The sequence below is a fragment of the Halomonas salsilacus genome, assembly GCF_051216275.1.
In the GTDB taxonomy this organism is placed as follows: domain Bacteria; phylum Pseudomonadota; class Gammaproteobacteria; order Pseudomonadales; family Halomonadaceae; genus Halomonas.
This window is the reverse complement of record NZ_JBPKAQ010000011.1, coordinates 1-109,573: the sequence shown is the minus strand read 5'-3', so window position 1 is coordinate 109,573 and position 109,573 is coordinate 1. Positions and strand designations below refer to the sequence as shown.

The following is a 109,573-nucleotide window of genomic DNA, read 5'->3' as shown; positions in this document are numbered from 1 at the left end:
CCTGATGGGCAGCGACAGTCAGGGCCGCGACGTCTTCTCGGCGATCCTCTACGGCTCGCGAATCTCGCTGCTGGTGGGATTCGCCGCGGTGCTCTTCGCCCTGGCGCTGGGCACGGCACTCGGCCTGATGGCGGGCTTCCGCGGCGGCTGGCGCGATGCCCTGATCATGCGCATCGCCGATGTCCAGCTCACCTTCCCGTCGATCCTCATGGCACTGCTGATCTTCGGCGTGATCCGCGGCTTCCTGCCGCGCTCCATGCACGCTGAGGTGGCGATCATCGTGCTGATCGTGGCCATCGGCCTCTCCGACTGGGTGCAGTACGCCCGCGCCGTGCGCGGGGCGACCATGGTGGAGAAGGGCAAGGAGTACGTGCAGGCTGCCCGGGTGATCGGCCTGCCGGATCACCGCATCCTCTTCCAGCACATCCTGCCCAACGTGATGCGCCCGGTGCTGGTGATCGGCACCATTGGCCTCGCGCTCGCCATCATTGCCGAGGCCACGCTGTCGTTCCTGGGGGTCGGTATGCCGGCTACCCAGCCGAGCCTGGGGACCCTGATTCGGGTCGGCCAGGACTACATGTTCTCGGGAGAGTGGTGGATCCTGCTCTTCCCCGGGGTCGCCCTGCTGCTGCTGGCGCTCTCCGTCAACCTGCTGGGAGACTGGTTGCGTGATGTCCTCAACCCCAAGCTCAGATAATAAAAGCTCCGATAGCAAGAGCGGCGCCGGCCAAAAGCCGGATGGCGCCCAGGAACCCGTGCTCAGCCTGCGCCACCTGCGCGTGGAGTTCCCCACCCGGCACGCCATCCTGGTGGCGCTGGACGACATCTCCTTCGATATCGCCCCCGGCGAGGTGCTGGGTGTGGTGGGGGAGTCCGGCGCCGGCAAGTCGATGACCGGCAACGCCGTGATCCGCCTGCTGGAGCCGCCCGGTCATATCGCCGGCGGCCAGGTGCGTCTCTCCGGTCGGCGCATCGACGACCTGGCGGAAGACGACTTCGTGCCGCTGCGCGGGCGGCATATCGGCATGATCTTCCAGGACCCGCTGACCAGCCTCAATCCGCTGTTCTCCATCGGCGACCAGCTGATGGAGACCCTGCGCACCCACTTGCCGATCGGCGAGAAGGAGGCCCGGGAGCGGGCCCTGGCGCTGCTCACCGAGGTGGGCATCCCGGCACCGGCGGCGCGGCTTGGCGCCTATCCCCACCAGTTCTCAGGCGGCATGCGTCAGCGGGTGGTGATCGCCCTGGCGCTCGCCGCAGAACCCGAGCTGATCATCGCCGATGAGCCCACCACGGCGCTGGATGTCTCCGTCCAGGCGCAGATCCTCGCCTTGCTCAAGCGGGTCTGCGCCGAGCGCGGCGCGGCAGTGATGCTGGTCACCCACGACATGGGGGTGATCGCCGAGACCGCCGATCGGGTCGCGGTGATGTACGCTGGGCGGCTGATCGAGATCGGCCCGGTGAACGAGGTGATCCGCCACCCGCAACACCCCTACACCGAGGGGCTGATGGCCTCCATCCCGGGCCTGGCAAAGCGCCGCGAGCGGCTCTACCAGATCGAGGGGGCCATGCCGCGCCTGGCGGCGATTCCCGAGGGCTGCGCCTTCAACCCGCGCTGCCCCCACGCCACCGAGCGCTGCCGCACCGAGCGCCCCGAACTGCTGCCGGCCGGCGCCGGCCAGGCCGCCTGCTGGCTGCATGACCCGGATAATCCGCTGCCGCGCCGCGACGCACTCAGCCAACGGCAGGACGAGCCAGGTGAGGAAAGCCCCAGGGAGACAGCGCGATGAGCCGGAGCCAACCCCTTCATAGCGGGTCTCGCCAGACCGGGTCTCGCCAGACCGGGCCGATCCCGACCGCCGAGAGCGGCGAGGTGCTGCTGGAGGCGACCGACCTGGCGCGCCACTTCGATGTCTCCAAGCCCTGGCTCAACCGGGTGCTGGAGCGCGCCGATAAGCTGACACTGAAGGCGGTGGACGGGGTGAGCCTGACCATTCGCCGCGGCGAGACCGTCGCTCTGGTGGGGGAATCCGGCTGCGGCAAGTCCACGGTGGCGCGGCTGATCGTCGGGCTTTATGGCCTGACCCGCGGCCGGCTCGTCTTCGACGGCCAGGACATCAGCGACCTGGCCGGGCGCAGCGGACGCCAGGCCGCCCCGATCCGTCAGCGCTTCCAGATGATCTTCCAGGACCCCTACGCCAGCCTCAATCCGCTGTGGCGGGTGGGCACCATCATCGGCGAGCCGCTGCGCTTCTTCCGCCCCGAGATGGGCGGTGCCGACCGCCGCCGTCGGGTGGGCGAGCTGCTCGAGCAGGTCGGCATGTCGCCGGCGGATGCGCTGCGCTACCCCCACGAGTTCTCCGGCGGCCAGCGCCAGCGCATCTCCATCGCCCGGGCGCTGGCCAACGAACCGGAGTTCATGGTCTGCGACGAGCCCACCTCGGCGCTGGACGTCTCGGTGCAGGCGCAGATCCTCAATCTGATGAAGGACCTGCAGCAGCAGTACGGGCTCACCTATCTGTTCATCAGCCACGACATGGCGGTGGTCAAGCACATGGCCGATCGCATCGCAGTGATGTACCTGGGCCGCATCGCCGAGATCGCCCCCGCCGACCAGCTGTTCGCCACCCCCCACCATCCCTACTCGCGGATGCTGCTGGCGGCGGTGCCTTCGCTGGAGGGCGAGGGCCGCGAGCGCACCATGATCGAGGGGGAGGTGCCGAACCCCGTGCATCCGCCCTCGGGCTGCGCCTTCCACCCGCGCTGCCCCCATGCCGATGCGCGCTGCAGGGCCGAGGTGCCATCGATGATCGCGCGAAGCGACGGCAGCGAGGTGGCCTGTCACGCGGTGGAGGAGGGGCGTATCGCCTCATGACGGCGCTGTTGGAGGCGCTCTCGCCTCTGTCTGGCGGCGTCAACGGCGTGCTGGTGCTGGTCTCGGCGTTCACTTCGGCACTGACCGCCGCAGTGGGCGTGGGCGGCGGGCTGCTGATGATCATGGCGCTGGCCCAGGTGATGCCGGCGGCGGCGCTGATCCCGGTGCATGGCATGGTGCAGTTCGGCTCCAATGCCGGGCGCACCGTGCTCACCTGGCGTCACGTGGATCGTACCCTGCTGGCGGCCTTCCTGCCCGGCGTGGTGCTGGGCGCCCTGGCCGCGGCCTGGCTGCTGGTGCGGCTGCCGAGCGGGGTGCTGGAGCTGTGCATCGCCGCCTTCGTGTTCTATTCCTGCTGGGGGCCGGGGCTGCCCAGGCGGGCCCTGGGGCGTGTCGGCACCCTGCTGGCCGGTGCGGTGACCACCCTGCTCTCCAGCCTGGTGGGGGCCAGCGGCCCCATGGTGGCGGCCTTCATCAAGCAGGGGGCCGAGGGGCGGCTGGGCAAGGTGGCCACCTTCTCCGCCTGCATGAGCGCCCAGCACCTCACCAAGGCCTTCGTGTTCGGGGTGGCCGGCTTCGTGTTCCGCGACTGGCTGGCGCTGATGCTGGTCATGGTGGCCTCGGGCTTCCTAGGCACCTGGCTGGGTCTGCGCCTGCTGCACCGGCTCTCCGACCACCGTTTCGATACCCTGTTCAAGTGGGCGCTGACCCTGCTGGCGCTGCGTCTGACCTGGCTGGGGCTGGCCCGCCTGCTGGGCCAGGGCGGCTAGCCGCGAGCCCCCCTTGCGCACGCTGTCGGCATGGCGAGGGCCAAGAAAATTGTGAAAGCGCATAAGAATCGCCGCCTTTCCTGCCCTGGCGCCCTGTACAGTAGGAATTTCCTGTTCATAATGCCTAGTGAGGTAGTGCCGCCTGTTCGGCACGCAGGGGAACGCAGAGGGAACGCAGATGGTGACCGCAACCATAATCAGAATCCGGCGCCATGGCATCGGCGCTATCGTGCTGCTGGCGTGCCTGGCCATGTCCATGGCCACCACGACCTCGGCCCAGGCTAATCCACGCTACGCCGCCATCGTGGTCGACATGGAGAGTGGCGAGGTGCTGCACGCCGTAAATCCCGACGAGACCCGCTATCCGGCGTCTCTGACCAAGATGATGACGCTCTACCTGCTGTTCGAGAAGCTGGAGAGGGGTGAGCTGCGTCTCGATTCGCCGCTTCAGGTCTCCTCCTATGCGGCGTCCAAGCAGGCGTCCAAGCTCTACGTGAAAGCCGGTTCGACCCTGCCCGTGGAGACCGCCATCCAGGCACTGGTCATCCGCTCCGCCAATGATGTGGCGGTGGTAGTGGCCGAGGCGCTGGGCGGCAACGAGGCCAACTTCGGTCGGATGATGACCGACAAGGCGCGGCAGCTGGGGATGCATCGCACCACCTTCCGCAACCCCAACGGCCTGCCCGATGCCGCTCAGACCACGACGGCCCGGGACATGGCGACCCTGTCGATCCGGCTGATGCAGGACTTTCCCCAGTACTATCACTACTTCTCCCAGACCCGCTTCACCTGGAATGGCCAGACCATCACCGGTCACAACCGTCTGCTCGGCAGCTACCCCGGGGCGGACGGCATGAAGACCGGCTTCATTCGCGCCTCGGGCTTCAACGTGGCCACCTCGGCGGTACGCAACGGACGCCGCCTCGTCTCGGTGGTGATGGGGGGCTTCACCGCGGCTTCGCGGGATACCCACATGGCCGACCTGCTCGACCGCGGCTTCGTGCGTGCCTCGCTCTATGGTCGCGGCGACTGGGTCGCCCAGGCGGACTTCTCCGGCGACCGCATGAGCATGGAGGGTGCACCGGCGGCGCCGGCCCGTCAGCCCGAGATGCAACTGGCCAGCCGCTCGGCGCCCGAGCCCGTCCGTCAACTGGCCAGCCTGCCGGCCCCGGAGCCGCTGCCCTCGGCCCGGCCCTCGCTACCACAGACCGCCCAGGGCTCCGCCAACGACCCGATCCGCGAGCTGATGACCCGCGCGGAGCCCTCCGCCGCCCAGCGCAGCGAGACCCTGCATCGGCTCGAGCCGGTGGGGTCAAGCGCCAGCTGGGGCGTTCAGGTCGGGGCCTTCTCCAATCCCGATAACGCGCGCCAGCATGCCAGCCGCGCCGCCGACCGGCTCAGCCAGGATCTCTTCAATGCCCGGGTGGATATCCACGAGGTGAGCGGCACCCAGGCCCTCTTTCGCGCCCGACTGGTCAACCTCGACGAGAACCAGGCCTATCGGGCCTGTCGCAGCCTGGCCAGCGAGGGCATGGACTGCATGGTGATCAACGCGAGCCTCTGAGCCCTTCAGCACGGCCTTGCCGCCCGCCGGCAGAGCCGCTAGCCTCGCACGACAACCACCCCGCCGGCCTCTGGTCGGCGGGGTGGTGTTTTTGGGTCAGCGTGAGGGTCCACAGGGAGGAGATATGTCATCGTCATTCAAGGGGATCGGGTTCATGTGCCTGGGCGTGCTCTGCCTGGCCATCGGCGACGCCATCGCCAAGTGGCTGGGCGAGGTGCACTCGCCGCTGCAGATCATCTTCTTCCGCACCCTGGTCTCGCTGCCGATGATCGCGCTGCTGGCTCACTTCGGCGGCGGCCTGCGCAAGCTGCGTACCCGGCGCCCCGGGGTGCACCTGCTACGCGGGCTGATCTACACCGGCACCATGTTCTGCTTCGTGCTCGGCCTGACCCTGCTGCCCCTTGCCGAGGCCACCGCCATCGCCTTCGTGGCACCGCTGTTCGTCACCCTGCTCTCGGTGCCGCTGCTGGGCGAGCGCATCGAGGGGCCGGTACTGGCGGCGTCGCTGGTGGGCTTCGCGGGGGTGCTGATCGTGGTCCGCCCCGGGGGCGCGGCCTTCGACCCCGGCGCCCTGGCGCTGATCGGCGCGGCGGTCTTCTATGCGCTGATGATGATCACCGCGCGGCGCTGGGGCAGCAGCGAGCACCTCTGGGCCATGGTCTTCTACATGACCCTGGTGCCGTTCCTGCTGACCACCCTGGCGCTGCCCTGGGTGTGGCAGACGCCCCACCCCTGGCACTGGCTGGCTTTCCTGGGCTCGGGGTTGTTCGGCGTGGGGGCCACCGCTTTCATCACCCTGGCCTTCCGCCATGCCCCGGCGGCCATCGCCGCCCCCTTTGACTACAGCGCCATGCTCTGGGCGGTGCTGCTGGGCTGGTGGTTCTGGGGCGAGATGCCGGATATCTGGGTCTTCGTCGGCAGCGCCCTGATCATCGGCAGCGGCCTGGCCATTGCCTACCGGGAAGGCCGCACGTCGCTCAAGCGCCGGCCGACCTCCTGAACAGGAGGCCTACAAACGACTGCGCTGAGCCATGCTGTGTTGAAATCACACTCAAAATGCTCATTTACAGCTCGTAAACTCCGCTTTTTCGTCTGATTTCGCCTTGCCTGACCTTCGCTCGTAACGTTTATAAACCTCCTCTTTTGTCCTCATCTTTCGGTGAAGATGAGGCGCGCCGCGGCCTCCGGGTCGGAGCGGCCGCAGATCGCCGAGATCACCGCCAGCCCACCGGCGCCGGCCTGGCGCACCGCCATCGCGTGCTCGGCCTTGAGCCCGCCGATGGCCACCGCCGGCAGGGGGCTGGCCGCCACCAGTGCGGCCAGCCCCGCGAAGCCCAGCGGCTCGGCGTGGTCGTGCTTGCTTGGGGTGGCGAACACCGGCCCCAGCCCCAGGTAGTCGAGGCGCTCGGCATCCACCCGGGCGAGCTGCGCTGGGGTCTGCACCGAGAGGCCGAGCAGGGCGCGCTCGCCCAGCGCCGCGCGGGCGGCGGCTACCTCGCCGTCGTCCTGGCCGATATGCAGGCCGTCGGCGCCGCTCTCCAGCGCCACCGCCAGGCGGTCGTTGATGATCAGCGGCACGCCGCTGCCGGCCAGCGCCGCCTTGAGCCGCCGGGCCTGGTCGATCATCTCGTCATCAGAGGCGTGCTTGTCGCGCAGTTGCACAACCGTCACCCCGCCGCGCACCGCGGCCACCACGGTCTCGATCAGGCCATGTCCGGCGCACAGGCCGGGGTCGGTGACGAGATACAGGGAGAGATCAAGTCGCATCGGTCATCTCCAGTCGCAGGCGACCCCTCAGGGTGTCGCCGTCCAGGGCATGCAGGGCGTCGAGGAAGGCCACGGCGAAGCTCCCCGGGCCCCTGGCCGCCTCGCCGGCCAGCTCCCCGGCCGCGGCGTAGCAGGCCAGGGCCGCCACGGTGGCCTCGAAGGGGTCCTCGGCGCCGACCAGGAAGGCGGCTACCACCCCGGTCAGCGAGCAGCCCAGGGTGGTGACCCTCGGCATCAGCGGGTGGCCACCGTGCACGTACGTCAGGTGCCGGCCGTCGGTGACGAGATCTACCTCGCCAGTCACCGCCACCACGCAACCGAGTCGGCGGGCCAGGCCGATGGCGGCCTGCTCGGCGGCCTCGGCCGGGTCGCTGCTGTCGACGCCGCGCCCGCCGGCCCCGCGGGCCCCGCGGGCCTCCAGGGCGATGATCTCCGAGGCGTTGCCGCGAATCACCGTGGGCAGGCGCTCCAGCAGGCGCGCCCCGGTCTCACGCCGGTAGGCGGTGGCACCTACCGCCACCGGGTCCAGCACCCAGGGCTTGCCGGTCAGGCGGGCTGCCTCCGCGGCCTCGATCATGGCGTCGACCCAATGGGGCGAGAGGGTGCCGATATTGACCGTCAGGGCGTCGGCGATGGCGGTGAATTCGGCGGCTTCCTCCCGGGCATGCACCATGGCCGGCGATGCGCCGATGGCCAGTAGCACGTTGGCCATGGTGTTCATGGCCACCAGGTTGGTGATGTTGTGGACCAGCGGGGCACGCGCGCGCACCCGGGCCAGGTGGGCGGCGGGGTCGAGCGAGGGGAATTTCGTATGGGACATGCGGCCTCCCGGGCGCGGGAGGTGCAGGCAGGCGGAGCCTCGGCTGCACGACTCCCTACGCCGGCATTATCCGGGTCAGGTGCCAAGGGTGCCTCTCAGCCGCGGCAGCTCTCCACCGCGGCGCCCCTGTCGTCATGGCACCACTATCCCCGCCGGCCGGACGGCTGTAAAGGCCGCAGATGAATGGCGCATGAACGCGCCTGTCAGCCTGTGGACAGGCGCCGCGTCGTACAAGGATCACGTTACCCACAGAGGAGTGATCACGATGAACTGGCTCGATTCCGAACAACGCTACGGCGTCGTCTCCCGCCTGGTCCACTGGGCCATGGTGCCGTTGTTGCTGCTGATGCTGGTCAGCGACTGGTGGATGGATGCCCTGAGCAAGAGCAGCGCCATGGGTCTGCACAAGAGCATTGGCCTGCTGTTGCTGGGGCTGCTGGCCTTCCGCCTGGTCTGGCGCTGGATCAACCGCGGACGCCTGGCACCCCCCGCCCACTGGCAGTGGGCGGCCTTGCTGGGCCACCTGGCCCTCTATGGCCTGCTGGGGCTGATCCTTGTCTCCGGCCTGCTGGCCGCCGTTGGCAGCGGACACGGGGTGGCCTTCTTCGGCCTTCCGTTGGTCCCCGCCGGGGCGGAGATCGAGTGGCTGGAGGAAGCCTTCGAGGAGGTGCATGAGGTGGCCGCCAACCTGCTGTGGCTGGTGATCGGTGGACACGTGGTGGCGGTGCTGGGCCACCAGTGGCTGTTCGCCGACCGCACCCTGCAGCGCATGACCTGAGCGGTACGCGGTTCGGGGCTGCGGCCTCGAACCGCGTTGCATCGCAGCATTTACAAACGGCAAACGGCAAACGGCAAACGGCAAACGGCAAGAGGCAAGAGGCCCGGAGCGGTAGTGGCGCCCCGGGCTTCTTCTCTTGCTGTTAGTGTTGCTGCCTGGTCTTTCGGTGGCTGGTCTTTCGGTGGCTCAGTCGCGCTCGACCTTCACCAGCTCCCGCTCGCCACGTCGGGTGGTCACCTCGAGTTCGCGGCCGCTGTCATCGCGCCCCTCGATCTCGATCAGGTCATCGCGATCGATCTCGATCTCCTCGAACTCGGCCATGCCCTCGGCCACCGCGACCTCCATGGCCAGGCGGATGTCCGCCTCGCTCATGCCCCAGGGGCCGTCGTCTCTCCGCTTGCGTTCCTCCTCTAACAGCTCACCGCTCTCCAGCGAGAGCCGCACCTCGGCCTTCCACTCGTCGTCCAGCCAGCCCTCGATCTCCACCTGGCCGCGCTCCTTGCCCTCGATCTCCAGGTAGTGGGTGAAGCCGTAGGCGGCGCCTCGCTCCAGCACGGCGTCGAGGCTGCCCACGGGGAGGGTGTCCTCGGCCTGGGCGGCGGTGGCGCCCAACGCCAGGGTGGCGAGGGAACCGGCAATCAGCATCTTGATGGTCATGGGAACAACTCCTTCGGTTGGGTACCTCGGTCGGGTACGCCACCTTTGTATCACCCGCGACCTTGCCGGGGGCTGACAGCCTCGTTCATGCTGCATTCATCTTCCGGCTGGCAAGCTCTGTCCATGACTCGATGCCTGCTGTTTCCTCGCCTCTTGCCTCAGGGCCGCGCCGCAGTTCTCGCCCTGGCGCTGCTGATCGCCCTGGCCTGCCTGCCCCTTGCGGCGGCGGGCGACGACGACTGGTACGACCTCCATGAGCGGGTGAGCCGCGGCCAGCTGGTCCCGATGTCCGAGATCCTCGACTGGCTGGAGGCCCACTACCGGGGGCAGGTGCTCGAGGTGGAGCTGGAGCGTGAGAAGGGTCGGCTGGTCTACGAGGTCGAGATGCTCGGCCCCCGCGGTCAGCGGGTGGAGTTCGAGTTCGATGCCGCCAGCGGCGAACTGACCGGCATCGAGGGGGTCGGCATCGACGACATGAGGCGCCGCCCATGAAGGTGCTGCTGGTAGAGGACGATGCCGCCCTGGCCGAGGCGCTGGCCGAGGCGCTGGCCGGGGGCGGGGTGCTGGTCGAGCGAGCGTCCAGCGGCGGCGAGGCTGACTTCCTGGTGCGCACCGAGGTCTATGACGCCTTGATCCTCGACCTGGGCCTGCCCGATGGCGACGGCACCCGCTGGCTCGGCCAGTGGCGCGAGGACGGCATCGCGCTGCCGGTGCTGGTGCTCACCGCCCGCAGCCGCTGGGCCGACAAGGCGGCGGGGTTCTCGGCGGGCGCTGACGACTACGTCACCAAGCCCTTCGAGACCGCCGAGGTGTTGTTTCGACTGCGCGCCCTGGTGCGGCGCAGCCACGGCCATGCCCATCCGGTGCTGCGCATCGGCGAGCTGGCCTTCGATACCCACACCGGCAGCGTGACCCGCGCCGGATGCCCGGTGAGCCTCACCGCCCAGGAGGCGCGGCTGCTTGCCTACCTGGCCCACGCCGCGCCGCGGGTGGTCAGCCGCAGCGAGCTGGCCGAGCACGTCTACGACCGCGATCACGAGCCCGACTCCAACGTCATCGATGTCCAGGTCAGTCGGCTGCGCCGCAAGCTGGGGGCGGCGCACATCGAGACCCTGCGCGGGCAGGGCTACCGGCTGACGGGCGGCGACAGCACCCCATGAGCCGCCTACCCTCGCTGGCGCGGGCCTCCCTGGCCACCCGCCTGCTGCTGGCCGCCCTGCTGGTGATCCTGGTCTCGCTGCCCCTGGCGGGCCTCGGCCTCGGCCACCACTTTCGCGCCTCCACCACCGCCGCCTTCGACGAGCGCCTCGAGGCCCTGCTCAATGTGGTCATCGTCGAGGTGCGCTACGACGCGCTGGAACAGCGGCTCCGACACGAGCGCTCGCTGGGCGACCCGCGCTTCGAGCAGGTCTTCTCCGGTTGGTACTGGCAGGTCAGCGACGGCGCCGAGCGGTTGCTGGCGTCGCGCTCCCTGTGGGACCAGCGGCTGCCGGTGGTGCCGGCCTCAGGCCCCGAGGTGCGTGATGTCATGGGGCCTCGCGGGGTGCCCCTGCGCCTGATCGAGCGCGATATTCGCCTGGCCCCCCTCGAGAGACCGCTGCACGTCAGCGTGGCGCTCAGCCGGGAGGGGCTGGACGCCGAGCTGGCCGGCTTCACCCGCCTGCTGGTGCTCTCCCTGCTGGGGCTGGCCCTGCTGCTGCTGGTCGCGCTGGCGGCCCAGGTGCGCTGGGCCCTGGCGCCGCTGCGCCGGCTGCAGGGTGACCTGCGCGACGTCGAGAACGGCGAGGCCGAGCGGCTGGACACCCGGCTGCCCGGTGAGCTGTCCCGGCTGGCCGGCGCCATCAACGGCGTGCTGGAGCGGGATCGGCGGCTGATGGAGCGGGCCCGCCACGCCGCGGGCAACGTGGCTCATGCGCTGAAGACGCCGGTGAGCGTGCTGACCACCCAGGCCGATAGCTTCGAGGAACCGCTGCGCCAGCGCATGAGGGCCGAGCTCAGACGCATCGACGAGGCCGTGCGCCACCACTTGGCGAGGGCCTCCGCCGCGGGCGATGCCGGGCTGCATCGGCCGAGCCGCTGCCTGGAGGTGCTGGCGCCGGTGCTCGAGGGGCTGGGTCGTCTGGCCGAGCGGCGAGGCATCCGCCTCAGCCATTCGCTGCCACCCGAGCTGATGCTGCGCATGGACCCCCAGGATCTCCAGGAGCTGGTCGGCAACCTGCTGGAGAACGCCCTGCGCTGGGTGGCGACCACGGTCATCCTGAGCGGCGGCGAGGAGGGGGGCGCGTGCTGGATCGAGGTGAGCGACGATGGCCCCGGCATGAGCGAGGCGCAGCGCCATCAGGCCATGGCGCGTGGGGCGCGGCTCGACGAGCAGGAGCCCGGCAGCGGCCTGGGCCTGGCCATCGTAGCCGATCTGGCCGCCCTGTATGGAGGCCGTCTCGCGCTTGGGCGCTCACCGCTGGGCGGGTTGGCGTCTCGGGTCTGGCTGCCGGCAGGGCCGCTATCGAAGGCTCAGGGCGCCACCTGAGCCGCGCCCAGGAAGCGCTTCTGCCAGTAGGCGATTTCCACCAGCGCCGTTTCCACTCGACGACCGCAGCCCGGGGCGTGGATCATCTGGCCATCGCCGCGGTGGCTCGCCAGGCGATTGGGCGGGGCAGGAGAGGCATGCGGTGAACTCCGCTGAGTCGGACATGCCTCTACATTAGCCCCTGCCACTCGGCTCGGGAAGCCTCAGCGAAAGGCGATGCGGGTGCCATTGGCGAGCATCTCGTCCGGCGTCAGCGCATGGCCCGGCACGCCGATCATCTCGTCGCCGCACTGGTCCGACCAGGTCAGCACGCCGTGGGTCAGGCCGATCCCGCCGAGCTGGTCGCGGATCTCGCCGGTGCCAAGGAAGGTCAGGGTATGCCCCGCGGCATTTGAGAGCTCCGAGACGCCGGTGCCATGGTGGAGGCGCACCGTGTAGATGCCATCCATGGACTCCACCTCGACGATGGGCGAGAAGCCCTGGGAGAGGGCGCGGGCCAGCTCCTTGAGGGTGATATGGTCACTCAGCTGGTAGGCATGGGCAGACATGGGGAATCTCCGGGCTCTGGGTGTTGGCGTTATTGTACAGCAATTGTAGAACTAATTTGCCGATGTTACCGCGATTATTTCGTGAACCGAGCATTTTCTTTTATTTTATTTATATTTTGTACAAGATCCGTTTCGCCATGACTGGAAAACTCCCGCCGCTGTCTCCATGCTCAGAGGAAGATTCTTCTTTTGCAGACAGGAGTTGCCCATGAGCTTCCAGGGTGAGCAGCACCCCGGCGTCCAGACCCCCACCGCCGATTCCGCAGGCTTTCGCCTCAACCACACCATGCTGCGGGTGAAGGACCCCGCGAAGGCGCTGGCCTTCTATACCCGGGTGTTCGGCATGCGGGTCGTGCGTCGCCTCGACGTCGAGGAGATGCGGTTCTCGCTCTACTTCCTGGCTAGGCTAGAGGAGGATGACGCGGTACCCGAGGCTTCGGACGCGCGCACCGTCTGGACCTTCAGCCAGACGGGGCTGCTGGAATTGACCCACAATTGGGGCACCGAGAACCAGGCCGACTTCGCCTACCATGACGGCAACGCCGAGCCCCAGGGCTTCGGCCATATCTGCTTCAGCGTGCCGGACCTCGCGGCCGCCGAGGCCTGGCTCGACGCCAACGGCGTGGAGTTCGTCAAGCGCTCCGACCAGGGCAAGATGAAGAACGTGGTGTTCGTAAAGGACGTCGACGGCTACTGGATCGAGGTGGTCGAGCCCGCGAGGATGGCCGGCAAGGCGGATTGATACCGACAAGCACCTCGGCTTTCACCCAAAGGCATAGACATCCATGGCCAGCACGCCGTGCTCGACGCTGTGGTGCAGGCGCTCGGCCTTGCCGCCGGCGCCCATGGCGACTAGTAGCGGCTGGAAGTGTTCCGGGGTGGGGTGATTCTCGCGGGCCTTGGGGGCGGCGGATTCCCAGTCGAGCAGGGCGTCGCGGTCATCGGCTTCCAGGCGGGCATGCGCCCAGTCGGCGAATTCGCCGACCCAGGCGGGCATTGGTGCCGCCAGGGCCTGCAATTCCATCAGGTTGTGGGTCAGGCTACCCGAGCCGACCACCAGGATGTTTTCCTCCCGCAAGGTGGCGAGCTTCTCGCCCAGGGCCACCAGCTCGGCGTTGCTCCACGCTACCGGCAGCGACAGCGAGACCACCGGCACGTCGGCTTCAGGGAACATCAGCGACAGCGGCACCCAGGCACCGTGGTCCAGGCCGCGCTCGACGGGCACGGCGTTGAGTTCGCGGGCCAGGCGCAGAGCCAGTTCCGGCTCGCCGGGCGCGGGGTACTGGACTTCGAAGAGCGCTCGGGGGAAGCCGCCGAAGTCATGAATCGTCTCCGGTCTTTTACTGGTGCTGACCAGCAGTTGGCGGCTTTCCCAATGAGCCGAGACCACGATCACGGCGCGGGGCTTAAGAGTTTGGCCGAGCTCGCGCAGGAAGTCGTGGGCCGATGTTTCGGTCAGGGCCAGCATGGGCGAACCGTGGGAAATGAAGAGGCTTTGCATGACAACGCTCCCGTAAAAGGGGTGCGCCTGCCCGGGGTGGACAGACGCAGGGTGGTTTTCAGTTTTCAGTTTTCAGTTTTCCGTTTTCAGGGCTCAGGCGAAGCGGCGGTTGAGGACCAGGCTGCCGCTGCCGAGACCGGCCTGTACCAGCAGGGCGAGGGCCCAGAACACCGGGAATTCCCAGCCGCCGCCTTCGTTGGAGAATACCCAGCCGTTGCCGAGGTGGACCCAGGCGGCACCCAGCAGCACCGGTACCAGGGCGAGGCTCACCCAGCGGGTGAATAAGCCGAGGATCAGCGCCAGGCCGCCGCCGACTTCAGCGAGGATGGTCAGGTAGGCGAGAAAGCCGGGCAGGCCCAGGGACTCGAAGTAGCCCACGGTGCCGGGCACGGTGAAGAGGAACACCTTCATCAGGCCATGGGCCAGGGTCATGACGCCTAGCGCGATGCGCAGCAAGGCGATGGCATGGGGCTGCAGGGTCTCGGTGTGGGTCGCTGAAAGGGCTTGAGTGGTCATGGTCGTAATCTCCGTCGGGGTAGGTGTGTGTTGATGGTGATCACTCTATACCCGGCCCATGCGAAGATAATCTGGCCTATATGAAAATCATTGTTGCGTAATTTGCGACAGTCCCATGTCGCGCTCCCAGGCCGGCGGGTCGCCCCAGGCCTCGGCCAGGAAGTCGAGGAACAGTTCAATCTTGGCCGGAAGGTGGTGGCGCGCCGGAAAGACCCCGTGGATACCCAGGTTGACCGGCGCCTCCTCGGTGAGCAGCGGCACCAACCGGCCACTGCGGATGCTCTCGGTGATCAGGAAGCTCGGCTGGTGGGCGATACCAAGCCCGGCCTCGGCCGCCAGCGTCAGGACGTCGCCATTGTTGCTGTCCAGCGGTCCCTGCACCGCGAGGCGATGCCCGCCGAGTTGCCAGTCGGTACTGCCGCCGGTGCGATAGCGTAGGCAGCGATGTTCGGCCAGCGCCTCCAGGTTCTTCGGTTCGCCGTGCTTGACGAGATAACTCGGCGAGGCGCACAGCAGCAGCCGGCAGCGGGTGAGGCGGCGGGCCACCAGGCTCGAATCCGGCAGCTCGCCGATGCGGATCGCCAGGTCGTAGCCTTCCTCGAGCAGGTCCACCCGGCGGTCGTTGAGATCGAGGCGTACTTCCAGGGCCGGTTGTTCGACCATGAAGCGGACGACCAGCGGGGCCAGGTGGCGTGTGCCAAAGCTCATCGGGCCATTGACCCGCAGCCTGCCACGGATCTCGCTGGCGCCCTGTACGACTTCAGTTTCGGCTTCCTCCAGGGCCTGCAGGATGCCCTGGGCGCGGGCCAGGTAGCGTTCACCCACCTCGGTGAGATGCAGCCGCCGCGTGCTGCGCTGGATCAAGCGTACCCCCAGGTGGGCCTCGAGCTGCATCACCAACCGCGACACCCGGGTGCGCGACAGGTCCAGCGACTCGGCGGCGCGGGTATAGCTGTCCAGTTCGGCGACGCGCACGAAGGCGGTCATGGCTTCCAGCAGGTTCATTTCCGCTCCATGGTGTCAGTAGCCCGTCATCTCCAGATAGCCCATGCCAAGGGTTTCTCCGCCTTCGAAATCGCGGGCGACCACCTCGCCCTCCCAGTAGGGCACCGAGGTATCCATCCAGCGCTCGGCGTGGGGCGCCTCCACGATCAGGTCGAGCCGTTCCGAGGGCACCTCCAGCCGCCAGCGGGTGGGCACCCCGCGGCCCGCCACGGTCGAGGTTGCCAGCGGCGTGAGGGTCAGGTCATCCGGGGCAAGGGGGCTGGGCTCGCCCCGGGGGGTGATCCAGGTGCCGGAGCGGTAGTCGCCGCCGGCCTCGCCGCCGCCGCGCAGTTGGAAGGCCATCAACCGGTGGCCGTCTTCCAGGTGCAGCGAAAACCAGTCCCAGCCCGCCTGCTCGGGGCCCAGCAGCTGGCTGCTCCACTCCCGGTCGAGCCAGCCCTGACCGCTGACCTCATGGGTCTCCCCCGCCAGCACCACCTCTCCCTCCACCTGCCAGAAGGGCTGGCTGACATACATCGAGCCCTGGCCGTCGGCGGACTTCTGGCTGAAGCCGGCGTCACCGTGGCGCACCAGGGGGCCCTCGGCGGTGAGCGCGAGGCGGTAGCCGACACGAGACTCGTCCTCGCCGTGGAAGGCGGTGAGGGTCAGTTGCTCGAAGGTGTCGGCGTCGGGGTCTTCCACCCGGGTGGCCAGTTCCCAGTCGTCGAGCCAGGCACGGAAGGGCTGGGCCACGGCGCCGGCCTGGCCGCTGTCATCCGCTGAGTGGCTGCGGGCGAAGCGCTCGGCCACCGCATGCTGCTCGCCCCGGGATACCGCCAGGTGCGCCATCCACAGCTGGTCGGCGACCCAGTCGCCTGGCGCCAGGCGCTCGGTCGACGGTGTCTCCTTCGGTGGGGCTAGGGCCTGGCGAAACAGGGTCCACTGCAGGCCCAGCGGCTCGCCGGTTTCGTCTTCCAGGTTGGCGGTGAGGTACCACCACTCGATGCGGTAGTCCGGATGGGCGCCGTGATCCTCGGGAAAGCGCAGCGGCGTGCCGGCACGGGCCTGGGCGTAGCCCTCGGCGCTCTCGCCCAGGCCGGCGAAGCCCGCCCCGCCGCCGTCGGGCGGCGTCTCTCCGCACCCGGCCAGTGCTAGAAGAGACGTCATCAGCAGGGTGGCGAGCCGTGGTCGCAGGGCAGGGCGCATCACGAAGCCTCCTCGGCCAGCAGGGCCCGGGGCGGCGTACGCCACAGGCGCAGCACCGGCAGGGCCGCGGCGGCCAGCGCCACGACCACGGCGGTGGCCAGGGTCAGGGCGATCTCGCCGGGAAAGAGATGCAGCGGCAGGCGCCAGCCGAAGGCCGCCACGTTGACCACCGCCACCAGTCCCCAGGTGATGGCGATGCCCAGTGGAACCGCCAGAAGGCCCACGGCCAGGGCCGCGCCGCCCAGCTGGGCCAGCTGGAGCTGCACCAGCCGTGCCCGGGGCACCCCCAGCGCCCACAGCGGCGCCAGCCGTCGGCGGCGCTCCCCGGCCTGGGCGAGCAGGCTGGCCAGCAGCGCCAGGGCCGCCACGCCGAGGGTCAGGGCATTGAGCGCCCGGGTGATGGTAAAGGTGCGCTCGAAGATGCCGGTGGCGATGCGCTTCACCTCGCGCTGGTCCAGCAGGCTGTCGCTGCCCAGGGCGAAGGCGTCGGTCAGCTCAACGGCCAGGGCCGCGTCGTCGGCGCCACTGGCCAGCACGATGCCCAGCGAGCCGGGCGGTGCGCCGAAGCGCTCGGCCAGGTGCGGTGCGGCCAGCAGCACCTCGCCGCGGGGATTGCCGTAGTCCGGGTAGATCGCCGCCACGGTTATCCGGGCCTCGCCGCCCGGCGCCTCCAGGCGCAGTCGGTCTCCCGGGACGATGCCCTCGGCCACTGCCAGCTGCTCGTTGACGAAGGCCGCGCCGTCGCGAAAGGCCGCCCAGGCCGACTCGCGCCCGTCCCAGGTGGCGGCCAGCGGCCAGCGCGGGGTCAGTGTCTCGCCGGGAGTAATGGCGTAGAGCCCCACCGGCAGGCGGCGCTCCCGCGGTTGGCTTGCCTCTCCATCGCCTCCCCCTGCGCCGCCGGGTTCGATGGCCAGCAGTCGGGTCTCGCTGCGCCGAGTGGCCAGGCGCTCGGCCACCTCCGGGCGCTCGGTCAGCCAGTCGTCGATCGCCGCGAACTGTTCCGCCGGCGGGCGCAGGTAGAGGTCGGCCACCAGGCGCTGGTCCAGCCACTCCAGGAAGGTCAGGCGGAAGCCGCCTACCATGCTGCTCACCCCCAGGTTGGCGGAGAGCGCCACCAGCAGCGCCATCATGGCCAGCGACAGCCGAGGCAGCTGCAGCTGCAGGTCGGCCAGGGCCCACTGGGCCAGGGGACGACGCCTGGCCAGGTGGGTCAGGCCGGCCAGGACGGCACCCAGCAGCGGCGGCAGCCACAGGGCGCTGGCCAGCAGCAGGGCGCCGACGAGGCCGAAGCCGGCCACCAGCCCCTCCCCTGGCGGTAGACGGGAGAGCCAGGCCGAAAGCGCGAGGCCGATGATGGCCGTCACGCCGCCCGCGGCGGCCATCAGTGTCAGCTGGCGCCGGAAGCCCGCGCGCCAGGCCTGGGCCTGCCCCAGCCCCAGCACGCTGAGCCGCGCCGCCCGCCACAGCACGCCGCTGCCGGCCAGCAGCAGGCCGCCCAGGGTGACCGCCACGCCGCCGGCCCAGTAGTGCCAGGGCAGGCTCAGCTCGGCCGCCACCTCGGCGCCGTAGAGGCTGCCCAGGGTGGCGGCCACGTCGGGCAGCAGCGCCCGGGCCAGCCACACCCCACCGGCGATGCCGGCCAGGGCGCCGAGCAGTCCGAGGAGCATCAGCTCCAGCGCCAGCGCCGCCACCAGGGCGCGGCCGGAGACCCCCAGGGCGCGCAGGGTCCGCAGCATCCCCAGGCGCTGCTCCAGGGCCAGCCCCAGCGACGCCTGGACGATGAACAGCCCCACCACCAGCGCCAGCAGGGCCAGGGCAGTGAGATTGAGATGAAAGCTCTCGGTGAGCTGGCCCGGCGAGACCAGCACGTCGGCGCGGGTCAGCGCCAGCCCCGGTGGCGCCTGGGCCAGCGCCCCCGGGGCGGTGACGAGTCGGGTGATCCGCTGGCCGCTCGCCAGCAGCTCGGCCGCGGCGGCGATGTCCATCACCAGGGTGTCTGGCGGCAGCGAGGGGGCCAGGGTCAGCGGCGGCAGCGGGCGGCCATCGGCCAGCCGAGGGGTGGCACCCTCGGCCTCGGCCCTGGCCAGGTCGAAGGCGGCCAGCGCATCCGGCGCCAGCCGCGTCTGCCAGGGCGGCGAGAGGAAGCCAGTGAGTTCACCCGGGTTTGAGGAGGAAGAGCTGCCGGCGGTGGCGAGGCCGCTTTCCCCGGGCAGGGTCAGCGGGTCGATGCCGATCAACGTCAGGCGGGTGCCGTCCGGCGCTTCAAGGGTGCCCTCCAGCAGCGGCGAGACGGGCACCCCCGCCCGGCGCAGGGTCAGAAAGTCATCCCGGGTCAGCGCCTCGCCGTCGCGGCGCTCCAGGCGGTCCAGACCGGTGGAGAAGAGGGACTCGGCGCGGGCGTAGCTGTCCCGGGCCGAAGCATTGATCGCCTGGACCCCGCTCCACAGGGCGCTGGCCACCCACAGGCCCAGCAGCAGCATCACCAGCTGGCCGGGGTGGCGCCGGTAGTGGGAGAGCAGGGTGGCAAGGGTGGTGAGCATGAAGGCAAGGCCCCCTGAGTCAGTCGAGGTGCAGCCAGCGCGCCAGGCGAGACTGGCGGTGGCGGCGCAGGTACCAGGGCAGCAGGCTCATCACGGCAAGGATGGTGATCGCCGCCGTGATGGTGAGTACCGGGTGCAGGTCGAAGGTGTGGCCGAGGCTCGCGAATACCAGGGTCATGGGCAGCATGCCGAGGGAGGTGGCCAGAGCGAAGCGCCACCCCGTGATGGCGGTGACGCCGGCGGCATAGCTGATCAGCGCGAAGGAGAAGATCGGAATCAGCCGGGTGAGCAGCACGATGATGAACAGCAGCCGCTGCGAGCCCTCGGCACCGAACAGCGGATTGTCGTGGAACCGCTGGCGTATCAGGTCGCGCCCCAGCAGCCGGGCGAGGAGGAAGGCGATCATGGCCCCGGCCAGAGCCCCGGTGGCTGCCAGCAGGGAACCAGGCAGGACGCCGAAGGCCATGCCCGAGGCGGAGGTGATGGGCAGAGTGGGCAGGGGGCCGACGATCACCGCCATGACCATCAGCGCCATCAGCAGTAGCGGGCCCAGGAGGCCTTGAGCGTTGAGCCACTGCGACAGGGCACCCGGCGACAGGGAGTCGGGCATGCCCAGCTCCCTGAGCAGCAGCCAGATCAGCCCCGTGTTGATCACCACGACAAGCAGCACGCCACCGCGAAAGAGCCAGCTACCTCGGGCCATTGGGGAGCTCCGCCATGACCTCTACCTTGCCCTGTGACAGCCGCAGGCAGCGATCCAGCGGGGCCGCCACCTGGGGGCTATGAGTCACCATCAGCAGCGCGCAGCCGGTCTGGCGCACCAGGCCGAGCAGCAGGTCGAGCACCTCGCCGGCGGTGGTCTCGTCCAGGTTGCCGGTGGGCTCATCGGCCAGCAGCAGGGCGGGGCGCGGGGCCAGGGCGCGGCCGATGGCCAGGCGTTGCTGCTGGCCGCCGGAGAGCTGTTCGGGGTAGCGCCGCTCCATCCCCTCCAGGCCCAGCCGGCGGATCAGCTCCGCCGACCAGTCCGGGTCCTCCACGCCGGCCAGCCGCGCTTGCAGGCGCAGGTTGTCGAGCACCGAGAGGCTCGGCACCAGGTGGAACTGCTGGAATACCAGCCCCACCGCCTCGCGGCGCAGCCGGGCCCGCTCGGGTTCGCTGAGCGACGAGATCGCCCGGCCGGCCAGGCGCACCTCGCCGGCATCGGGCAGGTCGAGCCCTGCGGCGAGATGCAGCAGGGTCGACTTGCCGCTGCCCGACTCGCCCATGAGCGCCAGGCTCTCACCGGGAGCCAGCGCCAGGTCGACCCCGGCGAGCACCGTCAGCGGCCCCTGGGGCGTGGGATAGGCCTTGTGGACCTGGCGAAATTCCAGCATGGCGGGTTTCCAGGGGATGAGTGTTCGATAGTCCCATAAAAACGGCGGCCACAAAAAAACAACGCCACCCCGAGGTGGCGTTGACGGTGTTACTGGGCCTCTGGCTCAGTGGCGATGGCCGTGGCCATGATCGTCGTCATCGTGGTCGTCATGCCCATGATCATCATGGCCGGGCTGGGCCAGGGCGCCGTGCAGGGTCCGGGCGTTGTGGCGCATCATGCCCAGCCAGGTGCTGGCCTCGCCTTCCGCGGCCAGGGCGTCGGCGTAGAGGGTGCCGGCGATGGGCAGGTCGGTCTCCTCGGCGAGTTGGTGGATAATCGCGGGGCTGGTCATGTTCTCATGGAACAGCGCCTGGACGTTTTCTGCGCGAATCACGTCGATCAGCTGGGCCATGTTGGCCGCGCTCGGTTCCGCTTCGGTGGAGAGCCCCACCGGCGAGAGAAAGCGCAGGCCGTAGGCGCTGGCGAAATAGCCGAAGGAGTCGTGGCCGGTGATCACGCTGGTGGAAGCCGGGATCTCGGTGAGCAGCGCGCGGATGTCGGCGTCGGTGGCGTCGATCTCGTTGATGTAGCGCTCGGCGTTGGCAGTGTAGGCCTCGGCATTGTTCGGGTCGGCCTCGATCAAGCCGTCGCGGATGTTAGCCACATAGACCTTGCCCACGCCCAGGTCCTGCCAGCCATGGGGATCCTGATCGCCATGGTCATGGTCGTCATGGTCGTCATGGTCGTCATGGGTCGCCGCCACTCGGTCGATGCCCTCGGTGGTGGTGACCAGAGGGCCAGCGTAGTCGCTGGCGTCGATCAGGCGCTCCATCCAGCCCTCGAACTGCAGGCCGTTGAAGACCACAAGATCGGCCTCGGCCAGGGCGCGAGCGTCAGTGGGACGAGGCGAGTAGACGTGGGCGTCGCTGTCGGGGCCGACCAGGGAGGTCACCTCGACGTGGTCGCCGCCGACGTTCTCGATCATGTCGGCGAGGATGCTGAAGCTGGTGACCACCTGCACGCGCTCGGCGGCGAAGGCGGCAGGCAGGGCCAGCAGGGCGGAGACGCCGAGCAGGGCGGCGGAGGCGTTCAGGATGCGCATGGGGAAGGGCTCCTTGGTTTTATGTCAGCAAGAGTCGCGTGTCGTAGGATCGCGGTCAGTGGGATTCGGGAGCGCCCAGGGGCGCAGCGCGACGCTGCAGGCGCTCGCGCAGGCTGTGGTGGCGGCCCAGCAGCGCGGAGAGCAGGTAGGCCGCCCCGGCCAGCAGGATGATCGATGGGCCGGAGGGCAGGCTCAGATGGTAGGAGAGCAAGAGCCCGCCGGTGCTGGCGACCAGGGCGATGGCCACGGCGATGCCGATCAGCCCCTCCAGGCGCTTGCTCCAGAAGCGTGCCGTGGTGGCCGGCAGCATCATCAGGCCCACCGCCATCAGTGTGCCCAGGGTCTGGAAGCCGGCGGTGAGGTTGAGCACCACCAGGCCCAGGAAGACCCCCTGGATCAGCCCGCTGTGCACCCCCTGGCCGCGCAGGAACAGCGGGTCCAGGCACTCCACTACCAGGGCGCGGAAGATCACCGCCAGGGTGACCACAATCAGGCTGCTGATGCCGGCGATCAGCACCAGCGCGGTGGTGTTCACGGCCAGGATCGAGCCGAACAGCACATGGGTGAGGTCCACGCTGCTGCCGCCCAGCGACACCAACATCACCCCGGCGGCCAGCGAGATCAGGAAGAAGCTGGCCATGGCGGAGTCCTCGCGGTGGCCGGTCATCTGCGACACGCTGCCGGCCAGCACAGCCACCAGCAGGCCCGAGAGCACGCCGCCCAGGCTCATCATCGGCAGCGAGAAGCCAGCGAACAAAAAGCCCAGTGCCACCCCGGGCAGGATGGCGTGGGCCATGGCGTCGCCGATCAGGCTCATGCCGCGCAGCATCAAAAAGACCCCCAGCGGCGGGGCGGCCAGCGAGAGTGCCAGGCCCGCTACCAGGGCGCGCCGCATGAAGCCGTAGTCGAAGGGGGCGAGCAGCCAAGCGTCAAGCAGTTCCAGCATGCAGGGTATCCGGGAAGGTGAGGGGCAGGCGCGGCGCGCGGGGCGGCTGGCCGGCGTAGCGGTCGAGCAGCGAGTCGGGGCTGACCCATTTACCGTGGCCGCCGGCCAGGAAGAGCACGTCGTCGGCCAGGCGCGAGAGCTGTTCCATGTCGTGGAGCACCACGATGATGGTGGCGCCTTCCCGGGCCATGTCGCGCAGCACGTCCATCAGCACGTCGACGGTCTCGATATCGACGTTGGCGAAGGGCTCGTCCAGCAGCAGCAGCTCGGCCTCCTGCATCAGGGTGCGGCCGAGCAGGGCGCGCTGGCGCTGGCCGCCGGAGAGCTCGCCGAGCTGGCGGTGAGCCAGGTGGGAGATGCCCAGGCGGGCCATGATCTCGCGGCCGCGCCGGTAGTGGGCCGCGCAATAGCCTTTCAGCGCCCCGTGGCTGGGCCAGGTGCCGGTCATGATCAGCTCTTCGACGCTCATCGGGAAGCCAAGGTCCAGGGCCAGCTGCTGGGGCAGCCAGGCGCTGCGCTCCCTGGGCACCTGGCACGCCACGCGGCCTGCCACCGGGCGCAGCATGCCCATGATCGCCGCTATCAGGGTGCTCTTGCCGGCGCCGTTGGCGCCTATCAGGGCGGTGATGGCGCCGTCCTGGAAGCGGCCGTCCAGGTGCTCCAGCACGGTGCGCCCGCCCCGGGCGAGCTGCAGGTCCTCGAGCTGAAGGCGCGACATCAGGACCACCACCCGGCGGCCCAGGAGACCGTCAGCCACAGGCCGGCCAGGGGCAGAACCGCCGCCAGCAGCAGGCGGCGGGTCGCGGAGAGGGACATCAGGGAGAAGTGGCAGGGCCCTTCCGGGCGGTGCCGGTGTGCACGGTGTGCCATGGGAAAACCTCCGTCGTAATGGCGGAGGTTATAACATAACAATAGCGGTCCTGACCACCGTCACGTAGAGGCTACGATGGCCGCGTGGTGGCTCAGTAGCGCAGCGCTACTCCCAACTGGTTCGGCCCCACCAGCAGGGCGTATTCGCCTTCGAGGTGCAGCTCGCCCAGGGAGACCCGGGCCGGCTGGAAGCGGTTGATGGCGGAGGTGGCCTGGCGTGGCTGGGTCTGCAGCTGCAGCTCGTTGATCAACATGCCGGTGGCGAAGTTGATGGCACCGTCGCGTTCGCGGCCGTCGCCCACGGCAATCAGCAGCCCCGCTGCGGTGTTCACGGCGAGCGAGCCGAGCCGCGCCTCCCAGCTGCGCCGTCGGCGCTCCTCATCGGCCACCGCCGTGAGCAGGGTCCGGGCGCCGTCGATATCGCCGGGCTCACCGGCCTGCAGCTCCCGGTAGGCGGCGGGGTGGGGCTGACGATCCAGGAACATGCCGCCCAGCGCCAGCGCCGATTTCACCACCCCGACCCGGGCGTCATAGCGGTCGTCGCGGTCGCTAGCTTCGCTGGCCTGCCAGGCGTTCAGTGCCAGGCTGCCGGCGTAGACCGTCGTCCAGCCCGCCTGCCAATAGCTCGCCTGGCGGGCGCCGTCGGCCAGGGCCGTCTCGTAGGCCTGCCATTCGTCACCGGGGGTCTGGGCCAGGGCGGGAAGCGGCAGCAGCAGGGCGATCAGGCAGCCAAGGCGAGTCAGGCGAGCGAGGCGAGCGAGGCGGGGCATGGCGATCTCCAGCGAATCGTGACTCATCGGGAATATGTCGGGAGCCGGGAAGGAAAGCCTAGCACCGCCGGCCGTGGAGAGCCCGCCGTCGGCGCATCGGCGCGCAATGGCATCGGTTGATCGGTTCCTAGGTTCATCGGTTCCTCGGCACTGGGGGGCAGCCGCCGGCGGTGGCGAGATGGTAGGCTTCAGGCCTTCTCCCCGTCATGGACGACCCCGGCATGCCCGCCCGCGCTTCTCTCACTTCTCGCCTCCGCCTGCTGGGTTCTGGTCTGCTCGGCCCTGGTCTGCTGGGTCTGGGCCTGCTGGTCGCGCTGGGGCTCTCCGGCTGCGACGCCTTCGATGGCGGTGAAGTCTCCCCTTATTTCGACCCCGGCATGTCGAGCCAGGGCGACGGCTTTTCCAGTCAGGACTATTCCGAAAAGGGTTTCGCCGGCGAGGCCATGGTGCGCCAGGCCGACATGGTCGGTACCGTCTCGGCGCCGGAGGCCGGCGCCGAGACGGCCGAATCGCGCATCGAGGAGCGGCGCCACTACCAGCTGCAGTTCGATGCTGCCGAGGCGCTGATGGCCACCTACCACGAGGCCCACGAGGCCTGTCTGGGCATGAGCGGTTGCCAGGTGGAGCAAGGGCGGCTCAGCACTCCCCGCCAGGGCCTGGCCAGCGGCACCCTGGTGATGCGCATCGACCGGGATCGGGTCGACGAGGCCGAGCCGGTGCAGCGCATCAACGAATCCCCGGCCCTCAGCGGCGTGGAGATCACCCGCGAGGATCGCACCCAGCAGATCATCGACCTCGAGGCGCGCCTGGCCCAGCAGGTCGTGCTGCGCGAGCGGCTCGCCGAATTGGCCCTGGAGGGGCGTGGCTTCAGCGAGCGCCGGATCCAGGACCTGCTGCAGGTGGAGCGGGAGCTCGCCCGGGTGCAGGGCGAGATCGAATCGATGCAGGGTCGCCAGCGCCATCTCTCCCGGGTCACCGACAGCGTCTCGGTCACCGCCAGCTTCCAGCAGCAGCGCTGGGTGGAGCCCCACGAGTACGGCCCCCTGGCCCCGCTGTGGCGCGCCCTGGACCGCAGCGTCAGCCTGTTCTTCGAGTCGGTGGGGCAAGTGATTCTGGTGGTGGTCTTCCTCACTCCCTGGCTGGTGCTGGGCATTCCCGCGCTGTGGCTGCTCAGCCGGCTGTGGCGCCCGGTGCGCCGCGGCATCACCCACCTGGGCCAGCGACGCCGCGCCCGGCGAGCCACCCTTCGCGACGATTAAGATGCGTATGTCATTAAAGTGTCACATAGTGGCGCTACGTTGCGCCCACTGACACGGAATTGTCACGTAACCGTCATGAAGGGACCGTTCACCAACACGGCAGACCGCTAATGTCGAATCTTGGACCTTCCACCGATCGTCCCGCTCTCGCACGCCAGGCCACTCACGAGGTGCCAGCCTGGCTGCGGGGGATCTACGCCGGCCTGTGCCTCTACCTGTTTCTAGCCGCCCTCAACGTGCTGGGCGCGGGCCTTGGCACCTTCGGCGGCGATAGCGATGTCCTGACCCGCGCCTTCGCCTACGGCGAGAACCCCTTCATCGCTTTGATGGCCGGCGTGCTGGTCACCATGACCGTCCAGAGTTCGTCGTTCACCTCGGCGCTGATCGTCACCCTGGTGGCCAGCGGCGAGATGACCCTGGGCACGGCGGTGTTCGCCATCATGGGTGCCAACATCGGCACTGCGGTGACCGGGGTGATCGTGGCGCTGGCCAACGTGCGCATCAAGCGCAACTTCCGTCGCTCCTTCACCGCGGCGATGATGCACGATTTCTTCAACATCCTGACCGTGCTGATCGTCTTCCCGCTGGAGTGGCTGACGGGGATGTTCCACGAGGGTGGCCGCGGCATCCTCACTCGGCTGGCCGGTTGGCTGGCTGAGCTGATCGGCCTGGAGGAGGTCGCCCGCCCCAACAGTCCCATCAAGGTGATCACCGCCCCCATTGTCGATGCCGCCCATTGGCTGGGGGTGGCCCTGATGCCGAGCGCGGCTGCCGCTGGCCTCTTCGTGGCGGGCCTGGGCATGGCGCTGATGTTCCTGGCCCTGGTGTTCATGGTGCAGAACCTGCGCGGCGCCCTGCTGCGCCACATGGACGGCCTGTTTCGCACCTATTTCTTTCGCACCGACGCCCGCGCCTACGGGGTCGGGGTGATCTCCACCGTGCTGGTGCAGTCCAGCACCATCACCAGCAGTCTGATGGTGCCGCTGGCCGGGGCCGGCGTGGTGCGCCTGCGCCGGGTGCTGCCGTTCATGATGGGCGCCAACCTGGGCACCACCGTGACCAGCGTGCTGGCCGCCACCGCCAACCCCATCGCCGCGGCGATGACAGTGGCGCTGTTTCACGTCATCTTCAACCTGACCGGCACCGCCATCTGGTGGCCGCTGCGGGTCATTCCGCTGCGCATCGCCACCTGGTACGGCCGGCTGGCCGGCAAGCAGGTCCGCTACGCCTTCCTGTTCCTGATCGGCGTATTCCTGGTGGTGCCCCTGGCCGGCATCACCGCCACCGAACTGTTCATGCGCCTGCGCTGAGCGCGGCCAACCGGGAGGTTACCCATGTTTCGACAGCTCTATAGCGCTTTTACCTCGGAGAACAGCATCGATCAGGCCTACGCAGACCTGACCCGGATGCTCGAGCACGGCGCCTGGATGTTTTCCCGTGCCAACGAGGTGCTCTACAGCACCGTGCCCGCCGAGGAGGTGCGCGAGCCGCTCTACCAGCGTGACCGCGCCGTCAACGAGCTCGAGCGCTCCATCCGCCGCAAGGTGCTGCGCCACCTCACCGTCAACCCCGGCCACGACGTGGCCATCTGCCTGGCGTTGATGAGCGTGGCAAAGGACGCCGAGCGCATCGGCGATTACTGCAAGAACGTCTTCGAGGTCGGCGCCTTCTACAGCGAAGGTTTTCACGTGCCCAGCTATCAGCAGCCGCTGGACGAGATGTCCGAGCGGCTCAACGGCCTGTTCCAGGAGCTGATCGCCGCTACCCGCGACTCCGACGAGGCCAAGGCACACAAGGTGATCGAGGTCACCCGTGAGATCCGCGGCCGCTGCGACGACCTGATCGAGGCGCTGCTGCGCGAAGAGGAGGCGATCGAGTTCCATGAGGCGGTGGCCTACTCGCTGCTGGCCCGCCACTACAAGCGGGTGGCCTCGCACCTGGCCAATGTTGCCACCGCGGTGACCGGCCGCCTGGAGGACCTGGACTTCCCCAGCGAAGACGACGACCGCGCCCTGGACTAGAACTCCTCGGTATCCACCTCGGCCTGCTGCGCCTCTGTGTAGCGCCCGCCGGCCACCCGCTCCGGGGCCAGCAGCGCATCGAGGCGTGCCACGGTGGTGGCCTCCAGGCGCAGGTCGCCGGCGGCCAGGTTCTCGCGCATATGCGCGATGGAGCGGGTGCCGGGGATGGGCAGGATATCGTCGCCCTTGGCCCGCAGCCACGCCAGGGCGAGCTGGCCGGTGGTCACCTCGAACTCCCTCGCCACGGCCGCCAACTCGGCCAGCAGCGCCAGGTTGTGCGGCAGGTGCTCGTCGCTGAAGCGCGGCAGGCTGCGGCGCATGTCGCCCTCCGCCAGCCGGGTGGCATCGGTTACCGCGCCGCTCAGGAAGCCACGGCCCAGCGGGCTGAAGGCCACGAAGGCGGCCCCCGCCTCGCGGCACGCTTCGATCACCGCGATCTCCGGGTTGCGGGTCCAAAGCGAGTACTCTGACTGCACCGCGGCGATGGGGTGCTCGGCATGGGCGCGGCGCAGGGTGGCCGCGCAGACCTCGGAGAGCCCCACGGCGCCGATCTTGCCCTCCGCCACCAGCTGGCCCAGCTCTCCCACGCTCTCCTCGATGGCCACGTTTCTGTCCCAGCGGTGCAGGTAGTAGAGGTCCAGGTGGTCGGTGTCCAGGCGTGCCAGGCTCTCCTCGCACTGGCGTCGCAGGGTGGCCGGGCGGCCGTCGATCACCTTCTTGCCCTGTTCGGGGTCCATGGCCATGCCGCACTTGCTGGCCAGCAGGATCTCCCCGCGCTTGTCCGCCAATGCCTTGCCCACCAGCCGTTCGTTGGCGGTGGCGCCGTAGAGGGTGGCGGTGTCGAAGTGGCGATAGCCCATATCGAAGGCGGCATCCAGCGCACGCAGCGCCTCCGCCTCGGGCACCGGCTGGCCGTAGCCATGGGAGAGATTCATGCAGCCCAGGCCAATGGCGGGCGAGGCGACGGCCTGGAGACGAGTCATCAAGGAGGACATGGTAGCGCCCTTGTGTCGGGTGGGTCAGAGGCCGAGAGTAGCAAGTTATGCCGACAATGTGGCAGCGGTCTGTCGGCGTTCGGCGACGTCATGAGGGTTGCATGGGAAGTCGGTGATGGAAGTCGGTTATGGTAGTGCCCACAGCGACGCAGCGACATAACGACATAACGACAAAACGATACGGACTCTAGGAGCGCCAGGCATGGCCACGCCTTCGTCATCATCGCTCGGGGTGCCTTCCCCGGGCTTTCTTTCCCCGCGCTACCGGGTACTGCTGGCCGGCGTGTTCAGCCAGATCCTCTGCATCGGCGTGGCGCGCTTCGCCTATACGCCGCTGCTGCCGGTGATGCAGCAGCAGACCTGGCTGAGCGATGCCCAGGGCGGCTGGCTGGCCGCCCTCAACTACGCCGGCTACATGTTCGGCGCGCTGCTCGCGGCCTCCATCCACAGCATTCGGCTCAAGGACACCCTCTACCGCCTCACCCTGGTGCTGGCGGTGCTCTCCACCGCCGGCATGGCCCTGGCCGACAGCTTCTGGCTGTGGGCGGGCATGCGCTTCGTGGCTGGCTTCTCCAGCAGCGGCGCCATGCTGCTGGCCTCGGGGTTGATCCTGCACTGGCTGATCAGCCACCGGCAACGCGGGGAACTGGGCATCCACTTCGCGGGGGTGGGGCTCGGCATGCTGGTGGCCGCCCTGGCGGTGGAGTTGATGCTGCGCCTCGCCTTCGATTGGCAGGCCCAGTGGTGGGGTTTCACCGTGTTGGCCATGGTGCTGCTGATGCCCGCCTGGCGCTGGCTGCCACGACCGATGAAGCCTGCGCAAGGCGCCGGCGTCAGTACCCCGCGCGCGGCCATACCGCCCAACCGCACCTTCATGCGGCTGATGCTCGCCGCCTACTTCTGCGCCGGCTACGGCTACGTGATCAGCGCCACCTTCATCGTCGCCATCGTCGAGCGCGAGCCGCTGCTCGTGGGCGCCGGCAACTGGACCTTCGCCCTGGTGGGGCTGGCCGCGGCCCCCGCGGTGATGGTGTGGGACCTGATCGCCCGGCGTTTCGGCTACCTGGGCGCGCTGATCGCCGCCATGGCCCTGCAGGTGGTGGGCATCGTGCTGCCGGCCCTGACCCAGAGCCTGGCCGGCGTGCTGATCAGCGCTGTGCTCTACGGCGGCACCTTCCTGGGCTGCGTGAGCCTGGTGCTGACCATGGCCGGGCGGCTCTACCCGCAGAGCCCCGCGCGGATGATGGGGCGCATGACCCTGGCCTACGGCACGGCGCAGATCGTCGCCCCGGCGCTCACCGGGATGCTCGCCGAGGCCACCGGCCACTACTACACCGGGCTGTGGCTGGCCGGCGGTTTCGTGGCCCTGGGTGCGCTGCTGCTGATCTGGTTGCGCGCGGTGGACCAGACCGCCCAGCGGCTGGATGCCGAGGCGAAGGTGGGAGTGGCGTGAGATCGCGTCATCTGTCGTCTGGTGGTTCCGCCAGCGGCGGCTGCAGGTAGCGGAACATGAAATCCAGCGCCGGACCCAGGCTGGCGCGCCACACCCCCCAGGTATGGCCGCCGGAGAGCACCTCCAGCGGTACCTGACCCGGCTGGCTTGGCTCCAGCAACGCCTGCAGCCGGCGGGCGTGGCTCTCGGCATCGAAGACGTCGTAATTGCCGGCGCTCAGATAGAGCGGAACGACGTAATCCTGGCCGAGGTAGCTGTCGAGGTGGGCGGTGTAGTTGAGCCGCTGCCAGAGGTCGGCGTCGAAGCGGTTGTCCGAAGTCAGGAAGGCGGCATGCTCCCGGGCGGTGGAGTTGGCCGGCGGCAGAGGATAGTAGCTGGCCGGGCTCAAGGCCGCCGCGGCGGCGAACAGCTCGGGCCGCTCGAGGACGAAGTTGATGGTGCCGTAGCCGCCGGCGGAGAGCCCGGCGATACCGCGCCATTCGCGCTTCGGCACCACCCGCCAGACGTCCTCCACGTGGGGCATCAGGTCCTCCAGGAACGCGGTGCGGGCCGGCTCGTTATGGCCGTCAACCCACCAGCTCTGGCTGCCCGGCATCACGATCACCGTCGGCGGGATGCGCCCCTGGCGTATCATGCTGTCGGCGATCTGCTTGAGCGCGCCGCGGGTCACCCAGTCGCGGTCGTTGCCGAAGGAGCCGTGAAGCAGGTATACCACCGGATAGTCGAGCCCGGAGTCGTGATAGCCGTCGGGCAGGTATAGGGTGTAGGGGTAGTCGCGCTCCAGTACCTCGGAGTGGAAACGGTGATGGGAGACCTGGCTGGCCAGCGCCTGGCCAGCCACCAGCAGGAACATCAGGATCGTCAGGATAGTCAGTGTGCAGCGTCTGGCTGCCGCCATATCGGGCCCTCCCTGTGCGCAGTTGGTTGCCAGTTTCCGAAAAGGGGATGCATGCCGAGTGTGGCGGTCAGACCACAGGCCCGGCAAAGGTGTTCCACCCACGCGCGGATGGCAGGGAATCGACACATGCAACGAATCGAGGAAATCTACTGGCTGCGCGCCTACGGCTGTCTGGCGGTCTTCAGCTTTCATCTCCTCGATCACCTCAACCAGCGCATCGACACCCTGGCCACCGACCTCGCCCGCATCCCCACGGTGCTCGGTACCCCGATCTTCATCTTCATCTCGATCTTCCTGTTCTCGATGCGCTATGGCAACAACATCCCCCCGGGCTTCTTGGGCAGCCGGGTGAAGTACGTGATGGTGCCCTACCTGGTCTATGGCCTGGTCTACTCGATGGCGGAGTATCTGCGTCTGCGTGCCGCCGGCGCGGATGCCGGCCTGGTGGAGACCCTGCGCGAGTACCTGCTTTACGCCGGCTGGCACGGCTATTTCCTGATCATTGCCGCCCAGTTCTATGCCTTCTACTGGCTCTACGGCCGCCTGCACCTGGAGCGCTGGCTGCCCGCCACCCCCTGGCTCGCGATCGGCAGCCTGATCAGCATGGCCTGGTGGGGCTACTGGCAGTCGCGCAGCGACTTGCCGCCGGGCTACCTGCACTGGATCGCCCCGCTGGGCTGGCTCTACCTCTTCTTCCTGGCGCTGGTGCTGGTGCGCCACTACCACGACAGCCCCGGGGGGCGCCCCGCCTGGCTGATGGCCCTGGCTCGCCCGCGCTGGCTTGCCGCCCTGGTCGGCCTGGTGGTGCTGTTCTCGCTGCCCGGCTGGCTGGCGTACTCCTCCAAGGAGGTGTGGGTGGTGCCGCTGTTCCTGCTCTTCACCATCTGGGTGATGGGGCGGCTGCGCGGTCGCCCGGCGCCGCCGCTGGTGCGGCGACTCAACGAGTTCTCCTTCGGCATCTACCTGGCCCACCCGATGTTCTTCAACCTGGTCGACGTGCTGGACCCCGGCCAGCGCCTGCCGCTTCTGCTCTATGTGCTGGCCTTGGGGGTGGTGGGCATGGCCGGCTCCATCGCCTGGAACCTGGCCGCCAACCGCCTGGAGTGGGGTGGACTGCTGTTCGGCAAGCGGCTGCGAGTGGCCTGATACCCGGTGAATCATCCGGTTACCAACCCTTACCCTAAAGTTATGAACGCGAGCCGATGACTATCGTCTCAGGAAAGCACATACACGCAACGCCCCCTGGAGGGGTGATGCCCTGGAGGTATCAATGAAACGGATGACTGCCCTGATCTCTGCCGCCCTGCTCAGCGCTGGCCTGATGTCGGCCACCGCCCACGCCCAGCAGGACCCGGCGGCCGCCCCCGAGCAGCCCCAGGCCGCGGCCCCGGCCCCGGCGATGGACTTTTCCGATCAGCAGCTTCAGCAGTTTGCGGATGCATCCGAAGAGATCGTCGTGATCTCCCAGGAGTATACCGAGCGCCTGCAGACCGCTGATGATGAAGCCGCTCAGCAGGAAGTACAGATGGAAGCCAACGACAAGATGGTCGAAGCGGTCGAGGAGAGTGGTCTCGACGTGGATACCTTCAACACCATCGGCCAGGCCCTTCAGCAGGACCCGGAGCTGATGCAGCGCGTTCAGGAAATGGTTCAGTCTTGAAGCGGATTGATCAGAATGAGCGCCACAAGGAGCGAAGCATGATGATGAAACAACTGTTCAAGAAGGCAGGCGTACTGGGTCTTTCTCTCGGTCTGCTGGCCAGCCCGCTGGCCTTCGCCGACATGCACGACCCGGCGGATGAAGAGTATGAGGCCGGTGAACCTACGACCACCCCCTCGGCTGATCTGGAAGCCGATGCCATGGAGGAACCGGGTGCCCCGGCCGAGCCGGGTACCCCCGCCGATGAGCCCGGCTTCGGCAGCGGCACCGAGCCGATGCCCACTGGAGAGGGTGGCGCCGAGCCTGACGAACAGGGCGAGTGGGAGTTGCCGGACGACGAGGCGTCTCCGGTCAACTAAGCAGAGGAGAGCCGATCTTTTTCAATGGGTTCCCCCGGCGCGGCCGGCCAATGCGCCCTCTCCCCTTGGGATTTTGACCCGGTCCGCGCCTTTCGCCCCCGCCCTGCGGGGGCTTTTTGTGGCTGGCCGGCATGGGGGGTTCTATTCATCTGGCCCCTTCGGCCTTCGGCAGCCAGACAGCAGAAGGGCCGCTTTTCTGAAAAGCGGCCCTTGAGTTGCAACATTTAAGTTACAAGGTTCCAGCTGGATTCCAACGTTCAACATGCTTTGCCCGACTTGCAGGCCGACTTCGTGCGCTTGTCGGCTTGCCGCTGGCTTTTCCGTTGAGCGTCGTCAGCGTCTTACTTGTTCTTCTGAGTGTTGTGTTTTGCTTGATCCTGGCCCTTCTGAAGGTTGTCCTTTGCCTGGTCCTGTCCCTTCTGAAGGTTGTCCTTTCCCTGGTCCTGTCCCTTCTGAAGGTTGTCCTTTGCCTGGTCCTGACCTTTCTGGAAGTTTTGCTTTGCCTGCTCCTGACCCTTCTGAAGGTTGTCCTGGAACTGCTCCTGGCCCTTCTGAAGATTGGATTCTACTTGCTCCTGACCCTTCTGAAGGTTTTCCTGGAACTGCTCCTGACCCTTCTGCATGTTCTCTTCGAGCTGCGAGCGGCCCGACTGCATGGTCTCCATGGTCAGCTCCTGAGTCTCCTTCAGGTATTCCTGGCTCAAGGCCCGGATTTTTTCAGCGTCTTCCTTCAGGCGCTCACTCATTTCCTTGACGGCCTGCTGTTGCTGCTCGATCACCTGCTTGAAACTGTCGGCATCTCGAACTTCAAGCCAGGAGCGGGACTGGGCCAGGCTGGTGTCCGTGAAGGCGCGGACGGCATCAAACTGGGCCGAGAACAGCTGCTCGAAGTAATCAGTCGTCATTGCGCCGTAGGCACGCACCGGCTCGACGATGGTCTTGTCGAACTGCTGGGTAGCTTGCTCGGTAGCCTGGTTGATATCTGACTTGGTATTTTCAGTGTTCATCTAATCGCTCCTTGTCTTGCGACAATTCAGTGAAATCATTAACCGAGCAATGAAAATGCTCAGATAAGTTATCTATTCAGCAAGCGAGCCATCAAAAAGACTGATGCTGCTTTTGCCTGTTGGTGTAGAAGCGTCAACCCCAAGATGACAGCTCGTCATTCCTTGTCGGACCGGCACCTGCTACTACATCAACCGAATTCTAAACAGCCATCGAGTGATTTTCCGTGCGGTAACGCACACAATGCTGCACTGCCGCAAAAAAATATAGGTGGCCGAGGACAAACTCCCATTTCCGGCACGGCTCCCCGGTATTTCATCAATGACTACTCGAGATCACCTAACGCCGTGGTAACGGCTTCTGCATATTGGCCTTCTGTCAGCCCCCAGGTGCTGAGTACTTCTGGATCGGGTGTTTCATTGGTAGCGGCGTGAAGCTCTTCGGCGGATTTTTCGTCAAAGCAATGCTTGGCATACGCCTTCGTCTTGGGGTCATTCAGCTGATTGATGAGTTTCATACTGGTTCCTCGTATTAAGGGCCACTTCAAGCGCTATCGCGCCATTTTCTCTATCAATGTAACGGACGAGGAACGGCGCATCAGTTCGCTACCACACAGAGCAGAACTGCACGACTGAGGCAGGTTCAGCCCGGTGTCAGGGCTTCTCAACACGGCCTCCGCCTTATGCCGGTATTGGGCCTTGACGGGGGTCTTACTTCTGATCGTCGTCGAATTGCCAGACCTGCTTGAGGCGGTTGACGGTGTACATCTGGCGCCCGATCAGCAGCCAGTCCCGATTAAGGGTCGCGACATCCTGGATGATCGCTCTTCCAGCAGCCCCTCGTCGGCGAGCCCCGCGGCGCGCAGCTTCCGAGGTGGCTCGCCGGCGCTGCCCGCCAGCTTCCAGATGCCTTGTTCGATGGCCATGAACGTTTTCTTATTCTCATTGGCTATATATATTTCTTTTATGGGGCCCTTGGTGCTCTCTATAATATTTCTTAACACGGCCCCGATCGGTGGATCCGCTTTGCGGTGAAGCTGCTGAGGGGTTTTTAATGCCTGTTCGTCGGCTGCTCTGGCCAGCTCCACTGCTCCCATCCTTCGATGACGCCCATTCCATGCAGATCGAGCCCAACATGGGTGAGATCGGGAAACTCCTGTAGTAGGTCTATGTAACGTACCCACCAGCTGGAGCTGGGGTTGATTGTGGTCAGCAGGTGTTGGATCACGCACATCAAGACAAAGACGCGCGCCAGCAAGTGTTCTTGGCCAGGCTGCCAGGCCGTTTCGAAGAGTGGCACATCTCCGCTAACCGGCTTCCTGGGCTGATCCACCATATTGCGGTTCCACAGCCGGCTATGATGAGCGCAAACGTTGCGTAGATAATTCAGGCTGCGCAGCCAGAAGGCGAGCACTCGACCATCACGAATGCCGTAGCGGGCGGAAATTCGATCCTGATCGTCCTGGTGCATCCCGTCGTAGAGCGTGGACAGGGTGCCGAAGTCCCAGACTTCGCAGGCGATCCAGATGGGGAGCGGCAGCCCATACTTCTCCTTGTTATGGCGAATGAACTCCTCCTTGGAGCGGTTGATCATCACCGCCTGCTTCTGTAGCCATGCCTGGTGATCGGTAATGCCGGTCTTCTGATTGACCTCCTGGGCGAAGGCTTCGAAAAGACGGTCAGGGTCCAGATAGGAGAAAGGGCCATACTCGCCGAGGGTGTGGGAGATATCGACCCGGAATGCCACTTCGATTCGTTCCAGAGCGTCCATCACCAGCAGGCGCAACTTGAGGGTTTCCAACTGGTCGCGGTAGCTGAGCCAAGGTTTGTTATATCGCACGCCGGACTTCCCTGCTGTGATCGACATCGCTTAGGACACCGCCTTTTCCACCACCGCCCCGGCCAGGTGAGTGCGGATCTCGCCGGCCTCGCCCAGGCGGGCCTTGAGCTGGTCGCAAAGGGCCATCAGTTCGTCGACTTTTTCGACGATGCGGTGTTGTTCATTTGCTGGGCAAAGCGGTATTGGGGCCGCTTTAAGTTTGTCTTGAGAAATATTCATCTGACTTTCGGCCATTCCAGACTTCGCTGTCTCTAGGTATTGGTAGGTTTCTCCAGCGTTTAGGCAAAGACAAATATATTCTTCCGAAAAGCCTGCCTCGATCAGATGGAACCGAATGATTTTATCCGAAATCATTAACTTGGGTCGGGTTTCCTTGACGACGCAGGAAATTCCTACTCGGTTCTTTGGGCCTGCGCGAGTGATTAGGATGTCTCCGCGGCGCACCTCATATTGATCTTTTGGTGGCTTGTTGTCTGGGAGTTTTTTGTTTTCAACTTCCGAGTATTTCATTACTTGTACAGCTGTGGTTTTAAGCACGCCCCAAGCATCTGACTCTGCTGGATGAGAAGGGCATGCAGGGCTCCATCCCGCATCCATCACGCCAACCAATTCGCCAAGGTTTGCCCAAGACCACTGTGATGGAAGAGGAAGTTGGGAAATTTTGTCTTGAGTGCCAGAAGATTTTTTTTGCTTTTTTACTTTTCCTTCCTTGACCAGCCTCGCCTTCTCCTCGGCAATCCTTTCCAGCAGCACGCTGGCAGACTCGTCGTCGGGGTCCTGCTCCACCAGCTGACCCATTACCGCCAGTTGAAGGATCGCCTGCTTGAGCTTTTCGATGCTGGCTTCGGTTGTGAAGAGGGTATCGAAATGCTCGGCGATGCGGGCCCAGTTCTCGGCCACTTCTGCGGCGTCGGCGGAGCGGGAGAGAGAGCCTTCAGCGGGTTTGAATAAAGAGCCGAGAAGGGTATCGACCAGCACCTCATGGGCTTCAAGCTGGTCGCCGACCTGCTGCTCTAGCCGGTCACAGAGGGCCATCAGCTCGTCGACTTTTTCGACGATACGGTGTTGCTCCGAAAGTGAAGGCACCGGAAGAGGTATCTTCTGCATCACTGCCTGGTTGAGCTTTGCCCGCGTCATCCCGCGCACAAGTGGAAGCCAGTCAAGCTGATTGAAATAGCTAACCCAAAATTCTTCCGGTGTGTTTGCGAGGTTGCATATAACATGGGCATGATTGTTGACCCAGAATTTTCCATCAGCAATATATGCCACGCCTCTGATAGGGTCAGAGAAAAAGCCTCCGTCTTCAGCTATTAGTATTCGTTTTCCTTCATAAATGTAGTCGTCAACAGTTCCAACCTGACCGTTGGCCCCGTAATAGGGGTAGTCGCCTTTTCTAGCTTCACGCTCAGACTTGTTGAGCGGGACACGTAAATGGTCTTGGATATCAAAAATTTCGGCAAGCCTTGCCCATTGCCACCCATCCGGCAGCTCAAACGGCTTTTCTTCTTCTGTTATTTCCGGCAGCTTCTTCGGCTTCTTGATCTTCCCTTCCTTGACCAGCCGGGCCTTCTCCTCGGCGATGCGGACCAGCAGCACGCTGGCGGGTTCGTCGTCGGGGTCCTGGTCCACCAGCTTGCCGCGTACGGCGAGTTCCAGGATCAGTTCGCGCAGCTTCTTGATACCGGTCAACTCGATCTTTCCATGGCGACCTCTACCTGCCGTCGATCGGGTGGTGACGGCACTGGTCCAGAGATTCAGATGGTCGATCAGAATTTCCGATACATCAGCACTGCCGATTTCCTCAGCGCTGGTCAGCCCTGCCTCCCGCACGTTCATGCTCGGCCCTCCTGACCGGTGTGGCCCAGCGCATCGCCGAGGATCTGCTTGAGCTGGTCGCGGAGCTCCTGGATCTCGGCCTGCTGCTGGGCGTACTTCGCCAATAGCTCCTCCGGGTCGTGGCTGATCTGCTCGCCCTGATGGGGGTTTTTGATGTCCAGGTTGTAGTTGCGGGCCTGGATCTCCTCGATGCCGACCTTCCAGGCCTGCTCGGTCTCCTCGCGGCCGGCGAAGCCATCGCGCTCGTCGCCCCACCAGTCGATCTCGGCCTGGAACTCCTCGACCTTCATGGGCCGGGTCTTGCTGTAGTTCTTCACGCCCTCGGGGTAGGGGTGCTCGTAGTACCACACGGCCTCGGTGGGCCGGCCCTTGGTGAAGAACAGCAGGTTGGTCTTGATGCCGGTGTAGGGGTTGAACACGCCGTTGGGCAGCCGAACGATGGTGTGCAGGTTGCACTCGGTCAGCAGCTTCTCCTTGAGGCGGGTCTTCATGCCTTCGCCGAACAGGAAGCCGTCCGGCAGTACCACGGCAGCGCGGCCGTTCTCCTTGAGCAGGTGGATGAACAGCGTCAGGAACAGATCGGCGGTCTCTCGGGTGCGAAAGGCCTGGGGGAAGTTGGTCTCGATGCCGTCCTCCTCCATACCGCCGAAGGGCGGGTTGGCGATGATGACGTCCACCCGCTCGCGGGGCCCCCAACTGATCAGCGGGCGCGCCAGGGTGTTGTCGTGCTTGATCTGGCTGGGCACCTCGATGCCGTGAAGGATCAGGTTGGTGGTGGCCAGCAGGTGGGGCAGCGGTTTCTTCTCCACACCGTGGATGCTGCGCTGCAGGGTCTGCTCGTCCTCCGGGGTCTTCACGTAGCGGGTGCGCTTGTGTTCGATGGTGCAGGTGAGAAAGCCGCCGGTGCCGCAGGCCGGGTCCATCACGATCTCGTCGAGCTTGGGGTCTACGCGGTTGACCATGAACTCGGTGACCGCGCGCGGGGTGTAAAACTCCCCGGCGTTGCCGGCGCTCTGGAGGTCCTTGAGGATCTGCTCGTACATGTCGCCGAGCTGGTGGCGGTCATCCTGGGTGTTGAAGTCGATGCCGTCCTGCAGCTTGTTGATGACCTGGCGCATCAGCTGGCCGGACTTCATGTAGTTGTAGGCGTCCTCGAAGACATTGCGGATTACCACGCCGCGGGTGTCGTCGCCGCGGGGCTGCAGCTGCTGAAGGCCGGGGAACAGCATGGTGTCGACGAACTCCTTGAGCTCGTCGCCGGTCATGCCCTCGGGGTCGGCGGCCCAGCGGCGCCAGCGCAGCGGCTCGGGAATCGGCGAGCGGTAGTCGTCATTGAGGATTTCCCACTCTTGCTCCCGGTCGTCGAAGATCTTCAGGAACAGCATCCAGACGAGCTGGCCGATACGCTGGGCGTCGCCGTCGACGCCCACGTCCTTGCGCATGATGTCCTGGATGGACTTGATGGTGCTGCTGATGCTCATAGGGGGCGTGGGTTCCTTGCGATTCTGGGTGGATGCCGGACTATCCACAGGGGCTGGGCCGGCATCGGGTGTGGATAACGCCTGGTGGCTGGATAACGAGTGGCAACAGGATACCGCTCAGCCGCGGGTCTGGTAGAGGGCGTCTTCCAGTTCGTGGACCGCGCGGGTGTAGCCGGGCTTGCCGCCGAAGGCCTTCACCAGTTCCGTGACCGTGCCGATCGCGCTGAAGGGCGCGACATTGAGTACGTTGATGTCTTCGATGGGTGTGATACCGGCATCGGCATACTTGTCGACCAGCGATTCCAGCACCAGGCGCGCCTGGCCTTCATAGCGGGTGAAGATGTCGCGCTTCTTCACCTGGTCGGCGCGCTCGCGGCGGGTCAGCGGCGGGCGGTCGAAGGCGATGTGGCAGATCACATCGAAAGGGTCGGGCTCGTCGCCCCAGGTCTTGCGAAGCTCGGCCGCCAGTTCCTCCCAGAGCACGCCCTGTTCGGCGAGCTCGTCGAGGATCGCCTGCTTGCGCTCGGCGTCGTGCCAGCGGCGCAGGAAGTCGTCCAGGGAGGCGAACTGTTCTTTCACCTTCTTGCGGGTGTAGTCGCGCAGGCTCTCGGTGATCAGCTTGCCGTCCGGGCCCAGGTACTGCACCCGCTCGGCCACCACGCTGACCTCCACGTCATCGACCCGATACTTCACCCGCTTGGCGGGGCCTTCGTCGTCGCCGAGGCCGGTGCCGCCAAGCCCTGTGGTAGCGGAGCTGTCGTCGCTCTGCCAGGTGGCGCCCTCTTCCGGCTCGTAGGTGCCCCAGCCCTCTTCGACGCCTTCCGCATGGGCTTCGGCGAGGGCCTCGGCGCTGTCGCCGGGGGCCACATCGTCCTCGGCCAGCTCGTCATCCGGCACAATGGGGTCGTCGCCCCTGGGCTGGTAGACCTTCACCGGGTCGCCGTCGAAGTCGGGGTCGGCGAACAGCTCGGTGGCCTTCTTGAAATCAAGGATGGTGAACCAGTGCTTGTGGTAGTCGTCGTTGATGCGGGTGCCGCGGCCGATGATCTGCTTGAACTCGGTCATCGACTGGATACGCTGGTCGAGCACGATCAGCTTGCAGGTCTGGGCGTCGACGCCGGTGGTCAAAAGCTTGCTGGTGGTGGCGATGACCGGGTAGCGCGCTTCCGGGTTGGTGAAGTTGTAAATTTCGGCCTTGCCTTCCTTCTCGTCGCCGGTGATGCGCATCACGTACTTGCGGTTCTCGGCCACGCGCCTGGGGTTGAGGTTGACCAGCGCCTGACGCATGCGCTCGGCGTGGTCGATGTCCTCGCAGAAGACGATGGCCTTCTGATAGGGGTCGCTGCCCTCCAGGAACTCGGTGATCTTGCGCGCCACCAGCTCGGTGCGCTTCTCCAGCACCAGGTGCCGGTCGAAGTCCTTCTGGTTGTAGATGCGGTCCTCGATCTCCTGGCCGAGGGCGTCACGCTGGCCCTTGCTGGGCCGCCAGCCCTGCAGGTCGCGGTCGATGTCCACCCGCACCACCTTGTAGGGGGCGAGGAAGCCGTCCTCGATGCCCTGCTTGAGCGAGTAGCTGTAGACCGGCTCGCCGAAGTAATCGATGTTGGAGACCTCCTTCGTCTCCTTGGGCGTGGCGGTCAGGCCGATATGGGTGGCCGAGGAGAAGTAGTCGAGGATCGAGCGCCAGGCGGAATCCACCGCCGCGCTGCCGCGGTGGCACTCGTCGATGACGATCAGGTCGAAGAAGTCCGGCGAGAACTGCTTGTAGATGTTCTGCGCCTCCTCGCTGCCGGTTACCGCCTGGTAGAGCGAGAGATAGATCTCGTAGGACTTGTCCACCGTGCGGTGGGTGACCTTGGTCATGGCCTGGCCGAACGGCTTGAAGTCATTGTTCTTGGTCTGGTCGACCAGGATGTTGCGGTCGGCCAGAAACAGAATGCGTTTCTTCTGCTTGGCCTTCCACAGCCGCCAGATGATCTGGAAGGCGGTGAAGGTCTTGCCGGTGCCGGTGGCCATCACCAGCAGGATGCGGTCCTGGCCGCGGGCCACCGCTTCCACGGCGCGGTTGATGGCGATGCGCTGGTAGTAGCGAGGGCTGCGGCCGCTGCCGTCATCGTAGTAGGGCTGCTCCACCACCGGGCGTTGGGCCGGGCCGATGCCCTTGTAGCGGCAGTAGCGCTCCCAGAGTTCCTCCGGCGAGGGAAAGTCGTCGAGGCCGAGCACGGTCTCGGTCTGCCCGCCCAGGCCGGTGCGGTCGTGGAACAGGAAGCCGTCGCCGTTGCTTGCGAACACGAACGGCACGTCCAGGGCATCGCTGTAGGCCAGCGCCTGCTGCATGCCGTCGCCGAGGCCTTGCTTGTTGTCCTTGGCCTCGATCACCGCGATGGGCTGGTGCTTCTGGTAACTCAGCAGGTAATCGGCGCGGCGCCGCTTGCCGCGAGTGTGCAGCCGCCCGCGCACGATGATGCGCCCGGCGGTGAACGACACCTCCTCGCGCACCTGCACCTGGATGTCCCAGCCGGCACGCTCCAGCGCCGGGGTAATGAACTTGGTGCAGATGTCCCGTTCGCTGAGGGCCTTCTTGTCCATGGCAGCATCCTGCGCGTCGATGGCGGGGCGGTATTAGTTACCTAAGCTTACGCTACGCGAGCAAGCTAAGCATCCTGCGAACCCGGCGGCATCACCACCCACTCCGGCTCCTCGAATTCGCCGATCAGGCGGATCTCGCAGCAGGGGGCAGCGCTGCGGATGATCTCCTTCACCGTCGGGTCGCGCTTGGCCTCCATGGCGTCGCGACTGGCCTTGCTGTCCCAGTGGGCGATGGCGATCAGGGTGGTGGGGTCATCGATCCTGCGATGCAGCTCAGTGCCTAGCGCCCCCGGCGCCCGCTGGATGATCTCGCTGGCGCGCACCCAGGACTGGGCGTAGTCCTCGGCCCGGTAGCCGTCGCGGATATGCACTTCGAAGATATATTTCATGGCGACTCTCCTTCTCGCTGTTCCTCGGTCTTCCGATCAGTGTATCCCGATGCGGTACTGACACCGCCCTGATCCAGCCACTACGCTGATAGGCGGTAAGGCAACGAGAATGATCCGCCATCAATGACAAGGAGTGCGCATGTCTGAAACCCCCTATGCGAAGACCCTGGCTGCCCTGGATGCACTGCATGCGCAGGATCCACGTAGCGTGGAGGTCGAGGGCGAGCCCGTGCCCCGGGAGCTGTGGCACGCCTGGCGCATGAGCGCCTGGCTGGAGCGGCTGCATGAGCGGCCCGATGAGCGGATGCGCCTGGCGGTGCGCGGACAGCATCTGCAGCGCTGGCAGGTGCCGCGTAGCGACTATCCGGAAGGGCGTGTGGGCTATCTGACCTGGCGGCGCGACCAGGGGCAGCGCGCCGGCGAGACTACCGCCGGGCTGATGCGCGCGGCGGGCTTCGATGACGAGGGGGCCGAGACGGTGCAGCGGATGATCCGCAAGCAGGGGCTGGGGCGTGATCCGGGGGCCCAGGCGGTGGAGGACTGCGCCTGCCTGGTGTTCCTGGAGAACTACTTCGCGGACTTCTCGAAACAGATCGACCACGATCACCTGATCCGCATCGTGCAGATGACCTGGAAGAAGATGTCGCCGAAGGCCCATGAGCTGGCGCTGGGCCTGCCCATGAGCGATGAGGCGAGGGGGCTGGTGGAGGAGGCGCTGGGCGCCTGAGGCCGTGCTTCAGGCTACCTCACCAGGGGGCGAATGGTCTCCAGGTAGGTCAGGCCGTTCTCGCGCACACGATCCTGTTCCATGTTTTCCGAGCCGAGGTGGACCTCTTCCACCAGGGTCGCCATGTTATTCACCTCCTGGTCGATCCTCGCCAGGGCAATTTCCAGGGTATAGGTGAGCTGATGGATGATGGCCATGTCGTCATCGCTCAGCTCATCCTTGGCGAGCAGGGCGGCGAGATGGTCATTGGTTGAGGACAGGTTGCTGACCGCCTGGGAGAGGCTGTCGGCGCTCTGGCCTTCGAAGTGGTTGGCACGCTCCTCGACTTGTTCCTCGGCCTGTTCCTCGGCCTGTTCCTCGGCATGAACACCGCCGGCCATCAGGCCGGCACACAGGGCGACAAGCAGCACTCTCTTCATGGGGGGATGCTCCGGCGGTTACGTGGTAATGATTCGTGTTTGCAAAAGGTAGTCCCGGTTCTGTGGGGGCGCAAGGACTGGCTGGGGGAGCCGGGCGGGGACCTTGACCCAGGACAACATCTGGCAAGGTGGAGAGTTCACATCCAGACGTCTGAGTTGTGACGGCCCGCCGTGGGTGGGCCGCTTTTCGTCGCGGCAGAGTGCGATGGCTGGCCCTATTTCAAGCCCTTCGCTTGGCCCACTCGCCGGGCGCTGTACCAGGCGATCATGCGCTCCTCGTCGGTGGGGATTACCCAGGCCCCGGTGCGGCTGTCGGCGCTGCTGATGCGGCTGGCGTGGCGGCGGTTGGCGTCGGCGTCGAGGGTCAGGCCCAGCCACTCGCAGCCCCGGCAGATGGCCTCGCGCACCGGTGCGGCATGTTCGCCGATGCCGGCGGTGAAGACGAGTTGGTCGAGCCCGCCCAGGGCGGCGGCCAGGCTGCCGATCTCGCGCACGGCGCGGTAGGCATAAAGCGCCACCGCTTCGCGGGCCTCGGGCGCGGGACTTTCCAGCAGCTCGCGCATGTCGCCACTGATGCCGGAGACGCCGAGCAGGCCGGAGCGCTTGTAGAGCAGCTCGGTGACTTCCTTGACGCTCATGCCCTCCTGCTGGATCAGGTGCAGCACCAGCCCGGGGTCGAGGCTGCCGCTGCGGGTGCCCATGGGCATGCCTTCGATGGCGGTGAAGCCCATGGTGGAGGCGACGCTTGTGCCGTGGCGGATGGCGCACAGGCTGGCGCCGTTGCCCAGATGGGCGACAATCACCCGCTCGCGGGGGGCATCACCCAGATACGTTGGCAGCACCTGGTTGATGTAGTCGTAGGAGAGGCCGTGGAAGCCGTAGCGGATCAGCCCGCGCTCGGTCATCTCCCGGGGAAGGGCGAACTGACGGGCCACCTCGGGCTGGTCGGCGTGGAAGGCGGTGTCGAAGCAGGCCACCTGGGGCAGCTCGGGGTAGCGCTCGGCGAGCGGTGCCACCGGGTCCAGGCAGAAGGGCTGGTGAAGCGGCGCCAGCGGTTCGAACTCCCTCAGCGCGGCGGTAATCTCGGGTGTGAGCACCACGGGGCGGTGGTAGGCGCGGCCGCCGTGAACCACCCGGTGCCCCACCGCGGCGAGCGTGAGGTCGGGGATGGCGTCGAGCCAGCTCAGCAGTCGCGTGGTGGCACCGGGCAGCTCCAACCGCGCGGGCAGCTCGCCGCTGTCTACCGCCACGGGGCGGCCCTCGCCATCCTTCAGCGTCAATTTGGGCGTGCCGCCATTCAGCCCGGAAAACGTGCCGCGATAGCGGGGCGTCAGGGTGTCGAGGGAGCCGGCGCCCGCCAGCGGGTAGAGGGCAAACTTAAGGCTGGACGAGCCGCTGTTGAGGGTCAGGATATGGCTCATCTCAGGCGCCCAGGTCGGAATCGGGCAGGCCTAGATGTTTCTGGTGTTCGGCCACCAGCAGGGCCAGGGCGCAGGAGGCCATGCGAGTGATGGCTTCGTCGGCGCGGCTGGTCAGGATGATGGGGACCCGGGCGCCCAGCACCAGGCCGGCGCCGGTGGCATCCGCCAGGTAGGTGAGCTGTTTCATCAGCATGTTGGCGGATTCCAGGTCCGGGGCAACCAGGATATCCGCCCGGCCGGCGACCGGGGAGTCGATGCCCTTGGTGCGCGCGGCGCTCTCGGAGATGGCGTTGTCGAAGGCCAGCGGGCCGTCCAGGGTGCCGCCCTGGATCTGGCCGCGGTCGGCCATCTTGCACAGGGCGGCGGCATCCAGGGTGGAGGGGATCCGGGGGTTGATGGTTTCCACCGCGGAGAGGATGGCCACCTTGGGGTCGTGATTGCCCAGGGCGTGGGCCAGCTCAATGGCATTGCAGATGATGTCGCGCTTCTGGTCGAGGCTGGGGGAGATATTGATGGCGGCGTCGGTGATGAACAGCGGCCGCGGATAGGTGGGCACGTCGAAGGCCATCACGTGGCTGATGCAGCGCTCGGTGCGCAGGCCGCCGTTGCGCTTGAGCACCTCGTGCATCAGCTCGTCGGTGTGCAGGGCCCCCTTCATGATGGCCTCGGCGCGTCCCTCCCGTACCAGGGCCACGGCGCGTTCCGCCGCGGCGTGGCTATGGGGGACGTCGATCAGCTCGAACTCGCCGATATCGAGTCGGGCGGCATCGGCGGCGGCGCGGATCTTGGCCTGCGGCCCGACCAGCAGGGGGATGATCAGGCCCTGGCGGGCGGCGGCCACGGCGCCGGTCAGCGAGACATCATCCACCGGGTGCACCACGGCCACGTTAATGGCGGGTGGGTGGTCGGCGGCGGAGAGGATCTCGTGCAAGCGGCCGCGTTCGGCCAGGCGCACCGTGGGCATGACGGTGCGGGGCCGACGGATCTTCTCCTTGGGTGCGAGTACTCGGGCCTCGCCCTCGATCACCACCTTGCCCCGCTGGTTCTCGCAGCGGCAGTCCAGGGTCAGCAGTGAGCTGGTGTCGTCCTTGGCGGTGACGCGTACGCTGACCCTGAGCACGTCGCCCAGGGCGACCGGTGCCCGGAAGTTCAGCGTCTGGCCCAGGTAGAGGGTGCCGGGCCCGGGCAGCTGGGTGCCCAGCACCGTGGAGATCAGCGCGCCGCCCCACATGCCGTGGGCGATGACCTCCTGGAAGCGGGAGCTTCGCGCGAAGTCGTCGTCCACATGGGAGGGGTTGACGTCTCCGGACATGATCGCGAACAGCTTGATGTCATCCAGGGTCAGTCGCTTCTCGAGGTGCGCCTCATCGCCTACCTGGATCTCATCAAAGGTGCGATTCTCGATATAACGGTCGTCGTTGGGGGCATCCATGGGGGCGGCTCCGATGATGGTTACTGCGATGCAGCAAATTCAGACTCCATCATAGCCTGTCTCTGGTGACCCTGCGTCTCAAAGCGTTACCACGAGGGCCTGCTCGGTCTCGCAGGGCTTGCCGTGGCGCAGGGCGAGGCGCTTCTCGGTGAGGTTCATCACCACGCCGAACAGCGTCTCCATGCGTTCCTCTTCGGGCTGGGCGGGGTTGAAGTGGCGGCAGAGGGAGAGCGGCTCGCCGTGGTGGTCGCCGAGGAGCTCGAACAGCGCCGCCTCGTCAACCGCTGCTTCGGCCGGCGGTGATTCGCGCAGCAGTTCGTCCAGGCGCGCCAGGCGCGGGCGCGAGTCGGGGCGCGGGAAGTCCTCCACCTTGCCGGTGAAGGCGGGGGCGTAGAGATGGTTGGTGTGGGTGACCACGCCGCCCTGGGCCTCGAGCCGGCCCGGCTCGCCGGGGTGCACCTCGAGCCCCACCGCCTCGCCCTCGGCAGTGGCCACCAGGAAGTGGGCGGGGGAACAGACCCGGTCGCGGCTGGCCACCGCCAGGGCGCTTTCCATGTCGGGGCTCTCCAGGATCTTGCGCAACGCCACGTGAATCGGCAGCCCCTCGCCGCAGGTTTGCGAGCGAATGGCGTTGAGGCAGACGCCGAGGCCATGGGCGTTCATGCCGATCTTGGCCACCATGCCCGCCTCACCGACGCTGACCAGCGGGGCCTGGCCCTCGCCGCTGATCTTCAGCACCACCACGTTGTGCAGCTGGTCGGTGCGCCAGTCCCAGTTCTGGGCCAACCACTGGGTGTTTGCGCGGTGCAGGGCGAAGGCGGAGCAGCCACCGCTGGCGCGGGTCAGGGAGATCTCGCTTCTGCAGTTGAGGGTGAGGATGTCGATGGGCTCGATGCCGGCGCCCTCGGCGATGGCGTCCATCTCCTCGAGGATCTCCGGAAAGCCGCGTTCGATCATCCTGCCGAAGCGTTCGGCTTCCACCCGGGCCCGGGCCCAGCGGATGCCCACGAAGTCATGGAACAACCGGTCGTAGACCTCCAGGCTGCGCTGGATCAGTCGGGCGTGGGTGCGGCCGTGGGCCAGGCCGATCTCGCGGCGGCTGCCGCCGAGCTCGGTGACGGTGAGCAGCTCCTGCAGCATGGTCAGAACGCCTCGACCAGCAGCTCGAGGAAGGCGGCCCAGGATTTCTCGTCGGCGCGCTCCTGGTAGGCATCGCTGCCGAATACCGTGAAACCGTGGGGGGCACCGGAGTAGACCTGGATCTCGTAGGTCGCCTCGGCGGCCTCCAGCTCCTCGGCCAAGGTGGCCACCTCGCTCATGGGAATGGCGCTGTCGGCCCCGCCGTGGGCGATCAGGATCGGACCCACGCCATTCGGCCACTGCTGGCCCTCCGGAGTGGCGAGGCCGCCGTGGAAGCTGGCGTAGCCGTGCACGCCCTCGGCCTCGCCGGAGCGGGCCAGCTCCAGAGCCACGGCGCCGCCGAAGCAGTAGCCCATCACCACGCTGGCCTCGGCGGCGCCCTGGGCGCGGGCCTCGGTCAGGCCGGCCAGCGTCAGGGTGCGCATGCGTTCGCGGTCCTCGTAGAGCCGTGCGGTCTCGGTGCGCTTCTTCTCGACCTCCTGGGGGCGGTTGCCCTGGCCGTAGAGGTCCACGGCGAAAGCGTCATAGCCCTGCTCGGCGAGCATGTCGGCGCGCTGGCGCTCGTAGTCGTCCAGGCCGTCCCAGTCGTGGATGATCAGCACGCTGCCGCGGGACTCGCCCTCGGCGCTGGCCAGATAGCCCTCGAAGGCCTCGCCGTCCACGTCGTAGACGATGTCCTGGCCAGCAGGGGTGAAGGCGTGGGCGCTGCCGGCGGCGAGCGCCAGGGCGACGGTCAGGGGCAGGGTGAGTGGTTGTAAACGCATCGGGTGCTCCAGTGGCTGGGAGAGGGTCGGTGACCTTTCAGTATAGGCATGATGGCATGCCCTGCCGTTGGCGCCGGGAGTTGACCGTTGGGGTGGCCAGCGTTGGCAGGAACGGCTTGTGATTTCCTGCGTGGCGTTCCAGATTGAGCTAGGGACTCACCATCATATATTTCGCAACTAACGGGACAACAACATGAAGAAAAGCATCCTGTCGATGGCCATCGCGGCCTCTGCCCTGACGCTGGCCGGCGCGGCCCAGGCCGAGGTGAAGGTCGGCTTTCTTGGCGGTTTTACCGGGGGCATCGAGAGCCTGACGCCGCCGATCTTCGACGGCGCCCAGCTGGCGGTACAGCAGGTCAACGAGCAGGGCGGCATCCTGGGCGGCCAGACGCTGGTGATGCCCAGCGGGGACACCACCTGCGGCGACGCCTCGGCGGCCTCCAACGCGGCGGACCGCATGGTCAACACCGAGAACGTCACCGCCATCGTCGGTGCCCTGTGCACCGGGGCGACCATCGCGGCCGCCAACAATGCGGGCATCCCCGGTGGCGTGGTGATGGTCTCGCCGGCCTCAACGGCGCCGGCGGTGAGCGAGCTGGACGACAACGACCTGGTGTTCCGCACCGTGCCGTCCGATGCTTTCCAGGGAGAGATGCTGGCCAAGCTGGTGCTCGACAAGGGCATCGACTATGTGGCCGTGACCTACGTGAACAACGACTACGGCCGTGGCCTGGCAGATGCCTTCGGTGAGGCCTTCGAGGCGGGCGGCGGCACCGTGGCCGAGAACCTGGCCCACGAGGACAACCGCGCCGATTACCGCTCCGAGTTGGGTTCGCTCTCCGCCAGCGGCGCCGACACCCTGGTGGTGCTCGCCTATGCCGACACCTCCGGCCAGACGGTGCTGCGCCAGGCCTACGAGGCCGGCACCTTTACCCAGTATGTCGGCGCTGACGGTATGGTGGGCGACAGCCTGGTGGAGGCGATCGGTGCCGATGTGCTGGAGGGCATGATCGCCACCCGCCCGGGCAGCCCCGACCTGCCGGGTGCCGAACTCTTCAACGCCGCCGCCGAGGCCGCCGAGATCGATCCCAGCGCGGTGTTCGCGGCCCAGGCCTACGACGCCGCCTTCCTGCTGGCGCTGGCCATCGAGCAGAACGGCAGCGCCGAGCGCGAGGGCCTCTCCGCGGCGCTGCGCAGCGTGGCCAATGAACCCGGTGAGGTGATCCTTCCCGGCGAGTGGGAGAAGGCCGTGGAGCTCATCGCCGCCGGCACGGAAATCAACTACGAGGGCGCCTCCGGCACCCACGAGTTCGACGAGAACGGCGACGTGCCGGGTGTGGTGGTCGAGATGGTGGTCGAGGACGGCCGCTTCGTCAGCAAGGGCTTCGTCGAGCCTTGAACGCGCGAACGACCTGATACTGCGCTGCTATCGCGATAATCAACGAAGGCCTCGGCATTGCCGAGGCCTTGTTGTCTGTCGCTTCGCCCGTTGGCGTCACGCTGTTCTGCAAGTGAGGCACCGCGGGCGGCCGGCTGTGCCACAAGATGCCATCCGACACACTGCGTTTCAAAAAACCCACAAAGCGCACCTTGCGGGGCCCATCTCCCTGACTAGACTTCGAGCATCGGTTCTCACCGGGCTTAGACGTCGAAATTCAGTCGTCTGTTATTCTCACTCTGGACCGATATCGCTGCATGCCTTGATGCTGGAATATGAGAAAGGAAACATGGGAAACAAGCGTTGAATACGTGCCCAATATCTCTACTCTGTACTGCAAGGAGGATGACATGAAAACCCTTTCCACCGCCCTGGTCGGCTCGTGCTTTACCCTCGCATTACTGGTCCCCGGCGCTATGACGTTCGCCGACCAGCATGAGGCCGAGACCACTGAAATGCACATGGAAGCCACCTTCGTGACGCACAGGAGTACGGGTCATATGGAGTCCGACGACTTCATAGGTGCCACGGTGAAGAGCACGGCCGAGGAAGATGAGGATATCGGCAACGTCGATAAGTTGCTGATCGATGAATCCGGCCAGATCACCGCCTTGGTGCTCAGCCTCGGAGGCTTCCTGGGCATGGGCGAGAAGGACATCGCCATCGCCTGGGACTCACTCGACATTGCCCACGAAGACGACGACCTGGTCATCCGGGTCAATGCGACCCAGGATGCGCTGGAGAATGCCCCCGAATATGAGGGTGAAGAGTGATTAAGTAGAAGCGCATGGCGAAGCGGTAACCTTTCCTGTTCCGGGTGCTTGCCACCCGGTTTTTTTGGTAATTCACAGCAGCCATGCAGAACGTGCTCGCTATCCGTGGTGCTTGACCTTTTCGGGCAGCAAGCCCTTGGGTGCGAAGCGCAGCACCAGGGTGATCAGCAGGCCGATCACGAACACCCTGGCCTGCAGGGCGCGGCTCTCGATGTTGCGCGGCGGCTCCCAGGCGAACCACAGGTCGCCGAGGTGCACCGCCAGGCTCATCAGCGCCAGGGCCAGCGGCTCGGACATGATCCAGATGAGATAGACCGCCACGGCGCCGAAGAGGGTGCCCAGATTGTTGCCGGGGCCCCCCAGGATCACCATCACCAGCACCAGGAAGGTGTGGTTGAGGGGCAGGTAGCCGTCCGGGTCGAACAGGCTGTTGAAGGTGGTCAGCACGCCGCCGCCGATGCCCATCAGGATGCAGCCCAGCACGAAGATCTCCAGGCGGCGGCGGTTGATGTCCTTGCCCATGGCGGCGGCGGAGTCCTCGTTGTCGCGGATGGCACGGATCATGCGGCCCCAGGGGGCATGGTAGGCGCGATGCAGCAGGAAGAAGATCACCGCGATGATGACCGCCGTGACCGACAGGTAGATGGCACGGGACAGGGTAAAGCCCAGTTCCGCCGGCCCCGGGGTGGGCCAGGGCAGTGGCGACACGGTGGCGGTGCCGCGGGTCAGCCAGTCGGAGTTCTTGAGGAAGGCCTTGATGATCTCGGCGATGCCCAGGGTGGCGATGGCCAGGTAGTCGCTGCGCAGCCCCAGGCAGATGTGGCCGATGAAATAGCCCACGGCCCCGGCGAGTGCCCCGCCGACGATCCAGCCGGTCCAGGCGGGCAGGCCGAGGCCCCCGATGAAGCCGGCCCGGGACTGGATCTCGCCGGTGACCTCGCGCAGCAGGCTGATCACCGTGAGATACAGCACCACCGCCAGCACCACGGCGATCACCGTGCGCAGTCGCTTCGGCACGCCCAGGCGGTCGAGCCGGGTGGCGCCATAGACCAATACGGCCGCCGCCGCGCCATAGAGCAGCACCTTGCCCAGCTCACCGGGCAGCTCGCTGGCCCAGAAGTCGCCGTTGACCGGCACGCTGAAGGCCATGGCGCAGTAGCCGCCCAGGGCCACGAAACCCATCACCCCGGCGTTGAACTGCCCCGCGTAGCCCCACTGGATGGTCAGGCCCAGGGCCAGGATGGCGTAGCAGGCGGCCTCCACCAGCATGCGGGTGCTGTAGGCGGCGCCCATCATGGCGTAGATGCCGAGGATGGCCGCCAGCAGGGCGGCGAACAGCACCACCTCGCGCAGCGGGAAGCGGGGCGGGGTGGCGACCAGGTCCTCGCGCTGCTTGTCTTGTGTGCTCATCAGATCACCTTGCCCTTGAAGATGCCGGTGGGTCGCCATACCAGGATGGCGATCAGGATGAAGAACGGCACCACGATCTTGTATTCGGTGCCCACGAAGGCCAGGTTGCCGGCCTGGGCGAGCCACTCGGGCAGGCTGTCGCGGAAGGGCCGCAGCAGCACCGCCCAGTTGAATACCGCGAGGGTCTCGGCGAAGCCGACCACGAAGCCGCCGGCGATGGCGCCGTAGGGGTGGCCCACGCCGCCGACGATGGCCGCCGCAAAGATCGGCAGCAGCAGGAAGAAGCTCAGGTCGGGCTTGAAGGTGACGTCCAGCGCCAGCAGGGTGCCGGCGATGGCGGCCAGGCCCCCGGCGATCACCCAGGTCACCGCCACGATGGCGTTGGTATTGATGCCCGAAGCCCGGGCCAGGTCGGGGTTGTCGGACATGGCGCGCATCGCCTTGCCCAGCCGCGAGCGGCTGAGGAAGAGGTGCAGGCCTATCACGCAGGCCAGCGTCAGCACGAAGAGGATGATCTGCGGCTCGGTGATCACTATCGGCGCCCGGACGCCCTCGAAGGGCAGGGCGAGGCGGTAGATCTCCTTGCGCTCGCCGGCCATGTAGAGGTTCTGGCCGCTGGTGCCGGCGAACAGTCGTATCAGCCCCTGCAGCATCAGGGTCACGCCCAGCGAACCGATTACCATGACGATGGGCTTGACCCCGTGGGCGCGCAGCGGCTTGTAGAAGGCCTTGTCGATGCCCACCGCGAGCAGTGCGGTGAGCACCATGGCCAGCGGCAGCATGACCACCGGCGTGGGCAGCCCCACGATCCCGCCTACCCCCGGAAACGCCGCGGTGAGCAGCAGCACCATGAAGGCGCCGAAGGTCATCATGTCGGCGTGGGCGAAGTGGGCGAAGCGCATGATGCTGAAGATCAGCGTCACGCCGATGGCGCCGATGGCGTAGATCGAGCCGGTCACGCTGCCGGCAATCACGACGTTGTTGATGAAGAAGACGAGTTCATTCACGACGGTTGTTCTCCTGTCCCTGGCCTAGCCGCCCAGGAAGCTCCTGGCCACCTCCGGGTCCGCCAGCAGGGCGGCGCCGGTATCAGTGAAGCGGTTCTGGCCGGCGGCCAGCACGAAGCCCTTGTCGGCGATGGCCAGCGCCTGCTTGGCGTTCTGCTCCACCATCAGGATGCCGACGCCGGCGGCGTTGATCTGCTTCACCTGGGTGAAGATCTCGTTCATGTAGAGGGGCGACAGGCCCGCGGTGGGCTCGTCGAGCAGCAGCAGGCTGGGCTCGGCCATCAGCGCCCGGCCCATGGCCACCATCTGGCGCTGGCCGCCGGAGAGCTCGCCGGCGGGCTGGTGACGCTTGTCATACAGCGGCGGAAAGAAGTCGTAGATCTGCTTGAGCATGCGCCGGGTGTTCTGGGGCTTGAGGAAGGCGCCCATCTCCAGGTTCTCCTTCACCGTGAGGCTCGGGAAGACGTTCTTTTCCTGGGGAACGAAGCCCATGCCCTGCTGCACCAGCTTGTTGGGCGCAAGGTTCTGGATCGGCTCGCCGCGCAGCAGGATCTCGCCCTGGGTGACGCTGAGCAGGCCGAACATGGCCTTGAGCATGGTGGACTTGCCGGCGCCGTTGGGGCCGACGATCACGCCGATCTCGTCGGCTTCGATGGCCATGTTCACCCCGTTGAGGATGTTCATGCCGCCGTAGCCGCCGTAAACGTCGCGCGCATCAAGGAGTGGCATCGTGGGACGCTCCAAAGTAGGCCTCGATGACCTCGGGATTGCTCTGGATCTCCGCGATGGTGCCTTCCACCATCACGCTCCCCTGAGCCAGCACGATCACCGGATCGCAGAGCCGGGCGATCATCTCCATGTCGTGCTCGATGACCAGGAAGGTGTAGCCCAGCTCGCGGTTGAGCCGCCCGATGTTCTCCACCAGGTCGCCGAGCAGGGTGCGGTTCACCCCGGCGGCGATCTCGTCGAGCAACACCACTCGGGCGTCGGTCATCATAGTGCGCCCGAGCTCCAGCAGCTTCTTCTGGCCGCCGGAGAGGTTGCCGGCCAACTCGTTACGCACGTGACGCAGGCCGATGAAGTCGATCACCTCCAGGGCGCGGCGGCGCACCTCCTCCTCCTGCTGCCGGACCCGCCCGGGCTTGAACCAGGCGTCGAAGAGCTGCTCGCCGGCCTGGGCAGGCGGCACCATCATCAGGTTCTCCAGGGCGGTCATCTGGGAAAACTCGTGGGCGATCTGGAAAGTGCGCAACAGCCCCTTGTGGAACAGCGCGTTGGCGGGGCGGTTGGTGATCTCCTCACCGTCGAGCAGCACCTGGCCGCTGTCCAGCGGCAGGGCGCCGGCGATGATATTGAACAGGGTCGACTTGCCGGCGCCGTTGGGGCCGATCAGCCCGGTGATGGAGCCCTTCTCCACCGACAGCGAGCAGTCGTTGATGACCCGAAGGCCGCCGAAGGCCTTGTGGACGTGTCGCACGTCGATCATGGGTGCCATGGAAATATCCGCTATTCTTGTTGCTGTTTTTATTTCTGTTTTTATTTCTGTTTTTTTTGCTGACGCCAGCAAAGCCGCCGGTGGGCGCCGCCGCCCTGGGTAGGGGCGGCGGCACCGTCACCGCTGCTGACTGTCGTCCACCAGGAAGGTGCGACCGGCGGCGAAGGCGCCGACGATCACCAGGGCGCCGATGGCGGGGATCAGGTAGCCCTCCACCTGGGGAATGGCGCGCAGGAAGACGAAGGCCACCGCCGCCGGGGCGACGAAGCGCACCAGGAAGCGCCAGATGGCGAACCAGGTCTCGTTGGTGCGCATCTCCTTCATCACCTCGGAGTGGGTCAGCGCCCAGCCGGCGAAGAGCGCGATCAAAAGGCCGCCCAGGGGCATGAAGATGTTGGTGAGCAGCTCGATGAAGTCGAAGGCGCTGCGCCCGAACAGGGTGTGGAAGATGGTGCCCTCGGCGTAGACATTGAAGCTGACCACGGTGAGCAGGCCCAGCGCCCAGCTGGCCACCACCATGGCAAACACCGCCTGGGGCCGGGTGAGGTCGTAGCGCTCCACCAGGAAGGCGGCCACCGGCTCGATCAGCGAGATGGAAGAGCTGATGGCCGCACCCAGCACCAGGATGAAGAAGACACCGCCGACCAGCGCGCCGAAGGGCATCTCGGCGAAGGCCAGCGGCAGGGTGACGAACATCAGGCCCGGGCCCTGGCCGGCATCCAGGCCGGCGCCGAACACCAGCGAGAAGATCGCCAGGCCCGCCACCATGGCCACGGCGGTGTCGACAATGGCGATGGCCAGCGCGGTGCGGGTCAGGGAGATCTCGCTGGACATGTAGGCGCCGTAGGCCATGATCGCGCCCATGCCGAGGCTCAGGGTGAAGAACGACTGGCCCATGGCGGCCAGCCAGCCCTCGAGGCTCAGGTCGGCGAGGTTGAAGGTGAACAGGAAGCTGGCTGCGGCGGTGAAGTCGCCGTTGGCCACGCCGTAGGCCAGCACCACCAGCAGGATGATGAACAGCGCCGGCATGATGATGCGCAGCCCGCTCTCGATGCCCTTGTGGATGCCCATGCCGACAATCAGCCCCGAGGCGATGATGAACAGGGTGTGGTAGAGGGTCAGCAGGGCCGGCGAGGCGAGCAGGGCGTCGAAGCCGGCGCCGATGGTCTCGGCATCGGCGCCGGCCAGCGAGCCGATGAGCATCTGCCAGGTGTAGTGGATCGCCCAGCCGGCGATCACCGAGTAAAAGCTGAGGATCAGGAAGGCCGAGGCGGCCCCCAGCCAGCCGATGGATTCCCAGGCTCGCGAGGTGTTGTGGGTGCGGGTGAGAAAGCGCATGCCCATGATCGGGCTGCGGCGGCTGTTGCGGCCGAGCATGGTCTCGGCGATCAGGATCGGGATGCCCACGGCGAAGATGGTCAGGGCGTAGACCAGGATGAAGGCGCCGCCGCCGTTCTCCCCGGTGAGGTAGGGAAAGCGCCAGAGGTTGCCGAGACCCACCGCCGAGCCGACGGCGGCCAGCAGGAAGGTCCCCTTGTGGGTCCAGACGTTATGCGTACTCATGAAGGCTCCAGAACGCGAATCGGGTGGCCCAGCGGGCCCGTGCCGCAACTTTGCGACAAAACGCGTTCAGGAGCCAGCTACACAGCGTTTAGCAGGCGTTAAGTTCGCCGATAATGCCCCTATCGACTACTGCCCTTCGTCGTCTTCCTCGTCGTCTTCCTTCGCCTGGCCGATGCGCGGCTCCAGGGCGCGGGCCTCGTCGGGCAGGCGCACGGTGTCGCCCAGGGCGAGCTTGCCGTGGGACTTCAGCCGCCGGCCGTTGTTGACGGCGATGATCGCCGCCACCTCGCCGATGCTGGTGTCCTCCACGTAGGCCGCCACCTTCACTCGCACCACGACGCCCTGGTAGCGCGCCGAGAGGATGTCGCCGGTGCCGGGGGCCGAGTGGCCCGAGGGGTCCTTCTCGAAGTGGCGCATCACGCTGTCGGCGCCGGGGTCGTCCCATTCCACGTGCTTGTGCATGCCTGTTCTCCTGTCTGGGCGGCAGATCGGGGCTGCCAGGCTACCAGCATAGAAGAATCCGGGGCCCATAACGACGACGCCCGCCGCGGGGAAGTCCCGGGCGGGCGTCGTCAGACGTGGCGGCAGCCTTACTTTTTGCTGGCGCGCTTGCGCTCGTTTTCCTTGAGCAGCTTCTTGCGCAGCCGGATGTGATGCGGTGTCACCTCGACCAGCTCGTCGGAGTCCAGAAACTCGATGGCCTGTTCCAGGCTGAACTTCACCGGCGGGGTCAGGACGATGTTCTCGTCGTTGCCCGTGGAGCGCATGTTGTCGAGCTTCTTGCCCTTGGTCGGGTTGACCACCATGTCATTGGCACGGTTGCTGATGCCGATCAGCATGCCTTCATAGACCTCGGTCGCGTGGTCGATAATCAGCTTGCCGCGCTCCTGCAGGGCGTAGAGCGCATAGGCCAGGGCCTTGCCGTCGACCATCGACACCAGCACGCCGTTGCGACGCTCGATTGAGGCATCGGGCTTGAGCGGGCCGTAGTGATCGAAGCGGCTGGTGAGGATGCCGGTGCCGGAGGTCAGGGTCAGGAACTGGCCGCGAAAGCCGATCAGGCCGCGTGCCGGGATGATGAAGTCCAGGCGCACGCGACCCTTGCCGTCGGGGTTCATGTTGGAGAGCTCGCCCTTGCGGTAGCCAAGCTCCTCCATGATGGCGCCCTGGTGCTGCTCCTCGCAGTCGATGATCACTTCCTCGTACGGCTCCTGCTTCTCGCCGTCGATCTCGCGGATGATCACCTCGGGGCGGCCCACGGCCAGTTCGAAGCCTTCGCGACGCATGGTCTCGATCAGCACCGAGAGATGCAGCTCGCCGCGCCCGGAGACCTTGAACTTCTCGGGGGTCTCGCCCGGTTCGACACGCAGCGCCACGTTGTGGATCAGTTCCTGCTCCAGGCGATCCTTGATGTTGCGGCTGGTGACGAACTTGCCGTCCTTGCCCGCGAACGGAGAATCATTGACCTGGAAGGACATGGAGACAGTGGGTTCATCCACCGACAGCGGCGGCAGCGCCTCGACGGCGGCCGGGTCGCACAGGGTGTCGGAGATGGAGAGCGGATCGACGCCCGTGATGCAGACGATGTCGCCGGCGGTGGCCTCGTCGGTCTGCACGCGCTCCAGGCCCAGGTGGGTCATCACCTGGCCGACCTTGCCCTTGCGGGTGGCGCCGTCGGTGCCGATCACGGTGATCTGCTGGTTGGGCTTCACCGAGCCGCGCTTGATGCGGCCCAGGCCGATGACGCCCACGTAGCTGTTGTAGTCCAGCGCGGAGATCTGCATCTGGAAGGGGCCGTTGGCCTCGACCTCGGGCGGCTCGACGATATCGACGATGGCCTGGAACATGGGGGTCATGTCCTCGGCCATCTCCTCGGGGTCCATGCCGGCAATGCCGTTGAGGGCCGAGCAGTAGATGATCGGGAAGTCGAGCTGATCATCGCTGGCGCCGAGGTTGTCGAACAGGTCGAAGATCTGGTCGATGACCCAGTCCGGGCGCGCGCCGGGGCGGTCGATCTTGTTGACCACCACGATCGGCTTGAGACCCTGGGAGAAGGCCTTCTGGGTGACGAAGCGGGTCTGGGGCATGGGGCCGTCGACCGCATCCACCAGCAGCAGCACGCAGTCCACCATCGACATGACCCGCTCGACCTCGCCGCCGAAGTCGGCGTGCCCGGGGGTGTCCACGATGTTGATGCGGTAGTCCTGGCCCTCGGGAGACACCCAGCGGATCGCCGTGTTCTTGGCCAGGATGGTGATGCCGCGTTCCTTCTCCTGGTCACTGGAGTCCATGACGCGCTCCTGCCCCTCGGCCTTGCGGTCCAGCGTGCCGGACTGGCTGAGGAGCTTGTCGACCAGGGTGGTCTTGCCGTGGTCGACGTGGGCGATGATGGCGATGTTGCGCAGGTTACTGACGTCGGTATGGCTAGCGGTCGTGCTCATGAGGTGTGTCTCACTGATAGGTACGCACCTATGTACACGTTGTAATACGTACCCTAGGCGCGGGGCAGGGAATGTAGGGCGCGCATTGTACAGGCTCCCCCGGTTCGGTAATAGCGGATTCGCGCTATCGATGGGCTGTCAACGCGCGACGGGCGCCCCTGGGGCGCCCGTCGCGTGTCACCGGGCCCGGATGCCGGGCCGGAAGAACGGCTTACTCCTGGCCGGGCAGGCCGCCAAGCTCCTCGATCAGCGCCTTGTAGCCCTCGATCTGGTCGCTGAGCAACTGGGTCACTTCGTCCTCGGGCATCCAGGTCACCGGCATCAGGATGCGCTCCTCGGTGATCTCGATGAAGCGCGGGTCTTCGGTGGCCGCCTTGAGGGCCTCGGCCAGGCGCTCCACGTGGGCGTCCGGGGTGTTGTGCGGCACCATCCCGACGCGGATCTCGGCGGCGTTGATGTCATAGCCGGCCTCCGGCAGGGTCGGGGCGTCGGGGAAGGCCACCAGGTGATCCTCGGCCAGGCTCAGCAGCACCGGCATTTCGCCGGTCTCGGTATAGCCGGAGTGGGTGCCGCCGCTGTAGGCGAAGTCGACGTCGCCGGAGAGGATCAGCGGCGCCATGCCGGCGCCGCCGGAGGTGGGTACGATGCGCAGGTCGAGACCCTCCTGCTGGGCGATGTACTCGATGATCATGCGATCCAGCGCGGTCTGGGTGGCGTAGCTGGTGCCGGGGTTCTCCCGGGCATAGGCCACCAGCTCCTCCCAGCTGTCGCCAAACGGGCGATTCTCGCCGGTGACGATGGCCGATTGGCCCAGGGTCACGCCGGCCACGAAGCGGAAATCTTCCAGATCGTAGGTGGTCTCGGCGGAGAGCGGGCCGAAGGTGATGGTCATCGAGGTGCCGAACACGAAGGTGTAGCCCTCGTCGCGGCTGTTGGCCAGGCGGGCCAGGGCCACACCACCGCCGGCGCCGGGCTGGTTGACCACGTTGACCGGCTGGCCGAGCTCCTCGGTCATGATGTCCGCCAGCACGCGGGCCTGGATGTCGGTGCTGCCGCCGGCGCCCCAGCCGACCACCATGGTCACCGGCTTGCTCGGGAATTCATTGGCCTGGGCCATGCCGACCGAGGCGAAGGCCACGGCGGAGGCGAGGAGGGCGGTACCCAGCAGTTGGGTTTTCATGGTTGATACCTCTTGGGTTGCGTTCTTGGGTTGCATTGTGATGTCGGCCTTCACACGGCCGGCCATCGATCAGGCGATAGGGGCCTTGAGCCGCTTGCGAAGCCACTGGCGATAGGCGCTCCAGGTGAGATGGAGCACCAGCAGCACGGTGAAGATGACGAAGGTCAGGGCGATGGGGCGGTCGAGGAGGATGGCGATGTCGCCGCCGGAGAGGATCACCGACTGGCGAAGGTTCATCTCCAGCATCGGGGTGACGATGAAGGCCACCAGGAAGGTCACGAAAGAGTAGTCGAACTTCTTCAGGAAGTAGCCGAAGATCGCGAACACGAACACCGTGATCAGCCCGAAGGTGCCGTAGCCCTGGACCTGGATGCCCGCCAGGCACAGGAAGATCACTACCGGAATCACGATATGCGACGGCACGCTGGTGACCTTGGCGAAGAGCCGCAGGCCGAACCAGCCCACGGCCAGCATCAACACGCTCGCCACGATCATCCCCGAGAACAGGGTGAACAGCATTTCCGGATGGTCGCGCAGCATCAGCGGCCCCACCTGGATGCCGTGGATCATGAAAGCGCCGACCAGCAGCGCCGCCGAGACACTGCCCGGGATGCCCAGGCCGAACAGCGGGATGTAGCTGGCCGGGATTACCGCGTTGTCCGAGGCCTCGGCGGCGGCAATACCCTTGGGGTTGCCCTTGCCGAAGCTGTCCGGATCCTTGTCGGTGCGCTTGGCCAGGCCATAGGCCATGAAGGCGCCCACCGAGGGGCCAAGGCCGGGCAGGGCGCCGACGAAGGCGCCTACCCCGGTGCTCTTGAAGATGGTCGGCAGGGTGCCCTTGAACTCCTGCCAGGAGAGGTCGTCATCGGCCTCCTTGCCCAGCTTGATCACGCTGCCGCCCTTGTTGCGGCGGTACTCGTCGAGCTGCACGAACATCTCGGCCAGGGCCAGGGTGCCGATCACCAGCGGCAGGATTGGCACCCCTTCCATCAGCTCCGCATAGCCGAAGGCCAACCGCATGGTGCCGGTCTCCGGGTCCAGGCCCACGGTGCCCAGGATCACCCCCATGCCGCCGGCGGCCAGGCCCTTTAGGAAGGAGCCCCCCGCCATGCCGGCGATGAAGACCAGCGCGAAGATCAGTATGGCGGCCAGCTCATAGGGACCGAACTTGAGTGCCACCGAGGCGAAGGGAATGGCCACCGCGATCAGCAGCAGGGTGGCCAGTAGGTCGCCGATCACCGAGGCCAGCAGGCCCACCTTGAGCGCCTTGCGCGGCTTGCCCGCGTTGGCCATGGGGTAGCCGTCCAGGCAGGTCGCCGCCGAGGAGGGCTCGCCGGGAGTGTTGAGCAGGATCGCCGAGACCGCGCTGCCCGCGGCGGTGCCCTTGGAGAGTCCGATCAGGAAGGCGATTGCCGCATAGGCCGACATGTAGAAGGTCAGCGGGATGGCGATGGCGATGGCCACCGCGCGGTTCAGGCCCGGGATGACCCCGACGATATAACCCAGTAGCACCCCGCCGAGGATGACGACGATGGATTCGTAGTGAAAGGCGGCCGCGAAGGAGTTGAAGATGGCATCGACGCCCATGTCATACCACTCCTATGCGCATCAGGTGGACGGTCAGCCCATACAGAGCAGCGGTGGGGATGGTCGCGGTCAGCAGCAGCACGTGCCAGCGCCGTTCGCCGAGGATCAGCAGCAGCCCGGCGATCAGTGCCGGGGCCACCCAAGTCAGCGGCAGGCGATCGATGGCCACGATGAAGACCAGCACGTAGAGGAAGGGCCAGGTCTGGTGCCAGAGGCCGAGCAGATCGGGTCGGGCCGCGAAGGGCTCACGAGCGCGCCGCAGCGCGATGGCGCTGACCAGACTGAGCGCAAGGGCGCAGCCCAGCATTACCCAGGCGCCCAGCGTGGCCAGGGTGCGGGGGTGCATGCCGACGGCGAAACCGCGGCCGCCCCAGGTGGGAATGACCCAGGCCAGCAGGAGCAGCGACACGGCGGCAACCCCCAGGCCGGACCAGAAATTCTTGCGTCTCATTTCAGGGTTGGCGGTCATTTCTTGTTGCGCACGGCCGGGTTGTCAGTGAAGTCGTCAACCCTATCGAGAGCCCTCGGCGGGCTCAATTTCGGCCTGCGACGGGCAGTCAACGTATGCGGAATGGTTAATCGAATGGCGGACAGGGTGAGTGTCGGTGTCAGAGGCCACCTGGCTTCACCCGAGCGCCGCAGGCGTGCAGCCGCTCCAGTAGCTCGTCCAGGGCGGCGTCGTCCAGGGCGGCGTCGCAGCCCCCGATGCGCTCGAACCAGGTGCGAGACAGACACAGGCCTTCGCCATGGGGCAGCCGTCTGATCCAAGCCAGCAGGCGCTGCAACGAGCCGCGGTGCAGGGTAGGCATCAGGGCGGCATCGAACCTCCCCTTGGCAACCTCGGTGGCCAGTTGCTCCAGCGCCTCGGCGCTGGTGGCATTGCCGATACTGGGAAAGACCAGTACCTCGCCGCTGCTGCGGGCGATGGCGTCGTTGATGCGTTGCCCCAGGGGGGCGGGTGAGACGCCGAGCAGGCGCGCTCCGAAATGCTGGGCGATGCGAGGCAAGCGGGGGTCACCAGTATCGTCAATGATCCGCAGGGCGAAGGGGGTAGCGTCGGTACTTGCCAGCGGTGCGACCACGGCCAACTGCCGCGGCAGGCGGGAGCCGGCGCTGCGGGCGTCGATGAAAATGCAGCCGGTGAAATCGCTCATGCGAACTCCAGAATGGGGCCGCACCATGGGGGCACGGACCGGCTGCCAGGGTTCGCTGCCGGTGCCTAAAGGCGTCGTAAGCGAGTGTAGTCGTTGGTCAGTGTGCGTATCAAAGGGTTGTGGCGCGGTTTTTCTGGTTAGGCATTGGGTGGTTTTGCCCGTCGACTGCCCTTTGCCGGGTATGAGCAACGTCATGCGCGCTTTCGGAGTGCATTGGCGAGGCTTTGTGCACCCATATGGTGCATTTGCTGGGGCGATACGCTGGCGGAGCGTGCCATAAGGGCGTCGCTGATTCAGGCTGGTGCGCCGAATGCTCCCGTTTTATACAGTTAAACCAGTTGGTTGTTTGTTTTTTGCCGCATCGGGGTGCAGTGTTGGCATGGCGCGTGCAATGTATTAGGCAGCGCCGGAAAGAATACCGGCAGCCGTGGGCAGGTGGTCCGCGGCATGCTACAACGTCGCAGTACCTTGATTTCGCACTACCCCGAATTCGCACTATCCAAGGTTTCGAACCAAGCTCAACCCCGGAGGACACCATGTCTGCCAAGACTCTCGCCCTGATTGAAGAACATGACGTGAAGTGGGTCGATCTGCGCTTCACCGATACCCGTGGTAAGGAACAGCATGTCACCATTCCGGCCCGTGACGTGGACGAGGAGTTTTTCGAGAACGGCCAGATGTTCGATGGCTCTTCCATCTCCGGCTGGAAGGGCATCAACGAGTCCGACATGATCCTGCGTCCGGAAGACGGCACCGCCTTCCTCGATCCCTTCACCGAGGACTCCACCCTGGTGCTGCGCTGCGACATCATCGAGCCGGCCACCATGCAGGGCTACGAGCGTGATCCGCGCTCCATCGCCAAGCGCGCCGAGGCCTACCTGCAGTCCACCGGCCTGGGCGATACCGCCTTCTTCGGCCCGGAGCCCGAATTCTTCATCTTCGACGAGGTGCACTGGAAGTCCGATATCGAGGGCTCCATGTACAAGATCTCCTCGGAAGAGGGTGCCTGGTCCACCGACCGCGCCATCGAGGGCGGCAACCTGGCCCACCGTCCGCGCGTCAAGGGCGGCTACTTCCCGGTGCCCCCGGTGGACAGCTTCCACGACATCCGCGGCGCCATGTGCAACACCTTGGAGGCGATCGGCCAGACCGTGGAGGTGCACCACCATGAGGTGGCCAACGCTGGCCAGAATGAGATCGGGATCAAGTTCAATACCCTGGTCAAGAAGGCCGACGAGGTCCAGGAGATGAAGTACGTGATCCACAACGTGGCTCACGCCTACGGCAAGACCGCCACCTTCATGCCCAAGCCGCTGGTCGGCGACAACGGCAGCGGGATGCACGTGCACCAGTCGTTCTGGAAGGAGGGCAACAACCAGTTCGCGGGTGACGAGTACGCCGGTCTCTCCGAGATGGCGATCTACTACATCGGCGGCATCATCAAGCATGCCCGGGCCCTGAACGCCTTCGCCAACGCTTCCACCAACTCCTACAAGCGTCTGGTGCCTGGCTTCGAGGCGCCGGTGATGCTGGCCTACAGCGCCCGCAACCGCTCCGCCTCCATCCGTATCCCCTACACCGCCAGCCCCAAGGGCAAGCGCGTGGAGCTCCGCTTCCCGGACCCGACCGCCAACCCCTACCTGTGCTTCGCAGCGATGTTGATGGCCGGTATCGACGGCATCAAGAACAAGATCCACCCCGGCGACGCCATGGACAAGAACCTCTATGACTTGCCGCCGGAAGAAGGCAAGGCCGTGCCGACCGTGGCCCACAGCCTCGACCAGGCCCTGGAGGCGCTGGACCAGGACCGCGCCTTCCTGACCGAGGGTGGCGTGTTCACCGATGACATGATCGATGCCTACATCGAACTGAAGATGGAAGACGTGGAACGCATCCGCATGACCACTCACCCCATTGAATTCGACATGTACTACAGCTGCTAACGGCTAACGGCCGATGACGGCATCGGCCAGGCGCCAAGCGACCTGGCCGGGCACCGACGCTGCGGCGTTGATCGAAAAGGGGTTCCGCCATGGCGGAACCCCTTTATCTTGTTCACTATCCAAGGGAGCACCAACGACGGGAGTCGTGCGCCGCAGACGCAATGTGCGACTCCATCCACAGACCGCCGGGAAGGCGGCGCGCAGGGGGTATCCATGAACAAGGCCGTGATGGCACTGGTGGTGGGGCTGTCATTCAGCCTGGCCGCCCAGGCCCAGACGATCTATCGCACCACCGACGCCCAGGGCAACGTGGTCTTCACCGACAATCCGGACCGGGGCGGCGAGCAGGTGGAACTCGCGCCACTGACCGTGGTGCCCTCCAGCGGTGAGGTGCGCACCGGCCAGCCGGCGCCGCGCCTCGAGGGCAGCGGTGCGGCCGCCGCGACGGGCTCCCCCGGGCAGCCCTTCATGCCCTATGACGGCTTCCGCATCCTCTCGCCCGGCCATGAGCAGGCCTTCCCGGTGGGGTCGGCGGGCAACGTGTCGGTGGAGCTGGGCATCGAGCCCGACCTGCGCGAGGACCATCGGGTACGCCTGCTAGTGGATGGCCAGGTGAGCCAGACGGCGATGCATACCACGGCCTTCATGGTGGCCAACATGAATCCCGGCGAGCATGTGCTGCAGGCCGAGCTTCTCGACGGCAGCGGTGCCGTTCGCCACCGCAGCTCACCGGTGACCATCTACGTGCACCGAGCCAGGGTTAACCGCCCCGCCAATTAGCTGCCCCCGCGCTGGGCGCCCTGGCCGTGGTGTCCGGACGGAAGCCCGAGGCCCTGTCGCCCCTACCACGGGGGTGATCGGCCTCACTGGCCCGTGAAACCGGTGCCTCCACCCGTCGAGGCGCCGTCGCCGCTGCGTCGCGGAGACGAAAGGGTTCGCCGGCTGCCCGCAGAAGATCCCCCGCTGCGCCGTCGTGAGGAACGCGGCTCCGGCCGCTGAGCCTTCGTGGGGCGACGGGCGCACCAGGATTGGCCGTCGCGACGTGCAGGCTTTCTCGTTATGCCTTATTTTGGTGCGTTAGCGCTGTGACGCGACAGCGCGGGCCCTTGGTGTGGGAGCTCGCGAATCTGGCGCGCTTCTTGCATCCGCTTGGTGTCTTCCCCCAGGATCCGACATGGCCGACTCGATGTACCAACGCTTGATGGAGCACCTCTCTACCGCCGTGGTCCTGCTGGACGGCGAGCTGAGGCTGCAATGGATGAACCCTGCCGCCGAGGCGCTGCTGGCGATCAGCCTCAGCCGGGTGAAGTGTGGGGCGCTGTGCGCCCTGATGGAGAGCGATGATGGGCTCGGTGAGGTCCTGGGCAAGGCGCGGGACGAGTGCCACCCCTTCACCCAGCGCGAAGCGCGCCTGACCCTGCTGGGCGGTGAGACACTTACCGTGGACTACACGGTCACGCCGCTCTCCCGGGAGGAGTTGCTGCTGGAGATCGAGCCCCGCGACCGGTTGATGCGCATCTCCCGGGAGGAGGCGCTGATGACCCGTCAGGAGACCATCAAGGTGCTGACTCGCGGCCTGGCCCATGAGGTGAAAAATCCCCTCGGTGGCATCCGCGGGGCGGCCCAACTGCTGGAGCGCGACCTCGACGATCCGAACCTCAAGGAGTTCACACGGATCATCGTCGAGGAGGTGGACCGGCTGCGCGACCTGGTGGACTCCATGCTGGGCCCCAACCGCATGACCCGCCACGAGCCGCTCAATATCCACAAGGTGCTGGAGCGGGTGCGCTCGCTGCTGATTGTCGAGCACCCCGAGGTGCGGGTCGAACGCGACTATGACCCCAGCCTGCCCGATCTCGCCGGCGACGAGGCGCAGATGATCCAGGCGCTGCTCAACGTGGCGCGCAACGCCGTGGAGGCGATGACCGAGGCGGGCACACCCGGGCCTCGGCTGGTGCTGCGCACCCGGGCGCGGCGTCAGTTCACCCTGGGGGCGGAGCGTCACCGCCTGGTGTGCGAGGTGGCGGTTATCGACAACGGCCCGGGAGTGCCCGAGGCGCTGCGCGAGACGCTCTTCTATCCCATGGTTTCGGGTCGCGCCGAAGGCAGTGGCCTGGGGCTCTCCATCGCCCAGGCGATCCTGCACCAGCACCAGGGCCTGATCGAATGTGATTCCGTGCCCGGACAGACCGAATTCCGACTGCTGATTCCCCTGGAGAAGCGCCATGACTGACGCTGCACGCGTGGTGGTCGTCGATGACGACCGCGCCATCCGCTGGGTGCTCGAACGTGCCCTCGCCCAACCCGATCTCGACGTGGAGTGCATCGAGCGCGCCGACACGGCCCTGCAGCGCTTGCTCGACACCCCGCCCGATGTGCTGGTTACCGATATCCGCATGCCGGGAATCGATGGCCTGGACCTGATGGCCCGGGTGCGCGAGGCCCATCCCGACCTGCCGGTGATCGTGATGACCGCCCACTCCGACCTGGACAGTGCGGTGGCCTCCTACCAGGGTGGCGCCTTCGAGTACCTGCCCAAGCCCTTCGACGTGGACGAGGCGCTGGCGCTGGTGCGGCGCGCCGTGGCCCACGCCAGGGAGCGCCAGCGTCCCGTGAGCGTGCCCGAGGGGCTGGGCGCCGAGATCATCGGCGAGGCCCCGGCCATGCAGGAGGTGTTTCGCGCCATCGGTCGGCTGTCGCACTCGCACATCACGGTGCTGATCAACGGCGAGTCGGGTACCGGCAAGGAGCGGGTGGCCCGGGCCCTCCACCAGCACAGCCCGCGGGCCGGCAAGCCCTTCATCGCGCTGAACATGGCGGCGATCCCCAAGGACCTGATCGAGTCGGAGCTGTTTGGCCACGAGAAGGGCGCCTTCACCGGTGCGGCCGCCCAGCGCCAGGGGCGCTTCGAGCAGGCCGATGGCGGCACCCTGTTCCTGGACGAGATCGGCGACATGCCTGCCGAGACCCAGACCCGCCTGCTGCGGGTGCTAGCCGACGGCGAGTTCTACCGGGTCGGTGGCCATACGCCGGTGAAGGTGGATGTGCGCATCATCGCCGCCACCCACCAGAACCTCGAGAACCTGGTGGATGACGGGCGCTTCCGCGAGGACCTCTTCCACCGCCTCAACGTGATCCGCGTGCATCTGCCGAAGCTGGCCGAGCGGCGCGAGGACATCCCCCAACTGGCCCGCCACTTCCTGGCCGAGGCGGCCAAGGAGCTCTCCACCGACATCAAGGTGCTGACCCCCGAGGCCGAGACCCACCTGACCCGCCTGCCCTGGCCGGGCAACGTGCGACAGCTGGAGAACACCTGTCGCTGGCTGACGGTGATGGCCTCCGGTCGCGAGATCCTGGTGGAGGACCTGCCGCCGGAGCTGCGCGGCAGCGACGGGGGCTTTGCGCCCAGCGGCGACTGGCGGGCGGCCTTTCGCGACTGGGCCGACCGCGCCCTGGCCGCGGGGCACACCCACCTGCTGGAGGAGGCCGTGCCGGACTTCGAGCGCATCCTCATCGAGACCGCGCTGCGCCACACCGGCGGGCGCAAGGGCGAGGCCGCCGAGCTGCTCGGCTGGGGTCGCAATACCCTGTCGCGTAAATTGAAGACATTGCTGCCGGCGCTGGCCGACGGGGACTGACCCCCTCAGGCCTGTCGACGGCGACACCTCGAGAGGTACAGCCTTCGGCCGGCGTTCCCGCGCGCCAGGGCTGGGCGGCGGCGGCGGCGGCTGCCAGAATGGGCCTCTCAAGGAGAGATCGCCCATGACGCAGATGAGCTGGGAGCGGCTGCTGGATCCGAGTCGCCTGCACGACCGGCGCGATGAGCGCCCCGGTGGCGGCCGCGACGAGATCGGCCGCAGTCCCTTCCACAAGGACCACGACCGCATCGTCTTCGCCGGTTCCTTCCGGCGCCTGGGACGCAAGACCCAGGTGCATCCGTTGACCGAAAACGACCATATCCATACCCGCCTGACCCACTCCCTGGAGGTGGGCTGCGTGGGCCGATCGCTGGGCATGATCGTCGGCGAGCGGCTCAGCGGCCGTCTGCCCGGATGGATCACCCCGGCCGATATGGGAGTGATCGTCCAGGCGGCCTGCCTGGGCCACGATATCGGCAATCCGCCCTTCGGCCATGCCGGCGAGTACGCCATTCGCGACTGGTTCGCCCGCGCTAACGGCAGCGGCCTGCTCGAGGGCTTGTCAGAACTCGAGCGAAAGGACCTGCTCACCTACGAGGGCAACGCCCAGGGCTTTCGCATCGTCACCCAGGTCGAATACAACCAGTTTCGCGGCGGCATGCGCCTGACCACGGCGACCCTGGGCACCCTGCTCAAGTACCCCTGGACGGTGGAGCACGGCGGGGCGGCCGGCAAGTTCGGCTGCTACCAGAGCGAGCGCGAGCTGCTGGTCGAGGTCGCCGCGCGGCTGGGGCTGCTACCCCAGGGCCAGGGGCGCTGGTGTCGCCACCCGCTGGCCTGGCTGGTGGAGGCCGCCGACGACATCTGCTATGCGCTGCTCGACCTGGAGGATGGCCTGGAGATGGGTATCCTGCGCTTCGAGGAGGTCGCCGAGGTGTTGATCCAGATCGCCGGCGGCGAACCGGCGGACTACGCGGCCATGCAGCGTCACGGAGTCTCCCAGCGGCGGCGCATCGCCGCCCTGCGAGGGGCGGCCATGGAGCGGGCGGTAAACGACGTGGGGGCGGTCTTCGTGCAGCACGAGGCGGAGCTGCTGGGGGGGCGCCTGCGGCAGGACCTGCTGGAGCTCTGCCATCCGGACCTGGATTGGGGCGTCAAGGCCGCCAAGCAGCTGGCCCGGGAGCGGATCTTCCAGAATGAGCGCAAGGCCAAGCTGGAAATTGGTGCCTATACCACGCTGGGCATCCTGCTGGAGGCCTTTATCGGGGCCGCACACGAGCTCCACCATACCGGTCACTCGACCTTCAAGCACCAGCGGGTGCTGGCGCTGATCGGCGAGAACACTCCGCGCCCCTCCTGGTCGCTCTACGACAGCTATCGGCGCATGCTTGATTTCATCGGTGGCATGACCGACCACTACGCCGTGGATCTGGCCCAGGAGATGGGAGGCCGGCTGCGGGGGGACTGAGGGGTGGAGCGCCCGGTCATGTCAACCAGGCCAGTGTCACCCTAGTCGGGGTGGCCCGGCAGTCGCTCCAGGCGGGCGACGCGCTCCATCAGCACGCCGATCACGGCGTCGTGGGTCTGGTTATCGAACTCACCGGGGCAGAGCTCGGCGAGTCGGTCGGCCAGGGCTTCGCCGCTGACCACCAGCAGGTCATCGGGGCCCTGGCGGGCGTCCACGTCCCAGCCGGGCAGCGTCAGGACGCCCATGACCGGCACCGTGCGGCCGGTGAGCTCGGTGAGCCAGCCGCCCATCCACCCCGTCAGCTCGCGGGTCTTTTCCAGCGGCTGGCGCTCGCTCCAGCCGGGGAAGCGCAGGCGTGAGGGTTCCACGGTGACCAGGTTGATCTCCTTGCCGGCGGGGGTGAAGGGCCGAGTGCGTGCGCGGGTTTCCACCACGAAGACGCCGCAGGGGGTGACCACCACGTGGTTGATGCGGGTGCCCTTGGCCGGTACATCGTGGAAGACGTAATAGGGGTGCGCCTCGGGGCGTATCAGGCGCTCCAGTTCCTGGCCCACCGCCAGCTCGCAGGCCAGGCCCAGCTTCAGGCGACGGATGCGCTGGAAGTCGCGCATCAGCAGAAAGCAGAACAGCAGCACCAGCAGGGTGCTGAACACGCCATAGAGGGCCCACTCGACCCAGGCCTGCTCGCTGGCGAAGAGCATGCGGCCCATGCCGTAGACCAGCGGCGCCAGGGAGGCGATCGGCCCCAGGGCGCCGTTGAGGAACAGGTCGGCGAAGGCGCGGTCCAGGCGGTCGCGCAGGGCCTGGCCGGGTTCGCGCAGCGGGTGGGCGTCGAAGGGGGAGCGTACCCGGGCGTCGTGCAGGTTGCGCAGCGCCACCACGATCACCGCCAGGGCGGCCAGGGGGAAGACGAAGATCAGGGGGAGCAGGTATTCCAGCCAGGCCATCGGGGTTCCTTGCCCATCAGTGAGGGAGTGGCGGAGTGACGAGACGGTGGGCCCATTCTAGACAACCTTGACCCTCCGGGGCCATGCTCTTTCGGCGTGCGGTACTTTTGGCAACTGTTGGCGCTATTGGCAACTGTTGGCGCTTTTGGTAACAGTTGGCACTTTCGGCGCTTCTGGCACTCGGCTAATGGTGGGTACGCACCTATCTCGACACACTGCAGGGAGACCACCGGCATGACGTCAGCCATTCAGGGCATGACGCTGGGCGTCGAGGCGCGCCAGGCGCTGGGTGACTTCGCGACCCGCTATCCGCGTCTGGCGGTGCTCACCGGCGCCGGCGTCAGCACCGGTAGCGGGATTCCCGACTATCGCGACCGGCACGGTGAATGGAAGCGTTCGCCGCCCATGCAGCACCAGCAGTTCATGGGCAGCCACGCCGCACGGCAGCGCTACTGGGCGCGGGCCCTGGCGGGTTTTCGGGTGCTCGGTGAGGCACGGCCCAACCCGGCCCATCGGCTGCTGGCCGAACTGGAGGGCCTGGGGCGGATCAGCGGGGTGATCACCCAGAACGTGGATGGCCTGCACCAGCGGGCGGGGTCGCGGCGGGTCATCGACCTGCACGGTCGCGCCGACCGGGTGCGCTGCATGGCCTGCGGGGCGAGTCGCATGCGCCACGCGCTTCATGCCGAGCTTGCCCGGCTCAATCCCCGCTGGGCCGACGTGTCGGCCCGGGCGGCGCCCGATGGCGATGCCGATCTGGAGGCCGATTTCTCCGACTTCCGAGTGCCCGACTGCTCCCGCTGCGGCAGCGGCATCTGGAAGCCCGACGTGGTGTTCTTCGGCGACAGCGTGCCCCGGGAAAGCGTGGCGCGGGCCTTTGCGCTGGTGGAGGAGAGCGATGCCCTGCTGGTGGTGGGCTCTTCGCTGATGGTCTTCTCAGGCTTTCGCTTCGCCCGGGCCGCCGCCCGCGATGGCAAGCCCATCGCCTGCTTCAACCTCGGCCGTACCCGCGCCGATGATCTTTACGCGCTCAAGGTGGAGGCGCCGGTGGAGGCCTCCCTGGCTGCCCTGCGCGACTGCTGCGGCGCCTGACCGACTCAGCCACCGGCCAGCTTGACGGTGTGGCCGAGATTTTCCAGCTCGGCCTTGAGCCGCTCGCGGTGATCTCCCTGGATCTCGATCACGCCCTCCTTCACGGCACCGCCGGTGCCGCAGACCTTCTTGAGCCGCTTGGCCAGGGCCTTGAGCTCGGCCTCCGGCAGCGGCACCCCGGACACAGTGGTGACCCCCTTGCCCTTGCGCCCGCTGGTCTCCCGGCGAAGGCGTACGATGCCGTCAAGCTCGGCCAGTCGCGAGTGTTCGGCCTCCTCTGCGCAGCGGCAATCGGCCACCGGCTCGCGGCAGGCGGGGCAGAGTTCGCCGTGTTCGGTGGAGTAGACGAGACCGCGCAGCTGGTCCTGGAGTGACGGCATGGCAAGGCTCCCTGGCGGAGTGGGGGGCGGGTGATCAAGGATGGCGAGGGAATGATAGCGCCCGAGAACATCGCCTGCATGTTGGCCGGGTTGCGAAAGCAGGGCCGCGAGACGGGCGCGTGCTTCAGTGGCTGGCGGCACGCGACTCCATGGTGAGCCGGGCCACCACGGTGGGCAGCTGGAACATGCTGGTGATCATGATGGCGCCCTCCGGCGTCTCCTCCACGTCCGGGAAGCGGTTGAGGTGTACCACCGTCATGCCGGCGTTCAGGGCGGCATGCACGCCCACCACCGAGTCCTCGATGGCCAGGCACTGCTCAGGGGCATAGCCCATCTCGCTGGCGGCGTGACAATAGAGACAGGGGTCGGGCTTCCAGCAGTTGGCCTCATAGGCGCTGAACAGGTGGTCGCCGAACAGGCCGGCCAGGCCGGTGGCCTTCAGGGATGTGCGAATCTTGTTGACCGGACCGTTGGAGACGACGCCCATGGGGTAGTCGTGGAGTGCGGCCAAGGCTTCGGTGGCGCCGGTGATGGGAGAGAGCTCGGTGACCAGGCGGCGATTGAGGTTGGCGCGCATGGCCGCCTCCAGGGGCTCCAGCACCTCAGGGTCGACGCTGCCGTGGCGGCTCTCCAGCGTCGCAACGATGCGGCGGAAGCGAGCCCCGCGGAATTCGCCGATGTAGTCGCTGGCCTGGAACGGCAGGCCCACGGCGTTGAGGGCGCTGGCCATCTCATCAGCGAGCAGCGGCTCGCTGTCGACCAAGGTGCCATCACAATCAAAGAGCAGACAGAGGGGGCGGATCATCACCTGGCCTCGCGGAGAGTACAGAACATTTACACCCCTATATTAAAGACCAGTTTCATGACTTTGTGAACAGTGTTTCCGATTTGTTGACGCCCCTTTCGCCACGGGGTTGTCTAGCATGTAGCGAGAGTCGGTAGGACCCAAGGCCGAGTCGCCTCCTGTCGGCAGGAACCCGTCATGGCTGGGAGAGGGTATGCAACAGGACACCATAGGATCGCGGGCCGCCCCGGCCCCCGAGGTACTGGCAAGGAGTCTGCGTGCGGCGGGGCGCCGTTGCTGGTGGGTCTGCCTGGTGCTGATGTTCCTCGTTGACCAGGCGATAGCCGGGACGGGCGATCAGGCCGCGGCTTGGCGGGCCCTGGCGCAGGGGGGGCATGTGGCGTTGATGCGCCATGCCCTGGCCCCCGGGGTCGGTGACCCGCTAGGCTTTCGTCTCGAGGAGTGCGATACACAGCGCAACCTCTCAAGTGAGGGGCGTGAGCAGGCGCGCGGGGTCGGCGAGCGCTTCCGCGAGCAGGGCATCGTGGTAGGGGCGGTGTATGCCAGCCGCTGGTGTCGCGCCCTCGAGACTGCTCAGTTGCTTGGCCTGGGCGAGGTCGTTCCGACCCCGGCGCTGGATTCCTTCTTCCGCGACCGCGGCGAGGCTGTTATCCGAACCAGCGCCGTCCGCGCACTGATTCATGACTGGGATGGCGAGGGTGCCCTGGTACTGGTTACCCATCAGGTCAATATCACTGCCTTGGTAGGCGGTGGCATAGGGTCCGGCGAGATCGTCGTTGTCAGGCCGCAAGAGGAAGGGTTGACACTGGTTGGCCGGATCCGCTGAGCAGGCTTCGTACTGGCCACGAAACCATCAGGGCCGCCCCGCTGGGCCGCCCCTGATGCTATCTGACCGCCGCGAGTCTACTTCACCTTGGGGGCGAGCTCGCCGCCCTCGTAGCGGGCGACCATGGCCTCCAGGCTGATCGGCCTGATCTTCGAGGCATTGCCGGCGGTGCCGAAGGCCTCGTAGCGGGCGATGCAGACGTCGCGCATGGCGGAGATGGTCTCCTTGAGGAACTTGCGCGGGTCGAACTCGCTGGGGTTCTCGGCCAGGAAGCGGCGCACCGCCCCGGTGGAGGCCAGGCGCAGGTCGGTGTCGATGTTGATCTTGCGCACGCCGTGCCTGATGCCCTCGACGATCTCCTCGACCGGCACGCCGTAGGTCTCGGGGATCTCGCCGCCGAAGCGGTTGATCACCTCGAGCCACTCCTGGGGCACCGAGGAGGAACCGTGCATTACCAGATGGGTATCGGGGATGCGGGCGTGGATCTCCTTGATGCGCTGGATGGAGAGGGTGTCGCCGGTGGGCGGCTTGGTGAACTTGTAGGCGCCGTGGCTGGTGCCGATGGCGATGGCCAGGGCGTCCACCTGGGTGGCCTTGACGAACTCGGCGGCCTCCTCCGGGTCGGTGAGCAACTGCTCCATATCAAGCTTGCCCTCGGCGCCGATGCCGTCTTCCTCGCCGGCCATGCCGGTCTCCAGGCTGCCCAGGCAGCCCAGCTCACCTTCCACCGAGACGCCGCAGGAATGCGCCATCTCCACGGTGCGCCGGGTGACGTCGACGTTGTAGGCGTAGTCCATGGGGGTCTTGCCGTCCTCGCCGAGCGAACCGTCCATCATCACCGATGAGAAGCCCAGCTGGATGGAGCGCTGGCATACCGCGGGACTGGTGCCGTGGTCCTGGTGCATGCACACCGGGATGTGCGGGAACTCCTCCACGGCGGCCAGGATCAGGTGGCGCAGGAAGGGGGCGCCGGCGTACTTGCGGGCGCCGGCGGAGGCCTGGATGATCACCGGGGAGTCGGTGCGGTCGGCGGCCTCCATGATGGCGCGCATCTGTTCGAGGTTGTTGACGTTGAAGGCCGGAACGCCGTAGCCATACTCGGCCGCGTGGTCCAGCATCTGGCGCATGCTGATCAGTGCCATGGTGTTACCTTTTGCGGGGTCGCGGCGCCAGAGGGCGCCGCGAGTCGGTCATAGGAATCGGTTGTGTAGAGGCGGTTGCTGGAGTCTATCAGGCCCGCTCGGCCGCCGCCTCGAGGGCAGCCACCGCCGGCAGGGTCTTGCCCTCCACGTACTCGAGGAAGGCGCCGCCGCCGGTGGAGATATAGGAGACCCGATCCGCGATGCCGTACTTGTCGATGGCCGCCAGGGTGTCGCCGCCGCCGGCGATGGAGAAGGCGGGGCTCTCGGCGATGGCGCGGGCGATCACCTCGGTTCCCTTGCCGAACTGGTCGATCTCGAACACGCCCACCGGGCCGTTCCACAGGATGGTGCCGGCGTCCTTGAGCATGGCGGCCAGGCGCGCGGCGGTCTCGGGGCCGATGTCGAGGATCATTTCGTCGTCGGTTACCTGATCCACCGGCTTGACGATGGCCTCGGCGGAGTCGGAGAACTCGGTGGCCACCACCACGTCGGTGGGCAGCGGAATCTCGACCTTCGCCATCAGCGCCCGGGCCTGGTCGAGCAGGTCGGCCTCATGCAGCGACTTGCCGACGTTGTGGCCCGCCGCGGCGATGAAGGTGTTGGCGATGCCGCCGCCCACGATCAGCTGGTCGCACGTCTCGGAGAGGGCGTTGAGCACGTCGAGCTTGGTGGAGACCTTGGAGCCGCCGACGATGGCCGTCATGGGACGTACCGGGGTGGCCAGCGCCTTCTCCAGGGCGTCGAGCTCGGCGGCCAGCAGCGGGCCGGCGCAGGCCAGCGGGGCGAAGCGGGCCACCCCGTGGGTGGAGGCCTGGGCGCGGTGGGCGGTGCCGAAGGCGTCCATCACGAAGATGTCGCACAGCGCAGCATACTGCTCGGAAAGGGTCTCGTCGTCCTTCTTCTCGCCCGTGTTGAAGCGCACGTTCTCGAGCAGCACCACCTCGCCATCGGCCAGGTCCAGGGCGGCGTCCAGGTAGTCGGCGATCAGGGTGACCGGCCGGCCCAGCAGTTCGCCCAGGTGCTCGGCCACCGGGGCCAGGGAGAACTCCTCGGCGGGCTCGCCCTCGGTGGGGCGGCCCAGGTGGCTCATCAGCATCACTCTGGCGCCGGCGTCGCGAGCGGCCTGGATGGTGGGCAGCGCGGCGCGCAGGCGGGCGTCGCTGGTCACCTTGCCGTGCTTGACGGGTACATTCAGGTCCTCGCGGATCAGCACGCGCTGGCCGCTGAGGTCGAGGTCGGTCATCTTGCGCACGTTCATCGGGGCGTGGTCCTCATCTGGAAACCGGAAAGGGGGTCAGGAGTCTCGAGGGGCATCGCGGCCAGGCGCCGGCTGACGTCGAGCATGCGGCTGGCGAAGCCCCACTCGTTGTCGAACCAGCACAGCAATTTTACCAGGCGGCTGCCCGCCACCCGGGTCTGGGTGGCGTCCACGATACCGGAGCGCGGATCGTGGTTGAAGTCGACCGAGGCCACCGGTTCCGCGGTGTAGCCGAGCAGCCCCGCCAGGCGCCCGCGGCTGGCCTCGGCGAGCAGGGCGTTGACTTCGGCGGCGGTGGTGTCGCGGCGCACCGTGATGGCGATGTCCATGGCCGAGACGTTGATGGTCGGCACCCGCACGTGGAGGCACTCGAAACGCCCGGCCAGGTGAGGCATCAGGCGGTTGATGCCCAGCGCCAGGCCGGTGTCCACCGGCACAATGGAGTGCATCGCCGAGCGGGTCAGGCGCAGGTCGGTCTGGTGGTAGGCGTCGATCACCGGCTGGTCGTTCATCGCCGAGTGGATGGTGGTGGTGACGCCGTGCTCGATGCCCAGGGCGTCGTCGAGCACGGTGAGCACCGGCACCAGGCAGTTGGTGGTACAGGAGGCCGCCGAGACGATGCGGTGGTCGGGGGCGAGCTCATGGTCGTTGATGCCGGTGACGATGGTGGCGTCCACGTCGGTCTCCGCCGGCTGGGAGAAGAGCAGGCGGCCGGCGCCGGCGGCGAGGTGGCGTTGGGCGGTGGCGCGATCCTTGAAGCTGCCGGAGCACTCCAGTACCAGGTCGACGCCGAGTTCGCGCCAGGGTAGGCGGTCCGGGTCGGGTTCGGAGAGCACCCGGATCTCGCGCCCGTCGATGCGCAGCCCCTCACCGTTGCGCTCCACCTTGGCCGGGAACCGGCCATGGGTGGTGTCATACCGGGTCAGGTAGTCGATGGTGGCGAGGTCGGAGAGCTCGTTGATCGCGACGATCTCGAGGGCTGGCTCCAGAACCGGACCGGCGCCATCGGCATGCTCGTCCCTCTGCTGCTCGGCTCTTTGTTGCTCAACCAGGGCGCGCAGCACGCACTGGCCGATGCGGCCGTAACCGTTGATGGCGATGCGGTGGGCCATGGCGGTGGCGGGGGCTCCAGGTCGCGAGATGATAGGAAGAAAATGAAAGGCGGGATTCTAGCGTACTTCAGCCGACGAGTCCCGGCAGCCGCCAGGCCAGCGGCAGCAGCAGGGCGGTGAGGATGCCGGTCAGGCTCATGCCCAGGGAGGCGAAGGCGCCGGCGGTGGGGCCGATCTCGAAGGCGCGTACCGTGCCCAGGGCGTGGCCGTTGATGCCCAGCGCCAGCCCGAGGATGCGCTCGTCGCGAATCGTCAGCCAGCGGGCGATCAGATCGACGAAGCCGATCGCCGCCACCCCGGTGAGCAGCAAACCGCCCATCATCAGCGCCACGGAGCCGCCGAGCTGTTCGGTGATGCCGATGGCGATGGGGGCGGTGACCGACTTGGGCGCCAGCGAGGCGAGGATCTCCGGCGGTGCTCCCAGCAACCAGGCGATGCCCACCGCATAGAGGGCCGCCATCAGCGCGGAGATCGGCAGACAGACCAGCAGCGGGCGCCACAGGGCGCGGATGTGGCCCATCTGCTGGTAGAGGGGCAGTCCCAGCGCGACGGTGGCGGGCCCCAGCAGCAGCATAAGCCAGCCGGCGCCATTCCGGTAGTCGGCGTAGTCGATGCCCAGCAGCGCCAGCACCCCGGCCAGCAGCAGAGCGGCAACCAGGATCGGCGGACACCAGCCGGGGGCCCCCACCAGGCGGAACAGCCGGTCGCCGGCGAAGTAGGCGGCCAGGGTCAGGGCGATGGCCAGCAGCGGAGTGGCCAGCAGGTGGTCGAGCAGCTCACTCATGGTCGAGGCGCTCCCTGGCCATCAGGCGGCGCATCAGCCACAGGGTGGTGAGGACGCTGAGCAGGGTGCCGCCCACCAGGGCGGCGAGGATCGCCAGCCACTGACCTACGAGGGTGTCGAGGATGAAAAAGACGCCCACTACGCCGGGCATGATCAGCATGGCCAGTACGCCGATCAGCGGCCGGGCGGCGGCGGCGATATCGGCCGACACCGTGCCGCGCAGCATCAGCCAGGCGCTGAGCAGGAGCATGCCGGCCACCCCGGCCGAGACCGGCAGGCCGGTGAGGGTAACCAGTGCATCACCGAGCAGCAGGAAACCCAGCAGCCAGAGAAAACCGCGCAGTACGCTCATGACGATCCTTCGTGTGGAGAATGAAAAAGTCTGTTCCGGGGCATTGAAACTGGCCTGGGCGCTCCTATTGTGCAGATTACCGGGGCCCTGTCAGCCTCGCGGCGCGCGGCCCCGGCCCGTCATCTGGCTTGTAACGAGTAGGAGGTATTCGACATGTTCGGAGATCTCAGTGGCTTTGATCCGAACCGTACCCAGGGTCTGGAGTGGTTTCGCCAACTGCTTGACGAGATGTTCCCGGATGGGGCGGCGGCCAATATCCGCTCGGTGCCCGCCGGCAGCTTTCCGCTGATCAACGTCGGGCGTACCGATGATGCGGTTCGGGTCTACGTGTTCGCCCCGGGGCTTGAGGCCTCGGACCTGGAGGTGAGCCTGCAGGACAGCGTGCTGACCATTGCCGGTCAGCGCCAGGCACCGGCCGAGGCCGAGGGGCGCACGCGTTTCCGTCAGGAACGCTTCCATGGCGACTTCCGCCGTGCCGTGGCCCTGCCCGAGGGGCTCGACATCGAGCGTGCCCAGGCGAGCTTCCGCGACGGGGTGTGCGAGATCGTGCTGCCCAAGCGCGAGGAGCTCAAGCCGCGGCGCATCGAGATACAGGCGACGTGAGGCCGTCTCGAGAGCCGATTCATGAGAGCTGCAACGATTCATGAGAGCTGCAACGATTCATGAGAGCTGCAATAGAGGAGGTGAGAGACATGACCGAGATCACCCGTCACGACGCCGGCGCCTCCCGGCCCACCGAGCAGGAACTCAGCCAGGAGACGCTGATGCCGGCGGTGGATATCCACGAGGAAAACGACGCCATTCATATCGTGGCCGATATGCCCGGCGTGACCCGCGATTCGCTGGTCATCGAGGTGGACAACGGCGTGATGAGGCTGGAGGGGGAGGTGCGGATCACCATGCCCGAGGGGCTGAGTCCGCTCTATGCCGAAGTGCGTGCCCAGCGCTATGCGCGGCGCTTCACCCTCAGTCACGAGATCGACAGCGAGGCGATCAGCGCACGCATCGACAATGGCGTGGTGCACCTGACGCTGCCGCGGCGCGACACGCATCGCCGGCGGCGTATCGAGGTGCAGGCGGCTTGAGCGGCCGTCTCGTCACGGCGCCCTCCCGCGCGGAGGGCGCCTACGGTTGAACATTCCTCTGCCCAGTCGGTAGTGTGATCCACTACGCTGGGATAAGCGTATCGCAAGCGCCAAGGAGAGGAATGACATGACCGATATCGCCAACATGCTCGGCACCGAGGCCGAGGCCCTGCTTACCCACCAGTGCCGCGGCATCCCCCGCGACACCCTGCATCTGCCGGGGCAGGACTTCATCGACCGGGTGGTGGCCGACAGCGACCGCAGCCCCAGGGTGATGCGCAACCTCCAGGCGCTGTTCGACCACGGCCGGCTGGGCGGTACCGGCTACCTGAGCCTGCTGCCGGTGGACCAGGGTATCGAGCACTCCGCCGGAGCCTCCTTCGCCCCCAACCCCGCCTACTTCGATCCGGCCAATATCGTCGAGCTGGCCATTGAGGGTGGCTGCAACGGCGTGGCCTCGACGCTGGGCGTGCTGGCCTCGGTGGCGCGCCGCTATGCCCACCGCATCCCGATGATGCTCAAGCTCAACCACAACGAGACCCTGAGCCATCCGGCGATCTACGACCAGACCCTGTTCGCCCAGGTGGAGCAGGCCTTCGACATGGGCTGCGTGGCGGTGGGCGCCACCATTTACTTCGGCTCCCACGAGAGCCGCCGCCAGATCATGGAGGTCAGCGAGGCCTTCGCCCGCGCCCATGAGCTGGGCATGGTCACGGTGCTGTGGGCCTACCTGCGCAACCCGGCCTTCAAGCACGAGGGCACCGACTACCACGTGGCAGCGGATCTCACCGGCCAGGCCAACCACCTGGCGGCCACCCTCAAGGCCGATATCGTCAAGCAGAAGCTGCCCGAGACCAACGGCGGCTACCGGGCCGTGGGTTTCGGCCATACCCACGACAGGGTCTACGATGCCCTGACCACGGACCACCCCATCGACCTGGCGCGCTACCAGGTGGCCAACTGCTACATGGGGCGCGCCGGGCTGATCAACTCCGGCGGCGGCTCGAAGGGGGCCTCCGACCTGGCCGAGGCGGTGCGTACCGCGGTGATCAACAAGCGCGCCGGTGGCATGGGACTGATCTCCGGGCGCAAGGCCTTCCAGAAGCCCAGGGACGAAGGCGTGGCGCTGCTGCACGCCATTCAGGACGTCTATCTCGATTCCGAGATCACCATCGCCTGAGGCGGCCCGCACCGGTGCCTTCCCGCCGGCGTCAGGCCTTCGGGCATGGGCCTCCGGGCTTGAAAAAAGCATGAAAAAGGGCACGGCCGGTCGGCCGTGCCCTTCTCGTCGCGGTGCCCTCGGTGATCAGCCTTCCAGCAGCGCCTTGGCTTCCTTCACCACGTTCTCCACGGTGAAGCCGAAGTGCTTGAAGAGGTCGCCGGCCGGGGCGGACTCGCCGTAGGTGCTCATGCCGATGATGCGCCCCTCGAGGCCCACGTACTTGTACCAGTAGTCACGGTGGCCCGCCTCGATGGCGATCCGCCTGGTGACGCTGGGTGGCAGCACGCTCTCGCGGTACTCCACTTCCTGGCCGTTGAAGCGGTAGGTGGAGGGCATGGAGACCACGCGCACGGCGCGACCCTGGCCCTCGAGTTCGGCGGCGGCGTCCATGGCCAGGCCGACCTCGGAGCCGGTGGCGATCAGGATCAGCTCCGGGGTGCCCTCGCAGTCCTTCAGGACGTACCCGCCGCGCTGGATGCTGGCTAGTTGCTGCTTGGTGCGTGCCTGGTGGGGCAGGTTCTGGCGGGACAGCACCAGCGCGGTGGGGCCGGAATTGCGCCTGAGGGCGGCATCCCAGGCCGCGGCGGTCTCCACGGCGTCGCAGGGGCGCCAGGTGGAGAGGTTCGGCGTGGAGCGCAGGCTGGTCAGCTGCTCGATCGGCTGGTGGGTGGGGCCGTCCTCGCCCAGGCCGATGGAGTCATGGGTGAAGACATAGATGACCCGCTTGCCCATCAGCGCCGCCATGCGCACGGCGTTGCGCATGTACTCCATGAAGATCAGGAAGGTGGCGCCGTAGGGGATGAAGCCGCCGTGAAGCACGATGCCGTTCATGATCGCACCCATGCCGAACTCGCGTACCCCGTAGTGCAGGTAGTTGCCGTCTGGCGTCTCCGGAGTGATGGCCTTGGCACCGTTCCAGAAGGTCAGGTTGGAGGGTGCCAGGTCGGCGCTGCCGCCGAGGAGCTCGGGCAGCTGCGGGCCCAACTCGTTGAGGCAGTTCAGCGAGGCCTTGCGGCTGGCGATGCTCTCGCCCTTTGCCTGGGCCTGCTCGATCAGCGCCTCGCTCTTGAGCTCGGCGGGCAGCTTGCATTGCATGCGGCGCAAGAACTCGCGGGCCAGCTCCGGGTGTTCGGCGCGGTAGCGCTCGAAGCGCGCCTGCCACTCGCCCTGGGCGGCGTGGCCCGGCTCGCGGGCGTCCCAGCCCTGGTAGATCGGCTCGGGGATGTGGAAAGGCGCGTGGGGCCAGTCGAGCTGCTGGCGGGCCAGGGCGACTTCCTCCTCGCCCAGCGGGGCGCCGTGGCACTCCTCCTTGCCCTGCTTGTTGGGCGAGCCGAAGCCGATGATGGTCCTGCAGATGATCAGGCTCGGCCTGTCGTCCTGGCTCTTCGCCAGTTCGATGGCGGCCTTGATCTCCTCGGGTTGATGGCCGTCGACGTTCGGCACCACGTGCCAGCCGTACGCCTCGAAGCGCTTGGCGGTGTCGTCGGTGAACCAGCCCTCCACTTCGCCGTCGATGGAGATGCCGTTGTCGTCATAGAAGGCGATCAGCTTGCCAAGCTTCTGGGTGCCGGCCAGGGAGGAGACCTCGTGGGAGATGCCCTCCATCAGGCAGCCATCGCCCAGGAAGCACCAGGTGGTGTGGTCGACGATGGTGTGACCCGGGCGGTTGAACTGGGCCGCCAGGGTGCGCTCCGCCAGCGCCATGCCCACGGCGTTGGCCAGGCCCTGGCCCAGGGGCCCGGTGGTGGTCTCGACGCCCGGAGCGTAGCCGAACTCGGGGTGGCCGGCGGTCTTGGCGTGGAGCTGGCGGAAGTTCTGCAGCTCCTCGAGACTCAGCTCATAGCCGGTGAGGTGGAGCAGCGAGTAGAGCAGCATGGAGCCGTGGCCGTTGGAGAGCACGAAGCGGTCGCGGTCGGCCCAGCTGGGGTCTTCCGGGTTGTGCTTGAGGTAGTCGTTCCACAGCACCTCGGCGATGTCGGCCATGCCCATGGGCGCGCCGGGATGGCCGGACTTGGCCTTCTGGACGGCATCCATGGAGAGAGCGCGAATGGCATTGGCCAGTTCGAATCGGGACGGCATTGGGTAGCTCCTCGCCTGCGGCAGAATAAGGGTCATGGCCACCGCCGGGGGGCAGCGGGGCATGCAGTCTGGCTGGGTAAGTCACCGCGGGACGTGTGCGGCGCGATGGAATTCGGTCCCATATTGTCGCCGACTTGACGCCCGGCATCAAATCGTGGATGCCCCATCATGCCCCAGCGTGTAGACTCTTGCCCCCTAAAGACTGCTTCACACAAGGTCGAGGACGCCATGAGCGACTACTCCCTGTTTACCTCCGAATCCGTCTCCGAGGGTCATCCCGACAAGATCGCGGACCAGATCTCCGATGCCGTGCTCGATGCCATCATCGCCCGCGACAAGCAGGCCCGGGTGGCCTGCGAGACGCTGGTCAAAACCGGCGTGGCCATCGTCGCCGGCGAGATCAGCACTTCGGCCTGGGTCGACCTCGAGGCGATCGTGCGCGAGGTGATCACCGGCATCGGCTACACCTCCTCCGACGTCGGCTTTGACGGCGAGACCTGCGGCGTGCTCAACCTGATCGGCAAGCAGAGCGTGGACATCGCCCAGGGCGTCGACCGCAGCCAGCCCGAGGACCAGGGCGCCGGCGATCAGGGGCTGATGTTCGGCTACGCCACCAACGAGACCGAGAGCTACATGCCGGCGCCGATCCACTATGCTCACCGGCTGGTGGAGCGCCAGGCGGAACTGCGCAAGCAGGGCCTGCTGCCCTGGTTGCGCCCGGATGCCAAGAGCCAGGTCACCTTCCGCTATGACGCACAGGGCAAGCCCTGCGCGGTGGACGCCGTCGTGCTCTCCACCCAGCACGACCCGGACATCGACCAGGACGAGCTGCGCAAGATGGTCAAGCGCGAGATCATCGAGCAGGTGATCCCCGCCGAGTGGCTTTCCGAGCATACCCAATACCACATCAACCCCACCGGCAAGTTCGTGATCGGCGGGCCGGTGGGCGACTGTGGCCTGACCGGGCGCAAGATCATCGTCGACACCTACGGCGGCATGGCGCGTCATGGCGGCGGAGCCTTCTCCGGCAAGGACCCCTCCAAGGTCGACCGCAGCGCCGCCTATGCCGGGCGCTACGTGGCCAAGAATCTCGTCGCCGCGGGCTTGGCCGAGAAGTGCGAGATCCAGGTCTCCTACGCCATCGGTGTGGCCGAGCCGACCTCGGTTTCGATCAATACCTTCGGCACCGGCAAGCTCGATGACACACGCATCATCGAGCTGGTGCGCGAGCACTTCGACCTGCGCCCCCATGCCATCACCCGCATGCTCGATCTGCTGCATCCCATGTACCGGCTCACCGCGGCCTACGGCCATTTCGGTCGCGAGCCCTTCGAGACCTCCTACACCTGGACCGACGCCCAGGGCGGGGAGCACACCGAGACCTTTACCGCCTTCCCCTGGGAGAAGACCGACCGCGCCAGCGCCCTGCGGCAGGCCGCCGGTCTGTAGCCTCATTGTCGTAGGTTCCCTTGTAAGCTCTAGCTGACGCCACCTGACGGGCCCCGCTGGCAATGCCAAGCGGGGCCCGCTGCTATGGTCAGGGAAGATCCCGCTGCGAGGTCCCCGGCATGCGTTTCCCATGGCTATGCGGGCTGGTGCTGCTGGTCGGCGCCCTGCCGTTGCCCGCCCTGGCCGACTGTCCCGGCGGGTCGAGCGAGCGCGCCTCGGCCGAGCTGAGCGTTCTGGAGCGACACCTTGCCGCCTGGGACGAGGCCTATTATCGCCGCGGCGAGTCCTTGGTCAGCGATGACGTCTACGACCAGGCCCGGGCGCGCCTGGCGCTGTGGCGGCGCTGCCAGGGGCTTTCGCCGGCCGAGCCCTCGGCCGCCTATCCCCCCGGCGATCTCGCCCACCCCGTGCCCCAGACCGGGCTTGCCAAGCTGGCCGACCGGCCGGCAGTGGCGCGCTGGCTGTCGCGCCGCCATGACGTCTGGGTGCAGCCCAAGGTCGACGGTGTGGCGGTGACCCTGGTGTACGAGCGCGGCGACCTGGTGCGGGCCATTAGCCGCGGCGATGGTGTCAGCGGGCAGGACTGGACCCGCCGGGTCCGGCGACTCCCGGCCGTGCCGCAGCGTCTGTCCGAGCCGCGCGATGCGGTGCTGCAGGGCGAGCTCTATTGGCGCCTGAGCGATCATCGCCAGGCCGAGGTCGGCGACGCCGGTGCCCGCGCCCGAGTGAGCGGCCTGATGGCGCGTGAGGCCCTCGACGACACCGAGGCCGAGGGGATAGGACTCTTCGTCTGGGATTGGCCCGACGGTCCCGGGAGAATGGCCGAGCGACTTGCGGGGTTGGCGCGGCTGGGCTTTGTCGATACCCGGGAGAGGAGCCTGCCGGTTGCCGAGATGGCCGAGGTGGAGCGCTATCGCGAGGCGCTGTTTCATGAGCCCCAGCCCTTTGCCACCGACGGCGTGGTGCTGCGCCAGGCCTCGCGCCCGCCAGGCGAGGCCTGGCGGGCCGAGCCGCCGGCCTGGGCGGTGGCATGGAAACATCCCGCCCGAGAGGCGTTGGCCGAGGTGCGCGGCGTGACCTTCGGGGTGGGACGTACTGGGCAGATCACCCCGGTGCTGCAGCTCTATCCGGTCATCCTGGAGGGGCGCACCATTCGGCGCGTGTCTCTGGGCTCCCTGGCCCGGTGGCGGGAGCACGACATCCGTCCCGGCGATCACGTGGTGATCGCCCTGGCGGGGCTGACGATTCCGCAGCTGCAGGGGGTGGCCTGGCAGGCCGAGCAGCGGGAGCCGCTCGTGGCCCCTGACCCCGCCGGCTACCATGCCCTGAGCTGCCTGCGCCTGGCGCCCGGCTGCGAGGGACAGTTCCTGGAGCGCCTGGCCTGGCTCTCGGGCCCCGAGGCCCTGGGTCTCTCCGGCATGGGGCCCGGTACCTGGCGGGCGCTCATCCGGGCCGGCGCGGTGTCGGACCTGCTCGACTGGATGCGCCTGGAGGCCTCGGAGTTGCAGGCGGCCCATGGCATCGGCCCGGTGCGCGCGGCAGAGCTGCTGGCCGCCTTCACGGCAGCGCGGGCCCGGCCCTTCCCGCGCTGGCTGCAGGCCCTGGGCTCACCGCCCGGGGTGGAGACGGCGCTGCCAGCGAACTGGGCGGAGCTGGCGGCACGCTCGGTGGATGAGTGGGCGCGGGAGCCCGGGGTCGGACCGGAGCGGGCGCGGGGGCTGAGCGCCTTTTTCACCGATCGCGAGGTGAATCGGCTGGCGGCACGGCTGGCCGATGCCGGCGTCGAGGGGTTCATGCCTTGAGGGAGGCGCCGGTTTGGCGACCGGTGGGGGTTGGGGCCTATAGTGAAGGCCATGCTTTTTTCTGCGAAGAGGTGATCCATGATCCAGCCTGCCGTGACCACGCCCGCCGATCAGGACTTCAGGGTGGCCGACCTTGCCCTGGCCGAGTGGGGGCGCCGCGAGATCCGCATCGCCGAGACCGAGATGCCGGCGCTGATGACGATCCGCGCCAAGTACCGTGATGAGCAGCCCCTGGCGGGCGCGCGCATCGCCGGCTGCATCCACATGACCATCCAGACTGCGGTGCTGATCGAGACGCTCATCGACCTGGGGGCTTCGGTGCGCTGGTCGTCGTGCAACATCTTTTCCACCCAGGACCACGCCGCCGCGGCCATGGCCGCCGCCGGCATTCCGGTGTTCGCCTGGAAGGGCGAGACGGAGGCGGAGTTCTGGTGGTGCATCGAGCAGACCGTGGCGGGTCCCGATGGCTGGACCCCCAACCTGGTGCTCGACGACGGCGGCGACCTGACCGCCCTGCTGCACGACAAGTACCCGGAGCGACTCGATGCCCTCCATGGCATCAGCGAGGAGACCACTACCGGCGTTCACCGGCTGGAGGAGATGCTGCGCGATGGCAGCCTCGGGGTGCCGGCCATCAACGTCAACGACGCCGTCACCAAGTCGAAGAACGACAACAAGTATGGCTGCCGCCATTCGCTTAGTGACGCCATCAAGCGCGGCACCGACCACCTGCTGGCCGGCAAGCAGGCGCTGGTGGTGGGCTACGGGGACGTGGGCAAGGGCTCGGCGGCCTCGCTGCGTCAGGAGGGGATGATCGTCAAGGTCGCCGAGGTCGACCCCATCTGCGCGATGCAGGCCTGCATGGACGGCTTCGAGGTGGTCTCGCCCTATGTGGATGGCATCAACCGCGGCATGGCCAGCATCGATCGGGCGCTGCTCGGCCGGATCGACCTGGTGGTGACCTGTACCGGTAATATCGACGCCTGCGACGCCCCGATGCTCAAGGCGCTCAAGCCGGGTGCGGTGGTGTGCAACATCGGCCACTTCGACAGCGAGATCGACACCGCCTACATGCGCCGCCAGTGGCACTGGGAGGAGGTCAAGCCCCAGGTGCACAAGGTCTATCGCGACAGCAAGCCGGGGGACTTCGATCCGGCCAGCCGGGACTACCTGATCCTGCTCTCCGAGGGGCGACTGGTGAACCTGGGCAACGCCACCGGTCATCCCTCGAGGGTGATGGACGGCTCCTTCGCCAACCAGGTGCTGGCGCAGATCCACCTCTATCAGAGGCGCTTCGCTGACCTGCCAGAGGACGAGAAGCGCGAGGCGCTGGGGGTCACGGTGCTGCCGCGCCATCTGGACGAGGAGGTGGCCCGCTACATGGTCGAGGGCTTCGGCGGGGTGATCACTCGCCTGACCGAGGCCCAGGAAACCTACACCGGCGTGCCGGCCCACGGCCCCTACAAGCCCGACAGCTATCGTTACTGATCACAGCCCGGCCAGGCGCATCATCAGCGTCAGGTAGAGCGGGATCAGCAGCGGCGCCGCCAGGGTGGTCAGCAGCACCGCCAGCGCCCCCTTGGCCGGGGCGATGCCGAGCTCCATGGCCACCACCACCACGTTGGCGGCCATGGGCACCACCCCCAGCAGCAGGATCGCCAGCGCCAGCTCCGTTGACAGCGGGGCGAGCGCCTGCAGGCCCAGCACCGCGGCCAGTGCCAGCAGTGGCCAGATCACGCAGCGCACCGCCACGCAGGCGCCGATGAAGCAGCCATCCATTTCCCTGAGCGATACCCGCCCCAGCGTCATGCCGATGATCATCATGCCCAGCAGGGTGTAGGTGGCCGGGAACACCGTCAGCCCCTCCATGGCCGCCGCCGGCACCGTGAGGTCCAGGCCGCTGACCAGCAGGGCCGCCAGGAAGGCGTAGACCAGCGGCAGGCGCACGATCTTGGCCAGGCTCTCGGCCACCGAGAACTGGCCCCTCGCGGAGAGATAGAAGCCCACGGTGAACTCGTAGAGGGTGATGCCCAGCACGCAGAACAGGTAGAGGGTCACCCCCTCAGGCGGCAGCAGCACCATGGCCACCGGCAGACCGAAGTAGCCGGTGTTGCCCGTGCCGGCCGAGAACGCCAGCAGGGCGCGCTCCTGGGGGGCGAAGGCGCGTCGGGTGAGGCGGTGCACGGCCACCGCCAGCAGGCTGGCGACCAGGAAGGCGGCCAGGGTCAGCAGCAGATAGCCGGGCGTCGGACCGCCCAGGGTCAGGCCGCGGAAGAAGGTCAGCGGGGCGACCAGATAGATCAGCAGGGTGGCGATGGGGCGCGGATCGATCGAGAGGCGTCGGGCGGCCAGCCAGCCCAGGGCGACATAGGCCAGCAGTGTCCATAGGGGGCCCATCAGCGTGGCGGGATCGAGTTCGATCATGGGTCTCCCGGTTGAACGTGAATCAGATTGATGGTGGTCGGAGGATCTTTCATTGGAGACCCCGTCGATGAGGGGTCACAATGGTGCCATTATGCAACGATTTCATGAGGTCATCCGATGAGCACTCAGGAACATCCGCTGGGCATCAGCTTCGAGTTCTTCCCGCCCAACACCGACGCCGGGCGTGAGAAGCTGGTCGCGGTACGCGATGCCCTGGCGGCACGGGATCCGCGCTTCTTCTCGGTGACCTACGGCGCCGGTGGCTCCACCCAGGATCGCACCCTCAACACCGTGCGCCAGGTGCGCGAGGTGGGCATTACCACCGCGCCGCACCTCTCCTGTGTCGGCAGCGAAAAGCAGTCGCTGCGCGACCTGCTGGCCCGCTATCGTGAGGAGGGCATCGATAGCCTGGTGGCCCTGCGCGGCGACCTGCCCTCGGGCATGGGCGGCATCGGCGAGCTGCGCTACGCCAACGAACTGGTGGCGTTCATCCGCGAGGAGACCGGAGACCACTTCGAGATCGCCGTGGCCGCCTACCCGGAGTCCCACCCCCAGGCACCGAGCCTCGAGCGCGATGTGGAAAACTTCGCCCGCAAGATGAAGGCCGGCGCCAATCTGGCCATCACCCAGTACTTCTTCAATGCCGACGCCTACTTCCACTTCGTCGACCGGGCCCGCGCGCTGGGGGTCGAGGCGCCCATCGTGCCGGGCATCATGCCGATCACCAACTACACCAAGCTGGCGCGCTTCTCCGACGCTTGCGGTGCCGAGATCCCGCGCTGGGTCCGCAAGCAGCTCGAGGCCTATGGCGACGACAGCGAGGCCATCGCCGCCTTTGGCGAGGAGGTGATCTCGCGGCTCTGCCAGCGCCTGCTCGACGGCGGCGCCCCGGGGCTGCACTTCTACACGCTCAACCAGGCCGCGCCGAGCCTGAAGATTCTGGATAATATCGTCGGTTGATCGGGCAGCAAACCACGAGAAAGGGGCTCCGCCATGGCGGGGCCCCTTTCGTTGGTAGTGCCGTTGCTGATTCAGCGGTCGCCGGTGTGGACTCTCAGCCGGCGGGGTCCCGCGGCAGCGGGACCCTTCTGCTCAGCCGTTGCTGGTCACCGTCCGGGGCGTGCCGCCCCCGCCGTGCAGCTTGCGCTGCATCAGGAACAGGGCGGTGCCGATGGCCAGGCCAGCCACATCGGTGTAGATGCCGCCGTAGATCATGAACATGGCCCCGACCAGCATCACCAGGCGCTGCCAGACCTTGACCGGGCCGAAGAACCACGCCTGGACGGTGCCCGCCAGCAGCACGATGCCCAGGGTGGCGGTGACGCCGACCCGCAGGATCTGCATCCAGCTGCCTTCCATCAGCATGGCCGGGCTGTAGAAGAACATGAAGGGCACGATGAAGGCCGCCAGGCCGATCTTGAACGAGGCCACCGAGGTGCCCATGGCGTTGGCGCCGGAGATGCCCGCCGCGGCATAGGAGGCCAGGGCCACCGGTGGGGTGATCGCCGAGACCACCGCGAAGTAGAACACGAAGAAGTGTGCCACCAGCGGCTGGATGCCGATGTTGATCAGGCCGGGGGCGACGACCGAGGCGGCCACCGCATAGGCGGCGGTGGTCGGCATGCCCATGCCCAGCAGGATCGAGATGCACATGGCGAAGATCAGCGCCAGCAGCTGGCTGACGCCGGCGAGGCCCAGCAACAGCGAGGAGAAGCGGGCGCCGACGCCGGTCAGCGAGATGACGCCGACGATCAGGCCGGCGCAGGCGCACACGGCGATGATCTGGATCGCCATGGTGCCGGCCAGCTGCAGCGCCCTGAGGATCGAGGGGATGCCCATCTTGTGGGGTGAGAACCAGCTCACCACGGCGGCGGAGGCTGTGGCCAGGGTGCCGGCGCGGATCACCGAATAGCCCATGAACAGGGCGGCGATCAGGATGATGATCGGCGCAAACAGGTAGACCTGCTTGACGAGCTTCGAGAACAGCGGGATCTCGTCCTTGCGCATGCCGCGCATGCCCTTGCGGGCCGCCTCGAAGTCCACCATGCAGTAGACCGAGAGGAAGTAGAGGATGGCGGGAATCAGCGCCGCAATGGCGATGTCGGTGTAGGGGATGCCGGTGATCTCGGCCATGATGAAGGCCCCGGCGCCCATGATCGGCGGCATGATCTGCCCGCCGGTGGATGCCGCGGCTTCGATGGCTCCGGCGCTCTTGGCCGGGTAGCCCACCTTCTTCATCAGCGGGATGGTCAGCGAGCCGGTGGAGACCACGTTGCCGGCGCTGGTGCCGTTGATCATGCCCATCAGGCCGGAGGCGAAGATGGAGACCTTGGCGGGGCCGCCCCGCGCGCGACCGGCGGCGGCAAAGGCGAAGTTGACGAAGTAGTCGCCGACCTTCGAGGCCTGCAGGAAGGCAGCGAAGATGATGAACAGGATGATATAGGTCGAGGAGACCGCGGTCGTCGGGCCAAGGATGCCCGCATCCGTGTAGACCTGGCTGAAGAAGCGGTTGAACGACAGGCCCGGATAGCCCAGGAAGCCCGGCAGATAGGGGCCGAAGAAGACATAGAGCAGGAAGATCGCCGAGATCACCACCAGCGCCAGGCCGGCCACGCGCCGGGTCAGCTCGAGGATCAGCAGCGAACCGGCCAGCGCTGCATAGGAGATGCCGATGGGCGCGAAGGAGGTGCCGGTGGAGGCGCGCAGCGGGGTGCCGTAGATCAGGATCAGGTAGCCGGCCACGGCCAGGGCGCTGACCATCAGCACCAGGTCCGGGGGGGAGAGCTTCGCCCGCACCTGGCGGTATCCCCAGGAGAGCAGGATCGCGGCGCTGGTGGCGAAGATCAGCGGGTAGCCGAAGTGCCAGGCCTCGATGGCGGGGTCGATGCGCATGGCGCCGCCGCCAATCATCTGCTGCATCCGGAAAACCTGGAAGAGGGCGTAGCCGGCAGGAATCAGCAGGGCGTAGCTGATCCAGCCGAGCCAGGCCGGTGACTGTTTCACGCTGCCCTCGTCGGCGAATCGGGTGCCGGTGTAGAGGGCGAAACCGAGGATCAGTGCACCGGCGATGTGCACGATGCGAAACGACCAGGTTTCCATCGGATAGACGTTGAGGGAGATCAGGTGGAAGCTGGAGTAGGCGATGGCCAGGGCGGCGAACAGCAGCCACTGCCAGCCAACGTAGAGGCGCCGGTTGGACTCGACGATCTCCTCGTCGACGCCCGCGGCGATGGTCTCGGGTGCCTGGTCGATGGCCTCCTCGGACGCCCCGGGACGGGTATCGGGAGAGTTGCTCATGGGGGTTCACCCTCGGGTGTGGGTCGGGACGGCAAGCATGCTGCCCCGCGCCGGATCGCGGCGCGGGGCGGGGCGGGGTTCACGGTGTTGGCAGGCTTACAGCTTCAGATCGTCCGGAATCTCGTAGCCGTTCTCCTCGTACCAGCGCACGGCGCCCGGGTGGAAGGGCAGCACGGAGTTGTGCACGATGTTCTCCGGGATGGAGGTCTCGGCAGAGCGGTGCACGTTACGCATCTTGTCGTTGTTCTCCATGGTGAGCTTGGTCACCTCGTAGATGAAGCTCTCCGACACGTCGCAGCCGGCGATGGCGAAGTTCCACATGGAGACGGCGCGGGCGTCCTCTTCCAGGGTGTTGTAGGTGCTGGCGGGGATCTGGAAGGCCGCGACCGGGAAGGCCTCAAGCACCTGGGCCTGTTCCTCCTCGGTGAACTCGATGATGTTTACGTCGGTCTGCACCTCGAGCTGGCTGACCGCCGGGATCGGGATGCCCGCGGCGAAGGCGATGACGTCGAGCAGGCCGTCCTGCAATTGGCCGCCCAGATCGGTCCAGCCGCCATTGCGCCGCTGGAAGTCGACACCCAGCTCTTCCAGGATCGCCGGGAAGTAGGTGTCGGAGGTGGAGGCCGCCGGGCCAAAGCCGATGCGGGCGCCGTCCGGGATCTCGGAGATGCTGGTGATGCCGGAGCTGGAGAGTGCGGCGATGGAGAACGGGGTCTCGTACATCGGGAAGAGCGCACAGACGTTATCCATGGCGATGCCGGGCGCCAGCGGGCTCTCGCCGGCGGCGGCCTCGGCGGCGGGACCCATGGTGGTCAGTCCCAGGGCGATGTCGCCGGTATGCACCAGCGCCAGATTCTGGGTCGGGCCGCCGGTTACCTCGCCGCCGCCGGAGACATCCAACTCGTCGGCAATCAGGTTGGCCCAGCCGGAGCCGTAGACGAAGTAGGTGCCGCCCTGGCTGGCGGTGCCCACGGTGAAGTTATCCGGCCAGTCGCTGCGGTCGGCCTGGGCGGCGGCCGCGGCGACCAGAAGCGAACCGGCAATGGTGCCGGCGAGGAGCTTGGTGGAGAGATGGCGCATGGCGTGATTCCCGTTGTGAGTTATCGTTGGTCATGCCTGGGCACGAGCCCGACAGGTGCCGTATCAGTCTGGCAGCTCTGTCGGTACCCGCTGATCCCGGGCGGGTACTCTATTCAACGATAATTAACGCAATCGCCGGGCCACGCGTATGGTTTTGACTTCACTTCAATGACTTGCATGATATTTCTTAGACAAAGGTCGAGGTCGCAGAGGCGGCCTTCGTCCGGGAGACCGCACGTGCGGTGGGTCCCGGTGTGTGGATATCCGCACGGCGAGTCCCGCACGGCGAGTCTCGCAAGGGTAGTCACATCTGGCCTGTCATGTGCGGCGCTTCAGGGCGAGGTCAGGGAGCCCATCAGGCGAGTGGCCTGGTGCAGGTCGTTCATCAGGGTGGAGGCCAGCCAGGGGTCGAGGCGGTGCTGGCGCAGCCGCTCGGCCATGGCCTGCTGCCAGTGCTGGCGTACCTCGTCGATGGGCGAGGTGGTATCCGCCGAGTCGGGCGCGGCGGCCAGCCGGTTGAGGCCCTGGGCCAGGGCCAGGCGGATATCGTCATGGGCCTCGCGCAGGGGGCTGGCCGGGGCGGCATGGCGCATCAGGCTGCGCTGCAGCACCTCGCCGAAGCGCACCGCCTCCACCATGCGCAGGGTGCGAGCATAGAGGCGCTCGAGCCTGGCCTGCTGGCCCTCGGTGAGCGGCATGTCGAGCCGCGCGTAGAAGTCGAGGATCTCCGCCATCAGCGGCTTGATCTGCTCATGGTAGCGGGCGTTTACCATGGGCCAGGCGGTCGGGTCGATGTGCGCCTTGACCACCTCCCGGGAGGGCGGGTGGCCGATCACCTCGCCGCTGGGCATGAGGATCGCCGAACAGAGCAGGTGATAGGCGCGGCGGTTGAGTCGCTGGCACTCTTGCTCCATGGCGGCCAGGGCGGTATCGGCGTGTTGCAGGGCGGTGGTGTTGAGGTACCTGGCCTGGGCAGGCGGGATCCGCGAGGGTTCGGGGAAGAATCGCTCGAGTCGCGCGGCGAGGCGTGGGATCAGCGGCAGCATCAGAGCGATGCCGAGCAGGTTGAACAGGGTGTGGAAGAGCGCCAGCTTGAGCGGCCAGGCGTCCGCCGCCAGGCCGATCAGTTCCCCGAGCTCGTCCACCAGCCAGGCCAGCGGCACCAGCAGGGCCAGCGCCACTGCTGCGGTGGTCAGGTTGAACACCACGTGAGCCCCGGCCAGCCGTCGCGCCGCGGCACCGGCACCCAGCGCGCCGAGTACCGCGGTGACGGTGGTGCCGACGTTGGCGCCGATGGCGATGGCCAGGGCCGGCAGGTAGGGAAGCTGGCCCCCCGCCAGGGCGGCCAGGGTGATCAGCAGGGTGGCGTGGCTCGACTGCATCACCACCGTGGCCGCGACCCCGAACAGCACGAACAGCGGCCAGTGCCAGGCGCTGTTGCCGGCCAGGCCGTCCAGGGAGAGGCCGTCCTGCCAGGCCTCGAAGCCCACCTTCATGAAGTCGATGCCCAGGAACAGCAGGCCGATGCCGAGCAGCACCCCGGCCGCCGCGGCGCGGCTCTCCTTGAGCACTCGTGAACCCAGCAGCCCGAGGGCCAGGAAGGGCATGGCGAACTGGGCGAGATCGAAGCGCAGGCCGAAGGCGGCGATCAGCCAGGCGCCGGTAGTGGTGCCGAGGTTGGCCCCGAACAGCAGGGCGATGGCGCCAGGCAGGGCCACGAGGCCAGCGCCGACGAAGGAGAGCGCCAGCAGAGTGACCAGGGAGCTGGACTGCACCAGCGCCGTGGCGGCGGCTCCGACGCCGATGGCGCGCAGCGGGTGGCGAGTGGCGATATGCAGCCAGCGGTCCAGGGTCCCGCCGGAGAGGCGCTTGATGGCATCCTGCAGGTGGCTCATGCCCCACAGGAAGAGCCCCAGTCCGGCGGCTAGGGTGGCCAGGTCCAGGTGTGCCAGCAGCAGGGCCGCGGCGGCCGCCAGCCCCAGCCCCTCGAACTGGTGGCGCCGCGACAGCAGCGCCGTTGCCACTCCCTGGCGGGTCATCTCAACGCGCCTTGGGGTCGAGAATCTTCACTGTCTGGAGGTCTTGGCGGCTCTGCTCGTCGCGGAGCTGGTTGACGCGGGTGGTCAGCTCTGGCGCGGCCGCGTCCTCGATTGGCAGCTGTTCGAAGAAGTCGCAGCTGACGCACTCACGGTAACGAATCCCGTTCTGCTCCCAGCTGCGGATGCGATCCATCTCTGCGCAGCGCGGGCAGATGGCGCCGGCGATAAAGCGTTTCTGGACGGCCATGATGGCTCCTGTCGGGCCCCGGCGGCTGGCCGGGGCGGAATGGGTGGGACGGAACGTGAAGGTCAGGCGACACGGATGCCGCTATGGCGTAGCAGCGGTTCGACGCTGGGCTCGCGTCCGCGGAAGGCGCGAAACAGCTCGGCGGCATCCCGGGCGCCGCCCGGCTCGAGGATCTCGGTGCGAAAGCGCCGCCCGGTCTCGGGATCGAAGATGCCCGCTTCCTCGAAGGCGCTCCAGGCGTCGGCGGAGAGCACTTCGGCCCACTTGTAGCTGTAGTAGCCGGCCGCGTAGCCGCCGGCGAAGATGTGGCCGAAGCCGTTCTGGAAGCGGTTGAACTCGGCTCGCGGCACCACCGAGACGGCGTCACGCACTTCATCGAGCAGCGCCTGGATCTGCGTTGCCGTAGGCGCCTTGATCTCGTGGTGCAGGCGCAGGTCGAAGATCGAGAACTCCAGCTGGCGCACCATGCCCATGGCGGACTCGAAGTTCTTGGCCGCCTGCAGCTTCTCGAGCAGCTCGCCGGGCAGCGGTTCGCCGCTGTCGACGTGGCTGGCGATCAGGTCGAGCCCATCGCGCTCCCAGCAGTAGTTTTCCATGAACTGGCTGGGCAGCTCCACGGCGTCCCAGGCCACCCCGTTGATGCCGGAAATGTCGGCGACCGTCTGCCGGGTCAGCATATGGTGCAGGCCGTGGCCGAACTCGTGGAACAGCGTAGTGACCTCGTCGTGGGTGAGTAGCGCCGGGCGCTCGCCAACCGGGCGGGTAAAGTTGCAGGTCAGGTAGGCCACCGGCAGCTGGAGCTCATCGCCCTCCAGACGTCGCACCCGGCACTCGTCCATCCAGGCGCCACCGCGCTTGCCCTCGCGGGCGTAGAGGTCCAGGTAGAAACCGGCAATCGGCGCGCCTTGTTCGAGGATACGGAAGAACCGTACGTCCTGGTGGTAGCGCGGGGCCTGGTCGTCCTCTTCGAAGGTGACGCCGAACAGGCGCTCCACCACCTGGAAGAGGCCGTCCACCACCCGGGAGGCCGGGAAGTAGGGGCGCAGTTGCTCCTGGGAGATGGCGTGAAGCGCCTCGCGCAGCTTCTCGCTGGCGAAGCCCACGTCCCAGGCAGCGAGCTCGGCCATGCCCAGCTCCTCCCGGGCGTAGGTCTCGAGCTCGGCGTACTCCTCCTTGGCCTGAGGCAGGGCGCGCGCGGCCAGGTCCTCGAGGAACGCGAGCGCCTGGGCGGGAGATTCGGCCATCTTGGTGGCCATGGAGTAGTCGGCGTAAGTGGCGAAGCCAAGCAGCTCGGCCAGCTCCTGGCGCAGGGCCAGGGTTTCCTCCATGATCGGGGCGTTGTCGTACTGCCTGGCCTGGGGACCCTGGTCGGAGGCACGGGTGACGAAGGCGGTGTAAACCTCGTGACGCAGCTCACGGTCCTCGGCGTAGGTCATCACCGGGAAGAAGCTCGGGAAGTCGAGGGTGATGCGGTACCCCGGCTGGCCCTTGGCCTCGGCGTTGGCGCGCAGGGCGGTGAGTGCGCTCTCCGGCAGGCCGGCCAGGCGGGTCTCGTCGGCCAGGTCCAGGTGCCAGGCCTGGGTGGCGTCGAGCAGCTGGTTGGAGAAGGTGTTGCCGAGCTCCGAGAGGCGCGCCTTGATCTCGCCGTAGCGCTGCTTCTGCTCCGCGGGCAGGTCGACCCCGGCCAGGCGGAAGTCGCGCAGGGTGTTGTCGACCGTGCGTCGCTGGCCCTCGTCGAGCGTGGTCCAGGCGGGCCCCTCCTTGAGCGCCTGCCAGGCACCGAACAGTCCCGCGTGCTGCCCCAGCCAGGTGCTGTACTCCGAGAGCTTGCCCAGGCAGGCCTGGTAGGCCTCTCGCAGTTCCGGGCTGTTCATGGTGCCGTTGAGATGGGAGACCGGCGACCAGGCCCGGGCCAGTCGGTCGTTGAGCGACTCCAGGGGCGCGGCCAGGCTCTCCCAGCTGGGCGCCTCGGCCTCGGCGCGAGCCACCAGCGCCTCGATGGCGGTTCTGTTCTCGGCCAGCAGCTCCTCGATGGCCGGCACCACCTGCTCCGGGCGAATATCGGCGAACGGGGGAAGCTCATGGGCGTCGAGCAGCGGGTTGCGGGACATACGCACCTCTGGGGTTAGTGAACAGGGAAACAGGGGGAGGGGGTCAAGACGTATTAACAGTTAGATGCGGGCGCCGGCCCCGGGTTTCAATGTACGGCAATTGGCCGGTGGGAAAGGTCCTGCTAGGCTTGCCGCCTTTTTCGATGGCCCGGCAGGAGGCTGACGATGAACGATACCCTGGAACGGTGGAGCACGCGGCGCGCCTTCATCCTGGCGGTGACCGGTGCAGCCGTAGGGCTGGGCAACATCTGGCGCTTTCCCTACATTACCGGCGAGAATGGTGGCGCCGCCTTCCTGCTGCTCTATGTCGGCTTCGTGCTGCTGCTCGGCCTGCCGGTGATGATGGCAGAGATCATGGTCGGCCGCGCCGGCCGGCGCAGCCCGGTGCATTCGCTGGGCCACCTGGCCGCCCAGGCGGGCGCCAGCTTCCGCTGGCGCTGGCTGGGGCTATTCGGCGCCTTCACGGTGTTCTGTATTCTCTCCTTCTACTCGGTTGTCTCCGGCTGGTCCATCGAGTTTCTGATCGCCTCCATCAACGGTGAGTTCGTGGGTGCCGCCCCCGCCGAGGTCGGTGCCGGCTTCGACGCCTTCCTGGCCGATCCGCGTCGGATGACCTTCAACCACACCCTGTTCTTGGTCATGACCATGCTGGTGGTGTCCACCGGGGTCTCCAAGGGACTGGAGCGCCTCAACAACCTGCTGATGCCGCTGCTCTACCTGCTGCTCTTGCTGCTGGCCGGCTATGCCGCCACGACCGAGGGGTTCGGCCCGGCGCTGGCCTGGCTGTTCCTGCCCGACGTCTCGGCGGTGACCCCGCTGGTGGTGATGCACGCCATGGGCCACGCCTTCTTTACCCTGGCGGTGGGCGCCTGTGCGCTGATGGCCTACGGCGCCTACATGCCGGACCACCAGAGCCTGCCGCGAGCCGCCGGCGCCGTGGCGGTGCTCGATGTCACGGTGGCGCTGCTGGCCGGCATCGCCATCTTCTCTGTGGTGTTCGCCCAGGGTTTGGACCCGGGGGAGGGGCCGGGACTGATGTTCGTGACCCTGCCCATCGCCTTCGCCCAGCTGCCCTGGGGGGCGCTGTGGCTGAGCATCTTCTTCCTGCTGCTGCTGCTGGCCACCTGGACCTCGTCGATCAACCTGGCCGAGCCCATGGTGGCGACCCTGCAGGGCATGGGGCTCAAGCGCGGCCATGCGGCCGCCCTCGTGGGGCTTGCCGTGTGGCTGGTGGGCCTGCTCTCGGTGCTCTCCTTCTCGACCCTGGCCGAGTGGCGCCCGCTGTTCGGCATGAATGCCTTCGAGCTGGTCAGCACCATCCCGCCGGAGATCTTCCTGCCCCTCGGGGGGCTGTTGATCGCCATCTTCGCCGCCTGGGTGATGCCGGAGGCGGCGGCGCGCCGGGCGCTGGGCGTCGGCCCCGGCGGCTTCGCCCTGTGGCGCGGCCTGGTGCGCTGGGTCGCCATTCCACTGACACTGGTAGTATTGGTGGCCGGCCTGGTCTGAACCGACACGAGGAAACGACGATGAGCGAGACGACGGCGATCCGCCCCTGGAAGGGCACCACTCCTACCCTGGGCGAGCGGGTCTATATCGATCCGTCCAGCCTGGTGCTGGGTGACGTGGCCCTGGGCGACGACAGTTCGGTATGGCCCATGGCAGTGGTGCGTGGCGACATGCACCGCATCCACATCGGCGCACGTACCAGCGTGCAGGATGGCTGCGTGCTGCATATCACCCATGCCAGCGACTTCAACCCCGGCGGCTTCCCGCTGTCCATCGGCGATGACGTCACCATCGGTCACAAGGCGATCCTCCACGGCGCCACCCTGGGCAGCCGCATTCTGGTGGGCATGGGTGCCATCGTCATGGATGGCGCCGTGGTGGAAGACGAGGTGATCATCGCCGCCGGCGCCGTGGTGACCCCGGGCAAGCGCCTGGAGAGCGGCCATGTCTACGCCGGCAACCCGGCCAAGGCGATGCGCCCGCTCAAGGAGAAGGAGCGCGCCTTCTTCCCCTACACAGCCGGCAACTACGTGAAGCTCAAGGACGAGTATCTGGCGGCGATGGGGGACTAGCTCCCCGGCGGCGGTACTCTCGTCAGCGCGGGAGCGCCCTGCCGGAATAATTCTCTAACACGTTGTTTTTTCATGCCATCGCGGGCGATAATCTGGAAATTTATCCAGTGTATCGAGGGCTCGCCCCTGCATGGCTGACTTTCGCACCCATCTTGGAGTGGCCGCCGCCGGCGGGGCCGTGGTCGCCCATGGCGGCTGGCAGGCGGGCCTGTGGACGGCCTGGGAGGCCCTGCCGGTGCTGGCATTGGTGACTTTCGGCGGCATCCTGCCCGACATCGACGCCGACCGCTCGAAGGCCATCCGGCTGATTTTCAACCTGCTGGCGGTCCCCGGGGTAGTGGCCGGCGCCTTGCTGCTGCAGGGGAGGCTCGATGCCGGCGGCCTGCTGCTGGCCTGTGGCACGATCTATCTCGCCGTGCGCTACCTGGCGGGGGCGCTCTTCTCCCGCTTCACCGTGCATCGCGGCCTGTGGCACTCGCTGCTGGCGGCCTCGCTGTGCGGCCTGGTTAGCGTGGCACTCAGCCAGCGGCTCTTCGCCCAGCCCGACACCCTGGCCTGGGCCCATGGCGTGGCGGTGGCGCTGGGCTTCGTCATCCACCTGGCGCTGGACGAGCTCTACAGCGTCGATCTCACCGGTGCGCGCATCAAGCGCTCCTTTGGCACGGCCCTCAAGCCCTTCGACTGGCGCTCGCCGGGCAACTCCCTGGTGATGCTGCTGGCGGCGGTCAACCTGCTGCCCTGGCTGCCTCCGCTGGCGCCGCTATGGACCCTGCTGGCTCAGGGCGCGGCGCTCTGGCGGTAGTCCTCGGCCTTGAGGCCGTACTTCCTGAGCTTGTCATAGAGGGTCTTGCGGGGCAGGCCGAGCTGCTCGGCCACCTCGGTGACCCGGCCACGCTGCCGCGCCAGGGCCTGGTCGATCAGGCTCTTCTCGAACAGTTCCACCTGCTGGGGCAGCGCCAGCTCGCCGGCCTCGCTCTCGGCGCCCTCGAGCAGGGCCTCCAGGCGGTAGTCGTAGGCGGCGCCGAGCAGCACGTAGCGCTCGGCGAGGTTGCGCAGCTCGCGCACGTTGCCCGGCCAGTCGTGGGCCAGCAGGGCCGAGGTGCCGGCGGCATCCAGGGGGGGAGCTTCCAGGCCGCTGCGGTTGGCGGCGACCACCGCGAAGTGCTGAAAGAGCAGCGGGATGTCTTCGCGTCGCTCGCGCAGTGGCGGCACCGGCAGGGTCACCACGTTGAGCCGATAGTAGAGGTCTTCGCGGAAGGTCCCGGCCTCGGCCGCGGCCTTGAGGTCCACCTTGGTGGCGGCGATCACCCGGATATCCAGCGGCACGGGGACGTTGGAACCGAGCCGCTCCACGCTGCGCTCCTGCAGCACCCGTAGCAGCTTGACCTGCAGTGCGAGCGGCATCGACTCGATCTCGTCGAGGAACACGGTGCCGCCGTTGGCGTACTCGAACTTGCCGATGCGCCGCTCCACGGCGCCGGTGAAGGCGCCCTTCTCATGGCCGAACAGCTCCGACTCGATGGTGCTCTCCGGCACGGCGCCGCAGTTGATGGCCACGAAGGGGCGGCTGGCGCGGCAGCTGCGCTCGTGGATGGCGCGGGCCACCAGGTCCTTGCCGGCGCCGGTCTCGCCGAACACCAGCACGTCGGCGTCGACCTGGCTGATGCGCTGCACCATGGAGGCCAGGCGCTGGATGGCCGGTGTGCGCCCCACCAAACGCGGCCCAAGGGCCGACTGCTGGGCCTCCAGTTCGGCCTTGAGCTCGCGGTTCTCCAGGCTCAGGCGGCGCTTCACCACGCCGCGGCGGACCACCTCCACCAGCCGCTCGGCGGCGAAGGGCTTCTCGAGAAAGTCCCAGGCGCCTGCGCGCATCGCCTCCACCGCAGTGGAGATGTCGCCGTGGCCGGTGATCAGGATTACCGGCAGGTCCGGGTCGCGCAGCCGCACCTCGCGCAGCAGCGCCATGCCGTCCATACCGGGCATGCGGATGTCGCTGACCACCACGCCCGGGAAGTCCGGGGCCAGGGCCGCCAGCGCCTCCTCGGCGCTGGCGTAGGGCTCGGGAACATAGCCGGCCAGTTCCAGGGTCTGGCCGGCGGTGATCCTCAGGTGGGGCTCGTCATCGATGATCATCACCGGGATGTCCGGCGGCTCATGCATGGGGAAGGGTCTCCTGGTGTGGCTGGGCGTCGGCGCTTCGCTGGCCGGTGTCCCGGGGCAGCCGGATGGTGAACAGGGCGCCGCCCTCGAGGCGGTTGGCGGCGGCCAGGCTGCCGCCCAGGTCGTCGATGATACGCGAGGAGATCGATAGGCCCAGCCCCAGCCCCTTGCCGGGGGACTTGGTGGTGTAGAAGGGCTCGAAGATGCGTTTCAGGTGGGCATCGGGGATGCCCGGGCCGCTGTCGGCCACGCCCAGCACCACCGCGTCGCCGTCGGCGGTGATGGTGACCTCCAGGCGCGCTTCGGGGGCGTCGGCCATGGCCTGCAGGGCGTTGCCGATCAGGTTGACCAGCACCTGCTCGAGGCGCACCAGGTCGGCGCGCACCCAAGGCTCTTCGTCGGGCCAGCGGCGGATCACCTTCACATCGCTTTCCCGCAGTCGGGCCTGGAAGAGACGCAGGGCGTAGTCGAAGCAGGCGATGGGGGAAACGGCGGCCAGGGTTTCGCCGCTCTTGCGGGAGAACTGGCGCAGCTGGGCGCTGATCTCCGCCATGCGTGCGGTGAGCTCGACAATCTGCGCGAGGTTGAGGTCGACGCTCTCCAGGCGCTGGCGCTCGAGGAAGGCGCGGGCGTTCTCGGCATACGCGCGGATCGCCGCCAGCGGCTGGTTGAGTTCGTGGTTGATGCCGGCGGCGAGCTGGCCGAGCACGGCCAGCTTGGCGGCCTGGATCAGCTCGTCGCGGGTCTGGCGCAGGCTCTCCTCGGCGCGCCGGCGCTCGTCGATCTCGGCGGAGAGGCGGCGATTGGTCTCCACCAGGTCCCGGGTGCGGCGCTCCACGTTGCGCTCCAGCTCGTCCCGGGCGCGGGCCAGGGTCTGGCGCTCGCGCTCGGCGAACTGCTCCCGCTCGCGGCGCAGGCGCAGGCGCTGCCAGCCGATGCCGCCGCCCAGCAGCACGATGCCGTAGAGGCCGCCGGCCAGCAGGGCGGAGACCCACTGGGCCTGAATCACCGGGGTCACCGGTTTGAGGATATGCATCTCCCAGCCGAATTCCGCCATGGGGCGCGAGACGGCCAGGTAGCGCGGCCCGGCCAGGGGGCCGCCGCTGAAGTTGACCAGGCGACTGCGCTCGCCGCGGCGCTCGAGCAGCTCGACCCCGGAGTGGGTCAGGGGCTCGTCGGCATAGCGGCGAGTCGCCAGCAGCGCCTGGCGTTCCTCCTCGGAGAGCGGCTGCAGGGAGGTCATGCGCAGCTCCGCACGGCTGGCCATGAAGATGATATCGTCCTCGTCGGTGACCAGCAGCTCGGCGTCCTGATCGGCCCAGCTCTCCTCCACCGTGTCGAGCAGTACCTTGACCACCATCACGCCGTCGGGGCTAGAGTCGGGCTGAGTGTCGTCCAGCCACACCGGCGAGGAGAAGTAGTAGCCGCGCTCCAGCGACTGCACGCCCAGGCCATAGAAGCGTCCCTGGCCGCCGGCGATGGCGTCGGAGTAGTAGCTGCGGAAGGCATAGTTCTGGCCGATGAAGGTGTTGGGGCGGTGCCAGTTGCTGGCGGCCAGGGTATCGGCATAGCGGTCGAGCAGGTAGACGTCCGAGACGTCGGCGGTGGCCCGGAAACGATCCAGCAGCAGGTTGAGCGGCATGGCATCCTGGGAGTGGGGCGACGAGAGAAAGCGCTGAACCCCCTCCCGGGTGGCGAGCAGCCGCGGAAGGTAGTCGTGTCGCGAGAGGTGGCCGGTCAGGCCCTCCGCCGAGAGGCGCAGCTCGTTCTCGGCGTCCTGCTGGAGCGTCTGCAGTGCCTGGTCGCGGGCCACCAGGGCGGCCTGCCACATCACCAGCGCCAGCCCCAGGGGGGCGGCCAGCATCAGCAGGGCTCGCCAGTTTCTCGAGCATCTCACGAGGCGCTTTCCCGCCGCGGAGCGGCTATTGCCTGGGACCGGCGCAGGGCGCGCTGGGCGCGGGTCTCGGCCCGCGCCAGCTCCAGCAGCCCCTCCTCCACGTAGACTAAGTGCTCATGGGCACGGTCCCGGGCGTCCTCGGCGCGCCCCTCGAGGATGGCGTCCAGCAGCGCGCGGTGCTGGGCCATCAGCACGCCGCGAGAGTCCTTCTTCTCGAACAGGTGGGCCAGGTTGTCGACGATGCTGCGCTCCAGCAGGTGAAAGATGCCGCGGATGGTGTGCAGCAGCAGCACGTTGTGGGCAGCCTCCGCGATCGCCAGGTGAAAGGCGGCATCGGCCTTGGCCTCGCGCGCCGGATCCTTGCCCTGGAAGCAGGCGTCCAGTTCCTCGAAGCGCTTGATCAGCACCGCCCTGTCGGTGGGCGTTGAGCGCAGCGCCGCGTAGTAGGCGGAGATGCCCTCCATGGCGTCGCGGAACTCCAGCAGGTCCAGGTGGAACTCGCCGTGGCGAGAAAGCATCTCAAGGATCGGGTCGCTGTAGCCGGTGGTGAGCGCTTCGGAGATGAAGGTGCCACCCCCCTGGCGGCTGATCAGCAGTCCGCGAGCGGAGAGCTTCTGGATCGCTTCGCGCAGGGATGGGCGCGAGACCCCGAACTGCTCGGCCAGCTCCCGCTCCGGGGGCAGCCGCTGTCCTGGCTTGAGGCTGCCTTCCAGGATCATCGCCTCGAGGCGCTCGGTGATCACATCGGCGAGGCGGGGTTGGCGCAGGGGTTGATGGGCCATGGGGGTCGCTCCGGATAGACAGTACAGTTGTCATGGTACGTCAACAAATTGGTAATACCAATGTTGCTGGTCTTCCTCCCGCGCGGGAAGCGGTGATTTTCTTCTCGACTTTCAGTAAGTTGACGATGGCAGCCTGAGCACACTACCAAAGTATAGCGCCGAGGAGCGGGTAAAAGCGCCACTCAGGTTTGACACTGTCTTGGCGCCACTCCTATGGTGCGCCATCGTTTCGTTGTAAATTGGTATTACCAATTTTTTCAGCGTCGCCCTTCAGCCCGTCGAGGATTTTGCCGATGACGCCAGTCAAGTGCTACCCGCCCAGGCCGGAGAAGGTCTACTTCTTTGGTACCTGCCTGATTGACCTCTTCTATCCCGAAGCTGGGCTGGACGGCATTCGCCTGCTGGAAAGGGAGGGTATCGAGGTGCTCTTTCCCCAGGACCAGACCTGCTGCGGTCAGCCGGCCCACACCTCCGGCTACCATGATGAGGCGCAGGCGGTGGCGGCGGCACAGCTCGATCTCTTCCCCGAGCCCTGGCCGATCATCGTGCCCTCCGGCTCATGCGGAGGCATGATGCGCACACACTATCCGAAGCTCTTTGCCGGCAGTGCCCTCGAGAAGAAGGCCAGCGAGGTGTCTGGCCGGATCTATGAGCTGACCGAGTTCCTGGTGCATGTCTGCCACCTCAGGCTCGAGGACCGCGGCCAGCCCGAGAAGGTGGCCATGCACACCTCCTGCAGCGCACGTCGCGAGATGGGCCTGGCAGAGACCGGGCCGTCGCTGCTGGCCCAGCTGGGGCAGGTCGAACTCGTCGAGCAGGACCGCGTCGCGGAGTGCTGCGGCTTCGGCGGCACCTTCGCCGTGCGTCACCCGGAGATTTCGGCCGCCATGGTGGAGGACAAGACGCTGGCCATCGAGGCGGCCGGTGCCGAACGCTTCGTGACCACAGACTGCGGCTGCATGATGAATATCAGTGGGCGCTTTGCGCATCAGGAGAAGGCCGTGAAGGGCGAGCACATCGCGAGCTACCTGTGGCGGAGAACCTCATGAACGCACCGAATCAGACAGTCCAGGCTCATCCGGTCCAAACCTACAGCCCTCGGGAGTTTCATCGTCAGGCCCACGATGCCCTGGGCAACCCGCAGATCCGCGGCAACTTCCGCAAGGCGATGGATGGTCTGATGTCCAAGCGTCGCGACAGTTTCGAGGGCTGGGATCTGGAGACCCTCCGCGAGCTGGGTGCCAACATCCGCATGAGAGCACTGGCAAAGTTGCCCGATCTGCTCGAGCAGCTGGAGGCCAACTGCCAGGCCAACGGTATTCGGGTGCACTGGGCTGAGGACGGCGAGGAGGCGTGTCGGATCATCCGCGAGATCTGCCAGTCCCACGACGCCAAGTTGGTGATCAAGGGCAAGTCCATGGTCTCCGAGGAGATGCATCTCAATGCGCACCTCGAGGAGGCGGGCATCGAGGCGCTGGAGTCGGACCTCGGCGAATATCTGGTGCAGCTCAACGAGCAGACGCCCTCACACATCATCATGCCGGCGATCCATCTCAATACCGATGAGATCTCCGAGATCATGCATGACAAGACGGGTACCGAGCGGACCCGCGACGTCGACTACATGACCGCGGCGGCCAGGCAGCAGCTGCGCGAGCGCTTCATGGCCGCCGATGTCGGCGTCTCCGGGGTCAACTTCGCGGTGGCCGAGACCGGCACCCTGTGCCTGGTGGAAAACGAGGGCAACGGGCGCATGACCACGACGGTGCCGCCGGTGCATATCGCGGTGACCGGCATCGAGAAGGTCGTCGAGCATCTGCGCGACGTGCCGCCGCTCTATGCGTTGCTGACCCGCTCGGCCACCGGCCAGCAGGTGACCACCTACTTCAACATGATCAGTTCGCCCCGCAGGGAGGGGGAGCACGACGGGCCGAAGGAGGTGCACCTGGTGCTGGTCGACAGCGGCCGTTCCAGCATCTACCAGGACGATGAACTGCTCGACACCCTGCGCTGCATCCGCTGCGGCGCCTGCATGAACCACTGCCCGGTCTATACGCGGGTGGGCGGTCATACCTATGGCACCACCTATCCGGGCCCCATCGGCAGCATCCTTTCCCCGCACATGATGGGCCTGGAGGAGACCCGGGACCTGCCCACCGCCTCCAGCCTGTGCGGCGCCTGCGGCGAGGTGTGTCCGGTGAAGATCCCGATTCCCGACCTGCTGGTCCGGCTGCGCCGCGAGGCGGTGGGCGAGGGGCGCGGCAACGTGGCCGGTGCCGGGGTCAAGCGCACCCGCACGGAGGCCGCGGCCTGGAAGGGCTTCCAGTGGATGGCCACCCATCCCGGGGTCTGGCGCAGCGGCACGGCCGTGATCGGCAAGCTCAGGGTCCTGACGCCGGGGAAACTGGGCGCGTGGACCAACTACCGGATTGCCCCCAAGCCTGCCGGCAAGACGCTGCATGCGATGATCAAGCAGCACCAGGCCGACAAGTCGAGCCTAGACAAGTCCGACAAGGAGCCACGCCGATGAGTGCCCGCAACGCCATCCTCAAGCGCCTGCGCGAACGCGCCGACGGCCCCCTGCGTCCTCCCGAGTGTGATTTTGCCGTGGTCACGGAGCGCGGCTGGAGCCCCGATGAGCGTCTGGCCCGTTTCGAACGCTGTATCACCTCGGTCCACGGCGAGGTGGTGCATACCAGCCGCGAGGAGTGGGGCGACGCCCTGGCCAGGGTGCTCGCCGACAAGGGTGTTCGCCGGTTGGCGCTGGGTCGCGAGCACCCGGTGGCCGCCGAGGCGCGTCGGGCGCTCGCTGATGCCGATGTGGCACTGGTCGACGTGGATCGCGATATCGAGGTGTGGCAGCAGGAGCAGTTCGAGCGCGTCGATGCCGGGCTGACTTCGATGGGCGGCGCCATCGCCGAGACCGGCAGCCTGTGGCTCTGGCCTACCCCCGACGAGCCGCGTCTGCTCAGCCTGGTGCCGCCCATCCATGTCGCGGTGCTGGATGCCGAGACGATCGAGGATACCTTCTTCGATGTGATCGAGCGCCACGGCTGGGCGAGCGGGATGCCCACCAATGCGCTGCTGATCTCGGGGCCCAGCAAGACCGCCGATATCGAACAGACCCTGGCCTATGGCGTCCATGGACCCCGTGAACTGGTGGTGCTGGTGCGTCACGTCGAGGCCGACGCCGAGGATAGCCAATGACACCCTTGACCCCGACCGTCTGGAACGACCTGAAAACGGCCCTGGCAGAGACGATTCCCGTTGAGCGGCTGATTGATGATCCCCTGCGGACCCTGGCCTACGGTACCGATGCCAGCTTCTACCGCTTGATACCCAAGTTGGTGGTGCGCCCGGAAAGCGAGAAGGAACTGCAGGCGGTGCTGGCCGAGTGCCGCGCGCGGGGGATACCGGTGACCTTCCGGGCCGCCGGCACCTCGCTCTCCGGCCAGGCGGTGACCGATTCGGTGCTGATTCAGCTCTGGCAAGGCTGGCGGGGTCACGAGATTCTCGACGAGGGGCGTGCGATCCGCCTGCAGACCGGAGTCATCGGGGCTCGGGCCAACGCGCTGCTGGCCCCCTACCAGCGCAAGATCGGCCCCGACCCGGCCTCCATCAACAGCTGCATGATCGGTGGCATCGCCGCCAACAACGCCTCCGGCATGTGCTGCGGAACGGCCCAGAACAGCTACCGCACGGTGCGGGACATCCGCGTGATCCTGGCCGACGGCACCCTGCTGGACACCGCCGACCCGGCCAGTCGGGAGGCCTTCTGCCGCTCCCATGCCGGGCTGGTAGAGGGGCTGGAGCGTCTCTCGGCCGAGACCCTTGCCAACGAAGCGCTGGCGGAGAAGATCCGCCATAAGTATCGGCTCAAGAACACCACCGGCTACGCCCTCAACAGCCTGGTCGACTTCACCGATGGCATCGAGATTCTCAAGCACCTGATGATCGGCTCCGAGGGCACCCTGGGTTTCATCAGCAACATCACCTACGACACCGTGATCGATGAGCCAGAGAAGGCTGCTGCACTGGCCTTCTTTCCCGACATGGCCACCACCTGCCGCGCGACCATCGCCCTCAAGCAGGCGCCTGTTTCCGCCGTGGAGCTGATGGATCGCGCCGCGCTGCGTTCGGTCCAGGACAAGCCGGGCATGCCCCAGACCCTGCGAACCCTGCCCGACGGGGCGGCGGCGCTGCTGATCGATGTGCGTGGCAACGACGATCCCGAACTCGAGGCGCGCATGAAGGTGGTGCAGGAGACCCTCGAGGGCATCCAGACCCTCGAGCCGGTCGCCTTCACCCGCGATGCCGGCACTTATGCGCTCTACTGGAAGATCCGCAAGGGACTCTTTCCGGCGGTGGGCGCGGTGCGCGAGACAGGCACCACGGTGATCATCGAGGACGTGGCCTTTCCTATCGAGCGTCTCGACGCGGGCGTGCTGGCGCTGACCGAAGCCTTTCGGCGGCACGGCTATCAGGAGGCCATCTTGTTTGGCCATGCCCTGGAGGGCAACCTGCACTTCGTCTTTCCCCAAGGCTTCGAGAAGCCCGGCGAGGTAGCGCGCTACCAAGGGCTCATGGACGAGGTCGCCCAGCTGGTCGGCGTCGAGTATGGCGGATCGCTCAAGGCCGAACACGGCACCGGGCGCAACATGGCGCCCTATGTGGAGCTGGAGTGGGGGGCCGACGCCTACGCCCTGATGTGGGAGATCAAGGCGCTGTTCGACCCCGAGAACCTGCTCAACCCCGAAGTGATCCTCAGCCGCAATCCCACCCTGCACCTGGAGAATCTCAAGCCGATGCCGGCGGCCAATGAGATCATCGACAAATGCATCGAGTGCGGTTTCTGCGAGGACATCTGCCCCTCCAGGGACCTTACCCTGACGCCGCGTCAGCGCATCGTGGTCACGCGAGAGATCGCGCGGCTCGAGGCCCTGGGGAGCCAGCATAGCGCCGAGGAAGATGCCCGCCTGGAAAGCCTGCGGCTGGGGTATCGCTATGCCGGCGACGAAACCTGCGCCGGAGATGGCCTCTGCTCCACTCAGTGTCCGGTGGGTATCAACACGGGAGATCTCACTCGTGAGCTGCGCCATGACAGGGCGGTTGAAAAGGCAAGCGTCGTTCGCTACATCGGACGACACTTCTCTGGCGCCACGCGGACGGCTCGCGGAGCCCTGATGGTCGTTGGTGCCGCGAATCGCGTCCTCGGCGATGGCGTGATGGGCAAGGTCAGTCAGGGTGCGCGACGTCTTAGTGGTGATCGTCTGCCCGAGTGGACGCCGGCGCTGCCCAAGGCAACGCCGATTCGATTGCTCAAGAGCTCATCTCACCATGATGGTCAGCGTGACAAGGTGGTATACCTCCCCAGTTGCGCCACACGCATATTCGGTGCCTCTCGAGATGATGCGGAGACGCGCTCGGTGATGGAGATCACCCTCGCGGTGCTCGACAAGGCTGGCTTCGAGGTGATCATCCCCGAGATGGTCGGCCACCTGTGCTGCGGGATGGCCTTCAACTCCAAGGGCCAATTCGAAGAGGCTGCCCACAAGGCGCGAGAGGTCAATCGCGAGTTGCTGGTGGCGAGTCAGAATGGCCGCTATCCGGTGCTGATCGATACCAGTCCCTGCGTGCACCACCTGAAGTCGCGTCTCGACGAGCGGCTGCAGGTGAGCGAGCCGGTGGCCTTCGCCCATGATCACCTGATGCCGAGACTCGAGGTCGCCGCGCTGGATGAGCGGGTTGCGGTGCATGTGACCTGCTCGAGCGTTCATATGGGGGTCGGTGACAAGATGGTAGCGCTTGCCAGAGCCTGTGCCCGCGAGGTGGTAGTGCCCGCGGAAATCAGTTGCTGTGGCTTCGCCGGAGACAAGGGGTTCAATACGCCCGAGCTTAACGCCTCGGCCCTGGAGGGGCTGGCCGAGCAGGTGGCAGACTGCAGTGCCGGTTATTCCAACTCGCGCACCTGCGAGATCGGCCTGGGTCAACACGGCGGAATCCCGTACCGCTCCATCCTCTCCCTGTTGGATCGGGCGAGCCGACCCGTCTCGGCCTGAACTCGTCCACAGGGCCGGGTGGGAGGCCTCTGTGGATGCTTTTTGCCACCTCCCTTTCGCCATCCTGTCATGGTCCTGAATTTTTTTACACGAAGGCCTTGCGGGGTGGCGGGGAAAACCGTAGAGTACGCATCCGCTGCCGGCAACGGGCCACGTTGTCAGCGGTGAAGGGTGGTAGAAGTGAT

Annotated in this window: 102 protein-coding genes and 1 riboswitch (1 of these 103 cut by a window edge); of the genes, 42 read left to right on the top strand and 60 right to left on the bottom strand. The window is 67.1% G+C overall.

Annotated elements, in window-relative coordinates; translation table 11 throughout:
• From ACR80S_RS15165 to ACR80S_RS15140, 6 genes are all read left to right on the top strand, one after another.
• Window positions 1-697: the 3' portion of an ABC transporter permease gene (locus ACR80S_RS15165; protein ID WP_435403716.1), read on the top strand. 269 nt of this gene lie to the left of the window's left edge; 697 of the gene's 966 nt are visible here — the last part of the coding sequence; its start codon lies beyond the left edge, outside the window; its stop codon occupies window positions 695-697.
• On the top strand, window positions 672-1,790 hold the full coding sequence (locus ACR80S_RS15160) for an ABC transporter ATP-binding protein (protein ID WP_435403715.1): 1,119 nt from the start codon (window positions 672-674) through the stop codon (window positions 1,788-1,790). The genes ACR80S_RS15165 and ACR80S_RS15160 overlap by 26 nt, the downstream gene beginning before the upstream one ends.
• Window positions 1,787-2,875, top strand: coding sequence for an ABC transporter ATP-binding protein (locus ACR80S_RS15155; protein ID WP_435403714.1), 1,089 nt, complete (start codon window positions 1,787-1,789; stop codon window positions 2,873-2,875). Before ACR80S_RS15160 ends, ACR80S_RS15155 begins: the two co-directional genes overlap by 4 nt.
• The gene (locus ACR80S_RS15150; RefSeq protein WP_435403713.1) at window positions 2,872-3,645 is read left to right on the top strand and encodes a sulfite exporter TauE/SafE family protein; all 774 of its coding nucleotides are present in this window, start codon (window positions 2,872-2,874) and stop codon (window positions 3,643-3,645) included. The genes ACR80S_RS15155 and ACR80S_RS15150 overlap by 4 nt, the downstream gene beginning before the upstream one ends.
• 178 nt (window positions 3,646-3,823) lie before the next feature.
• Window positions 3,824-5,209: a serine hydrolase gene (locus ACR80S_RS15145; RefSeq protein WP_435401781.1), complete on the top strand. Its 1,386-nt coding sequence runs from the start codon at window positions 3,824-3,826 to the stop codon at window positions 5,207-5,209.
• Between the two features lie 124 nt (window positions 5,210-5,333).
• A complete protein-coding gene (locus ACR80S_RS15140; RefSeq protein ID WP_435401782.1) occupies window positions 5,334-6,209 on the top strand; it encodes a DMT family transporter in 876 nt (291 codons plus the stop codon).
• Between the two features lie 149 nt (window positions 6,210-6,358).
• On the opposite strand, the gene thiE is transcribed toward ACR80S_RS15140, so the two are convergent.
• Window positions 6,359-6,976 carry a thiamine phosphate synthase gene (gene thiE / locus ACR80S_RS15135; protein ID WP_435401783.1) on the bottom strand — a complete coding sequence of 206 codons (618 nt, stop codon included), beginning with the start codon at window positions 6,974-6,976 and terminating at the stop codon, window positions 6,359-6,361.
• Complete coding sequence (gene thiM, locus ACR80S_RS15130) at window positions 6,966-7,796, bottom strand: hydroxyethylthiazole kinase (protein WP_435401784.1); 831 nt, start codon at window positions 7,794-7,796, stop codon at window positions 6,966-6,968. Before thiM ends, thiE begins: the two co-directional genes overlap by 11 nt.
• Window positions 7,797-7,831: 35 nt before the next feature.
• A riboswitch (TPP riboswitch) is annotated at window positions 7,832-7,934 on the bottom strand.
• 127 nt (window positions 7,935-8,061) lie between these two features.
• Here thiM and ACR80S_RS15125 point away from each other — a divergent pair.
• On the top strand, window positions 8,062-8,574 hold the full coding sequence (locus ACR80S_RS15125; protein ID WP_435401785.1) for a cytochrome b: 513 nt from the start codon (window positions 8,062-8,064) through the stop codon (window positions 8,572-8,574).
• Window positions 8,575-8,760: 186 nt separating this feature from the next.
• Here ACR80S_RS15125 and ACR80S_RS15120 read toward each other — a convergent pair whose 3' ends face one another.
• Entirely contained in the window at window positions 8,761-9,231 is a 471-nt protein-coding gene (locus tag ACR80S_RS15120) for a PepSY domain-containing protein (RefSeq protein ID WP_435401786.1), read from the bottom strand.
• A 123-nt stretch (window positions 9,232-9,354) separates the two neighbouring features.
• On the opposite strand from ACR80S_RS15120, the gene ACR80S_RS15115 reads away from it, so the two are divergent.
• Genes ACR80S_RS15115 through ACR80S_RS15105 form a run of 3 tightly spaced genes read left to right on the top strand, consistent with a single transcriptional unit; the run spans window position 9,355 to window position 11,758 of the window.
• Entirely contained in the window at window positions 9,355-9,723 is a 369-nt protein-coding gene (locus ACR80S_RS15115; protein ID WP_435401787.1) for a PepSY domain-containing protein, read from the top strand.
• Window positions 9,720-10,391 (top strand): response regulator transcription factor, encoded by a 672-nt coding sequence (locus tag ACR80S_RS15110; RefSeq protein WP_435401788.1) that lies wholly within the window; start codon window positions 9,720-9,722, stop codon window positions 10,389-10,391. Before ACR80S_RS15115 ends, ACR80S_RS15110 begins: the two co-directional genes overlap by 4 nt.
• The gene (locus ACR80S_RS15105; RefSeq protein WP_435403712.1) at window positions 10,388-11,758 is read left to right on the top strand and encodes an ATP-binding protein; all 1,371 of its coding nucleotides are present in this window, start codon (window positions 10,388-10,390) and stop codon (window positions 11,756-11,758) included. The genes ACR80S_RS15110 and ACR80S_RS15105 overlap by 4 nt, the downstream gene beginning before the upstream one ends.
• A gap of 203 nt (window positions 11,759-11,961) precedes the next feature.
• On the opposite strand, the gene ACR80S_RS15100 is transcribed toward ACR80S_RS15105, so the two are convergent.
• Complete coding sequence (locus ACR80S_RS15100; RefSeq protein WP_435401790.1) at window positions 11,962-12,306, bottom strand: hypothetical protein; 345 nt, start codon at window positions 12,304-12,306, stop codon at window positions 11,962-11,964.
• A 208-nt stretch (window positions 12,307-12,514) separates the two neighbouring features.
• Here ACR80S_RS15100 and gloA point away from each other — a divergent pair, with 208 nt between their 5' ends.
• The gene (gene gloA, locus ACR80S_RS15095) at window positions 12,515-13,048 is read left to right on the top strand and encodes a lactoylglutathione lyase (RefSeq protein WP_435401791.1); all 534 of its coding nucleotides are present in this window, start codon (window positions 12,515-12,517) and stop codon (window positions 13,046-13,048) included.
• A gap of 21 nt (window positions 13,049-13,069) precedes the next feature.
• On the opposite strand, the gene ACR80S_RS15090 is transcribed toward gloA, so the two are convergent.
• The 12 genes from ACR80S_RS15090 to ACR80S_RS15035 form a co-directional block, all read right to left on the bottom strand.
• The gene (locus ACR80S_RS15090; protein WP_435403711.1) at window positions 13,070-13,807 is read right to left on the bottom strand and encodes a DODA-type extradiol aromatic ring-opening family dioxygenase; all 738 of its coding nucleotides are present in this window, start codon (window positions 13,805-13,807) and stop codon (window positions 13,070-13,072) included.
• Between the two features lie 93 nt (window positions 13,808-13,900).
• Window positions 13,901-14,323, bottom strand: coding sequence for a DoxX family protein (locus tag ACR80S_RS15085; RefSeq protein ID WP_435401793.1), 423 nt, complete (start codon window positions 14,321-14,323; stop codon window positions 13,901-13,903).
• An 87-nt stretch (window positions 14,324-14,410) separates the two neighbouring features.
• A complete protein-coding gene (locus ACR80S_RS15080) occupies window positions 14,411-15,328 on the bottom strand; it encodes a LysR family transcriptional regulator (protein WP_435403710.1) in 918 nt (305 codons plus the stop codon).
• A 15-nt stretch (window positions 15,329-15,343) separates the two neighbouring features.
• Window positions 15,344-16,513, bottom strand: coding sequence for a lipocalin-like domain-containing protein (locus tag ACR80S_RS15075; protein ID WP_435403709.1), 1,170 nt, complete (start codon window positions 16,511-16,513; stop codon window positions 15,344-15,346).
• Window positions 16,513-19,053 (bottom strand): FtsX-like permease family protein, encoded by a 2,541-nt coding sequence (locus ACR80S_RS15070; protein WP_435403708.1) that lies wholly within the window; start codon window positions 19,051-19,053, stop codon window positions 16,513-16,515. Before ACR80S_RS15070 ends, ACR80S_RS15075 begins: the two co-directional genes overlap by 1 nt.
• Before the next feature lie 19 nt (window positions 19,054-19,072).
• Window positions 19,073-19,756, bottom strand: a complete 684-nt coding sequence (locus ACR80S_RS15065) for a TVP38/TMEM64 family protein (protein ID WP_435401797.1) — start codon at window positions 19,754-19,756, stop codon at window positions 19,073-19,075.
• Entirely contained in the window at window positions 19,743-20,426 is a 684-nt protein-coding gene (locus ACR80S_RS15060; RefSeq protein WP_435403707.1) for an ABC transporter ATP-binding protein, read from the bottom strand. Before ACR80S_RS15060 ends, ACR80S_RS15065 begins: the two co-directional genes overlap by 14 nt.
• A gap of 105 nt (window positions 20,427-20,531) precedes the next feature.
• Window positions 20,532-21,509 (bottom strand): metal ABC transporter solute-binding protein, Zn/Mn family, encoded by a 978-nt coding sequence (locus tag ACR80S_RS15055; protein ID WP_435403706.1) that lies wholly within the window; start codon window positions 21,507-21,509, stop codon window positions 20,532-20,534.
• A 55-nt stretch (window positions 21,510-21,564) separates the two neighbouring features.
• Complete coding sequence (locus ACR80S_RS15050; RefSeq protein ID WP_435401800.1) at window positions 21,565-22,455, bottom strand: metal ABC transporter permease; 891 nt, start codon at window positions 22,453-22,455, stop codon at window positions 21,565-21,567.
• Window positions 22,439-23,173, bottom strand: coding sequence for a metal ABC transporter ATP-binding protein (locus ACR80S_RS15045; RefSeq protein ID WP_435401801.1), 735 nt, complete (start codon window positions 23,171-23,173; stop codon window positions 22,439-22,441). The genes ACR80S_RS15050 and ACR80S_RS15045 overlap by 17 nt, the downstream gene beginning before the upstream one ends.
• On the bottom strand, window positions 23,173-23,325 hold the full coding sequence (locus ACR80S_RS15040) for a hypothetical protein (protein WP_435401802.1): 153 nt from the start codon (window positions 23,323-23,325) through the stop codon (window positions 23,173-23,175). Before ACR80S_RS15040 ends, ACR80S_RS15045 begins: the two co-directional genes overlap by 1 nt.
• A gap of 92 nt (window positions 23,326-23,417) precedes the next feature.
• Window positions 23,418-24,122, bottom strand: a complete 705-nt coding sequence (locus tag ACR80S_RS15035; RefSeq protein WP_435403705.1) for a hypothetical protein — start codon at window positions 24,120-24,122, stop codon at window positions 23,418-23,420.
• A gap of 194 nt (window positions 24,123-24,316) precedes the next feature.
• Between ACR80S_RS15035 and ACR80S_RS15030 the strand changes: the two genes are divergently transcribed.
• From ACR80S_RS15030 to ACR80S_RS15020, 3 genes are all read left to right on the top strand, one after another.
• Entirely contained in the window at window positions 24,317-25,354 is a 1,038-nt protein-coding gene (locus ACR80S_RS15030) for a DUF4349 domain-containing protein (protein ID WP_435401804.1), read from the top strand.
• A 110-nt stretch (window positions 25,355-25,464) separates the two neighbouring features.
• Window positions 25,465-26,664, top strand: a complete 1,200-nt coding sequence (locus ACR80S_RS15025) for a Na/Pi symporter (protein ID WP_435401805.1) — start codon at window positions 25,465-25,467, stop codon at window positions 26,662-26,664.
• A 24-nt stretch (window positions 26,665-26,688) separates the two neighbouring features.
• On the top strand, window positions 26,689-27,375 hold the full coding sequence (locus ACR80S_RS15020) for a phosphate signaling complex PhoU family protein (protein WP_435401806.1): 687 nt from the start codon (window positions 26,689-26,691) through the stop codon (window positions 27,373-27,375).
• On the opposite strand, the gene ACR80S_RS15015 is transcribed toward ACR80S_RS15020, so the two are convergent.
• The gene (locus tag ACR80S_RS15015) at window positions 27,372-28,370 is read right to left on the bottom strand and encodes an aldo/keto reductase (RefSeq protein ID WP_435401807.1); all 999 of its coding nucleotides are present in this window, start codon (window positions 28,368-28,370) and stop codon (window positions 27,372-27,374) included. The genes ACR80S_RS15020 and ACR80S_RS15015 overlap by 4 nt on opposite strands.
• 202 nt (window positions 28,371-28,572) lie before the next feature.
• Here ACR80S_RS15015 and ACR80S_RS15010 point away from each other — a divergent pair, with 202 nt between their 5' ends.
• Entirely contained in the window at window positions 28,573-29,823 is a 1,251-nt protein-coding gene (locus ACR80S_RS15010; protein ID WP_435401808.1) for a YbfB/YjiJ family MFS transporter, read from the top strand.
• Window positions 29,824-29,830: 7 nt separating this feature from the next.
• On the opposite strand, the gene ACR80S_RS15005 is transcribed toward ACR80S_RS15010, so the two are convergent.
• Entirely contained in the window at window positions 29,831-30,721 is an 891-nt protein-coding gene (locus ACR80S_RS15005) for an alpha/beta hydrolase (RefSeq protein ID WP_435401809.1), read from the bottom strand.
• 126 nt (window positions 30,722-30,847) lie between these two features.
• Between ACR80S_RS15005 and ACR80S_RS15000 the strand changes: the two genes are divergently transcribed.
• The 3 genes from ACR80S_RS15000 to ACR80S_RS14990 all read left to right on the top strand — a co-directional run bounded on the left by ACR80S_RS15000 (window position 30,848) and on the right by ACR80S_RS14990 (window position 32,740).
• Window positions 30,848-31,867, top strand: coding sequence for an acyltransferase family protein (locus ACR80S_RS15000; RefSeq protein ID WP_435401810.1), 1,020 nt, complete (start codon window positions 30,848-30,850; stop codon window positions 31,865-31,867).
• 124 nt (window positions 31,868-31,991) lie between these two features.
• Window positions 31,992-32,381, top strand: a complete 390-nt coding sequence (locus ACR80S_RS14995) for a DUF4168 domain-containing protein (protein WP_435401811.1) — start codon at window positions 31,992-31,994, stop codon at window positions 32,379-32,381.
• A 38-nt stretch (window positions 32,382-32,419) separates the two neighbouring features.
• Complete coding sequence (locus ACR80S_RS14990) at window positions 32,420-32,740, top strand: hypothetical protein (RefSeq protein WP_435401812.1); 321 nt, start codon at window positions 32,420-32,422, stop codon at window positions 32,738-32,740.
• 341 nt (window positions 32,741-33,081) lie between these two features.
• Here ACR80S_RS14990 and ACR80S_RS14985 read toward each other — a convergent pair whose 3' ends face one another.
• The 8 genes from ACR80S_RS14985 to ACR80S_RS14950 all read right to left on the bottom strand — a co-directional run bounded on the left by ACR80S_RS14985 (window position 33,082) and on the right by ACR80S_RS14950 (window position 41,879).
• Window positions 33,082-33,747, bottom strand: a complete 666-nt coding sequence (locus tag ACR80S_RS14985; RefSeq protein WP_435403704.1) for a phasin family protein — start codon at window positions 33,745-33,747, stop codon at window positions 33,082-33,084.
• 323 nt (window positions 33,748-34,070) lie between these two features.
• Window positions 34,071-34,262: a hypothetical protein gene (locus ACR80S_RS14980; protein ID WP_435403703.1), complete on the bottom strand. Its 192-nt coding sequence runs from the start codon at window positions 34,260-34,262 to the stop codon at window positions 34,071-34,073.
• 261 nt (window positions 34,263-34,523) lie between these two features.
• Entirely contained in the window at window positions 34,524-34,670 is a 147-nt protein-coding gene (locus ACR80S_RS14975; RefSeq protein WP_435403702.1) for a hypothetical protein, read from the bottom strand.
• 125 nt (window positions 34,671-34,795) lie between these two features.
• Complete coding sequence (locus ACR80S_RS14970) at window positions 34,796-35,611, bottom strand: Abi family protein (protein ID WP_435403701.1); 816 nt, start codon at window positions 35,609-35,611, stop codon at window positions 34,796-34,798.
• Between the two features lie 3 nt (window positions 35,612-35,614).
• Window positions 35,615-37,420 (bottom strand): restriction endonuclease subunit S, encoded by a 1,806-nt coding sequence (locus tag ACR80S_RS14965; protein WP_435403700.1) that lies wholly within the window; start codon window positions 37,418-37,420, stop codon window positions 35,615-35,617.
• On the bottom strand, window positions 37,417-38,901 hold the full coding sequence (locus ACR80S_RS14960) for a type I restriction-modification system subunit M (protein ID WP_435403699.1): 1,485 nt from the start codon (window positions 38,899-38,901) through the stop codon (window positions 37,417-37,419). Before ACR80S_RS14960 ends, ACR80S_RS14965 begins: the two co-directional genes overlap by 4 nt.
• A gap of 117 nt (window positions 38,902-39,018) precedes the next feature.
• Window positions 39,019-41,490 carry an EcoAI/FtnUII family type I restriction enzme subunit R gene (hsdR, locus tag ACR80S_RS14955; RefSeq protein ID WP_435403698.1) on the bottom strand — a complete coding sequence of 824 codons (2,472 nt, stop codon included), beginning with the start codon at window positions 41,488-41,490 and terminating at the stop codon, window positions 39,019-39,021.
• Between the two features lie 65 nt (window positions 41,491-41,555).
• Window positions 41,556-41,879, bottom strand: a complete 324-nt coding sequence (locus ACR80S_RS14950; RefSeq protein ID WP_435403697.1) for an antibiotic biosynthesis monooxygenase family protein — start codon at window positions 41,877-41,879, stop codon at window positions 41,556-41,558.
• Window positions 41,880-42,018: 139 nt separating this feature from the next.
• Here ACR80S_RS14950 and ACR80S_RS14945 point away from each other — a divergent pair, with 139 nt between their 5' ends.
• Window positions 42,019-42,606, top strand: coding sequence for a DUF4202 domain-containing protein (locus ACR80S_RS14945; protein ID WP_435401827.1), 588 nt, complete (start codon window positions 42,019-42,021; stop codon window positions 42,604-42,606).
• Between the two features lie 14 nt (window positions 42,607-42,620).
• On the opposite strand, the gene ACR80S_RS14940 is transcribed toward ACR80S_RS14945, so the two are convergent.
• The 5 genes from ACR80S_RS14940 to ACR80S_RS14920 all read right to left on the bottom strand — a co-directional run bounded on the left by ACR80S_RS14940 (window position 42,621) and on the right by ACR80S_RS14920 (window position 47,782).
• Complete coding sequence (locus ACR80S_RS14940) at window positions 42,621-43,025, bottom strand: DUF6746 family protein (RefSeq protein WP_435403696.1); 405 nt, start codon at window positions 43,023-43,025, stop codon at window positions 42,621-42,623.
• A 215-nt stretch (window positions 43,026-43,240) separates the two neighbouring features.
• Complete coding sequence (locus ACR80S_RS14935; RefSeq protein WP_435403695.1) at window positions 43,241-44,446, bottom strand: acetate/propionate family kinase; 1,206 nt, start codon at window positions 44,444-44,446, stop codon at window positions 43,241-43,243.
• A 1-nt stretch (window position 44,447) separates the two neighbouring features.
• Window positions 44,448-45,878, bottom strand: a complete 1,431-nt coding sequence (locus tag ACR80S_RS14930; RefSeq protein WP_435403694.1) for a bifunctional enoyl-CoA hydratase/phosphate acetyltransferase — start codon at window positions 45,876-45,878, stop codon at window positions 44,448-44,450.
• A gap of 78 nt (window positions 45,879-45,956) precedes the next feature.
• The gene (locus ACR80S_RS14925) at window positions 45,957-47,018 is read right to left on the bottom strand and encodes a C45 family autoproteolytic acyltransferase/hydolase (RefSeq protein ID WP_435403693.1); all 1,062 of its coding nucleotides are present in this window, start codon (window positions 47,016-47,018) and stop codon (window positions 45,957-45,959) included.
• A 2-nt stretch (window positions 47,019-47,020) separates the two neighbouring features.
• Complete coding sequence (locus tag ACR80S_RS14920) at window positions 47,021-47,782, bottom strand: dienelactone hydrolase family protein (protein WP_435403692.1); 762 nt, start codon at window positions 47,780-47,782, stop codon at window positions 47,021-47,023.
• A 193-nt stretch (window positions 47,783-47,975) separates the two neighbouring features.
• On the opposite strand from ACR80S_RS14920, the gene ACR80S_RS14915 reads away from it, so the two are divergent.
• Together ACR80S_RS14915 and ACR80S_RS14910 are read left to right on the top strand one after the other, a co-directional pair.
• Entirely contained in the window at window positions 47,976-49,181 is a 1,206-nt protein-coding gene (locus ACR80S_RS14915) for an ABC transporter substrate-binding protein (RefSeq protein WP_435401833.1), read from the top strand.
• 389 nt (window positions 49,182-49,570) lie between these two features.
• The gene (locus ACR80S_RS14910) at window positions 49,571-49,993 is read left to right on the top strand and encodes a PRC-barrel domain-containing protein (protein WP_435401834.1); all 423 of its coding nucleotides are present in this window, start codon (window positions 49,571-49,573) and stop codon (window positions 49,991-49,993) included.
• A 99-nt stretch (window positions 49,994-50,092) separates the two neighbouring features.
• Here the strand turns inward: ACR80S_RS14910 and ACR80S_RS14905 are convergent, their stop codons facing one another.
• The 11 genes from ACR80S_RS14905 to ACR80S_RS14855 form a co-directional block, all read right to left on the bottom strand.
• The gene (locus ACR80S_RS14905; RefSeq protein ID WP_435403691.1) at window positions 50,093-51,403 is read right to left on the bottom strand and encodes a branched-chain amino acid ABC transporter permease; all 1,311 of its coding nucleotides are present in this window, start codon (window positions 51,401-51,403) and stop codon (window positions 50,093-50,095) included.
• Entirely contained in the window at window positions 51,403-52,410 is a 1,008-nt protein-coding gene (locus ACR80S_RS14900; RefSeq protein WP_435401836.1) for a branched-chain amino acid ABC transporter permease, read from the bottom strand. The genes ACR80S_RS14905 and ACR80S_RS14900 overlap by 1 nt, the downstream gene beginning before the upstream one ends.
• Before the next feature lie 24 nt (window positions 52,411-52,434).
• Window positions 52,435-53,139, bottom strand: a complete 705-nt coding sequence (locus ACR80S_RS14895) for an ABC transporter ATP-binding protein (RefSeq protein WP_435401837.1) — start codon at window positions 53,137-53,139, stop codon at window positions 52,435-52,437.
• Window positions 53,126-53,905, bottom strand: coding sequence for an ABC transporter ATP-binding protein (locus ACR80S_RS14890; protein WP_435401838.1), 780 nt, complete (start codon window positions 53,903-53,905; stop codon window positions 53,126-53,128). The genes ACR80S_RS14895 and ACR80S_RS14890 overlap by 14 nt, the downstream gene beginning before the upstream one ends.
• Window positions 53,906-54,022: 117 nt before the next feature.
• On the bottom strand, window positions 54,023-55,468 hold the full coding sequence (locus ACR80S_RS14885) for a sodium-dependent transporter (RefSeq protein ID WP_435403690.1): 1,446 nt from the start codon (window positions 55,466-55,468) through the stop codon (window positions 54,023-54,025).
• Window positions 55,469-55,594: 126 nt separating this feature from the next.
• Window positions 55,595-55,930, bottom strand: a complete 336-nt coding sequence (locus ACR80S_RS14880) for a hypothetical protein (protein ID WP_435403689.1) — start codon at window positions 55,928-55,930, stop codon at window positions 55,595-55,597.
• A gap of 128 nt (window positions 55,931-56,058) precedes the next feature.
• Window positions 56,059-57,909: a translational GTPase TypA gene (gene typA, locus ACR80S_RS14875; RefSeq protein ID WP_435401841.1), complete on the bottom strand. Its 1,851-nt coding sequence runs from the start codon at window positions 57,907-57,909 to the stop codon at window positions 56,059-56,061.
• A 211-nt stretch (window positions 57,910-58,120) separates the two neighbouring features.
• Entirely contained in the window at window positions 58,121-59,089 is a 969-nt protein-coding gene (locus tag ACR80S_RS14870; RefSeq protein ID WP_435403688.1) for a Bug family tripartite tricarboxylate transporter substrate binding protein, read from the bottom strand.
• A gap of 69 nt (window positions 59,090-59,158) precedes the next feature.
• The gene (locus tag ACR80S_RS14865) at window positions 59,159-60,676 is read right to left on the bottom strand and encodes a tripartite tricarboxylate transporter permease (protein ID WP_435403687.1); all 1,518 of its coding nucleotides are present in this window, start codon (window positions 60,674-60,676) and stop codon (window positions 59,159-59,161) included.
• Window position 60,677: 1 nt separating this feature from the next.
• Window positions 60,678-61,127 carry a hypothetical protein gene (locus ACR80S_RS14860; RefSeq protein ID WP_435401844.1) on the bottom strand — a complete coding sequence of 150 codons (450 nt, stop codon included), beginning with the start codon at window positions 61,125-61,127 and terminating at the stop codon, window positions 60,678-60,680.
• Window positions 61,128-61,284: 157 nt separating this feature from the next.
• Window positions 61,285-61,830 (bottom strand): hypothetical protein, encoded by a 546-nt coding sequence (locus tag ACR80S_RS14855; protein ID WP_435401845.1) that lies wholly within the window; start codon window positions 61,828-61,830, stop codon window positions 61,285-61,287.
• Between the two features lie 536 nt (window positions 61,831-62,366).
• Between ACR80S_RS14855 and glnA the strand changes: the two genes are divergently transcribed.
• The 5 genes from glnA (at window position 62,367) to ACR80S_RS14830 (ending at window position 68,879) form a co-directional block, all read left to right on the top strand.
• Entirely contained in the window at window positions 62,367-63,773 is a 1,407-nt protein-coding gene (glnA, locus tag ACR80S_RS14850; RefSeq protein ID WP_435401846.1) for a glutamate--ammonia ligase, read from the top strand.
• Between the two features lie 213 nt (window positions 63,774-63,986).
• On the top strand, window positions 63,987-64,553 hold the full coding sequence (locus tag ACR80S_RS14845) for a DUF4124 domain-containing protein (protein ID WP_435401847.1): 567 nt from the start codon (window positions 63,987-63,989) through the stop codon (window positions 64,551-64,553).
• Window positions 64,554-64,959: 406 nt separating this feature from the next.
• The gene (glnL, locus tag ACR80S_RS14840) at window positions 64,960-66,006 is read left to right on the top strand and encodes a nitrogen regulation protein NR(II) (RefSeq protein ID WP_435401873.1); all 1,047 of its coding nucleotides are present in this window, start codon (window positions 64,960-64,962) and stop codon (window positions 66,004-66,006) included.
• Window positions 65,999-67,411 carry a nitrogen regulation protein NR(I) gene (gene glnG, locus ACR80S_RS14835; RefSeq protein ID WP_435403686.1) on the top strand — a complete coding sequence of 471 codons (1,413 nt, stop codon included), beginning with the start codon at window positions 65,999-66,001 and terminating at the stop codon, window positions 67,409-67,411. The genes glnL and glnG overlap by 8 nt, the downstream gene beginning before the upstream one ends.
• 124 nt (window positions 67,412-67,535) lie before the next feature.
• A complete protein-coding gene (locus tag ACR80S_RS14830) occupies window positions 67,536-68,879 on the top strand; it encodes a deoxyguanosinetriphosphate triphosphohydrolase (RefSeq protein ID WP_435401849.1) in 1,344 nt (447 codons plus the stop codon).
• Between the two features lie 41 nt (window positions 68,880-68,920).
• Here ACR80S_RS14830 and ACR80S_RS14825 read toward each other — a convergent pair whose 3' ends face one another.
• A complete protein-coding gene (locus ACR80S_RS14825; protein ID WP_435401850.1) occupies window positions 68,921-69,826 on the bottom strand; it encodes a nuclease-related domain-containing protein in 906 nt (301 codons plus the stop codon).
• A gap of 234 nt (window positions 69,827-70,060) precedes the next feature.
• On the opposite strand from ACR80S_RS14825, the gene ACR80S_RS14820 reads away from it, so the two are divergent.
• On the top strand, window positions 70,061-70,918 hold the full coding sequence (locus ACR80S_RS14820) for an NAD-dependent protein deacetylase (RefSeq protein WP_435403685.1): 858 nt from the start codon (window positions 70,061-70,063) through the stop codon (window positions 70,916-70,918).
• A gap of 5 nt (window positions 70,919-70,923) precedes the next feature.
• Here the strand turns inward: ACR80S_RS14820 and ACR80S_RS14815 are convergent, their stop codons facing one another.
• Both ACR80S_RS14815 and ACR80S_RS14810 read right to left on the bottom strand, forming a co-directional pair.
• Entirely contained in the window at window positions 70,924-71,298 is a 375-nt protein-coding gene (locus ACR80S_RS14815; protein WP_435403684.1) for a translation initiation factor Sui1, read from the bottom strand.
• A gap of 124 nt (window positions 71,299-71,422) precedes the next feature.
• Window positions 71,423-72,103, bottom strand: coding sequence for an HAD family hydrolase (locus ACR80S_RS14810; RefSeq protein ID WP_435403683.1), 681 nt, complete (start codon window positions 72,101-72,103; stop codon window positions 71,423-71,425).
• Window positions 72,104-72,296: 193 nt separating this feature from the next.
• Between ACR80S_RS14810 and ACR80S_RS14805 the strand changes: the two genes are divergently transcribed.
• Window positions 72,297-72,929 (top strand): histidine phosphatase family protein, encoded by a 633-nt coding sequence (locus tag ACR80S_RS14805; protein WP_435403682.1) that lies wholly within the window; start codon window positions 72,297-72,299, stop codon window positions 72,927-72,929.
• A 77-nt stretch (window positions 72,930-73,006) separates the two neighbouring features.
• Here the strand turns inward: ACR80S_RS14805 and fba are convergent, their stop codons facing one another.
• The 5 genes from fba to ACR80S_RS14780 all read right to left on the bottom strand — a co-directional run bounded on the left by fba (window position 73,007) and on the right by ACR80S_RS14780 (window position 77,577).
• Window positions 73,007-74,071, bottom strand: a complete 1,065-nt coding sequence (fba, locus tag ACR80S_RS14800; RefSeq protein ID WP_435401855.1) for a class II fructose-bisphosphate aldolase — start codon at window positions 74,069-74,071, stop codon at window positions 73,007-73,009.
• Between the two features lie 88 nt (window positions 74,072-74,159).
• Window positions 74,160-75,329, bottom strand: a complete 1,170-nt coding sequence (locus ACR80S_RS14795) for a phosphoglycerate kinase (protein ID WP_435403681.1) — start codon at window positions 75,327-75,329, stop codon at window positions 74,160-74,162.
• Window positions 75,326-76,441: a type I glyceraldehyde-3-phosphate dehydrogenase gene (locus tag ACR80S_RS14790; RefSeq protein ID WP_435403680.1), complete on the bottom strand. Its 1,116-nt coding sequence runs from the start codon at window positions 76,439-76,441 to the stop codon at window positions 75,326-75,328. The genes ACR80S_RS14795 and ACR80S_RS14790 overlap by 4 nt, the downstream gene beginning before the upstream one ends.
• 67 nt (window positions 76,442-76,508) lie before the next feature.
• Complete coding sequence (locus ACR80S_RS14785; RefSeq protein ID WP_435401858.1) at window positions 76,509-77,225, bottom strand: LrgB family protein; 717 nt, start codon at window positions 77,223-77,225, stop codon at window positions 76,509-76,511.
• On the bottom strand, window positions 77,218-77,577 hold the full coding sequence (locus ACR80S_RS14780) for a CidA/LrgA family protein (protein ID WP_435401859.1): 360 nt from the start codon (window positions 77,575-77,577) through the stop codon (window positions 77,218-77,220). The genes ACR80S_RS14785 and ACR80S_RS14780 overlap by 8 nt, the downstream gene beginning before the upstream one ends.
• A 153-nt stretch (window positions 77,578-77,730) precedes the next feature.
• On the opposite strand from ACR80S_RS14780, the gene ACR80S_RS14775 reads away from it, so the two are divergent.
• The 3 genes from ACR80S_RS14775 to ACR80S_RS14765 all read left to right on the top strand — a co-directional run bounded on the left by ACR80S_RS14775 (window position 77,731) and on the right by ACR80S_RS14765 (window position 79,842).
• Window positions 77,731-78,180: an Hsp20/alpha crystallin family protein gene (locus tag ACR80S_RS14775; RefSeq protein WP_435403679.1), complete on the top strand. Its 450-nt coding sequence runs from the start codon at window positions 77,731-77,733 to the stop codon at window positions 78,178-78,180.
• 89 nt (window positions 78,181-78,269) lie between these two features.
• Entirely contained in the window at window positions 78,270-78,662 is a 393-nt protein-coding gene (locus tag ACR80S_RS14770; protein WP_435401861.1) for an Hsp20/alpha crystallin family protein, read from the top strand.
• A 127-nt stretch (window positions 78,663-78,789) separates the two neighbouring features.
• Entirely contained in the window at window positions 78,790-79,842 is a 1,053-nt protein-coding gene (locus ACR80S_RS14765) for a class I fructose-bisphosphate aldolase (protein WP_435403678.1), read from the top strand.
• 126 nt (window positions 79,843-79,968) lie between these two features.
• On the opposite strand, the gene tkt is transcribed toward ACR80S_RS14765, so the two are convergent.
• Window positions 79,969-81,963: a transketolase gene (gene tkt, locus ACR80S_RS14760; protein WP_435403677.1), complete on the bottom strand. Its 1,995-nt coding sequence runs from the start codon at window positions 81,961-81,963 to the stop codon at window positions 79,969-79,971.
• Window positions 81,964-82,191: 228 nt separating this feature from the next.
• On the opposite strand from tkt, the gene metK reads away from it, so the two are divergent.
• The 3 genes from metK to ahcY all read left to right on the top strand — a co-directional run bounded on the left by metK (window position 82,192) and on the right by ahcY (window position 86,702).
• Entirely contained in the window at window positions 82,192-83,412 is a 1,221-nt protein-coding gene (gene metK / locus ACR80S_RS14755) for a methionine adenosyltransferase (protein WP_435403676.1), read from the top strand.
• Window positions 83,413-83,531: 119 nt separating this feature from the next.
• Window positions 83,532-85,214 (top strand): NAD-dependent DNA ligase LigB, encoded by a 1,683-nt coding sequence (ligB, locus tag ACR80S_RS14750; RefSeq protein ID WP_435403675.1) that lies wholly within the window; start codon window positions 83,532-83,534, stop codon window positions 85,212-85,214.
• Between the two features lie 78 nt (window positions 85,215-85,292).
• The gene (gene ahcY / locus ACR80S_RS14745; RefSeq protein ID WP_435402123.1) at window positions 85,293-86,702 is read left to right on the top strand and encodes an adenosylhomocysteinase; all 1,410 of its coding nucleotides are present in this window, start codon (window positions 85,293-85,295) and stop codon (window positions 86,700-86,702) included.
• On the opposite strand, the gene ACR80S_RS14740 is transcribed toward ahcY, so the two are convergent.
• Window positions 86,703-87,635, bottom strand: a complete 933-nt coding sequence (locus ACR80S_RS14740) for an AEC family transporter (protein ID WP_435403718.1) — start codon at window positions 87,633-87,635, stop codon at window positions 86,703-86,705.
• 120 nt (window positions 87,636-87,755) lie between these two features.
• Here ACR80S_RS14740 and metF point away from each other — a divergent pair, with 120 nt between their 5' ends.
• A complete protein-coding gene (gene metF, locus ACR80S_RS14735; protein ID WP_435402121.1) occupies window positions 87,756-88,598 on the top strand; it encodes a methylenetetrahydrofolate reductase [NAD(P)H] in 843 nt (280 codons plus the stop codon).
• Window positions 88,599-88,730: 132 nt separating this feature from the next.
• Here the strand turns inward: metF and ACR80S_RS14730 are convergent, their stop codons facing one another.
• The 5 genes from ACR80S_RS14730 to prlC all read right to left on the bottom strand — a co-directional run bounded on the left by ACR80S_RS14730 (window position 88,731) and on the right by prlC (window position 96,412).
• The gene (locus ACR80S_RS14730) at window positions 88,731-90,935 is read right to left on the bottom strand and encodes a TRAP transporter permease (protein WP_435403674.1); all 2,205 of its coding nucleotides are present in this window, start codon (window positions 90,933-90,935) and stop codon (window positions 88,731-88,733) included.
• A 96-nt stretch (window positions 90,936-91,031) separates the two neighbouring features.
• On the bottom strand, window positions 91,032-92,015 hold the full coding sequence (locus tag ACR80S_RS14725) for a TAXI family TRAP transporter solute-binding subunit (protein WP_435402119.1): 984 nt from the start codon (window positions 92,013-92,015) through the stop codon (window positions 91,032-91,034).
• A gap of 332 nt (window positions 92,016-92,347) precedes the next feature.
• Window positions 92,348-94,054, bottom strand: coding sequence for a Na/Pi cotransporter family protein (locus ACR80S_RS14720; RefSeq protein ID WP_435403673.1), 1,707 nt, complete (start codon window positions 94,052-94,054; stop codon window positions 92,348-92,350).
• Between the two features lies 1 nt (window position 94,055).
• Complete coding sequence (locus ACR80S_RS14715; RefSeq protein ID WP_435402117.1) at window positions 94,056-94,301, bottom strand: YheV family putative zinc ribbon protein; 246 nt, start codon at window positions 94,299-94,301, stop codon at window positions 94,056-94,058.
• Between the two features lie 62 nt (window positions 94,302-94,363).
• Window positions 94,364-96,412, bottom strand: coding sequence for an oligopeptidase A (prlC, locus tag ACR80S_RS14710; RefSeq protein ID WP_435402116.1), 2,049 nt, complete (start codon window positions 96,410-96,412; stop codon window positions 94,364-94,366).
• 165 nt (window positions 96,413-96,577) lie between these two features.
• Between prlC and ACR80S_RS14705 the strand changes: the two genes are divergently transcribed.
• From ACR80S_RS14705 to ACR80S_RS14695, 3 genes are all read left to right on the top strand, one after another.
• Window positions 96,578-97,918: a sodium-dependent transporter gene (locus ACR80S_RS14705; protein ID WP_435403672.1), complete on the top strand. Its 1,341-nt coding sequence runs from the start codon at window positions 96,578-96,580 to the stop codon at window positions 97,916-97,918.
• Between the two features lie 20 nt (window positions 97,919-97,938).
• Window positions 97,939-98,490: a gamma carbonic anhydrase family protein gene (locus ACR80S_RS14700; RefSeq protein ID WP_435402114.1), complete on the top strand. Its 552-nt coding sequence runs from the start codon at window positions 97,939-97,941 to the stop codon at window positions 98,488-98,490.
• 130 nt (window positions 98,491-98,620) lie between these two features.
• Window positions 98,621-99,292 carry a metal-dependent hydrolase gene (locus ACR80S_RS14695; protein WP_435403671.1) on the top strand — a complete coding sequence of 224 codons (672 nt, stop codon included), beginning with the start codon at window positions 98,621-98,623 and terminating at the stop codon, window positions 99,290-99,292.
• Here ACR80S_RS14695 and ACR80S_RS14690 read toward each other — a convergent pair.
• From ACR80S_RS14690 to ACR80S_RS14680, 3 genes are read right to left on the bottom strand one after another with little or no spacing between them, the layout of a single operon-like run.
• Complete coding sequence (locus ACR80S_RS14690; RefSeq protein ID WP_435403670.1) at window positions 99,268-100,650, bottom strand: sigma-54-dependent transcriptional regulator; 1,383 nt, start codon at window positions 100,648-100,650, stop codon at window positions 99,268-99,270. The two genes, ACR80S_RS14695 and ACR80S_RS14690, sit on opposite strands and share 25 nt — an antisense overlap.
• Window positions 100,643-102,514 (bottom strand): sensor histidine kinase, encoded by a 1,872-nt coding sequence (locus tag ACR80S_RS14685; RefSeq protein WP_435403669.1) that lies wholly within the window; start codon window positions 102,512-102,514, stop codon window positions 100,643-100,645. Before ACR80S_RS14685 ends, ACR80S_RS14690 begins: the two co-directional genes overlap by 8 nt.
• Before the next feature lie 29 nt (window positions 102,515-102,543).
• Window positions 102,544-103,329: a GntR family transcriptional regulator gene (locus ACR80S_RS14680; protein WP_435402111.1), complete on the bottom strand. Its 786-nt coding sequence runs from the start codon at window positions 103,327-103,329 to the stop codon at window positions 102,544-102,546.
• Between the two features lie 293 nt (window positions 103,330-103,622).
• Between ACR80S_RS14680 and ACR80S_RS14675 the strand changes: the two genes are divergently transcribed.
• Genes ACR80S_RS14675 through ACR80S_RS14660 form a run of 4 tightly spaced genes read left to right on the top strand, consistent with a single transcriptional unit; the run spans window position 103,623 to window position 109,388 of the window.
• The gene (locus tag ACR80S_RS14675) at window positions 103,623-104,378 is read left to right on the top strand and encodes a (Fe-S)-binding protein (protein WP_435403668.1); all 756 of its coding nucleotides are present in this window, start codon (window positions 103,623-103,625) and stop codon (window positions 104,376-104,378) included.
• A complete protein-coding gene (locus tag ACR80S_RS14670) occupies window positions 104,375-105,859 on the top strand; it encodes a LutB/LldF family L-lactate oxidation iron-sulfur protein (protein WP_435402109.1) in 1,485 nt (494 codons plus the stop codon). Before ACR80S_RS14675 ends, ACR80S_RS14670 begins: the two co-directional genes overlap by 4 nt.
• Window positions 105,856-106,536: a LutC/YkgG family protein gene (locus ACR80S_RS14665; RefSeq protein WP_435402108.1), complete on the top strand. Its 681-nt coding sequence runs from the start codon at window positions 105,856-105,858 to the stop codon at window positions 106,534-106,536. The genes ACR80S_RS14670 and ACR80S_RS14665 overlap by 4 nt, the downstream gene beginning before the upstream one ends.
• Window positions 106,533-109,388: an FAD-binding and (Fe-S)-binding domain-containing protein gene (locus tag ACR80S_RS14660; protein ID WP_435402107.1), complete on the top strand. Its 2,856-nt coding sequence runs from the start codon at window positions 106,533-106,535 to the stop codon at window positions 109,386-109,388. The genes ACR80S_RS14665 and ACR80S_RS14660 overlap by 4 nt, the downstream gene beginning before the upstream one ends.
• Window positions 109,389-109,573: the final 185 nt, after the last annotated feature.

What these genes read in the sequence shown, in the direction of transcription:
- glnG (WP_435403686.1), top strand. Translation starts at nt 65,999, where the DNA reads ATGACTGACGCTGCACGCGTGGTGGTCGTCGATGACGACCGCGCCATC.
- ACR80S_RS15150 (WP_435403713.1), top strand. Translation starts at nt 2,872, where the DNA reads ATGACGGCGCTGTTGGAGGCGCTCTCGCCTCTGTCTGGCGGCGTCAAC.
- ACR80S_RS14970 (WP_435403701.1), bottom strand. Translation starts at nt 35,611, where the DNA reads ATGTCGATCACAGCAGGGAAGTCCGGCGTGCGATATAACAAACCTTGG.
- ACR80S_RS15160 (WP_435403715.1), top strand. Translation starts at nt 672, where the DNA reads ATGTCCTCAACCCCAAGCTCAGATAATAAAAGCTCCGATAGCAAGAGC.
- ACR80S_RS14715 (WP_435402117.1), bottom strand. Translation starts at nt 94,301, where the DNA reads ATGGCCGTCCAGAAACGCTTTATCGCCGGCGCCATCTGCCCGCGCTGC.
- ACR80S_RS15050 (WP_435401800.1), bottom strand. Translation starts at nt 22,455, where the DNA reads ATGCTGGAACTGCTTGACGCTTGGCTGCTCGCCCCCTTCGACTACGGC.
- ACR80S_RS15030 (WP_435401804.1), top strand. Translation starts at nt 24,317, where the DNA reads ATGCCCGCCCGCGCTTCTCTCACTTCTCGCCTCCGCCTGCTGGGTTCT.
- ACR80S_RS14945 (WP_435401827.1), top strand. Translation starts at nt 42,019, where the DNA reads ATGTCTGAAACCCCCTATGCGAAGACCCTGGCTGCCCTGGATGCACTG.
- ACR80S_RS14680 (WP_435402111.1), bottom strand. Translation starts at nt 103,329, where the DNA reads ATGGCCCATCAACCCCTGCGCCAACCCCGCCTCGCCGATGTGATCACC.
- ACR80S_RS14865 (WP_435403687.1), bottom strand. Translation starts at nt 60,676, where the DNA reads ATGGGCGTCGATGCCATCTTCAACTCCTTCGCGGCCGCCTTTCACTAC.
- ACR80S_RS14905 (WP_435403691.1), bottom strand. Translation starts at nt 51,403, where the DNA reads ATGAGCACACAAGACAAGCAGCGCGAGGACCTGGTCGCCACCCCGCCC.
- ACR80S_RS15020 (WP_435401806.1), top strand. Translation starts at nt 26,689, where the DNA reads ATGTTTCGACAGCTCTATAGCGCTTTTACCTCGGAGAACAGCATCGAT.
- ACR80S_RS15040 (WP_435401802.1), bottom strand. Translation starts at nt 23,325, where the DNA reads ATGGCACACCGTGCACACCGGCACCGCCCGGAAGGGCCCTGCCACTTC.
- ACR80S_RS14860 (WP_435401844.1), bottom strand. Translation starts at nt 61,127, where the DNA reads ATGAGACGCAAGAATTTCTGGTCCGGCCTGGGGGTTGCCGCCGTGTCG.
- ACR80S_RS14960 (WP_435403699.1), bottom strand. Translation starts at nt 38,901, where the DNA reads ATGAGCATCAGCAGCACCATCAAGTCCATCCAGGACATCATGCGCAAG.
- ACR80S_RS14730 (WP_435403674.1), bottom strand. Translation starts at nt 90,935, where the DNA reads ATGAGCAACTCTCCCGATACCCGTCCCGGGGCGTCCGAGGAGGCCATC.
- ACR80S_RS14890 (WP_435401838.1), bottom strand. Translation starts at nt 53,905, where the DNA reads ATGGCACCCATGATCGACGTGCGACACGTCCACAAGGCCTTCGGCGGC.
- ACR80S_RS14925 (WP_435403693.1), bottom strand. Translation starts at nt 47,018, where the DNA reads ATGCTGCAGGAGCTGCTCACCGTCACCGAGCTCGGCGGCAGCCGCCGC.
- ACR80S_RS14985 (WP_435403704.1), bottom strand. Translation starts at nt 33,747, where the DNA reads ATGAACACTGAAAATACCAAGTCAGATATCAACCAGGCTACCGAGCAA.
- metK (WP_435403676.1), top strand. Translation starts at nt 82,192, where the DNA reads ATGAGCGACTACTCCCTGTTTACCTCCGAATCCGTCTCCGAGGGTCAT.
- ACR80S_RS15025 (WP_435401805.1), top strand. Translation starts at nt 25,465, where the DNA reads ATGTCGAATCTTGGACCTTCCACCGATCGTCCCGCTCTCGCACGCCAG.
- ACR80S_RS15085 (WP_435401793.1), bottom strand. Translation starts at nt 14,323, where the DNA reads ATGACCACTCAAGCCCTTTCAGCGACCCACACCGAGACCCTGCAGCCC.
- ACR80S_RS14775 (WP_435403679.1), top strand. Translation starts at nt 77,731, where the DNA reads ATGTTCGGAGATCTCAGTGGCTTTGATCCGAACCGTACCCAGGGTCTG.
- ACR80S_RS14660 (WP_435402107.1), top strand. Translation starts at nt 106,533, where the DNA reads ATGACACCCTTGACCCCGACCGTCTGGAACGACCTGAAAACGGCCCTG.
- ACR80S_RS14785 (WP_435401858.1), bottom strand. Translation starts at nt 77,225, where the DNA reads ATGAGTGAGCTGCTCGACCACCTGCTGGCCACTCCGCTGCTGGCCATC.
- ACR80S_RS14815 (WP_435403684.1), bottom strand. Translation starts at nt 71,298, where the DNA reads ATGCCGTCACTCCAGGACCAGCTGCGCGGTCTCGTCTACTCCACCGAA.
- glnL (WP_435401873.1), top strand. Translation starts at nt 64,960, where the DNA reads ATGTACCAACGCTTGATGGAGCACCTCTCTACCGCCGTGGTCCTGCTG.
- fba (WP_435401855.1), bottom strand. Translation starts at nt 74,071, where the DNA reads ATGGCACTGATCAGCATGCGCCAGATGCTGGACCACGCGGCCGAGTAT.
- ACR80S_RS14990 (WP_435401812.1), top strand. Translation starts at nt 32,420, where the DNA reads ATGATGATGAAACAACTGTTCAAGAAGGCAGGCGTACTGGGTCTTTCT.
- ACR80S_RS15105 (WP_435403712.1), top strand. Translation starts at nt 10,388, where the DNA reads ATGAGCCGCCTACCCTCGCTGGCGCGGGCCTCCCTGGCCACCCGCCTG.
- ACR80S_RS14770 (WP_435401861.1), top strand. Translation starts at nt 78,270, where the DNA reads ATGACCGAGATCACCCGTCACGACGCCGGCGCCTCCCGGCCCACCGAG.
- ACR80S_RS14915 (WP_435401833.1), top strand. Translation starts at nt 47,976, where the DNA reads ATGAAGAAAAGCATCCTGTCGATGGCCATCGCGGCCTCTGCCCTGACG.
- ACR80S_RS15115 (WP_435401787.1), top strand. Translation starts at nt 9,355, where the DNA reads ATGACTCGATGCCTGCTGTTTCCTCGCCTCTTGCCTCAGGGCCGCGCC.
- ACR80S_RS15055 (WP_435403706.1), bottom strand. Translation starts at nt 21,509, where the DNA reads ATGCGCATCCTGAACGCCTCCGCCGCCCTGCTCGGCGTCTCCGCCCTG.
- ACR80S_RS14975 (WP_435403702.1), bottom strand. Translation starts at nt 34,670, where the DNA reads ATGGCCATCGAACAAGGCATCTGGAAGCTGGCGGGCAGCGCCGGCGAG.
- ACR80S_RS14780 (WP_435401859.1), bottom strand. Translation starts at nt 77,577, where the DNA reads ATGAGCGTACTGCGCGGTTTTCTCTGGCTGCTGGGTTTCCTGCTGCTC.
- ACR80S_RS15005 (WP_435401809.1), bottom strand. Translation starts at nt 30,721, where the DNA reads ATGGCGGCAGCCAGACGCTGCACACTGACTATCCTGACGATCCTGATG.
- ACR80S_RS14880 (WP_435403689.1), bottom strand. Translation starts at nt 55,930, where the DNA reads ATGCACAAGCACGTGGAATGGGACGACCCCGGCGCCGACAGCGTGATG.
- ACR80S_RS15080 (WP_435403710.1), bottom strand. Translation starts at nt 15,328, where the DNA reads ATGAACCTGCTGGAAGCCATGACCGCCTTCGTGCGCGTCGCCGAACTG.
- ACR80S_RS14940 (WP_435403696.1), bottom strand. Translation starts at nt 43,025, where the DNA reads ATGAAGAGAGTGCTGCTTGTCGCCCTGTGTGCCGGCCTGATGGCCGGC.
- ACR80S_RS14670 (WP_435402109.1), top strand. Translation starts at nt 104,375, where the DNA reads ATGAACGCACCGAATCAGACAGTCCAGGCTCATCCGGTCCAAACCTAC.
- prlC (WP_435402116.1), bottom strand. Translation starts at nt 96,412, where the DNA reads ATGTCCCGCAACCCGCTGCTCGACGCCCATGAGCTTCCCCCGTTCGCC.
- ACR80S_RS14705 (WP_435403672.1), top strand. Translation starts at nt 96,578, where the DNA reads ATGAACGATACCCTGGAACGGTGGAGCACGCGGCGCGCCTTCATCCTG.
- ACR80S_RS15140 (WP_435401782.1), top strand. Translation starts at nt 5,334, where the DNA reads ATGTCATCGTCATTCAAGGGGATCGGGTTCATGTGCCTGGGCGTGCTC.
- ACR80S_RS14795 (WP_435403681.1), bottom strand. Translation starts at nt 75,329, where the DNA reads ATGAACGTGCGCAAGATGACCGACCTCGACCTCAGCGGCCAGCGCGTG.
- ACR80S_RS14995 (WP_435401811.1), top strand. Translation starts at nt 31,992, where the DNA reads ATGAAACGGATGACTGCCCTGATCTCTGCCGCCCTGCTCAGCGCTGGC.
- ACR80S_RS15110 (WP_435401788.1), top strand. Translation starts at nt 9,720, where the DNA reads ATGAAGGTGCTGCTGGTAGAGGACGATGCCGCCCTGGCCGAGGCGCTG.
- ACR80S_RS14805 (WP_435403682.1), top strand. Translation starts at nt 72,297, where the DNA reads ATGCAACAGGACACCATAGGATCGCGGGCCGCCCCGGCCCCCGAGGTA.
- ACR80S_RS14675 (WP_435403668.1), top strand. Translation starts at nt 103,623, where the DNA reads ATGACGCCAGTCAAGTGCTACCCGCCCAGGCCGGAGAAGGTCTACTTC.
- ACR80S_RS14885 (WP_435403690.1), bottom strand. Translation starts at nt 55,468, where the DNA reads ATGAGTACGCATAACGTCTGGACCCACAAGGGGACCTTCCTGCTGGCC.
- metF (WP_435402121.1), top strand. Translation starts at nt 87,756, where the DNA reads ATGAGCACTCAGGAACATCCGCTGGGCATCAGCTTCGAGTTCTTCCCG.
- ACR80S_RS14685 (WP_435403669.1), bottom strand. Translation starts at nt 102,514, where the DNA reads ATGCTGGCCGCCCCCCTGGGGCTGGCGCTGGTGATGTGGCAGGCCGCC.
- ACR80S_RS14695 (WP_435403671.1), top strand. Translation starts at nt 98,621, where the DNA reads ATGGCTGACTTTCGCACCCATCTTGGAGTGGCCGCCGCCGGCGGGGCC.
- ACR80S_RS14935 (WP_435403695.1), bottom strand. Translation starts at nt 44,446, where the DNA reads ATGAGCCATATCCTGACCCTCAACAGCGGCTCGTCCAGCCTTAAGTTT.
- thiE (WP_435401783.1), bottom strand. Translation starts at nt 6,976, where the DNA reads ATGCGACTTGATCTCTCCCTGTATCTCGTCACCGACCCCGGCCTGTGC.
- ACR80S_RS15120 (WP_435401786.1), bottom strand. Translation starts at nt 9,231, where the DNA reads ATGACCATCAAGATGCTGATTGCCGGTTCCCTCGCCACCCTGGCGTTG.
- ACR80S_RS15035 (WP_435403705.1), bottom strand. Translation starts at nt 24,122, where the DNA reads ATGAGTCACGATTCGCTGGAGATCGCCATGCCCCGCCTCGCTCGCCTC.
- ACR80S_RS14950 (WP_435403697.1), bottom strand. Translation starts at nt 41,879, where the DNA reads ATGAAATATATCTTCGAAGTGCATATCCGCGACGGCTACCGGGCCGAG.
- ACR80S_RS14825 (WP_435401850.1), bottom strand. Translation starts at nt 69,826, where the DNA reads ATGGCCTGGCTGGAATACCTGCTCCCCCTGATCTTCGTCTTCCCCCTG.
- ACR80S_RS15070 (WP_435403708.1), bottom strand. Translation starts at nt 19,053, where the DNA reads ATGCTCACCACCCTTGCCACCCTGCTCTCCCACTACCGGCGCCACCCC.
- ACR80S_RS15045 (WP_435401801.1), bottom strand. Translation starts at nt 23,173, where the DNA reads ATGTCGCGCCTTCAGCTCGAGGACCTGCAGCTCGCCCGGGGCGGGCGC.
- ACR80S_RS14790 (WP_435403680.1), bottom strand. Translation starts at nt 76,441, where the DNA reads ATGGCCCACCGCATCGCCATCAACGGTTACGGCCGCATCGGCCAGTGC.
- ACR80S_RS15065 (WP_435401797.1), bottom strand. Translation starts at nt 19,756, where the DNA reads ATGGCCCGAGGTAGCTGGCTCTTTCGCGGTGGCGTGCTGCTTGTCGTG.
- glnA (WP_435401846.1), top strand. Translation starts at nt 62,367, where the DNA reads ATGTCTGCCAAGACTCTCGCCCTGATTGAAGAACATGACGTGAAGTGG.
- ACR80S_RS14930 (WP_435403694.1), bottom strand. Translation starts at nt 45,878, where the DNA reads ATGGATGCCCCCAACGACGACCGTTATATCGAGAATCGCACCTTTGAT.
- ACR80S_RS15100 (WP_435401790.1), bottom strand. Translation starts at nt 12,306, where the DNA reads ATGTCTGCCCATGCCTACCAGCTGAGTGACCATATCACCCTCAAGGAG.
- hsdR (WP_435403698.1), bottom strand. Translation starts at nt 41,490, where the DNA reads ATGGACAAGAAGGCCCTCAGCGAACGGGACATCTGCACCAAGTTCATT.
- ACR80S_RS14690 (WP_435403670.1), bottom strand. Translation starts at nt 100,650, where the DNA reads ATGCATGAGCCGCCGGACATCCCGGTGATGATCATCGATGACGAGCCC.
- ahcY (WP_435402123.1), top strand. Translation starts at nt 85,293, where the DNA reads ATGATCCAGCCTGCCGTGACCACGCCCGCCGATCAGGACTTCAGGGTG.
- ACR80S_RS14920 (WP_435403692.1), bottom strand. Translation starts at nt 47,782, where the DNA reads ATGCGTTTACAACCACTCACCCTGCCCCTGACCGTCGCCCTGGCGCTC.
- tkt (WP_435403677.1), bottom strand. Translation starts at nt 81,963, where the DNA reads ATGCCGTCCCGATTCGAACTGGCCAATGCCATTCGCGCTCTCTCCATG.
- ACR80S_RS14820 (WP_435403685.1), top strand. Translation starts at nt 70,061, where the DNA reads ATGACGTCAGCCATTCAGGGCATGACGCTGGGCGTCGAGGCGCGCCAG.
- typA (WP_435401841.1), bottom strand. Translation starts at nt 57,909, where the DNA reads ATGAGCACGACCGCTAGCCATACCGACGTCAGTAACCTGCGCAACATC.
- ACR80S_RS14665 (WP_435402108.1), top strand. Translation starts at nt 105,856, where the DNA reads ATGAGTGCCCGCAACGCCATCCTCAAGCGCCTGCGCGAACGCGCCGAC.
- ligB (WP_435403675.1), top strand. Translation starts at nt 83,532, where the DNA reads ATGCGTTTCCCATGGCTATGCGGGCTGGTGCTGCTGGTCGGCGCCCTG.
- ACR80S_RS14700 (WP_435402114.1), top strand. Translation starts at nt 97,939, where the DNA reads ATGAGCGAGACGACGGCGATCCGCCCCTGGAAGGGCACCACTCCTACC.
- ACR80S_RS14855 (WP_435401845.1), bottom strand. Translation starts at nt 61,830, where the DNA reads ATGAGCGATTTCACCGGCTGCATTTTCATCGACGCCCGCAGCGCCGGC.
- ACR80S_RS14870 (WP_435403688.1), bottom strand. Translation starts at nt 59,089, where the DNA reads ATGAAAACCCAACTGCTGGGTACCGCCCTCCTCGCCTCCGCCGTGGCC.
- thiM (WP_435401784.1), bottom strand. Translation starts at nt 7,796, where the DNA reads ATGTCCCATACGAAATTCCCCTCGCTCGACCCCGCCGCCCACCTGGCC.
- ACR80S_RS14720 (WP_435403673.1), bottom strand. Translation starts at nt 94,054, where the DNA reads ATGACCCGCCAGGGAGTGGCAACGGCGCTGCTGTCGCGGCGCCACCAG.
- ACR80S_RS14725 (WP_435402119.1), bottom strand. Translation starts at nt 92,015, where the DNA reads ATGCGCCATCTCTCCACCAAGCTCCTCGCCGGCACCATTGCCGGTTCG.
- gloA (WP_435401791.1), top strand. Translation starts at nt 12,515, where the DNA reads ATGAGCTTCCAGGGTGAGCAGCACCCCGGCGTCCAGACCCCCACCGCC.
- ACR80S_RS14965 (WP_435403700.1), bottom strand. Translation starts at nt 37,420, where the DNA reads ATGAACGTGCGGGAGGCAGGGCTGACCAGCGCTGAGGAAATCGGCAGT.
- ACR80S_RS14830 (WP_435401849.1), top strand. Translation starts at nt 67,536, where the DNA reads ATGACGCAGATGAGCTGGGAGCGGCTGCTGGATCCGAGTCGCCTGCAC.
- ACR80S_RS14765 (WP_435403678.1), top strand. Translation starts at nt 78,790, where the DNA reads ATGACCGATATCGCCAACATGCTCGGCACCGAGGCCGAGGCCCTGCTT.
- ACR80S_RS15075 (WP_435403709.1), bottom strand. Translation starts at nt 16,513, where the DNA reads ATGCGCCCTGCCCTGCGACCACGGCTCGCCACCCTGCTGATGACGTCT.
- ACR80S_RS15010 (WP_435401808.1), top strand. Translation starts at nt 28,573, where the DNA reads ATGGCCACGCCTTCGTCATCATCGCTCGGGGTGCCTTCCCCGGGCTTT.
- ACR80S_RS15145 (WP_435401781.1), top strand. Translation starts at nt 3,824, where the DNA reads ATGGTGACCGCAACCATAATCAGAATCCGGCGCCATGGCATCGGCGCT.
- ACR80S_RS15015 (WP_435401807.1), bottom strand. Translation starts at nt 28,370, where the DNA reads ATGTCCTCCTTGATGACTCGTCTCCAGGCCGTCGCCTCGCCCGCCATT.
- ACR80S_RS15125 (WP_435401785.1), top strand. Translation starts at nt 8,062, where the DNA reads ATGAACTGGCTCGATTCCGAACAACGCTACGGCGTCGTCTCCCGCCTG.
- ACR80S_RS14895 (WP_435401837.1), bottom strand. Translation starts at nt 53,139, where the DNA reads ATGCCACTCCTTGATGCGCGCGACGTTTACGGCGGCTACGGCGGCATG.
- ACR80S_RS14845 (WP_435401847.1), top strand. Translation starts at nt 63,987, where the DNA reads ATGAACAAGGCCGTGATGGCACTGGTGGTGGGGCTGTCATTCAGCCTG.
- ACR80S_RS14910 (WP_435401834.1), top strand. Translation starts at nt 49,571, where the DNA reads ATGAAAACCCTTTCCACCGCCCTGGTCGGCTCGTGCTTTACCCTCGCA.
- ACR80S_RS15155 (WP_435403714.1), top strand. Translation starts at nt 1,787, where the DNA reads ATGAGCCGGAGCCAACCCCTTCATAGCGGGTCTCGCCAGACCGGGTCT.
- ACR80S_RS15090 (WP_435403711.1), bottom strand. Translation starts at nt 13,807, where the DNA reads ATGCAAAGCCTCTTCATTTCCCACGGTTCGCCCATGCTGGCCCTGACC.
- ACR80S_RS15060 (WP_435403707.1), bottom strand. Translation starts at nt 20,426, where the DNA reads ATGCTGGAATTTCGCCAGGTCCACAAGGCCTATCCCACGCCCCAGGGG.
- ACR80S_RS15000 (WP_435401810.1), top strand. Translation starts at nt 30,848, where the DNA reads ATGCAACGAATCGAGGAAATCTACTGGCTGCGCGCCTACGGCTGTCTG.
- ACR80S_RS14810 (WP_435403683.1), bottom strand. Translation starts at nt 72,103, where the DNA reads ATGATCCGCCCCCTCTGTCTGCTCTTTGATTGTGATGGCACCTTGGTC.
- ACR80S_RS14980 (WP_435403703.1), bottom strand. Translation starts at nt 34,262, where the DNA reads ATGAAACTCATCAATCAGCTGAATGACCCCAAGACGAAGGCGTATGCC.